The organism is Streptomyces sp. NPDC051214 (assembly GCF_040682375.1).
Taxonomy (GTDB): domain Bacteria; phylum Actinomycetota; class Actinomycetes; order Streptomycetales; family Streptomycetaceae; genus Streptomyces.
On the sequence record NZ_JBFBAT010000004.1, the window covers coordinates 534,030 to 628,147 of the forward strand.

The 94,118-nt window shown below is 70.4% G+C and carries 73 protein-coding genes, 1 tRNA gene and 2 rRNA genes; 24 read left to right on the forward strand and 52 right to left on the reverse strand.

The features are described from left to right. Positions 1–1,807 (reverse strand): glycogen debranching N-terminal domain-containing protein (locus AB0M70_RS13545; RefSeq protein ID WP_365819831.1); only part of this gene is annotated, 1,807 nt, incomplete at its 3' end. A gap of 354 nt (positions 1,808–2,161) precedes the next feature. Further along, a complete protein-coding gene (locus tag AB0M70_RS13550) occupies positions 2,162–3,607 on the reverse strand; it encodes a DUF4192 domain-containing protein (protein WP_365819642.1) in 1,446 nt (481 codons plus the stop codon). Positions 3,608–3,740: 133 nt separating this feature from the next. Here AB0M70_RS13550 and AB0M70_RS13555 point away from each other — a divergent pair, with 133 nt between their 5' ends. Together AB0M70_RS13555 and AB0M70_RS13560 are read left to right on the forward strand one after the other, a co-directional pair. Continuing rightward, complete coding sequence (locus AB0M70_RS13555; protein ID WP_365819644.1) at positions 3,741–5,930, forward strand: RecQ family ATP-dependent DNA helicase; 2,190 nt, start codon at positions 3,741–3,743, stop codon at positions 5,928–5,930. A 214-nt stretch (positions 5,931–6,144) separates the two neighbouring features. Next, positions 6,145–6,783 carry a hypothetical protein gene (locus AB0M70_RS13560; RefSeq protein WP_365819646.1) on the forward strand — a complete coding sequence of 213 codons (639 nt, stop codon included), beginning with the start codon at positions 6,145–6,147 and terminating at the stop codon, positions 6,781–6,783. A 204-nt stretch (positions 6,784–6,987) separates the two neighbouring features. Here AB0M70_RS13560 and AB0M70_RS13565 read toward each other — a convergent pair whose 3' ends face one another. The 3 genes from AB0M70_RS13565 to AB0M70_RS13575 all read right to left on the reverse strand — a co-directional run bounded on the left by AB0M70_RS13565 (position 6,988) and on the right by AB0M70_RS13575 (position 9,103). Then, positions 6,988–7,662, reverse strand: a complete 675-nt coding sequence (locus AB0M70_RS13565; protein ID WP_365819648.1) for a hypothetical protein — start codon at positions 7,660–7,662, stop codon at positions 6,988–6,990. A 77-nt stretch (positions 7,663–7,739) separates the two neighbouring features. After that, a complete protein-coding gene (locus tag AB0M70_RS13570; protein ID WP_365819650.1) occupies positions 7,740–8,441 on the reverse strand; it encodes a ribonuclease HII in 702 nt (233 codons plus the stop codon). 47 nt (positions 8,442–8,488) lie between these two features. Further along, positions 8,489–9,103: a TetR/AcrR family transcriptional regulator gene (locus AB0M70_RS13575; RefSeq protein ID WP_365819652.1), complete on the reverse strand. Its 615-nt coding sequence runs from the start codon at positions 9,101–9,103 to the stop codon at positions 8,489–8,491. 124 nt (positions 9,104–9,227) lie between these two features. Here AB0M70_RS13575 and AB0M70_RS13580 point away from each other — a divergent pair, with 124 nt between their 5' ends. Beyond that, the gene (locus AB0M70_RS13580) at positions 9,228–10,784 is read left to right on the forward strand and encodes an MFS transporter (protein WP_365819654.1); all 1,557 of its coding nucleotides are present in this window, start codon (positions 9,228–9,230) and stop codon (positions 10,782–10,784) included. A gap of 142 nt (positions 10,785–10,926) precedes the next feature. On the opposite strand, the gene AB0M70_RS13585 is transcribed toward AB0M70_RS13580, so the two are convergent. The 5 genes from AB0M70_RS13585 to AB0M70_RS13605 form a co-directional block, all read right to left on the reverse strand. Then, positions 10,927–12,696: a DUF4153 domain-containing protein gene (locus AB0M70_RS13585; RefSeq protein ID WP_365819656.1), complete on the reverse strand. Its 1,770-nt coding sequence runs from the start codon at positions 12,694–12,696 to the stop codon at positions 10,927–10,929. Between the two features lie 170 nt (positions 12,697–12,866). Beyond that, positions 12,867–13,775, reverse strand: a complete 909-nt coding sequence (locus tag AB0M70_RS13590) for an ADP-ribosylglycohydrolase family protein (protein ID WP_365819658.1) — start codon at positions 13,773–13,775, stop codon at positions 12,867–12,869. 12 nt (positions 13,776–13,787) lie between these two features. Continuing rightward, positions 13,788–14,447 carry a histidine phosphatase family protein gene (locus AB0M70_RS13595; RefSeq protein WP_365819660.1) on the reverse strand — a complete coding sequence of 220 codons (660 nt, stop codon included), beginning with the start codon at positions 14,445–14,447 and terminating at the stop codon, positions 13,788–13,790. Between the two features lie 130 nt (positions 14,448–14,577). Next, entirely contained in the window at positions 14,578–15,183 is a 606-nt protein-coding gene (locus AB0M70_RS13600) for a YdbC family protein (RefSeq protein ID WP_363209977.1), read from the reverse strand. Positions 15,184–15,216: 33 nt separating this feature from the next. Beyond that, positions 15,217–16,050 (reverse strand): arylamine N-acetyltransferase, encoded by an 834-nt coding sequence (locus tag AB0M70_RS13605; protein ID WP_365819662.1) that lies wholly within the window; start codon positions 16,048–16,050, stop codon positions 15,217–15,219. Positions 16,051–16,254: 204 nt separating this feature from the next. Here AB0M70_RS13605 and AB0M70_RS13610 point away from each other — a divergent pair, with 204 nt between their 5' ends. Continuing rightward, a complete protein-coding gene (locus AB0M70_RS13610; RefSeq protein ID WP_365819664.1) occupies positions 16,255–16,782 on the forward strand; it encodes a TerD family protein in 528 nt (175 codons plus the stop codon). A gap of 111 nt (positions 16,783–16,893) precedes the next feature. On the opposite strand, the gene AB0M70_RS13615 is transcribed toward AB0M70_RS13610, so the two are convergent. Beyond that, positions 16,894–19,794, reverse strand: a complete 2,901-nt coding sequence (locus AB0M70_RS13615) for a vitamin B12-dependent ribonucleotide reductase (RefSeq protein ID WP_365819666.1) — start codon at positions 19,792–19,794, stop codon at positions 16,894–16,896. A gap of 134 nt (positions 19,795–19,928) precedes the next feature. Next, the gene (gene nrdR, locus AB0M70_RS13620; RefSeq protein ID WP_365819668.1) at positions 19,929–20,483 is read right to left on the reverse strand and encodes a transcriptional regulator NrdR; all 555 of its coding nucleotides are present in this window, start codon (positions 20,481–20,483) and stop codon (positions 19,929–19,931) included. Positions 20,484–20,977: 494 nt separating this feature from the next. On the opposite strand from nrdR, the gene lexA reads away from it, so the two are divergent. Next, positions 20,978–21,760, forward strand: a complete 783-nt coding sequence (lexA, locus tag AB0M70_RS13625) for a transcriptional repressor LexA (RefSeq protein ID WP_363209982.1) — start codon at positions 20,978–20,980, stop codon at positions 21,758–21,760. A 98-nt stretch (positions 21,761–21,858) separates the two neighbouring features. Here the strand turns inward: lexA and AB0M70_RS13630 are convergent, their stop codons facing one another. The 5 genes from AB0M70_RS13630 to AB0M70_RS13650 all read right to left on the reverse strand — a co-directional run bounded on the left by AB0M70_RS13630 (position 21,859) and on the right by AB0M70_RS13650 (position 30,340). After that, entirely contained in the window at positions 21,859–23,901 is a 2,043-nt protein-coding gene (locus AB0M70_RS13630; RefSeq protein ID WP_365819670.1) for an ATP-dependent DNA helicase, read from the reverse strand. Between the two features lie 40 nt (positions 23,902–23,941). Continuing rightward, positions 23,942–25,858 carry an IucA/IucC family siderophore biosynthesis protein gene (locus tag AB0M70_RS13635; protein WP_365819672.1) on the reverse strand — a complete coding sequence of 639 codons (1,917 nt, stop codon included), beginning with the start codon at positions 25,856–25,858 and terminating at the stop codon, positions 23,942–23,944. A gap of 58 nt (positions 25,859–25,916) precedes the next feature. Beyond that, positions 25,917–26,765 (reverse strand): GNAT family N-acetyltransferase, encoded by an 849-nt coding sequence (locus tag AB0M70_RS13640; protein WP_365819674.1) that lies wholly within the window; start codon positions 26,763–26,765, stop codon positions 25,917–25,919. Positions 26,766–26,801: 36 nt separating this feature from the next. Next, the gene (locus AB0M70_RS13645) at positions 26,802–28,724 is read right to left on the reverse strand and encodes an IucA/IucC family protein (protein WP_365819833.1); all 1,923 of its coding nucleotides are present in this window, start codon (positions 28,722–28,724) and stop codon (positions 26,802–26,804) included. A 212-nt stretch (positions 28,725–28,936) separates the two neighbouring features. Continuing rightward, positions 28,937–30,340, reverse strand: a complete 1,404-nt coding sequence (locus AB0M70_RS13650) for a diaminobutyrate--2-oxoglutarate transaminase family protein (protein ID WP_365819676.1) — start codon at positions 30,338–30,340, stop codon at positions 28,937–28,939. A 392-nt stretch (positions 30,341–30,732) separates the two neighbouring features. Here AB0M70_RS13650 and AB0M70_RS13655 point away from each other — a divergent pair, with 392 nt between their 5' ends. Both AB0M70_RS13655 and AB0M70_RS13660 read left to right on the forward strand, forming a co-directional pair. Next, the gene (locus AB0M70_RS13655) at positions 30,733–31,968 is read left to right on the forward strand and encodes a hypothetical protein (RefSeq protein WP_365819678.1); all 1,236 of its coding nucleotides are present in this window, start codon (positions 30,733–30,735) and stop codon (positions 31,966–31,968) included. A gap of 238 nt (positions 31,969–32,206) precedes the next feature. After that, positions 32,207–33,427, forward strand: a complete 1,221-nt coding sequence (locus tag AB0M70_RS13660; RefSeq protein ID WP_365819680.1) for a hypothetical protein — start codon at positions 32,207–32,209, stop codon at positions 33,425–33,427. Between the two features lie 120 nt (positions 33,428–33,547). Here the strand turns inward: AB0M70_RS13660 and hflX are convergent, their stop codons facing one another. The 6 genes from hflX to miaA form a co-directional block, all read right to left on the reverse strand. Then, on the reverse strand, positions 33,548–35,047 hold the full coding sequence (gene hflX / locus AB0M70_RS13665; protein ID WP_365819682.1) for a GTPase HflX: 1,500 nt from the start codon (positions 35,045–35,047) through the stop codon (positions 33,548–33,550). Between the two features lie 170 nt (positions 35,048–35,217). Beyond that, positions 35,218–36,705, reverse strand: a complete 1,488-nt coding sequence (locus tag AB0M70_RS13670) for a M1 family metallopeptidase (protein ID WP_365819684.1) — start codon at positions 36,703–36,705, stop codon at positions 35,218–35,220. 109 nt (positions 36,706–36,814) lie between these two features. Continuing rightward, positions 36,815–38,962 (reverse strand): HD domain-containing protein, encoded by a 2,148-nt coding sequence (locus AB0M70_RS13675; protein WP_365819686.1) that lies wholly within the window; start codon positions 38,960–38,962, stop codon positions 36,815–36,817. A 142-nt stretch (positions 38,963–39,104) separates the two neighbouring features. Then, complete coding sequence (gene dapF / locus AB0M70_RS13680) at positions 39,105–39,983, reverse strand: diaminopimelate epimerase (RefSeq protein ID WP_365819688.1); 879 nt, start codon at positions 39,981–39,983, stop codon at positions 39,105–39,107. Between the two features lie 75 nt (positions 39,984–40,058). Next, the gene (locus AB0M70_RS13685) at positions 40,059–40,520 is read right to left on the reverse strand and encodes a hypothetical protein (protein ID WP_365819690.1); all 462 of its coding nucleotides are present in this window, start codon (positions 40,518–40,520) and stop codon (positions 40,059–40,061) included. A 101-nt stretch (positions 40,521–40,621) separates the two neighbouring features. Next, positions 40,622–41,560, reverse strand: a complete 939-nt coding sequence (gene miaA, locus AB0M70_RS13690; protein WP_365819692.1) for a tRNA (adenosine(37)-N6)-dimethylallyltransferase MiaA — start codon at positions 41,558–41,560, stop codon at positions 40,622–40,624. 182 nt (positions 41,561–41,742) lie between these two features. On the opposite strand from miaA, the gene AB0M70_RS13695 reads away from it, so the two are divergent. Both AB0M70_RS13695 and AB0M70_RS13700 read left to right on the forward strand, forming a co-directional pair. Beyond that, on the forward strand, positions 41,743–42,168 hold the full coding sequence (locus tag AB0M70_RS13695) for a hypothetical protein (protein ID WP_365819694.1): 426 nt from the start codon (positions 41,743–41,745) through the stop codon (positions 42,166–42,168). A 25-nt stretch (positions 42,169–42,193) separates the two neighbouring features. Next, the gene (locus AB0M70_RS13700; protein WP_365819696.1) at positions 42,194–42,463 is read left to right on the forward strand and encodes an antitoxin; all 270 of its coding nucleotides are present in this window, start codon (positions 42,194–42,196) and stop codon (positions 42,461–42,463) included. Between the two features lie 181 nt (positions 42,464–42,644). Here AB0M70_RS13700 and AB0M70_RS13705 read toward each other — a convergent pair whose 3' ends face one another. Genes AB0M70_RS13705 through miaB form a run of 3 tightly spaced genes read right to left on the reverse strand, consistent with a single transcriptional unit; the run spans position 42,645 to position 45,242 of the window. Continuing rightward, entirely contained in the window at positions 42,645–43,358 is a 714-nt protein-coding gene (locus AB0M70_RS13705; protein WP_365819698.1) for a class III extradiol dioxygenase subunit B-like domain-containing protein, read from the reverse strand. A gap of 28 nt (positions 43,359–43,386) precedes the next feature. After that, entirely contained in the window at positions 43,387–43,671 is a 285-nt protein-coding gene (locus AB0M70_RS13710) for a hypothetical protein (RefSeq protein WP_365819700.1), read from the reverse strand. A 50-nt stretch (positions 43,672–43,721) separates the two neighbouring features. Beyond that, on the reverse strand, positions 43,722–45,242 hold the full coding sequence (gene miaB / locus AB0M70_RS13715) for a tRNA (N6-isopentenyl adenosine(37)-C2)-methylthiotransferase MiaB (protein WP_365819702.1): 1,521 nt from the start codon (positions 45,240–45,242) through the stop codon (positions 43,722–43,724). 86 nt (positions 45,243–45,328) lie between these two features. On the opposite strand from miaB, the gene AB0M70_RS13720 reads away from it, so the two are divergent. Further along, positions 45,329–46,324, forward strand: a complete 996-nt coding sequence (locus tag AB0M70_RS13720) for a TAXI family TRAP transporter solute-binding subunit (protein WP_365819704.1) — start codon at positions 45,329–45,331, stop codon at positions 46,322–46,324. A 21-nt stretch (positions 46,325–46,345) separates the two neighbouring features. Here the strand turns inward: AB0M70_RS13720 and AB0M70_RS13725 are convergent, their stop codons facing one another. Next, the gene (locus tag AB0M70_RS13725; protein ID WP_365819706.1) at positions 46,346–47,761 is read right to left on the reverse strand and encodes a HAMP domain-containing sensor histidine kinase; all 1,416 of its coding nucleotides are present in this window, start codon (positions 47,759–47,761) and stop codon (positions 46,346–46,348) included. A gap of 16 nt (positions 47,762–47,777) precedes the next feature. Further along, positions 47,778–48,467, reverse strand: coding sequence for a response regulator transcription factor (locus tag AB0M70_RS13730; RefSeq protein ID WP_363210001.1), 690 nt, complete (start codon positions 48,465–48,467; stop codon positions 47,778–47,780). A 287-nt stretch (positions 48,468–48,754) separates the two neighbouring features. Here AB0M70_RS13730 and AB0M70_RS13735 point away from each other — a divergent pair, with 287 nt between their 5' ends. The 8 genes from AB0M70_RS13735 (at position 48,755) to AB0M70_RS13770 (ending at position 55,311) form a co-directional block, all read left to right on the forward strand. Then, positions 48,755–49,534: an amino acid ABC transporter ATP-binding protein gene (locus tag AB0M70_RS13735; RefSeq protein ID WP_361843160.1), complete on the forward strand. Its 780-nt coding sequence runs from the start codon at positions 48,755–48,757 to the stop codon at positions 49,532–49,534. A gap of 56 nt (positions 49,535–49,590) precedes the next feature. Further along, positions 49,591–50,424, forward strand: coding sequence for a glutamate ABC transporter substrate-binding protein (locus AB0M70_RS13740; protein WP_365819709.1), 834 nt, complete (start codon positions 49,591–49,593; stop codon positions 50,422–50,424). A gap of 112 nt (positions 50,425–50,536) precedes the next feature. Continuing rightward, a complete protein-coding gene (locus AB0M70_RS13745) occupies positions 50,537–51,205 on the forward strand; it encodes an amino acid ABC transporter permease (protein ID WP_365819712.1) in 669 nt (222 codons plus the stop codon). Next, on the forward strand, positions 51,202–52,119 hold the full coding sequence (locus tag AB0M70_RS13750) for an amino acid ABC transporter permease (RefSeq protein WP_365819714.1): 918 nt from the start codon (positions 51,202–51,204) through the stop codon (positions 52,117–52,119). Before AB0M70_RS13745 ends, AB0M70_RS13750 begins: the two co-directional genes overlap by 4 nt. Before the next feature lie 363 nt (positions 52,120–52,482). Further along, entirely contained in the window at positions 52,483–54,126 is a 1,644-nt protein-coding gene (locus AB0M70_RS13755) for an FAD-dependent monooxygenase (RefSeq protein ID WP_365819716.1), read from the forward strand. 58 nt (positions 54,127–54,184) lie between these two features. Further along, the gene (locus AB0M70_RS13760) at positions 54,185–54,256 is read left to right on the forward strand and encodes a putative leader peptide (protein ID WP_309544753.1); all 72 of its coding nucleotides are present in this window, start codon (positions 54,185–54,187) and stop codon (positions 54,254–54,256) included. Positions 54,257–54,325: 69 nt separating this feature from the next. Beyond that, positions 54,326–54,889: a cysteine dioxygenase gene (locus AB0M70_RS13765; protein ID WP_365819718.1), complete on the forward strand. Its 564-nt coding sequence runs from the start codon at positions 54,326–54,328 to the stop codon at positions 54,887–54,889. After that, positions 54,886–55,311: a rhodanese-like domain-containing protein gene (locus tag AB0M70_RS13770; protein ID WP_365819720.1), complete on the forward strand. Its 426-nt coding sequence runs from the start codon at positions 54,886–54,888 to the stop codon at positions 55,309–55,311. The genes AB0M70_RS13765 and AB0M70_RS13770 overlap by 4 nt, the downstream gene beginning before the upstream one ends. Before the next feature lie 6 nt (positions 55,312–55,317). Here AB0M70_RS13770 and AB0M70_RS13775 read toward each other — a convergent pair whose 3' ends face one another. From AB0M70_RS13775 to AB0M70_RS13800, 6 genes are all read right to left on the reverse strand, one after another. Continuing rightward, positions 55,318–57,861 (reverse strand): FtsX-like permease family protein, encoded by a 2,544-nt coding sequence (locus AB0M70_RS13775; protein WP_365819722.1) that lies wholly within the window; start codon positions 57,859–57,861, stop codon positions 55,318–55,320. After that, the gene (locus tag AB0M70_RS13780) at positions 57,858–58,577 is read right to left on the reverse strand and encodes a helix-turn-helix domain-containing protein (protein ID WP_365819724.1); all 720 of its coding nucleotides are present in this window, start codon (positions 58,575–58,577) and stop codon (positions 57,858–57,860) included. Before AB0M70_RS13780 ends, AB0M70_RS13775 begins: the two co-directional genes overlap by 4 nt. A 238-nt stretch (positions 58,578–58,815) precedes the next feature. Beyond that, on the reverse strand, positions 58,816–59,565 hold the full coding sequence (gene recX / locus AB0M70_RS13785) for a recombination regulator RecX (RefSeq protein ID WP_365819727.1): 750 nt from the start codon (positions 59,563–59,565) through the stop codon (positions 58,816–58,818). 3 nt (positions 59,566–59,568) lie between these two features. Next, a complete protein-coding gene (recA, locus tag AB0M70_RS13790; protein ID WP_365819729.1) occupies positions 59,569–60,696 on the reverse strand; it encodes a recombinase RecA in 1,128 nt (375 codons plus the stop codon). 292 nt (positions 60,697–60,988) lie between these two features. Further along, positions 60,989–62,317 (reverse strand): AI-2E family transporter, encoded by a 1,329-nt coding sequence (locus AB0M70_RS13795; RefSeq protein WP_365819731.1) that lies wholly within the window; start codon positions 62,315–62,317, stop codon positions 60,989–60,991. Positions 62,318–62,422: 105 nt separating this feature from the next. After that, positions 62,423–62,617 carry a DUF3046 domain-containing protein gene (locus AB0M70_RS13800; RefSeq protein WP_363210012.1) on the reverse strand — a complete coding sequence of 65 codons (195 nt, stop codon included), beginning with the start codon at positions 62,615–62,617 and terminating at the stop codon, positions 62,423–62,425. 79 nt (positions 62,618–62,696) lie between these two features. Between AB0M70_RS13800 and AB0M70_RS13805 the strand changes: the two genes are divergently transcribed. Beyond that, positions 62,697–63,650, forward strand: a complete 954-nt coding sequence (locus AB0M70_RS13805; RefSeq protein ID WP_365819733.1) for a hypothetical protein — start codon at positions 62,697–62,699, stop codon at positions 63,648–63,650. Here the strand turns inward: AB0M70_RS13805 and AB0M70_RS13810 are convergent. From AB0M70_RS13810 to AB0M70_RS13825, 4 genes are read right to left on the reverse strand one after another with little or no spacing between them, the layout of a single operon-like run. Further along, on the reverse strand, positions 63,621–64,820 hold the full coding sequence (locus AB0M70_RS13810) for a helix-turn-helix domain-containing protein (protein ID WP_365819735.1): 1,200 nt from the start codon (positions 64,818–64,820) through the stop codon (positions 63,621–63,623). The two genes, AB0M70_RS13805 and AB0M70_RS13810, sit on opposite strands and share 30 nt — an antisense overlap. Positions 64,821–64,873: 53 nt before the next feature. Then, positions 64,874–65,182: an AzlD domain-containing protein gene (locus AB0M70_RS13815; RefSeq protein WP_365819737.1), complete on the reverse strand. Its 309-nt coding sequence runs from the start codon at positions 65,180–65,182 to the stop codon at positions 64,874–64,876. After that, positions 65,179–65,967, reverse strand: coding sequence for an AzlC family ABC transporter permease (locus AB0M70_RS13820; RefSeq protein WP_365819739.1), 789 nt, complete (start codon positions 65,965–65,967; stop codon positions 65,179–65,181). The genes AB0M70_RS13815 and AB0M70_RS13820 overlap by 4 nt, the downstream gene beginning before the upstream one ends. 20 nt (positions 65,968–65,987) lie before the next feature. Beyond that, positions 65,988–66,881, reverse strand: coding sequence for an AraC family transcriptional regulator (locus tag AB0M70_RS13825; protein WP_365819741.1), 894 nt, complete (start codon positions 66,879–66,881; stop codon positions 65,988–65,990). 80 nt (positions 66,882–66,961) lie between these two features. Between AB0M70_RS13825 and AB0M70_RS13830 the strand changes: the two genes are divergently transcribed. The 3 genes from AB0M70_RS13830 to AB0M70_RS13840 all read left to right on the forward strand — a co-directional run bounded on the left by AB0M70_RS13830 (position 66,962) and on the right by AB0M70_RS13840 (position 73,758). After that, positions 66,962–71,656, forward strand: coding sequence for an ATP-dependent helicase (locus AB0M70_RS13830; RefSeq protein WP_365819743.1), 4,695 nt, complete (start codon positions 66,962–66,964; stop codon positions 71,654–71,656). A gap of 367 nt (positions 71,657–72,023) precedes the next feature. After that, positions 72,024–72,824: a DNA-formamidopyrimidine glycosylase family protein gene (locus tag AB0M70_RS13835; protein ID WP_365819745.1), complete on the forward strand. Its 801-nt coding sequence runs from the start codon at positions 72,024–72,026 to the stop codon at positions 72,822–72,824. Between the two features lie 91 nt (positions 72,825–72,915). After that, positions 72,916–73,758, forward strand: a complete 843-nt coding sequence (locus AB0M70_RS13840) for an SDR family NAD(P)-dependent oxidoreductase (protein ID WP_365819747.1) — start codon at positions 72,916–72,918, stop codon at positions 73,756–73,758. Here the strand turns inward: AB0M70_RS13840 and AB0M70_RS13845 are convergent. The 10 genes from AB0M70_RS13845 to AB0M70_RS13890 all read right to left on the reverse strand — a co-directional run bounded on the left by AB0M70_RS13845 (position 73,706) and on the right by AB0M70_RS13890 (position 88,794). Then, complete coding sequence (locus AB0M70_RS13845; RefSeq protein ID WP_365819749.1) at positions 73,706–74,101, reverse strand: hypothetical protein; 396 nt, start codon at positions 74,099–74,101, stop codon at positions 73,706–73,708. The two genes, AB0M70_RS13840 and AB0M70_RS13845, sit on opposite strands and share 53 nt — an antisense overlap. Positions 74,102–74,269: 168 nt before the next feature. Beyond that, positions 74,270–74,740 (reverse strand): DNA starvation/stationary phase protection protein, encoded by a 471-nt coding sequence (locus AB0M70_RS13850; RefSeq protein WP_365819751.1) that lies wholly within the window; start codon positions 74,738–74,740, stop codon positions 74,270–74,272. A 253-nt stretch (positions 74,741–74,993) separates the two neighbouring features. Then, complete coding sequence (locus AB0M70_RS13855) at positions 74,994–75,368, reverse strand: helix-turn-helix transcriptional regulator (protein ID WP_160507571.1); 375 nt, start codon at positions 75,366–75,368, stop codon at positions 74,994–74,996. A 109-nt stretch (positions 75,369–75,477) separates the two neighbouring features. Beyond that, positions 75,478–76,059, reverse strand: a complete 582-nt coding sequence (locus AB0M70_RS13860; protein WP_365819753.1) for a CinA family protein — start codon at positions 76,057–76,059, stop codon at positions 75,478–75,480. Next, positions 76,059–76,814 carry a CDP-diacylglycerol--glycerol-3-phosphate 3-phosphatidyltransferase gene (gene pgsA, locus AB0M70_RS13865; protein ID WP_365819755.1) on the reverse strand — a complete coding sequence of 252 codons (756 nt, stop codon included), beginning with the start codon at positions 76,812–76,814 and terminating at the stop codon, positions 76,059–76,061. Before pgsA ends, AB0M70_RS13860 begins: the two co-directional genes overlap by 1 nt. Then, positions 76,811–78,304 (reverse strand): 30S ribosomal protein S12 methylthiotransferase RimO, encoded by a 1,494-nt coding sequence (rimO, locus tag AB0M70_RS13870; RefSeq protein ID WP_365819757.1) that lies wholly within the window; start codon positions 78,302–78,304, stop codon positions 76,811–76,813. Before rimO ends, pgsA begins: the two co-directional genes overlap by 4 nt. A gap of 76 nt (positions 78,305–78,380) precedes the next feature. Further along, positions 78,381–79,268, reverse strand: coding sequence for a helix-turn-helix domain-containing protein (locus AB0M70_RS13875; protein WP_365819759.1), 888 nt, complete (start codon positions 79,266–79,268; stop codon positions 78,381–78,383). 188 nt (positions 79,269–79,456) lie between these two features. After that, positions 79,457–82,234 carry a DNA translocase FtsK gene (locus AB0M70_RS13880; RefSeq protein ID WP_365819761.1) on the reverse strand — a complete coding sequence of 926 codons (2,778 nt, stop codon included), beginning with the start codon at positions 82,232–82,234 and terminating at the stop codon, positions 79,457–79,459. A gap of 115 nt (positions 82,235–82,349) precedes the next feature. Next, the gene (locus tag AB0M70_RS13885) at positions 82,350–83,033 is read right to left on the reverse strand and encodes a response regulator (RefSeq protein WP_160507566.1); all 684 of its coding nucleotides are present in this window, start codon (positions 83,031–83,033) and stop codon (positions 82,350–82,352) included. Between the two features lie 244 nt (positions 83,034–83,277). Next, entirely contained in the window at positions 83,278–88,794 is a 5,517-nt protein-coding gene (locus tag AB0M70_RS13890) for a HAMP domain-containing protein (RefSeq protein WP_365819763.1), read from the reverse strand. A 273-nt stretch (positions 88,795–89,067) separates the two neighbouring features. Here AB0M70_RS13890 and AB0M70_RS13895 point away from each other — a divergent pair, with 273 nt between their 5' ends. Continuing rightward, positions 89,068–91,731, forward strand: a complete 2,664-nt coding sequence (locus tag AB0M70_RS13895; protein WP_365819765.1) for a SpoIIE family protein phosphatase — start codon at positions 89,068–89,070, stop codon at positions 91,729–91,731. An 86-nt stretch (positions 91,732–91,817) separates the two neighbouring features. Here AB0M70_RS13895 and AB0M70_RS13900 read toward each other — a convergent pair. Beyond that, positions 91,818–91,890, reverse strand: a tRNA-Thr gene (locus AB0M70_RS13900). Positions 91,891–92,006: 116 nt separating this feature from the next. On the opposite strand from AB0M70_RS13900, the gene AB0M70_RS13905 reads away from it, so the two are divergent. Further along, on the forward strand, positions 92,007–92,924 hold the full coding sequence (locus AB0M70_RS13905; protein ID WP_365819767.1) for a PHB depolymerase family esterase: 918 nt from the start codon (positions 92,007–92,009) through the stop codon (positions 92,922–92,924). Between the two features lie 10 nt (positions 92,925–92,934). On the opposite strand, the gene AB0M70_RS13910 is transcribed toward AB0M70_RS13905, so the two are convergent. From AB0M70_RS13910 to AB0M70_RS13920, 3 genes are all read right to left on the reverse strand, one after another. Next, on the reverse strand, positions 92,935–93,597 hold the full coding sequence (locus tag AB0M70_RS13910; RefSeq protein WP_365819769.1) for a DegT/DnrJ/EryC1/StrS family aminotransferase: 663 nt from the start codon (positions 93,595–93,597) through the stop codon (positions 92,935–92,937). Positions 93,598–93,712: 115 nt separating this feature from the next. After that, positions 93,713–93,829, reverse strand: a 5S ribosomal RNA gene (gene rrf / locus AB0M70_RS13915). Between the two features lie 91 nt (positions 93,830–93,920). Then, positions 93,921–94,118: ribosomal RNA gene (locus AB0M70_RS13920) — 23S ribosomal RNA — on the reverse strand; the annotation flags it as partial.

Genomic DNA, 94,118 nt, shown 5'->3' on the forward strand with positions numbered 1-94,118 from the left:
CCAGGGGTGCGCTGCGGACGGGGCTCAGTGTCACCGTGCCCGAGGGGGCGTCGGGGCGGATTCCGGCGAGCGTGGTGAGGAGCTGCACCCCGGCGGCCGCGGCGGTGGCCGCCGGGCGGCAGGCCGCGGGGTGCGGCAGGGGAGCACCGCCCTCCGTACGCTGCTCCCCCGCGTACATCTCAGGCAGCCGGTAGCCGAACGTCTCGGCCGCGGCCATCACCCCTCGCAGCAGCGCGCTCGCCTCCTTCTCGTAGCCCGCTGCGGCCAGGCCCGCGACGGCGACCGCCGTCTCGTGGACGCGGACCGCCCCGCCACGATGTCCGAAAGGGTTGTACGCCGCTTCCTTGACGCCCAGGCTCCGCAACCCCCACCCCGAATCCATGGCGGGCCCGCCCAGCAGCCGGGCGAGCTGCTCCGTCCGCACCTTGTCCAGCAGCCCTGGCGCGAGCACGCCCGCTCCGAGCAGCCCTGTGTCGAGGAGGTGCGCGGCCCCGCCGGTGAGCAGCGGCACAGGGCGACCGTCGGCCAGGCAGGCCGCGGCGGGCCGCCCGCCCGCCCGGTCCTCCACCCAGAAGTCCTCGCGGAAGGTGCCCCGCAGCCGCTCCGCCCACTGCCGCAGACCGGCACCGCCCGGACGGCCATGCGCATCCAGCAGGTCGGCGCCGAGCAGCGCGGCCCTGTGGGCATGGGCCTGGGTCTCGCAGCGCGCGGGCCCTCCCGGGGACGGGTCCGGCAGGAGCCCCCGGTCGCCCACCGCGGCAAGCAGCCACCGCAGGCAACGCTCGGCCGCCGGCAGCAACTCCTCCGTCTCCTGAGCCAGCAACCCCCAACGCCATGCCTCCGCCAACAGCACGGGGAAGAGCAGCGTCGCCTCGACCCCCGTGCACCCGGGCGGCAGATGCGGCCCCGCGTTCCGCAACGGGCCGGGGATCATCCCCACCCGCGGCCCCTTGCCCCCGAGTTGACGGCGAGCCAGCGTACGCAGGGTCCCCACGGCGATCCCGGTGCCGAGCGGCAGAGCCATCCGCGCGGCCGCGAGCGCCTCGGCCGGCGCGAGCCCGCAGCGCCACGGCGCCCCCGCGGCCAGGTGGATGTCGGTCGGGTGCTCGGGGTCCCGCAGCAACAACGCCTGGAGATCCTCCACGGACCGGTCCAGGAGGGCGCGGGCCCTGGGGTCGTCGCCCGCGGCCCCTGCCGTGGCGAGGGTGCGGGACATCCCGTGCCCGACCGCCCTCACCGGACCCGCACCCTCCGGCCGGACGCGCAGCTCCAGGCTCCAGGTGCCGCCGGGCGCCAGCTCCACCTCCCAGCGCAACAGTCCGGCCGAGGCCAGCGCGTCCGCGGGCGCCGGGTGCGCGGTGACCACACAGGTGCCTGACGGCGCGGACCAGCGCATTCCGGAGTCGTGGACCGAGGGGGGCAGTTCCGGACCGGTGTTGCCGGAAGCGACCGCTCCGAGCTCCGCCAGGTCCGTGCCGAGCGACACCTCCACCGGTAGTCGCAGGTGCCGACCGGCGGCGCTGCGCAGAATGATCCGCTCCGTGCCGTCCGCGTACCGGTTCCGCTCGACGATCACATCCGGATCCGGTCCGCCGTCCGCGGCGGGTCGCAGCGTCGCCACGAAGCGGGCGCGGTCGGCCGAGAGCATCCGTGCCTGCACGGCGATCGGCTCGCGCCCCGCCACTCGTAGCTGACAGCGGGACAGCAGCCTGCGCCCCGCGCGGTAGAACCCCTCGAGCCCGCGCCCGGTCAACTGCCCCTGGTCCGTGGAGATCGCGAGTGCGGGCAGGGCGACACAGATCAGCATGGCGTGCGCGGGCGGCAGCTGCGCCAGGCGACGCGGCGCGGGAGCCTGCGCGGATCCGCCGGGAGGGGGCGGGGAGCCCGGCACGGGCCTCTGGGGACCCCCTCTGCCGGAGACGGGGGACGGGGCGGGCAGGGGCATGAGATGGCCTCTTCTGCGCTGTCCGCGCTACGGGAAGTCGGAGGTCGTACGGCGGATCGGCCCAGGCACAGGTACCGCCACTCAGGTGAACGGACCTGCCCCGCACCAAGTCACGCCCCCCGGGCCGGAAGCCACTCGCCCGGCCCTGGCCTCCCCCGTACGGCAGCAGGACCGGCGCCTGCCCCGCTCTTGCCTTCCGCTGCCGCACACCCGCGTTCACGTGTCGTTCCTCGCCGTGCGACGGATCGTGCGGCGGCGGTTCTGCGGCCCCGTGGTCGGCCGGTCGGTGGCCGGCCTCTCGGTGACCCGTGCGCCGCGGCCACCCTTCGAACGTGCGGGGCGGCGACGTCGAGCGGCTGCCACGCCCACCGGCTCACCCACGGGGTCCGGCGACCGCGACGGCTCCGAAGACTCCGAAGGGGATGACGGGTTCGACACCTTCGCAGGCTCCAAGGAAAGTGGCAGTTCGGTCTGCACTCCCTTGACGCTGCGGTCGTTCCGCTCCGTGCGCAGGCAGCGGCGGATCGGCTCAGGGTCCAGATCTCCGATGCAGGCGTGGTGCAGGAGCTGCGCGAAGGTGTAATTCGGATCGGCGCACAGCGCCATGGCCAGGGCTTCCTGGCCCTCCGTGGTGTCACCCAGGGACCACGCGACCCAGCCCGCGAGCGACAGCGGTGCCGCCGCGTGCTCTGCGTAGGCACCGACGCAGCGGCGGGCCAGGACCCGCCAGAGACGAAGCGCGGATGCCGCGACATCGCCTTCCATCCACTCCGCGGCCCGGTCTCGCGTCGTACGGTCCTGCAGGCCGAGGATCAGCGCGGCGGCCTCGTCGTGCGCGAGGAGCTCGTCGTCCTGGAGGTCCGCCTCAAGCCTGTCGACGACCGCCGGCGCGGCCACCATGCGCGCCATGATCCGTCGGGCCAGGTCAAGCGTGTCAGCGGCGACCTCGGCGTGCCCGTCCTCCCCCAGCATCCGGTGCACGAGCGCCATGCCCGCCGCATCAAGCGCGGCTTCCTGGTCGACCGCGGCGACAGATTCCCAGGGAGTCAACCGTGCCCGCATCTCCCGCGGGGTGACGCCCACTTGGACGCCGGCGTAAGCCGTGGCGGCGGCCAGGACCGAGGTGCCGGGACGCAGCAGTGGCACGCCTTCCGGCGGGCAGCACTGCGTGTTCGGACAGCAGTAGGTCCAGAAGCTGCCCGCCGAGATGCACACGACCTCGAACACGGGGACGTCGAGCCTTCCGCAGGCGGTGCGGAGCACCTGCGCCAGTGGTCGCAGGCGCTCCATGACCTGCCGGCCGGTCTCCGTGCCGACCGGTTCCGCGCACAGGAAGGCCACGATGCCGTCAGGCCGGGCGTCGCGCCGCTCACAGCCGCCCACCAGGCACTGCGCGAGCTGTTCCGCGATGGGCGGCCAGTCCTCCGGACGCCCGGGAATACCGAGGCGCACCCGGCCGCCGAACCGCCCCCGCTCGCCGTGCAGGGCGATGAGGACGACACTCTCCTCGGGCCTGAACCCGAGCAAGTACGGCAGGGCGTCCGCGAGTTCGGCGGGGGTGCGCAGGGTGACCGTCGTGTCGTCGATGGATGCGGTTCGCCCGGTCGAGTTGATGGAGTTGGTCGAGTCGATCGGGTCGTTGTGCTCGCTGTGATTCGTCATGCGCCGACTCTCCCGCGAATGGCCAGGTTCCGGTTTGACCTGTGGATAAGTGCGGTCAGGGGCACGCCAAGAGTTATCCACAGCTCGGCGGACCCGTTCGCCTAATGTCAGACCCATCGGGTTGCATGGGGGCATGAGCAACGAAGATCTGCGCACGGCGGCCGATGCCGTACTCGCCCGCCTCGTCGGCGGACCCGCGCCCACAGGCGGCGAGGCGTCCCCGTCAGAGGGCCCACGGCTGCGTGAGGACCAGTGGCGCGCGATCGAAGCGCTCGTCGCCGACAAGCGACGGGCACTGGTCGTGCAGCGCACGGGCTGGGGAAAGTCCGCCGTGTACTTCGTCGCGACCGCGCTGCTGCGGGAGCGGGGCAGCGGCCCCACCGTGATCGTCTCCCCCCTGCTCGCGCTCATGCGCAACCAGGTGGAGTCGGCGGCGCGGGCCGGGATCCGCGCCCGCACGATCAACTCCTCCAACACCGAGGAGTGGGAGACCATCCAGGCCGAGGTCGCCTCCGGCGGCGTGGACGTCCTCCTCGTCAGCCCGGAGCGGCTGAACAACCCGGACTTCCGCGACCAGGTCCTGCCCAAGCTCGCCGCCGCGACCGGTCTGCTCGTGGTCGACGAGGCGCACTGCATCTCGGACTGGGGCCACGACTTCCGGCCCGACTACCGACGGCTGCGCACGATGCTCGCCGACCTCCCCCCGGGCGTCCCCGTCCTGGCGACCACCGCGACGGCCAACGCGCGCGTGACGGCTGACGTGGCCGAACAGCTGGGCACGGGCGGCAGTTCGGACGCGCTCGTGCTGCGTGGTCCCCTCGACCGCGAGAGCCTGAGCCTGAGCGTCCTGCAACTCCCCAATGCGGCGCACCGGTTGGCCTGGCTCGCCGACCATCTGGACGACCTTCCGGGCTCAGGAATCATCTATACGCTCACCGTCGCGGCAGCCGAGGAGATCACCGCCTTCCTGCGGCAGTGCGGGCACACCGTCACCTCGTACACCGGAAAGACGGAGAACTCGGACCGCCAGCAGGCCGAGGAGGATCTGCTCGCCAACCGCGTGAAGGCCCTGGTCGCCACGTCCGCGCTGGGGATGGGCTTCGACAAGGCCGACCTCGGTTTCGTGGTGCACCTCGGCTCCCCCTCCTCCCCGATCGCCTACTACCAGCAGGTCGGTCGCGCGGGCCGAGGCGTCGATCACGCGGAGGTGCTGCTCCTTCCGGGCAAGGAGGACGAGGCGATCTGGAACTACTTCGCCTCGCTCGCCTTCCCGCCCGAGGAGCAGGTCCGGCGCACGCTGGACGTGCTGGCGCAGGCGGGCAGGCCACTGTCGCTGCCCGCCCTGGAACCGCTGGTCGAGCTGCGCCGGTCACGCCTGGAGACGATGCTCAAGGTCCTCGACGTGGACGGAGCGGTCCGGCGCGTCAAGGGCGGCTGGACCTCCACGGGGATGCCCTGGGCGTACGACGCCGAGCGCTATGCCTGGGTCGCCAAGCAGCGACAGACGGAACAGCAGGCGATGCGTGACTACGCCACGACTCCCGGCTGCCGGATGGAGTTCCTGCGACGGCAGCTGGACGACGAGGCGGCCGCACCCTGTGGCCGCTGCGACAACTGCGCGGGGGCTCGCTTCACCGACGCCGTGTCGTCCGGGGCGCTCGACACGGCAAAGGGCGAGCTGGTCCGCGCGGGCGTCGACGTGGAGTCCCGCAGGATGTGGCCCACCGGGCTCGCCGCGATCGGCGTCGACCTGAAGGGGCGCATTCCGGCCGGGGAGCAGGCGTCGCAGGGCCGTGCGTTGGGGCGCCTCTCGGACATCGGGTGGGGCAACAGGCTCCGGCCGATGCTCTCGCCGCAGGCCCCTGACGGGCCGGTGCCCGACGATGTGGCGAACGCCGTGGTCGGTGTCCTAGCCGACTGGGCGAAGGGCCCCGGTGGCTGGGCATCGGGCGGCGCCGACGCGCAGCCGCGACCGGCCGGCGTCGTGACCATGTCCTCGCACACCAGGCCCCAGCTGATCCAGTCGCTGGGCGCGCGGATCGCGGAGATCGGCCGCCTGCCCCACCTCGGCTCCATCGAGTACGCCGCCGGAGCCGACTCGACGCACGTTCCCAGGAGCAACAGCGCCCAACGTCTGCGCGCCCTCGACGGGACGCTGACCGTGCCCCCGGAGCTCGCGGCGGCGCTCCAGGAAGCGGACGGTCCCGTGCTGCTCGTCGACGATCTGACGGACAGCGGCTGGACCCTGGCGGTGGCCGCGCGCATGCTCCGCCGAGCCGGAGCCAAGGGGGTGTTGCCGCTGGTCCTGGCTGTACAGGGCTGACGAAAGCGTCAATGGGGGGCGCCTTGGGCAGGGATATAGAAGGCGCATCACCAGATACCGGTCGGCGGTCCCAATTGCTCGTTGCCGCAAGGCAGTCCGGCGGGAAGAATTGGTATCGCTCCCCGCGCGGCTCCCCGTGGCCCGGCAGCACTGTGCCGCGGTGCGCTCCCCCAGCCCGACCCCGCCCTCTGGGCGCGTAGCCGAAGGGAGGACCGTGACCTTCGGATTCGCTCCGTCCGCTGCGGCATCGATGTCGGAGTCTTCGACGTCGGCTGAGATGTCCGCTGATCCCGCCAACCGACTGGCCCGCGTGCTGGAGCCCGCGGAGTGGTCAGCCGCGGGGATTCCCCTGCTGCGCAACCCACGTGAGGTCGTCAGCGGCCTGCACGCCCGGCATCGTCCGACGCCCGCGACAGCCGTCGTCGCCGTCCTCGATCCGGAGGAACGGCTGCGGGCGAGCGCCTCGTTCACCCGTCGGCCGAGCGCGGCGGACGGCTGGGTCTTCCGTAACGCCCTGCTCGCGCAGTTGCGCCGGATCATCCCGCACGATCTGCGCCGCCGCACACCGGTGCGCACGGCCGTCCTGCTCTACTGCCGTGACGGTGACGCGCGTTGGACGCAGGAGGACGGAGCGTGGATGTGGGGTCTGCGGGACGCCTGCACGCTGCACGGGCTGCGGTGCGGCGCGTACATCACGTTGACCCGTGACGGCTGGCAGGTGCTCGGCGAGGGGCGCGGCGGCCGTCGGCCGAGCACTGGCTCACAGCCCGAGACGTTCGCCGACACCGATCCGCCGCCACCACGCACCGGCGGCGCCGCCTCCGACGTCCTGCGCCGAGCGGCGGCACGCTGAGGTGTCCGCCGCACCACCCGCCGCGAGGCGGGTTACAGGCATGGACCGGCACGCGCCCGCCGTCAGCGTCGCGAGGCGCGACGCGCACAGCTCGGGCTCAGCGCGCCATGCCACCGAAGCCGGTCGCCCCACGCCGCGACTTCGTCCACCTGACGACGAACGTCAGGCAGGCGAAGCCGAGGCGCGGATGTCGGACAGCGAGCGTCAGACGCCCGCGCCCAGCATCGCGTTGATCCGCTGCGGGTCACCGCAGACGATCAGCAGGGTTCCGGCCCGTGCGAGCGCCGTCGGCAGCGCGCCGACCGCTATCTCCTCGCTGCCGCCGTTGATGGCGACGACGACCACGGGGCGGGACACGGCACGGTCCAGGGCGGCGGCGTCGGCGTAGAAGACGTCGTCGCCCGCGTCGTGCTGAGCCCAGTAGGAGACCTCGCCGAACGACAGCTCGTGCGTGGCCCACGGGTGCGGGTCGCCGGTGGTGATCACCAGCACCTCACCCGGAGCGCGGCCCGAGTCGAGCAGCAGGTCAACGGCTTCCTCGGCGGCGTCGAGCGCCCCCTCGACGGGAGCCGGGATCAGCTGGATCTGCGGAACCGAAGTACCGGCGTCCGTCGCGGGGCCGGCAGGGGCGCCGGCGGGAGCGGCGGAAGGTACGGAAACAGCCGGGGCGGACGGCCCGGGCTTGGCGGCCGGCTCACGCGAGGTGCGCTGCGCCGGCGGGGTCGGCCGGGCGGGGCCCGGTCGGCCAGGACGCGGCGCGGCCGCGGGACGCGGGCCGGGTACGGGGCGGGGGGTCGGCGTGACGCGGCCACTGGCCGGGGTCACGCGGGGACCCTGGGCACTCTCGTGAATCTGAGGCTCCTCGGGACTGAGAGGCATGCGTTGTTATTTATCAAACGCCGGTGCGGGTGGCATCGGCGGGTGGCACTGAGTGCGATGTGGAACTGCCGGAAGCGTCAGAAATCGAAGCCGAGCTGGCCCTCGATCTCCGGAACGCTTCCATCCGCCCAGCTGCGGGCCTTCTTGAGGTGCCGCCACTGGGGCAGCGCATCAAGATACGCCCACGACATCCGGTGGTACGGGGTGGGCCCCCGCTCCGCCAGCGCGGCCTTGTGCACCGGCGACGGATAGCCGGCGTTGGCCGCAAAACCGAAGTCTGCATGTTCGATACCCAGTTCGGCCATCATTTTGTCGCGCCGAACCTTCGCGATCACCGACGCCGCGGCGACGGCCACACAGGATTGATCGCCCTTGATCACCGTACGAACCTGCCAGGGAATCCCGAGATAGTCGTGCTTCCCGTCGAGGATCACCGCTTCCGGACGCACCGGAAGCGCCTCCAGGGCGCGCACCGCGGCGAGCCGCAGCGCGGCGGTCATCCCCATGTCGTCGATCTCCTCGGGCGAGGAGTGCCCCAGGGCATAGGCCGTGACCCAGCTCTCCAGCTCCCCCGCGAGCGTGGTGCGCCGCTTGGGAGTGATCAGCTTGGAGTCGGTGAGCCCTTCGGGCGGCCTGCGCAGTCCCGTGATCGCCGCGCATACGGTGACCGGTCCCGCCCACGCTCCGCGCCCGACTTCGTCGACTCCGGCAACGATCTTCGCTCCGGTGGTAGCGCGAAGGGAGCGCTCGACGGTGTGGGTGGGTGGTTCGTACGGCATGGCGCCTGACAGCGTACGCCGCCGCATGCCACCGGCGACACCCAGGTCTACCGACGAAGCAGCGGAACCATGACCTGATCGATCAGGTCGGTGAATTCCTCGTCCCCCCATTCGCTCCCGCACACCTTGGACCGGTACATCATCATCGCCGGAATGACATCGCATACGTAGGAATTCGTGGCATCGTCGCGGACCTCTCCGCGCTCGACCCCGCGGCGTACGACCTCTTGGATCAGTCCCACGCTCGGCCCGATGACCCCGTCGAAGATCACGCCATGGAACCGCTCGGCCGTCACCGTGTCGCACTCGTGAAGGACCGCGCGGAGTGCGAATCCGGGCCGCGAGAACATCGCCTCACGCATCTGCCTGCACAGCTGGAGAAGGTCTTCCCTGACTCCTCCGCAGTCCGGTGCGGAGTCGAGTTTGGGAAGGCCGGCCTGCAGCGCGTCGACGACGAGGTCCTCCTTGGAGGGCCAGCGGCGATAGACGGCGGCCTTGCCGGTCTGCGCGCCCGCGGCCACGCCTTCCATCGTCAGGCCGGCCCAGCCGACGGTGCTGAGCTGTTCGAGCGTGGCCTCGAGGATCGCCCGTTCGAGCACGGGGCCCCGGCGGCGCAGGGAGGCCGTTTGAGCGGCTGCGGCGCTCCAGCGCGAAGTAACCATCGACATCTCTCCGTTGGAGTACGAGGCAGTGTCAGTGAACGGTTGCGTTCACTGATGGGGAGTCACTACCGTGGACGGGACAGTGAACGGGAGCGTTCACTAACGCACTTGTGGGGGACCCATAGTGACAACCTCTCAGTTAGCCAAAGATCAAAACCCGGGTGCCGCCCGCCGAGAAGGCCACCCCGGTATCGCCCTGACCGTCATCGCGGCCTGCCAACTCATGGTGGTCCTCGACGCGACGATTGTGAACATCGCGCTCCCGCACATTCAGGACGCGCTCAAATTCTCCACCACCGACCTCACTTGGGTTGTCAGCGCGTACACCCTCACCTTCGGCGGCCTGCTGCTTCTCGGCGGCCGGGCGGGTGACATCCTCGGCCGCCGCCGCGTCTTCATGACCGGCATCCTGGTCTTCACCCTCGCCTCGCTCCTGGGCGGATTCGCGCAGGAGCCCTGGCAGTTGCTGGCCGCGCGCGCCCTGCAAGGCGTGGGTGGCGCGATCGCGTCGCCTACCTCCCTGGCCCTGATCACCACGACGTTTCCCGAAGGCCCCGAGCGCAACCGCGCGTTCGGGGTGTTCGCGGCCGTCTCCGCGGGCGGCGGCGCCATCGGCCTGCTGGCCGGCGGCATGCTCACCGAGTGGCTCGACTGGCGCTGGGTGCTGTTCGTGAACGTGCCCATCGGCATCCTGATCGCCTTCCTCACCCCGCTCTACATCAGCGAGTCCGAGCGCCATCCGGGCCGCTTCGACATCGCGGGCGCCCTTACGTCGACCCTCGGCATGGCCTCCCTGGTCTACGGGTTCATCCGGGCGGCCGAGGACGGCTGGAGCGACAGCCTCACCATGGGGTCGTTCGGCGCGGCGATCGTGCTGCTCCTCGCCTTCGCCCTGATCGAGAGCCGGGCGAAGGAGCCGATCACTCCGCTGAGGATGTTCGCCGACCGCAACCGCTCCGGCTCGTACGTGATCATGCTGAGCCTGGCCGCGGCGATGTTCGGCATGTTCTTCTTCATCGTGCTCTTCGTCCAGAACGTCCTGGGCTACACACCGATCGAGGCGGGCCTCGCCTTCCTGCCGGTCACGGTCGCGATCGTGGCGGGCGCGGGCATCTCCCAACGTCTGCTTCCGACCCTGGGCCCCAAGCCGTTCATGGTGATCGGTTCGGCCCTCGTCGCCATCGGGCTCGGCTGGCAGACCCTCATCAGCCCGGACAGTTCGTACGTGGGCGGAGTGCTGGGCCCGATGCTCCTGTTCGGCTTCGGGATGGGTCTGAACTTCGTGACCCTGACACTGACCGCCGTCTCCGGAGTGGCCCCACACGAGGCGGGCGCGGCATCGGGGCTGCTCAACGCGACGCAGCAGGTGGGCGGTTCGCTCGGCCTCTCCATCCTGACCACGGTGTTCGGCACGGCAAGCCGCGACGAGGGCAAGGAACAGATGGCGGACTTCATGGCGAACGCCTCGCCGGAACAGAAGGCCGCCTTCGCCAAGACCGGCGAGCTGCCCGCACCCTGGGGACACGAGGTGCTCTCCGAGGGGATCTCGACCGCCTTCATACCGGCCGTCGCCATGGCCGTGCTCGCCCTGATCACCGCGCTGGTGGTGGTCCGGGTACGCAAGAGCGACATGGACGCGTTGTCCGGGACGGCGAGCGCGGCCGGTCCGGCGGGAGGCTGACAGGCGCGCGCAGGCGTACGTGCCGGGTCGCCCGTGGGGACGGGAGAGCGGCCCGGCACTCGCCGCCGTGGGGGGCCACGACCGCCCTCCCGTCACCCTGCGGACCCGCTCCCGGCAGATCCGCGACCCTGCCGCGCGCGACTCAGCGGTACGAGGTCTCCTCGTCGAGGTCTATGCAGTCCGACGGAGACGCCTTGGGAGGCCGGTCCTCGAGGATCTCCCGGGCTTGGGCCTCCCCCAGGCTGGTGGCGTACCAAGGGCCGCGCTCGGAGCCGAGGCTCGTCTCGATGCCCTCAAGGGCGCAGGAGCGCAGCGGTTCCGGCAGCCCGTCGAGGGCCGGAGCCGCATCGGCGGACAGCCCCCGCGCGTACTCCAGGTCGAACTTCCCGGTGTCTTCGTAGCGCTGCACATTGCGCTCGGCGATGAGTCCGTCGGGTGAGAGGAGCCCGAAGGCCAGTACACCAGCGGCCGCGCTCGCAGCAACGGCGCGCGGCAACCAACGCGCGCCCCACACCCCGGCCGCCATGATCAGCACGATGACCACGCCGAGCCAGAGTTCCACGGCCACGACCGACACCCTCAGCCTGGTCAGGCCGTACGCCTCGACGTACATGTCCATGCGCCGCACCGCCGACGCGACGACGACGAGCGTGAGGGCGCAGAGCGTGCCGAGCACGGCGCGCACCAGACTTCGGTCGCGCGCCCCGTCCCGCGGCGCCCAGCGCAGGGCGAGGACGATGACGACCAGAGTGAGCAGCGTGGCGAGCAGCAGCTGCCAGAAGCCCTGGCGTGCGTACGCGGCGTACGAGAGGTCGGTCTTCTCCAGGACCGCGTCGTAGCCACCGAAGAGCACGGCGAGCTGCACCACGTTGAACGCCGCGAACAGCAGGTTCAGGACGATCAGCGGCAGAGCCCACTCGACGCGGCCCCGCTCCCGCCCTGGACCCACGACGAGCCGGTCCCAGCGCACGGGCGCGGCAGCGGTGTGTGCCGCGGCGAGCGCCCCTACGACGCCGGCCGCGAAGAGCAGCAGACGCCATGGCCCGTCGGCAACGGAGGCGTCGGGCATCAGATCGCCGAGCAGCCCCGCGAAGGCGGCGTCGGCCCCGGCGAACAGCGCGCCGAAGACCAGCAGCAGCACGGCGGTCACCGCGGCCGCCCGCAGCACGGGACCGCTCCTGGATCCGCTCGCCCGGCCCCGCACCCCACGCCAGCCCCAGCCGAGACCGGAGAGCACCGCTTCGAAGAGACCGACCGGGCCGAGCAGCACGCCGGGCCACGTACGGCAGCCGTGCAGCGCGAGCGAGCCGAGTCCGACGGCGCCGACGACGGCGAGGAACGAGGGCCAGCCCGCGTCCCGCAGCGCGGGCACGGCGAGCAGCGCGAGACCGCCGACCGCCCAGGCCAGCGTCCAGGGGCGCGGTCTTCGACCGGCCTGCTCGGCGGCGAAGTACGCGGCGAGCGCGGCAGGGACGGCGACGATCAGCAGGTTGATCGCGAGACCGTCGCCGAGCAGCAGCATGCTCAGCAGACCGGTGGCGAGCACTGCGCCGAGCGTGCCCGTGCGGACCGGGGCGGGCGGCTCGGATCGCAGGTCGGCCAGCAACGGCTCGTGCTTGTACGCGCCCTCCGGGTACGCCCAGTCGGGACGGGGCCCTGGGGGCCCCGCCGCGGCGCGCGGACCGGGCACGGCGTCCTGAGGTTCCTCGGGCGCCTCGCCGTGGCTGTCGCCGCCGGCTCGCCGCGCTTCTGACGGCTCTTTGGCTGGACCTTCTGCTGAATGTGTAGGTGAATCCTCCACATCTGATGGCTCAGGCGTGGACGGTGAATCGGACACGGGACCCCCTCCCGGCCGGTCCGCGCGTGCAGCGGACGGCACGCACGCGTGGCGGGGCCGCCGGGCGACCGGCATCTCGTTGAGGCGCTCGTCATGATCAACTCGCGGCCTGCCGGAAAGAGTAGCGGGGCCACCGACGAGGGCCCCCGCATCGACCATGCTGTGGCATGACCGTGACAGTCACACCGGAACCCCCTGGGGCAGACCGCCTGACCGCAGACGCCAGCCAGCCGTGACCGCCGAGGTCAGCCCGTCGCGACCGGCACCCAGCCAGGCAGCGCCTCGGTCCGCTCCAGCCACGCCTCGGAGGGCGCTCCACCCTCACCGGCAGCGACCACTCCGCCCACGATGGCGCAGGTCGTGTCCATGTCGCCGCCCACCTGGGCGGTGGACCAGATGGCCCGCTCGTAATCACCCAGGCCACGGGCGGCCGACCACAGCGCGAACGGCACCGTGTCGTGAGCCGTCGTGCGGCGGCCGCAGCCGAGGACCGCGGCGACCGTCGCCGTGTCCCCGTAGTCGAGCATGTCCCGCGCGCGGCGGAGCCCCGCCCCCACGGCGCTGCGGGGCACGAGGTCGATCACGCCGTCGAGCAACGTCTTGGGCGCGGGCGGCCCTGCGGGGTCGGCCGCGAGCGCCGCGGCGGCGGCCACCGCCATGGCCCCCACGACCGCCTCGCGGTGCTGGTGCGTGGGGTAGGCGGAGATCTCCGCCTGGTGGGTCGCCTGCTCCGGATCGTCCGCGTACCAGGCGCCGAGCGGGGCGATCCGCATGGCCGCCCCGTTGCCCCAGGAGCCCTGCCCCTTGAACAGCGCGGAGGCCAGCTCCCGCCAGTCCCCGCCTTCCCGGACCTGCCTGAGCAGCCGGTTCACCGCAGGGCCGTAGCCGCGGTCGAAGTCGTGGTGTTCGGCGAAGGACAGGGCCAGGGCGTCCTGGTCGATCCGGTCGTGCCGGATCAGGACCGCGAGCACGGAACAGGCCATCTCGGTGTCGTCGGTCCACTGCCAGGGGCCTGGGGGCGCTTCGCGGCGCTTCAGCAGGGGGTAGTTCGCGGGCACGAAGAACTGAGAGCCCAGCGCGTCCCCCACCGCCAGTCCGCGCAGGCTGGCCAGAGCGCGGGCCAGGCGCCGGTCGGGAGAGGAGTCAGCGGTCATCGCCCTGCCACTCTATCCGGTGACGCCGTAGGGTTCGGGTTCGCGCCAGCGTTCGAACGGCCGGTCCAGTGTGTACTTGCCGTCGTCGCCGAGCACCAGCGTCCTCATCTCGCCGTTCCCGGGGTTGGACAGCGACTCGAACTCCGCCACCGACCAGTGGAACCAGCGCATGCAGAAAAGCCGCATGGTCAGGCCGTGAGTGACAAGAAGGACGTTCGGCGGATGGTCCGGGGCCTCGAAGCTCCGGTAGAGGCTCTCCAGGAACGCGCCCACCCTGTCGTACACGTCGGCCCCTGACTCACCCTGGGCGAAGCGGTAGAAGAAGTGCCCGTACGCGTCGCGGTAGGCCTTCTGCAGCCTGACGTCGTCCCTGTCCTGCCAGTTCCCCCAGTCCTGCTCCCGCAGCCGCGGCTCCTCGCGGATTCTCACCAGCTCGGGGTCGAGCCGCAGGGCCCGGAAGGTCTCGTGGGTACGGCGGTAGGGCGAGACGTACACGCTCACCCGCTCCCGGCCGACGGCCTCCCGGAGCTGCTCACCCGTCTCGTCCGCCTGGCGCCAGCCCTTCTCGGTGAGCGCCAGCGCGTGATCGGGTTCGCGTTCGTACACGGTGTCGTCGGCGTTTCCGGCCGACTCGCCGTGCCGGACAAGGAAGATGCGCTGCGGACGTGCCATACGGAAACCCTAGATCGGCCCCTCCCCCGCGGCTCAACCGGTCGGCCGTCGGGGCTCCATCCGGCGTACGCGGTCGCCACCGACGCCGCCACGCACAGCGGCAACGTCGCAGGTCACCGCATGCGGGACGTCACACCGTCCACGACGGCTCCAGTTCCACGATGTCACCGGCCAGCGCCGCGACATCGGCCTCCGTCTGGGCCCGCAGCGAGAGGCGCTCCACGCGTTCCCTGCGGTACTTGCCGTGCTCGGCGGCCGAAAGCCACATGGAGAGCACGAGGAACTCATGCCCGGGTGCCTCACCGAAGAGGCCGCGCACCATCCCCGGAGAGCCCGCCATCGCCGGGTTCCAGACCTTCTCCTGCATGAGCGCGAAATGCTCCACCCGCGCCTCACGGACCCGGCAGTGCGCCACCCGCACCACGTCCGCGTCCGTGAAGCGCGGCTCGAAGCCCGTCTTCACGTCGAACCGGTGATCGAAGAGCTTGCTCTGGATGTCCTTGAAGGTGCCCGACTGCGTGGCGGCGAGCCGGTCGTGGGAGCGCGCCATGAAGGAGTCGTAGAAAGCCCGGCTCTCCCAGAAGCCGAAGACGTGCGCCACGCCCGGCCGCTCCCGACTCCACCCCCCGCCCTGTCCCCGGAACCCCGGCTCCCCCAGAAGCCCCGCCCACTTCCGCTGTCCCCGCTCGAACCCCCGTCGGTCCACCACGGTGCAGCGAATCCACTTGACCAGCACCGCGCCATCGTACGGCGCGGAACGTGGCCCGGGTCACGCTCCGGCGTAGTGCGCCCGGATCAGCCCGGCGCGATCATCGGCGGTCAGTTCGATACCGAACTCACGGTCGAGCACATCCCCCAACTCCTGGGCAGATACGTCGCGTTCGTCCGATGTGCCGTCCGGCCGCGTCACCGCCAGGCGCTCACCGACCAAGGTGCGCCGCATCTCCGGAGCGGCCCTCTGGATCACCGGACGGCGGATGAACGACGACAAGGGGTGGGTCGATGTGTAGTGGTTCATCACTACGTAGTCGACGGTAAGGCGCTCTTCCAGCGTGTATTCGTAGAGATCGAACCAGCCGTCCGCGTGCTCGGTCCGCAACACCCGCGCGCCGTTCGCCTCTTGGACGATCCCGAACCGCCACTCCCCTTGTCGCACGTCTTGCCGTACGTCGCCCTCGTCCCCCATGGGGATCGGTTCCAGCAGGCCCTCGGCTCCGAAGCCGACGTCACAGTGCCACTGCCGGCCGTCCGCCTCGACCCTCAGAAGCATGTGCGTCACCGCGCGCCGCGACGAGGCACCCACCCTGACCCGGGCACCGAGTCCCGTGACGGCGAAACCGATCCGCTCCAGGGCCGCGGCGAACAGGAGATTCTGCTCGTAGCAGTAACCACCTCTGCGCTGTCGCACCAACTTGTCCTGCAGAGCGCCCAGATCCAGCGGCACGGATCGCCCGAGCATCATCTCCAGGTTCTCGAAGGGAATCGACGCCACATGCGCACGGTGCAGCGCACGGAGGGTGTCGAAGTCGGGCTTCGCCTCTCCCTCGTGGCCGACCCTGGCCAAGTAGGCCTCGATGTGCAGTTCTTCCCCGTTCCATGTCATGAGGGCAATGATCTACGCGCGCGTGGGGGCACGCCACCTGGAATGTCCGCGTCAGCCCCAACAGCCCTGCCGATCAGCCGACTTCAGTGATGTCAGTCATACGCCGTAGCGTGTCTGTAGGACATGCCGTCCGGACATGTCTGATGCGGCAGCGTCAGCCGGGTTTTCGAAGAGTGCGAGAAGAGTGCGAAGAGGGGGAGCTCCGTGAGCAGTGTCAGCAAGGGGATCAAGAAGGTCGAGGTGGGGCTCAAATGGGATCCGAGCCCGGTCGGTGCGCCTGCGCATGATCTCGACATCATCGCCGCGACCTACGCCGCGCACGCTCCGTACGACAGCCCGGTGTACCTGGTGCACTTCGACAGCCGCGCCCCCGACGGGACGATCACCCTCAACAGGGACAGCAAGACGGGCCAGGGCTTCGGCTTCGACGAGGTCATGACCCTGGAGCTCGACCGCCTCGCGGCTGCCTACACGCGCGTGGTGGTCGGCGTCGCCATACAGCCCAACGAGGCGCGGAAGGTGTTCGGCGACATCCCGAACACCGGGGTGCGCATCCGCGAGGGGCACACCGACCTCGCGCAGAGCGATCTCTCCGCGGTCTCCGAGCACACCGCGGCGACGATCGCCGAGTTCAACCGGGACGAGTCAGGCGCGTGGTCCTTCCGCGAGATGATCCGCGGGTTCGAGGCCGACCCGACGTCCTTCGCCGCGGTGATGGGCACCGAGTTCTGAGCACGACGCCCGCAGCGGGAAACGCCGAGGGCGGTGAGGCCGATTTCTCGGCATCACCGCCCTGGACGATCAGGCTCTACTCCCGGCCGCGGCCGGGAGCTTCCGGCCGGGTCAGCTGCAACCGCTGGTCGAGCCGCAGCCCTCGCAGATGTAGCAGGAGCCGGCCCGCTGCATCTTCGTGCCGCAGGAGAAGCACAGCGGCGCGTCGGCCTGGATGCCGAGCTGCATCTCGACGAGCTCGGCGCTGGTGTGCGCCTGCTGCGGAGCGGGCTTCTCGGCCTCCGCCCTCGGCTCGGCGACCGCCTTCAGGACCTCGGGCTGCCGCGGGGCGGACTGGGCAAGACCCTCGACGTCGATGTCCGACTCGTCGTCCATGGACGGCTCGTACGAACCCGTCTCCAGGTGACGCTGGCGCTCCTCGGCCGAGTGGATGCCGAGCGCGGAGCGGGTCTCGAAGGGCAGGAAGTCCAGCGCCAGGCGGCGGAAGATGTAGTCGACGATCGACTGCGCCATCCGCACGTCCGGGTCGTCCGTCATGCCGGCCGGCTCGAAGCGCATGTTCGTGAACTTCGAGACGTACGTCTCCAGCGGGACGCCGTACTGCAGGCCCACGGAGACGGCGATCGAGAAGGCGTCCATCATGCCCGCGAGGGTCGAGCCCTGCTTGGACATCTTCAGGAAGACCTCGCCGAGACCGTCGTCCGGGTAGGAGTTGGCGGTCATGTAGCCCTCGGCGCCACCCACGGTGAAGGAGGTGGTGATCCCCGGGCGGCCCTTGGGAAGGCGCTTGCGGACGGGGCGGTACTCGACCACCTTCTCGACCGCGGCACGGATCGTGTCCTCGGCCTTCTCGGTGACCTCGGCCTTCTCCTTCTCCTTCTTCTTCGCGGAGAGGGGCTGGCCGACCTTGCAGTTGTCGCGGTAGATGGCGAGCGCCTTGACGCCCATCTTCCAGGCCTCGTAGTAGACCTCTTCGACGTCCTCGACGGTCGCCGTCTCCGGCAGGTTGACCGTCTTGGAGAGCGCTCCGGAGATCCACGGCTGGATGGCCGCCATCATCCGGACGTGGCCCATCGCGGAGATGGAACGCTCGCCCATCGCGCAGTCGAAGACCTCGTAGTGCTCGGGCTTCAGGCCGGGGGCGTCGATCACATTGCCGTGGTCGGCGATGTGGGCGACGATCGCCTCGATCTGCTCCTCCTGGTACCCCAGGCGACGCAGGGCCTGCGGCACGGTGCCGTTGACGATCTGCATCGAGCCGCCGCCGACGAGCTTCTTGAACTTCACCAGGGCGAGGTCGGGCTCCAGGCCCGTGGTGTCGCAGGACATCGCGAGACCGATGGTGCCGGTCGGGGCGATGACGGACGCCTGGGAGTTACGGAAACCGTTCTTCTCGCCGAGGCGGAGCACGTCCTGCCAGGCCTCCGTGGCGGCGGCCCAGATCGGCGAGTCCAGGTCGTCCACGCGGGGCGCCGTGGCGTTGGCGTCGGCGTGCTGCTTCATGACGCGCTTGTGCGGCGTGGCGTTCTTGGCGTAGCCGTCGTAGGGGCCGACGACCGCGGCGAGCTCGGCGGAACGCTTGTACGACGTGCCCGTCATCAGGGAGGTGATGGCGCCGGCCAGGGAGCGGCCGCCGTCGGAGTCGTACGCGTGGCCGGTGGCCATCAGCAGGGCGCCGAGGTTGGCGTAGCCGATGCCCAGCTGGCGGAAGGCGCGGGTGTTCTCGCCGATCTTCTGCGTCGGGAAGTCCGCGAAGCAGATGGAGATGTCCATCGCGGTGATGACCAGCTCGACGACCTTGGAGAAGCGCTCGGAGTCGAAGGACTGGTTGCCCTTGCCGTCGTCCTTGAGGAACTTCATCAGGTTCAGCGAGGCGAGGTTGCAGGACGTGTTGTCCAGGTGCATGTACTCACTGCACGGGTTCGAGCCGTTGATCCGGCCGGACTCCGGGCAGGTGTGCCAGGCGTTGATGGTGTCGTCGTACTGAATGCCGGGGTCGGCGCAGGCCCAGGCGGCCTCGGCCATCTTGCGGAAGAGTGACTTGGCGTCGACCTCCTCGATGACGTCGCCCGTCATACGGGAGGTGAGGCCGAACTTGCCGCCCTCCTCGACCGCCTTCATGAACGTGTCGTTCACGCGGACCGAGTTGTTGGCGTTCTGGTACTGGACGGACGTGATGTCGTCGCCGCCCAGGTCCATGTCGAAGCCCGCGTCGCGCAGGGCGCGGATCTTCTCCTCTTCCTTCACCTTGGTCTCGATGAAGCCCTCGATGTCGGGGTGGTCGACGTCGAGGATGACCATCTTGGCCGCGCGGCGCGTGGCGCCACCCGACTTGATCGTTCCTGCGGACGCGTCGGCACCGCGCATGAAGGAGACCGGTCCCGAGGCGTTGCCACCGGAGGAAAGGAGTTCCTTGGAGGAGCGGATGCGGGAGAGGTTCAGGCCGGCGCCGGAGCCGCCCTTGAAGATCATCCCCTCTTCCTTGTACCAGTCGAGGATCGAGTCCATGGAGTCGTCGACGGCCAGGATGAAGCAGGCGGAGACCTGCTGCGGCTGGGGCGTCCCGACGTTGAACCAGACCGGCGAGTTGAAGCTGAAGATCTGGTGCAGGAGGGCGTACGCCAGCTCGTGCTCGAAGATCTCGGCGTCGGCGGGCGAGGCGAAGTAGCTGTAGTCCTCGCCGGCCTTCCGGTACGTCTTCACGATGCGGTCGATCAGCTGCTTGAGGCCGGTCTCGCGCTGCGGGGTGCCAACGGCCCCGCGGAAGTACTTGCTGGTGACGATGTTGACCGCGTTCACCGACCAGAAGTCGGGGAACTCGACGCCACGCTGCTCGAAGTTGACCGAGCCGTCGCGCCAGTTGGTCATGACGACGTCTCGGCGCTCCCAGACCACCTCGTCGTACGGGTGCACGCCGGGCGTCGTATGGATGCGCTCGATACGCAGACCCTTGCTGGCCTTGGATCCCTTGGCTCGGGAACCTCGTGCCGGGCCGCTCGTCGTCTCGGTCATGCCGCCTCCCTGTATCAGGCTAAAACGCCCTGAAGTGCCACGATGTTCCCGTGACACGGTGTTGTCCGGTGCCGCGAAAGCCGCGAAGGCTTCCGCAACAGGTCTGTGTGTGCCGCCGTCGGCCGTTCAGCCGGTCAGTCGGCGGCAGTGGCGGGCACCGGGACTTCGACAGTCCCTCCGGGCCCGCATTCGTTCGCGCCGGGCTCCCCGCCGGCGCCCTGCGGCTCTTCGTCGAGCCGCTTGTCCCGCTGGTCCCTCAGCTCCCCGACGGCAGCCTCGAAGTCGTCGAGCGAGTCGAATGCCCGGTACACGGAGGCGAAGCGCAGGTAGGCCACGAGGTCCAGCTCCTGCAGCGGACCGAGTATGGCCAGACCGACGTCGTGCGTGGTCAGTTCGGCACTCCCGGTGGCCCGCACCGCCTCTTCGACCCGCTGGCCGAGCTGGGCGAGGGCGTCCTCGGTCACCGGCCGCCCCTGGCACGCCTTGCGTACGCCGTTGATCACCTTCGTACGGCTGAACGGTTCGGTCACGCCGCTGCGCTTGACCACCATCAGCGAACATGTCTCCACGGTCGTGAAACGACGGGAGCAGTCGGGGCACTGACGGCGCCTGCGGATCGACGTGCCGTCATCGGTGGTGCGACTGTCGACCACGCGACTGTCGGGGTGCCTGCAGAAGGGGCAGTGCATGGAACTCCAACCCTCCTTCACGACACGACTCATAGGCCTCAACAGGCCCGTGAGGCCCTCGAAGCAGCCCCAAGCATAGGCGATGCCCAAGGCCTGAAAAGACCCGGGGACCACAACTTCTGGGCCGCGGTCGCAATCCAACCACTAGATCTTGGGTTTGACCGGAAATCCGGCCCCATCGCGTGTCGCGCTCCCCTGGCCCGCCGTGAAGAGTACGAGCCCGCCTCGCGCGCCGCACAGGAAGGGGGTGGTGCGGGGTTGACCGGGTGCCGAGTGGCAGTATGGGAGCCCTACTGAGGGGGCCCCGGCCCTGGCGGTGAAGCGTACCGTAATGAACCGAAATGCCAGTCGGCTCGAACGTTAGCCATACACCCAGACGCATGATCAGAACAGGCGATCTGCGATTTTTCACTCGAACGTGTGTTTGGCGCAACCTTTCGAAAGCAACTACCGTTGGCTAACTAGGGAGAACATCTCGAGAGGGGCCGACCGACGTGACCACCACCGCTGACAGCGCCACCATCACCGCCCAGGACCGCCAGAGCCGACTCGAGCCGGTGCATGCCATGAATGACGCAGCCACGAACCAGGAGGGCCCCAAGCCCACACGCTCCCTACCGGGCCGACCTCCTGGCATCCGCGCCGACAGCTCAGGGCTCACGGACCGGCAGCGCCGCGTCATCGAGGTCATCAGGGACTCGGTGCAGCGTCGGGGGTACCCGCCGTCCATGCGGGAGATCGGGCAGGCGGTAGGCCTCTCCAGTACCTCATCGGTCGCTCACCAGCTGATGGCCTTGGAGCGCAAGGGCTTCCTGCGCCGCGACCCGCACCGCCCGCGGGCATACGAGGTGCGTGGCTCGGACCAGCCGAGCAGCCAGCCCACCGACACGGCAGGCAAGCCCGCCGCTTCGTACGTCCCGCTGGTCGGCCGCATCGCGGCCGGTGGCCCGATCCTGGCCGAGGAGTCGGTGGAGGACGTCTTCCCGCTCCCCCGGCAGCTCGTCGGTGACGGTGAGCTCTTCGTCCTCAAGGTCGTCGGTGACTCGATGATCGAGGCCGCCATCTGTGACGGGGACTGGGTGACGGTCCGCCGCCAGCCGGTCGCCGAGAACGGCGACATCGTCGCCGCCATGCTCGACGGCGAAGCCACGGTGAAGCGGTTCAAGCGCGAGGACGGTCACGTGTGGCTGTTGCCTCACAACTCCGCGTACCAGCCCATCCCCGGTGACGAGGCCACGATCCTCGGCAAGGTGGTGGCGGTGCTGCGGCGCGTGTGAGCCTCCGCCCCTGACCGGGCCCCGGAACCAACTGCGCCGGTTCCGGGGCCCTGCTGCGTCCGCGGCCGTCTCACCGGACCCGGGCGCCGGCCCCTTTCCTATGCCTCGGCAGCCTCGTCCTCGTCGTCCGTCTGAGGATTGGTCTTGGGGTCAGGCTTGGGGTTCGGCTTGGGGTCCGCCTTGGCCGCCGCGTCGATCGCGGCCAGGGAGCGGCGGGCCTGGTTGCGGTCCGTCGTGTACCAGAAATCGGGGAGCGAAGCCCTCAGATAGCTGCCGTAGCGCGCGGTCGCGAGCCGGGGGTCCAGGACGGCGACCACTCCACGGTCCGCGGAGGCCCGCACCAGCCGGCCCGCGCCCTGCGCCATCAGGAGCGCCGCGTGGGTCGCGGCGATGGCCATGAAGCCGTTGCCACCGCCGTCGTCCACCGCCTTCTGGCGAGCGCTCATCAGGGGGTCGTCGGGGCGCGGGAAGGGGATCTTGTCCATGACCACCAGCTGGCAGCTGGCGCCCGGCACATCGACGCCCTGCCACAAGGAAAGCGTCCCGAACAGGCAGGTCCGCGTGTCCGCCGCGAAGTTCTTGATCAGCTCGCCCAGCGTCTCCTCGCCCTGCAGCAGGATGGGCATGTCGAGACGGCCGCGGAGCTCCTCGGCGGCCGTCTGAGCGGCGCGCATGGAGGAGAACAGGCCGAGCGTACGGCCGCCTGCCGCCTCGATCAGGTCGGCCAGCTCGTCGATCATGTCGCTGCGCGTGCCTTCACGGCCCGGCCGGGCCAGGTGCTGGGCGACGTACAGGATGCCCTGCTTGCGGTAGTCGAAGGGCGAACCGACGTCCAGGCCCTTCCAGGCCGGGGCGTCCTCGGACTCGATGCCCTCGGGGGCGAGCCCCAGGGAAGCACCCACGCCGTTGAAGTCGCCGCCGAGCTTGAGGGTGGCGGATGTGAGGACGACCGAGCGATCGCTGAAGAGCTTCTCGCGGAGCAGGCCCGACACGGACATGGGGGCCACCCGCAGCGAGGCCCCGAATCGGTCGTGCCGTTCGTACCAGACGACATCCCACTCGGAGCCGTTCGTGATGCGCTCCGCCACGTCGTGGATCGTCTCCACGGAGGCGAGCGCCTGTTTGCGTACGGCGTCCTCGTCCTGGACCGATTTGTCGCGGGTGGAGCCAAGGGCCGAGATGACCGTACGGGCGGCGTCGCGCAGGGCCATCAACGCGTACCCGAGGTCCTCCGGGACCTCCTCGAGGCGGCCGGGGAGCGCCAGCTCCATCACCCGCTCGAAGCCCTCGGAGGCGGTCTGGAGCTGATCTGCCGCCTTTTCGTTGACGAGCTTGGCGGCTCGGCGCACGGCTCGGTTGACCTGGCCGGGGGTGAGCTCGCCGGTGGCGACACCGGTCACCCGGGAGACCAGTTCGTGCGCCTCGTCCACGATCAGCACTTCGTGCTGGGGAAGGACGGGGGCGCCCTCGATGGCGTCGATCGCGAGGAGCGCGTGGTTGGTGACGACGACCTCGGCGAGCTTGGCCCGCTCCCGCGCCGCCTCGGCGAAGCATTCCGCTCCGTACGCGCACTTCGTGGCGCCCAGGCATTCCCTGGAGGAGACCGAGACCTGGGACCAGGCACGGTCGGAGACCCCGGGAGTCAGGTCGTCCCGGTCGCCGGTCTCGGTCTCGTCCGCCCAGTCGCGCATCCGCAGCAGGTCCTGGCCGAGCTTGCTGGTGGGAGCGGCGGCCTCGAACTGGTCGAAGAGGCCCGGCCCGTCCTCCTCTTCCTGCGGCACGCCTTCATGGAGGCGGTGCAGACACAGGTAGTTCGAGCGGCCCTTGAGCATGGCGAACTGGGGGCGGCGGCGCAGCAGCGGATGCAAGGCGTCCACCGTCCGCGGCAGATCACGCTCCACGAGCTGGCGCTGCAGCGCGAGGGTGGCCGTCGCGACCACCACACGCTCACCGTGCGCGAGCGCGGGCACCAGGTAGCCGAGGGACTTGCCCGTGCCGGTGCCGGCCTGGATCAGCAGATGGGAACCGTCGTCGATCGCCTCGGCGACGGTCTCGGCCATCGTCACCTGGCCAGGGCGCTCTGTGCCGCCGACGGCGGTGACGGCGGCGTGCAGGAGCTCGGGAAGGGAGGGCTTTGTCATAGCGCGACCACCCTACGGGTCTCCACTGACAATCCCTCGATCAAGGCTGATGCAGAGGGTTCGGGACGCTCCCGTGCACAGCGGCGTGTGGTCGCTCGGGCCGATCGCGGTACCCGTCGAGGTGCAGGCGGTTGCGGTTGAGACACAGGCGCTCGATGCGGGGCGTGAGCAGGTCGAACATCTCGTACCGTTCCTTGAGCTGGGGGGCCCGCGCCTGATGGCGGAGGATCTCGGCGCGGACGAGGGACCAGAATTCCGCTTCCGGGATGCCCAGCTGTTCGTGGCAGAGCGGGGCGAGGTAGCGGAAGACACCCACGAAGAGCCCTGCATGGATGAACTGCGTGAGGAAGTCGGGGCGTTCGGTGAGCAGGACCTCGCGCACGTCGTCCGGCATCGACGCGTGTTCCGGAAGAGCCTCGGCGCTGACATTTATGTCGTCCACGAAGTCCTTGACCGCGAGCCGGACGGGGACGTCCTTGTCGTCGAAGACGACGATGGCGTTCTCCCCGTGAGGGGAGAACACGGTGCCGTACCGGTAGAGGAATTGCAGCAACGGAGGAAGCAGAGCACCGAAGAGGTGGCGCAGCCAGACCTCGGGGGCGAGCCCGGAGCGCTCGACGAGCTCGGCGACGAAGGCTCTGCCGTCCGGATCGGTGTGCAACAAGGAGGCGAGCGTGCGAGCGCGCTCTCCGGGGGCGAGGTACCGGGTGATCGGTTCGCGCCAGATCGCCCCGAGCAGTTCCTTGTATTGGTAGGGGACCTCGGGAAGGCCGTCGTACAAAGGATGCTCGACGGTCACCGAAGCGACCTCACCCAGCAGGATCACCCGGCATTCGTCACGCAGGAAGGGGTCGGCGTCCCGCAGGGCGTGCATCCACGCGGTGACGGCGGGGGCGGCGAGAGTGCGCTCGGTCGGGAGCCCGCGCCATACCAGGGTGTTCAGGACCGACAGCGGCAACTTCACGGTGTGCCGGTCGGGACGGGACAGATTCAGGAACGTACGGATCGATTGCTGGGGCAGCCGCAGATCCCCGTCGGTGGGCAGCGGCACGATCGCGTTTTCGGCCACGGAGGGGGCGAAGAGGGTCAGTACGACGTCGTCCCACTGCCACGGATGCACCGGCAGGTAGAGATAGGCGTGCGGGTCGAGACCGCGCGCCGTGAGAGCGTCCGCGAAGAACTCCCGCGTGGCGGGCGCGAGTTCGCGTGCGTAGAGCTCCTCCGCCGTGTCCAGGCCCGCGACGCCTCGGTAGGCGGCGAGGTCGGCATGGACCGCGATCCAGGGGAGCTGTGCGGTGAGGCGCGCCTCGGGCGCCCAGCGGGCGGCGTCACTGGCGGAGAAGCCGATGCGGCCCTTGTTCAGGACGAGCCAGGGGTGTCCGGTCTGATGCCCTTCGAGTTCGGCGTAGCCGAGGTCGGCGAGCTGCGCCGCGGTGAGGGCGCTCTGGTCGAGCCGGGCGTCGGCGGTGAGGGTGACGGTCAGCTCGCGGATGAGGTGGCCGAGCGTGGCGCCGTCGATTCCCAGGGTGCGGCGGGCCCGGGTGAGGAAGCGGAGGGGGTCGCTGAAGGGGAGCGGTGCTTCGTCGCCCTCGGCCAGGGCGAGGCTGGATGGGTCGACGTGCCAACTGCCGTACGAGCCTCGGCGGGCGCGGAAGTGGAGGTGGGGTGCTGTTTGGTGCGGGGGATCGCCGGGTTTGCCTGCGGCGGATGCGTGGTGGCCGCGGCCGTCGTCGCCGTCGAGCCGGAGGCTGTAGCTGTCCGGGGCGCCCGGCGGTGCGGGGTCGGGGTTCCGCGGCCCCGCGGGGACCGGCTCGATGATCTCCTCGTAGGCGAACTCACCGACCATCTTGGCGAGGAGGCGGCGCCCGGCCGTCGCCCACCTGTCCGCGGTCAGCTCGGGCGGGTCATAGAGAGCGAACGGCTCTCGGGATGTCGGGGGGACGGACGGATTCGGCACGGGGACTCCTCAGGGAGGGAACCGGATCAGGTCGAGCGGTGTACCAAGAGTGAGCGGTTCAGAGCACTGCGCGCAGGGCCCGGTCACGGACCATGAGCGCCGCCCGCTTGTCGGGGAGATCCACTTCGGCGGCGTAGCGGAAACCGGCGCTCAGGAATGCGGAGACGGAGGGGGTGTTGCGAAGGTCGGGTTCTGCGATGACGCGTGCGCAGGAGGCGCGGTGGTCGAGCACGAGGTCGGCGACGGCTCTCAGCAGAGCGGTGCCGATTCCTCGGCCGCGGTCGGCGACACCGCCGATGAGGAGGTGAAGACCGGTGTCGTGCGGGCGGGCCGGGTAGTGCCGGGCCAAGGCGTCGAGGTCCGCGCGGTAGACCTCCCAGTAGCTCATCGGCGTGCCGTCAAGGACACCGAGACAGGGGACGCTGCGACCGTCGCCGTCGATCTGGTCGCGCAAATGCGCCTCCGTGACGGAATCAGGGCCGGCCAGTTCCCAGAACGCCGCCACGGCGGGGTCGTTCATCCACCGGCTGATGAGGGGGAGATCGCGTTCGACATGCACGGGCACGAGGTGGAAGACACCGGCTGAGGTGGTCGCGGGGCCCCAGTCGGCGACGTTGTCGAGCAGGTCGTCGGCTGACGAGGTGGCTGTCGGGGCCGGACCACGGACAGCCGTGCGCGCGTCGGCCTCGATGTGTCCGGCGTACGCACCCGGCGCTTCGGCCGCGCCGCCCGCGTCACCCGGGCCGCTCGCACCGCTCGCGCCGAACAGCGCGATGAGTTCGTCCGGGAGGCGCAGGTCCAAGGTGTCCTGGACGTCTGCCCTGTCGGCTGCACAGGACTCGGTGGCGGGTTCGGCGACGGATTCGGTACCGGCGTCGGTGCTCGCATCGGGGGGAGGCGGAGGCACGGCGTCGCTCCTCTCAGAAAAGGCGGGTCATGTTCCTCAGGAATGAAGGGGGTTGGCGATGGAGACGTAGACGGACTGGGTGTCGACGGGGCCCACGAGCTCGTCGAGACCGCGAAGGCGGGTCAGCAGGTTGGCCTTGCACCGCAGGACAGGTGAGTCGAGCAGCAGGGCAGGCAGCGGCGTACTCAGCGCGGCCGGGCCGGAGACGGTGTCGCCAAGGAAGCGGCGGAAAGCGGCGAGCAACAGCCGCTCGTCGGCGAGGCGTTGGGCGCCAAGAGCACCGATGAGGCCGAGGACGTTGTTGATGCCGAGGTAGTAGGCGAAGCGCTCGTCCGCCACCTCGTCGGAGACGAAGGTGTCGCTGTGCTCACCGATGCCGGGGAGCCTGCGGTCGAGTTCGGCGCGGTGGGACTCGCGGTAGTAGTAACCCTGGTTGTCGCGGTAGCGACCGCCCACGGGCCAGCCGTCGGAGTCGAGCAGCAGCAGGGTGTTCTGCTGGTGTGCTTCCAGGGCGACGCCTGCCTCGCTGTCCAGCCAGAGCACGGGGCGCACGACGTTCTGCAGGTAGCGCAGGAACCACTCGGTGGCGACGGCTCCCCGGGGGCGGCCCGTGCGTCCGGCGAGGCGGGTGACGATCTCGCCGAGCCGGGAGCGCATCGGGGGACGGTCGTGCCCCGTGGAGTGCGGTGACGGCCTGGGCGAGACGAGTCCCGCGATGCAGGTGGCGTCGTCGCCGGGGCCGAAGGGGTTGTGCCGAATCATCACGTCGAGCCCGGTCACGGGCGCGCCGTCGGGGCCGGTCACGGCGAGCCAGGCCGGGTCGCGGATCACGTCGAAGCCCGGGTGGACCGCCTGCCACCGCTCGGCGAGGCCGCTGCGCAGCAGTCGGTGGACCTCGACGCCTCGATGGAGTTCCTTGCGGAGATTCTCACGACGGGAGTTGGTGATGCGCAGGCCGAGCGAGAGCTTCAGCATGGCCGGGGCGCCCGAGCGGTAGAGGGTGCGCACGGAGGAGGTGGGATACCACGGTGCGCCGTGCGGGCCGAGGTCCTGGAGGAGGCCGGCTTCCAGGAGAGCGGCGGTCGTGGGGCGGTGCCTGAGCTCGCGCATCTGCCACGGGTGCAGGGGCAGGGCGGCGTGGCCTTCTGGCAGCGGCAGGTCAGGGCCGGCGAGGCGGGCGGTGAGCTGCTCGGCCGGGAGGGTGCGGCCACGCTCGGTCCAGGCCGAGTCCGCGGCGAGCACCGACGGGTCGACGGCGAGCCAGTGCAGCGCGAAGGCGCCGCGCAACTCCGGCGAGTAGAGCCGGGATTCGGTGTCGGAGAGCCCCTCGCGGCTCTTCGGGGTGGGATGAAGGGGGTGGCCGAGGAGCAGGGACTGTTCTGCGGCGAGGAAGAGATCGGGCTCGTCGCCGGGGTTGTTCCGGCGGTCGGCGATGAAGGTGGCGGTGCGCCGCACCGAGTCGGCGACGCGGCCGACGAGGTCCCCGCCCTCGACCCGCTCACCGTCGTCCGCGCCGCTGCCGGCGCGGCCTGCGCCCACGTCGCTGCCGGAGTCACCGGGCTCACCATCCGGGCCGGCCGCACCCTCCGGAAGTGGCTCACCCCCCGGAACCGGCTCACCCTCCGGGTCCAGGGCCCCACCGCGCTGCCCCGTCTCACGCCCCAACAAGGCGGCCACGGTGACGGCGTCGGCCGGGGGTGCGCTCTGGGGGCCGTCCTCCAGATAGGGGAGGCCGAAGCGGTGCCATCCGGTGGCCGACCAGTAGTACACGGGGACGAGGAGGGCGGTGCCGCTGGCCTTGAGAGGGATACGCAGGACGCCGTGCTCGGGGGCGGGGAAGTCGTTCTCGCGCACCCAGCAGCGCAGGAGGTTCTCGATGGCCGCCACCTGCGCGGCGGTGTGCGGATCGGGGTGCTCCAGGAGATCGGCGGTCGCGCCTCGCAGCTGCTCGGTCTGCAGGCCTCCCTGCTGCCTGGGGACCGTACCGGGCTCCGCCACCAGCGAGGATTGCTTGCCGCACGCGCCTGGCACGTGGGGGTGGGGTGGACCGTCGGATGCGGGGGTGGCGTTCAAGAGAGCTTCCTTGTGAAGTCGTTCGGGCTCCGGGGCGACGGGCTGGAGCTGTGCTGTTGTCTCTTGGCCGTCCGCGGGACGGCCCGGGTCCGGTGTGGCTATCCGTGGTGCGGACGCGCCGCCGCGGAGATCGCGTCGGAGAGGCGGTCGAGGATCGCGGCCGCCTGCTCGTCGGTGATGGTGAGAGGAGGAAGGAGGCGTACGACGCTGGAGTGCCGTCCGCCCAGCTCTACGATGAGGCCGCGGCGCAGGCATTCGCGTTGCACCGCGGCGGCGAGTTCGGGCGCCGGGGGAAGCGGCCGCTGGGCGCGGCTCAGGACACCGTTCGGGTCGCCGGCGCCACTCGGAGCCGCCGGGTGCCCACCAGGAGCGGTCGGTTCCACACCAGGCGCAGCAGCGGGGGCCACGAGTTCGACGCCGATCATCAGGCCTCGGCCTCGTACGTCGCCGATACAGGGGTGTTCGGTGGCGAGCGACCGCAGCTGGGTGAGCATGCGGGTGCCCAGGACTCCGGCGCGTTCCGCCAGGCCGTTCTCACGGACGTACGCGAGGGTGGCCGCGCCCGCAGCCATGGCGAGCTGGTTGCCGCGGAAGGTCCCCGCGTGGGCGCCCGGTTGCCAGACGTCGAGGTCGTCGCGGTAGATCACGACGGCCAGTGGCAGGCTGCCGCCGATGGCCTTGGACAGCACCATCACGTCCGGGACCACACCGCTGTGCTCGACGGCCCAGAAGGTGCCGGTGCGCCCGACGCCGGTCTGGACCTCGTCCGCGATGAGCGGGATGGAGCGTGCGGCGGTGATCTCGCGCATCCGGCGCATCCAGCCGTCGGGGGCGGGGTTCACGCCGCCCTCGCCCTGCACCGGTTCGAGGATCATCCCGGCCGGTCGGGGCACGCCCGACTTGGTGTCGTCGAGGAGGTTCTCGGTCCAGCGGGCCGCGATCTCGGCGCCGTCCGCACCGCCGATGCCGAACGGGCAGCGGTAGTCCTGCGGGTAGGGCAGGCGTGCCACGCGTACGTCCGGTGCGCCGCCGGAGGCGGAGAGCGCTCCTGCCGTCATGCCGTGGTAGGCGCCGGTGAACGCGAGCATTCCGTCCCGCCCGGTCGCCGTCCGCACGAGTTTGAGCGCGGCTTCCACGGCGTCCGTGCCGGCGGGACCGCAGAATTGGATCCGCGCGCGGTCGGCGAGTCCGCGGGGCAGCGTGTGGAACAGCTCGGTGGTGAAGGCGTCCTTGACCGGCGTCGCCAGGTCGAGGACGTGCAGCGGCGCCCCCGAGTCGAGGACCTTTCTGATCGCTTCGAGCACGACCGGATGGTTGTGCCCGAGGGCCAGGGTCCCCGCGCCCGAGAGGCAGTCGAGGTAGCGCTGTCCGTCGGCGCCCTCGATCGTCAGGCCGCGCGCCCGTACCGGCACGATCGGCAGGGCGCGCGCATAGGTGCGCGCGGCCGACTCGCGCGCCGCCTGGCGTCGCAAAATTCCCTCGTGCACTGCGGAGTGCCCCACGGGAGCGACGGAAACGGAGGGTTCCGCGGAAACCGCCGCGGGCGCCGGCTCGGTCACGGCCACGACTGTTGGTCCTCCCGCTGGGAATGGGCGCTTCCCACGCAACTGGGCCAGCGCGCCGACGAGTTGGCAGGGGAGATGAACACAGGCAGCCACTCCCCCGTACGTACCAACGACGGGGACTGCGGAGGAACACGGGTAATCGGAAGATCCTTGCCGTGACGGAACCGTTGCCGTTCCGTCGGCTGTCCCCTACGGCACCGGCATAGTGTGGGGTGCCGTTCATCCGCGGCAGGGGTGCGCGGTGCCACGCGATCACGGTGTTCAACGCCCCGTTCCGCACGCGGTGTCCGGCATGTGAACGATCTCGAAGCCCAGGGGGAATCTCTACTATGCGACCCATACGCCCGCTCAATACCGCTCGTCGTGGGAAGGGTGCGCGCGGCAGGACCTCCCCTGTGGCGGCCGCTGTCGCCATCGGCGCGGCACTCGTTCTGACCGCGACGGCCTGTGGCCCGAGCGAGGACAACGCGGGCGACGATCCCGCCGCCTCCCAGCCCGCCGACGGCGGCAACGACGACGGCAAGGTCAAGATCCCGCAGGACATCCAGGACCGGCTCAAGGAGCACGGCATCGACCTGGACAAGTGGCGGGACGGGGCCTGGAAGAACTGGGACAAGGACGACTGGCTCCGCGAGGCCGGTGACTACGTCAACCCGATCATCGAGGGTCTGTGGGACTCGGACCGCATGCGGGACGCGGACAAGAACCCCGACCGCGGTGTCGACGACAACGACATCTCCGGCGACCAGGGCGTGACCGACCCGACGCCCGAGCCGGTGGAGGCGGCGGCCCTGAAGACGCCGTACGACGCCAGCGCTCCGGCCTCGGGGAAGCTGTTCTTCGACGGCCCCGAAGGCTCGATGGTCTGCTCGGCCACCGTCGTCGAGGACCCGGCGCACCCGGGCAAGTCCAACATGGTGTGGACCGCGGGTCACTGCGTGCACGCCGGCGCCAAGGGCGGCTGGTACCGCAACATCGCCTTCGTGCCCGCGTACAACAACAGCGGCAAGTCGGCCGCCGAGCTGGAGAACGCCCCCAAGGAAGAGGTGGCTCCGCACGGCGTCTGGTGGGGTGACTGGGCCCAGACCTCCGACCAGTGGATCGAGAAGGGTGGCCCGACGGGCGGCACGGGCGCGCCGTACGACTACGCGGTGATCCACGTCACGCCCGAGAAGGGCAGCGAGGGCCAGTCGCTCGAGGAGCAGGTCGGTTCGGCGCTCCCGGTGGACTTCAACGCCCCGGCCGTGCCGCAGATCGCCGACATGACGGCGACCGGCTACCCGGCGGCTCCGCCGTTCGACGGCCAGAAGGCGTTCCAGTGCGCCGACAAGCCGGGCAGGCTCTCGATCAGCAAGCCCGACCCCACGATGTACCGCATCGGCTGCACGATGACCGGCGGTTCGTCCGGCGGCGGCTGGGTCGCCAAGGGCTCGGACGGCAAGCCCGCCCTGGTGTCCAACACCTCCATCGGCCCGGTGACGGCCGGCTGGCTGGCAGGTCCGCGGCTCGGCGAGGGCGCCAAGGGCATCTACGACTCGGTGAGCAAGAAGTACGCCGACAAGTAACACCCACGTAGTGGCCGGCACGTCATGGCCAGCGCGTGCCGGCCAGGCCGTAAGGGCGCTTGATGTACGACGGCGGGGTCGCCGCAAACCTTCACGACCCCGCCGTCATTCGTCCTCAATCGCACAGGCATAGTGAGGTGTCGCGTCGGCCAGGGGCTCTCGGAGCACCCTCGTCCCACACATGACAAGTACATGGCAATTGCAGCAATCACGCGTTCAATTCGGGGGTTACCACAGCATGCGTTCCATACGTGCGCCCTTCGCGCGCAGTCGAGGGCGACGTCTCGCGCTCGCCGCGACCGGGCTCGCCGCGACTCTGGCACTCACCGCCACGGCCTGCGGTCCCAGCGACAACAAGGCCGGCGACAAGGCCGGTTCCGACACCGCGCAGGGCGCCGACAAGGGTTCCGACACCGACACGGGCTCCGATGCCAAGCTGCCCGGCGACATCGCCGACAAGCTGAAGGACCACGGCATCGACCCGGACAAGTGGAAGGACGGCGCCTGGAAGAACTGGGACAAGGACGACTGGCTCCGCGAGTCCAAGGACTTCGTCAATCCCGTCATCGAGGGCCTCTGGAAGCCCGAGCGGATGAGGAAGGCCAAGGACCCGAACAAGACGATCGCCGCGAAGGACGCGCCTTCCGACCAGGGCGCGACCGACCCCGAGCCGGCGCCGGTCCAGGCCAAGCGCGAGAAGACGCCGTACCACAAGAACGCCGCCCCGGTCGGAAAGATCTTCTTCGACTCCCCCGAGGGCTCGATGGTCTGCTCCGGCACGGTCGTGAAGGACCCGCGCAACCCGGGCAAGTCCAACCTCGTGTGGACCGCGGGCCACTGCGTGCACGCCGGTTCCGCCGGTGGCTGGTACCGCAACATCACCTTCGTGCCGGCCTACAACGACCTCGGCAAGTCCGAGGCCGAGCTGAGCAACGCGGCCCCGCAGGAAGTCGCCCCCTACGGCCAGTACTGGGCCGACTGGGTCTCGACCTCCGCCGAGTGGATCGACCAGGGCGCCTCCTCGGGCGGCGCCGGCGCGCCGTACGACTACGCCGTGATGCACGTGAAGCCGGAGCAGGGCTCGAAGTCCCTCGAGGAGACGGTCGGCAACGCGCTCGCGGTGGACTTCTCCGTGCCGTCGACGCAGAGCGTGAGCTCGATGGGCGCCTGGGGTTACCCCGCCGCTCCCCCGTACGACGGCCAGATCATGCACAAGTGCATCGACAAGCCGGGCCGCCTCTCGCTGACCTCCGCCCAGCCGACGATGTACCGCATCGGCTGCACGATGACCGGCGGTTCGTCCGGTGGCGGCTGGTTCCGGATGGTGGGGGGCAAGACGCAGCTGGTCTCGAACACCTCGATCGGCCCGGCCGAGAACACCTGGCTTGCCGGGCCGCAGCTCGGCAAGGGCGCCGAGCAGGTCTACGACATGATGAGCGAGAAGTACGGCTCCAAGTAGCCGCGCGGCGGGGGACGCTCCCCGCACCTCGCATCTGACACGGCGAAGGCCCGCCCCCTACGGCAGGGGGCGGGCCTTCGTCATGCGTACCGCGTGAACGGCGCCTTTACGGGCCTGCGTTCAGCCCGCGACCGGCACGTACGGCGTGAGATCCGCCGCCAGTTCCTCGTGCACCCGCGCCTTGAGCAGCGTGCCGTCGGCGGTGTGCTCCTCGGAGAGCACCTCGCCCTCGGCGTGCGCCCGCGAGATGAGCTGACCCTGCGTGTACGGCACGAGGGCCTCGATCTCGACCTCGGGCCGGGGCAGTTCGGTGTCGATCAGCGTGAGCAGCTCTTCGATGCCCGCACCCGTGCGCGCGGAGACCGCGATCGCGTGCTTCTCGTTGCGCAGGAGCCGCTGGAGGACCAGCGGGTCGGCCGCGTCCGCCTTGTTGACGATCACGATCTCGGGCACGTCCGTCGCGCCCACGTCACGGATCACCTCGCGCACTGCGGCCAGCTGCTCCTCCGGCACCGGGTGCGAACCGTCCACCACGTGCAGGATCAGGTCGGACTCGCCGACCTCCTCCATCGTGGAGCGGAACGCCTCGACGAGGTGGTGCGGCAGATGCCGTACGAACCCGACGGTGTCGGCCAGGGTGTAGATCCGGCCGCTCGGCGTCTCGGCCCGGCGCACGGTCGGGTCGAGGGTGGCGAACAGGGAGTTCTCCACCAGGACGCCCGCGCCCGTGAGGCGGTTGAGCAGGGAGGACTTGCCCGCGTTCGTGTAACCGGCGATCGCGACCGAGGGCACCTTGTTGCGCTTGCGCTCCTGGCGCTTGATCTCGCGGCCCGTCTTCATGTCCGCGATCTCCCGGCGCATCTTCGCCATCTTCTCGCGGATCCGACGGCGGTCCGTCTCGATCTTGGTCTCACCGGGACCACGGGTCGCCATGCCACCGCCACCGCTGGATCCGCCGCCGCCCATCTGACGGGAGAGCGACTGACCCCAGCCACGGAGGCGCGGGAGCATGTACTGCATCTGGGCAAGGGCGACCTGCGCCTTGCCCTCTCGGGACTTGGCGTGCTGGGCGAAGATGTCGAGGATCAGGGCGGTCCTGTCGACCACCTTGACCTTGACGACGTCTTCCAGGTGAATCAGCTGGCCAGGGCTCAGCTCACCGTCACACACGACGGTGTCGGCCCCGGTCTCGAGGACGATGTCGCGCAGCTCCTGGGCCTTGCCGGATCCGATGTACGTCGCCGGGTCGGGCTTGTCGCGGCGCTGGATGACTCCGTCGAGCACGAGCGCGCCCGCCGTCTCGGCGAGTGCGGCCAGCTCGGCGACCGAGTTCTCCGCGTCCTGCACTGTGCCCGAGGTCCACACTCCGACGAGCACCACTCGCTCCAGACGGAGCTGGCGGTACTCGACCTCGGTGACGTCCTCGAGCTCGGTGGAGAGGCCGGCGACGCGGCGAAGAGCCGCGCGCTCGGAGCGGTCGAACTGTTCGCCGTCCCGCTCTCCGTCGATCTCGTGGCTCCAGGCGACGTCCTCTTCCATCAGGGCATCGGCCCGAAGACCTTCGGGGTAGTTCTGCGCGAGGCTCTGCGCGTCCTGGGAAGGGGAAGAAGAGGAGGTCATTGGATCCTTACGTCGATGGGATTCTTCATAGGGGTCAACGCTCGGGGCCGCCCCGAGATTCCCCGGGCCGGCCGGTACGGGCCCTGAGATCCCCCCGAAGGGTTTTCCCGGAGCCGCAGCGGCGCCGACCTGAAGATGGTTGCACGGAACGGCCCGTCTCGTCACCCGGGTTATTTCCCTGCCGGAGCCGCCTTACGCCAGTCCGGGTGGCCCGGCATCGGCGGCGTCTTCGCGCCGTACAGCCAGGCGTCGAAGAAGCCGCTCAGATCGCGGCCCGCGGTCGACGAGGCGAGCTGCACGAAGTCCGCTGTCGTGGCGTTGCCGTCCCGGTAGGTGCGCACGAAATCGCGCTCCAGACGGTCGAAGTCGTCCTGCCCGATCTCCTGCCGCAGCGCGTAGAGCACCAGCGCGCTGCCGTCGTACACCACCGGCCGGAAGATGCTGATCTTCTGGCCCGGCGCGGGACCCTTCGGCGCGGCGGGCGGTCCGCCCGCCGCGCGCCAGCTGTCCGACTGCCGGTAGGCCTCACGCATGCGCTTCTGGAGTGGCTTCTTCGACTTCTCCTCGGCGAAGAGGGCCTCGTACCAGGTGGCGTGCCCTTCGTTGAGCCAGAGATCGGACCAGGACCGCGGGCTCACGCTGTCGCCGAACCACTGGTGCGCCAGCTCGTGCACCATGATCGAGTCGACGTACCACTCGGGGTACTCGGGCCGCTTGAACAGGTCGCTCTCGAAGAGGGAGAGGGTCTGCGTCTCGAGTTCGAAGCCGGTCCGTGCCTGTGCCATCAGCACGCCGTACGCCTCGAAGGGGTAGCGGCCGACCTTCTCCTCCATCCAGCTGATCTGGTCCGGCGTCTTCTTCAGCCAGCGCTCCATCGCCTTGCGGTCCTTGGTGGGCACCACATCGCGTACGAGGAGGCCGTGCGGCCCGGAGCGGTGGACCACGGTGGAGCGGCCGATGGACACCTGCGCCAGTTCCGTCGCCATGGGGTGGTGGGTGCGGAAGACCCGGGTCGTGGTGGACCCCAGGTGCGCGGTGGCGACGGGCAGGCCGTTGGCGACGGCGGTGAGCCCCTTCGGGGTGGTCACACGGAACGTGAAGTGTGCCTTGTCGGCGGGGTGGTCGTTGCAGGGAAACACGCGGTGCCCGGCGTCGGCCTGATTGGCCATGGCGAGCCCGTCGGCGGTGGGCACCCAGCCACCGTCCTGGTTCTTCGTGGGCGCGGGGTCGCTGGTGTGCCGGACCGTGACCCGCATCCGCTCGCCCTGGTGCAGCGGCCGTGCCGGCGTGACGACCAGGTCCTCGCCGGTGGTCTCGAAACGGGCAGGGGCGCCGTTGACCTCGGCGGAGCGGACCTTGCCGTGGGCGAAGTCGAGGTTGACGCGCTCGAGCGGTGCGCTCACACGGGCGTCGATCACCGTGACGGCGTCGAGCGGCTTCTTGTTGTCGCCGCGGTAGGTGAAGGCGATGTCGTACGCCAGGACGTCGTACCCGGGATTGCCCAGGTGCGGGAAGAGGCGGTCGCCGATGCCGAGCGGTGTGGCCGGTGACGGCGCGCTCGCGGCGAGAAGGGTGGCGGAGGTGGCCGCGGCCAGGAGCGCGGTCGCGATGCGGAGAGTCCTCGGCCGCGAGGCCTTGGCCTGGGGGGTGAGCAGCATGAACTACCGCTATCAGCGCGAGCCTTCCCCACCGGTGTCGGCGCGCGTCATGCCACTCGAACGGGTCGCCCGTAGGCGGCCGATGCGACGCCGGCGCCCACATCGACTCCTAGGAAGTCGCTGCCGCCGGGTGCTGGGCGCGACTGACGTCGTACACCCCGGGCACCGCACGCATCGCGCGCATCAGCCCCGGAAGGTGCGCCGCGTCCGGCAGTTGCAGCGTGTACGTATGGCGCACGCGCTGCTGGCTCGGCGGCTCGACCGTCGCCGACATGACTTCGACGCCTTCGAGGGCGATGGCTTCGGTGAGGTCGGCCAGCAGATGCGCCCGCCCGAACGATTCGGCGATCAAGGTGACCCGGCACTCCGCGCTGTCTCCCCAGCGCACGCCGACCTCCGCACGCCCCACTTCCTTCATGCGCGCGACGGCCGGACACTCGACGCGGTGCACGGTGACGACCCCGCCGCGTACGGCGAAGGCGGTCACCTCGTCGGGCGGCACCGGCGTACAGCAGCCGGCGAGGCGTACGGTCGCGCCTTCCCTGTCCACCACGGCGTTCGCCGCCGCGGGACGGGGGAAGTCGGCGGCCTGCGGCGGCGGGGCCGTCTTCTCGGGGGCCGGGGCGGGCGCCGCGGGCGTGGGGTGGGTGGTGAGCCAGCGCCGGATGGCGATCCGCGCGCCGGGCGTGCGCGCGTGGTCGAGCCACTCGCGGGAGGGCCCTGACGCCGCGTCCTGCCCCATGAGCAGCTGGACCGTGTCACCGTCCCGCAAAACCGTGCTCAGCGTCGCGAGGCGTCCGTTGACGCGTGCGCCGATGCAGGCGTGGGCGTCCTCGCCGTACTGGGCGTAGGCGGCGTCCACGCAGCTCGCGCCCGCGGGCAGTCCGAGGGTGCCGCCGTCGGGGCGGAAGACGGCGATCTCGCGGTCCTGGGCGAGGTCCTCGCGGAGGGTGGACCAGAACGTGTCGGGGTCGGGGGCCGCTTCCTGCCAGTCGAGCAGGCGGGAGAGCCAGCCGGGCCTGGTCGGGTCGGCGCGCTCGCCCTCCTCGGCGTCCTCGGAAGGGGCCTCGGCGGCGGCGTCGGACTGCTCCTCCGAAGGAGGGGCGTACGGATTGCGCAGCGCGACGACGCCTGCTTCGGCGACCTTGTGCATCTGGTGCGTACGGATGAGGACTTCGGCGACCTCTCCGTCCGGGCGGGCCACGGCCGTGTGCAGCGATTGGTAGAGGTTGAACTTCGGTACGGCGATGAAGTCCTTGAACTCCGAGACCACCGGCGTGAAGCACGTGTGCAGCTCGCCGAGCACTCCGTAGCAGTCCGCGTCCTCGTTCACCAGGACCAGGAGCCGTCCGAAGTCGGCCGCGCGCATCTCGCCGCGTTTGCGGTGCACCCGGTGGACCGAGACGTAGTGCCGCGGCCTGATGAGGACCTCGGCCGCGATGCCCGCCTCGCGCAGCACCGCGCGGACGTCGTCCGCCGTCCCTTCCAGAGGGTCACCGCCGTCGGCCGCGTTGGCCGCGATCAGCCTCTCGACCTCGGCGTACTCCTCCGGGTGGAGGATCGCGAACACGAGGTCCTCCAGCTCGGTCTTGAGCGCCTGTACGCCGAGGCGTTCGGCGAGCGGGATGAGCACGTCCCGGGTCACCTTGGCGATCCGTGCCTGTTTCTCGGGGCGCATGACGCCGAGCGTGCGCATGTTGTGCAGGCGGTCGGCCAGCTTGATCGACATGACGCGTACGTCGTTGCCGGTGGCCACGAGCATCTTGCGGAAGGTCTCGGGCTCCGCGGCCGCTCCGTAGTCGACCTTTTCGAGCTTCGTGACGCCGTCGACCAGATAGCAGACGTCGTCGCCGAACTCCGTGCGCACCTGATCGAGCGTCACGTCCGTGTCCTCGACGGTGTCGTGGAGCAGGGACGCGGTCAAGGTGGTGGTCTCGGCACCGAGTTGGGCGAGGATCAGGGTCACCGCGAGCGGATGTGTGATGTACGGCTCACCGCTCTTGCGCATCTGGCCGCGGTGGGAGGACTCCGCGAGGACCCACGCGCGCCGCAGGGGCTCCAGATCCGCGTCCGGGTAGTGGGCGCGGTGGGCTTCCGCCACATGGCCGATCGCGTCCGGCAACCGGTCCCGCGTGGCGGGCCCCAGGAGGGCTGCCCGGCCGAGCCTTCGCAGGTCAAGCCGTGGACGACCGCGCCTGCGCTGGGCTCCGGGCGTCACGGGGCCAGACATCGCAGGGTTTGTGGCCTCCGCACTCATGGGCACCTCCGGCTGCTCCGACCGGCGGTGAGCGGACGACGGCGTGCTCCGTCCGGGCCGGTGCTTGATGCTACCGAGCCCATCACGCGCCGCTGACCGCCTCTCGCCGAGCGTGAAACGGATCACCCATTCGAGCGACAGTTCACGGGTTTACAGTTTCGAGCCATTCCGCGTCGATCACGCCTTCGGCGACGATCACCGCGGGGCCCGTCATCTCGATCTCGCCGTCGGGCCGCTCGGTGATCACCAGGCTCCCACCGGGCAGATCGACGGTGTACGTGACCGGCGAACCGGTCGTCACGGGGTCGGCCCCGTCCCTGCGCGCCACCGCGACGGCCACGGCGCACGCGCCCGTGCCGCACGAGCGGGTCTCGCCCGCGCCGCGCTCGTGCACCCGCATGGCGACGTGACGCGGACCGCGGTCGACGACGAACTCGACGTTCACGCCCTCCGGGTACGCCGACGCGGGGCTGAATGGTGGCGCGTCGTACAGGTTGCCCGCGTGGGCCAGGTCGTCGACGAAGGCGACCGCGTGCGGGTTGCCCATGTTCACGTTGCGCGCGGGCCAGTGGCGTTCGGCCACGGAGACGGTGACGTCCCCTTCGGGGAAGGCTGCCTTGCCCATGCCCACGGTGATGTCCCCGCCGGCCGCGGCCTTGGCGATGTGCACGGTCTTCACGCCGCCCCGGGTCGCGACGGCCAGATCGCCCTCGCCGACCAGTCCGGCGTGCCGCAGATAGCGGGCGAAGACGCGTACGCCGTTGCCGCACATCTCGGCGATCGAGCCGTCGCCGTTGCGGTAGTCCATGAACCACTCGGCCTCGGCGGCCAGGTGGCGCGCCTCGGGGTGCGCCGCGGAACGCACGACGTGCAGCAGACCGTCGCCCCCGATGCCCGCGCGGCGGTCGCACAGGGCGGCGACGGCGGCCGGGGACAGCGCGACGGCGTTGTCGGGGTCCGGGATGATCACGAAGTCGTTCTCGGTCCCGTGCCCCTTGAGGAAGGCGATCCGCGTGCTCATTCCTCGATCGTACGGGGTGGCGAGGACAGTCCGTCGTCAAGGTGCCCGTCAGGGCGCTGACCTGGCGCGACGCGGTCAGCGAAGGCGCGCGACCCGCCACACGGCGAGGACGGCGACGGCGAGGAAGACCAGGGCGTACGCGGAGACGATCCGCCAGTCCGGGCGGCGTCCGGAACCGCGCTCCGGCAGACCCGGCCAGGTGTGCCCCACGCGGCGGGCGGCCATCATGCCCCACCCCGCGGCACAGCTGCTGATCAGGAGGCCGAGCATGGCGACGACGGCGCCGCCGTCCCCGAACTCGAAGGCCAGCGGGAAGGCGAACATCAGCGATCCGGCGGCGGCGAGGACGACGATCGGCGCGAGCTGCCAGATGCGCAGTCGGCGCTGCGGCCGCAGTTCGACCTCGACTTCCGCCGCGGTCATGGCGTCCGCGACCGGACCGTCGTCGGTCACGCCGCCCGGCACCTCATCGGGACCGTCCGGGGTCAGCTCGCCGCCGTCATGCGCGGTGTCGCGAGGGCCGGCCTCCATCGCCATCCGCCCTCCCACTTCGGACTCCACTGGTCGATCGATGGTCGATGATGGCACGGCGCCAGGGGCCGGGATGACCGCCGGAGCGTCCCGATGCCATCACGTGATCAGGCTGTGACCGCTCGTTCGACCAACGCCATTGCCCGTCCTGGGAGTTCCCCTCGGTCGGCCATGGCACCACTGAGCCAGTGCACCCGGGGGTCGCGGCGGAACCACGAGTCCTGACGGCGCGCGAAACGCTTGGTCGCGCGCACGGTCTCCGCGCGCGCCTCGTCGTCGGTGCACTCCCCCGCGAGCGCCGCGAGCACCTGCTGGTACCCGAGCGCACGTGACGCCGTACGCCCTTCACGCAGGCCCATGGCCTCCAGGGTCCGCACCTCGTCGACGAGACCCGCCTCCCACATGCGGTCCACGCGCGTGGCGATGCGTTCGTCGAGTTCGGGGCGGCCCACGTCGACGCCGATCTGAACGGTGTCGTAGACGGAGTCGTGGCCGGGGAGGTTGGCGGTGAAGGGCTTGCCGGTGATCTCGATGACCTCGAGGGCGCGGACGATCCGGCGGCCGTTGCTGGGGAGGATGGCCTGGCCCGCCCCCGGGTCGGCGGCGGCGAGGCGGGCATGGAGCGTGCCGGAGCCGTGCAGGGCCAGCTCGTCCTCCAGGCGGGCCCGGACCTCGGGGTCGGTGCCGGGGAACTCCAGGTGGTCGACGGCGCCCCTGACGTAGAGCCCGGAGCCGCCGACCAGGATCGGCCAGCGTCCGTCGGCGAGGAGGCGGTCGATCTCGGCGCGCGCCAGTTTCTGGTACTCGGCGACGCTCGCGGCCTCCGTTACGTCCCAGATGTCCAGGAGGTGGTGCGGCACTCCGTCGCGCTCTTCGAGCGTCAGCTTGGCGGTTCCGATGTCCATCCCTCTGTAGAGCTGCATGGAGTCGGCGTTGACGACTTCGCCGCCGAGACGCTGGGCCAGAAAAACGCCCAGATCGGACTTTCCTGCCGCGGTCGGCCCGACGACGGCGATGACCCGCGGTGCGGGAGCTGCTCTACTCACCGCCCCAGTCTCGCAAACCCGGCGGCGTCTTCCCGAACGAGCTACGTGACGCCACACGTCCGGGGTCGTTGCCTGTTGCGAGGTTCCGGCCGCCGGTTTTGAGGATCGGCGACCCGGGAGGCGCAACAGGGCGCACCGGGCGGCGCGGGATTTCGCCCACACGAGTACCGTATGGAGTAGATATGGGCGTTTTTGCACGGTTCCGTAGGAAGTCCAAGGACACGGAAGAGGCGTCCACAGCCGAGGCGGCAGCGGGCACCCTCACGGCCGGGGCGGAAGCGGCCGGGGAGTCCACCGAGCCCGAGGCCGGCAAGGAAGAAGCCAAGGCCGAAGCCGCCGACGGGGACGAGTCGAAGGCCACGGCCGAAGCCGACGCGAAGTCCGATGACAAGGCCGGGACGAAGGCCGCCGAAAAGGGCGAGGCGAAGGCAGAGGTGGCGGCCAAGACCGAGTCCGAGTCCGAGTCCGGGTCCGATGTCGACGGCAAGGCCGGGGACAAGCCGGACGACGCCGAGGCGGCCGCCGGGGAGAACGTGGACATCCCGAAGCAGCAGTCCGCCGAGAAGGCGGCCGACAACGACGAGGCCGACGAAGGCGCCCGCAAGTGACTCCCCCGGCGAGGGAAGGTGACCCATGGGCTTCCTGCAGAACCTGAAGAACAAGCTCGCCCCGGCGAAGGACAAGGTCGCGGGCCTCGCGCAGCAGCACGGGGACAAGATCGACCAAGGTCTCGACAAGGCCGCCAAGGTGGTCGACGCCAAGACCAAGGGCAAGTACAGCGGCACGATCCAGACGGGGACGGGCAAGGCGAAGGACGCCGTGGACCGCCTCGCCGGGAAGCCCGACGAGGGCAAGGGCGCGGGTGGCGGGCCCACCCCTCCGACGCCTCCTCCGGCTTCCTGAACCACCGGCTGCATCACTCGTCGGCTCACCGACCGCGTCACGGCGCCGGAGCACCGACTGAGTACAGGTCACCCGCTGAACGACTCCGGCGGACGGCCGTGGAGCGCCACCAGCTCCGCGGCCGTCGCCGTGCGTCGGCCTCCGGGGGCCGCCCAGACCGCCCGGTGGACCGCGCAGGGCGTTACGACCAGGTAGACACCAGATACCCGACGCCGTACGGGGCATCCTCGTAGAGCAGCTCGCCGCTCAGGCCCGCGCCCTCGGCCGCGCCCGCGAGCACCTGCCAGGGCGCCCGCCCAGCCGCCTTCAGTTCATACGCCAGCTGCTCGTCCAGCGCCTTGAGCGCCTCGACGTCCGCGGCTCCCAGCGCACGGGCGACCTCCGCGTCGAAGCCGACCGCCCGCTCGTCGAGATACCCCGGTGCCTTCAGCGTGCGGCACGCGCTGGCGTCGCCCATCACCAGCAGTGCCACGCGGTCGGCACCCGCCGCGATGTCCCTTCCGACTTGGATACACCGCTCGGCCTCCAGAGGTTCCCCCACCCCGAGACCTTCCAGCGGGGCCGCCGACCATTCCGTGCGGTCGAGCAGCCAGGCCGCCACGGCGAGCGAGGGCGGAAGGACGCGCTCCGTCACCTCGTGGTCGCAGGTGCCAAGGCGTACGTCCAGGTCCACGCCGAAGCCGCGGAAGGACCCTCGCGCGCCCTGCGGATGCGGGCCACGCCCGTTCTCCCCGGCGGGGCCGACCACGACGAGACGGTCGGCGCGCGCGGCCGCGAGCACCCCGATGGCGTCCGTGCACGCGGCGCGTGCGGCGTCCAGTTCGGGGGCGGCACCCGCGGCCACCTCGGGGACGAGCAGGGGCGGACAGGGGCAGACGGCTGCGGCGACAAGCATGATCCGCAGCGTAACGCCCGTCGGCGCGCTAGTAGGAGATCGGTCCCGAGTCCCACTCCAGCTCGGAGATCGAGAAGCGGTACGGGAAAGAGCCCCCGGAGGAGCCGTCGCCGATCACCATCCAGCCGTCGGCCGTGCGGTAGCGCCGCATCCGTACGGGATAGCGCGGGTGCTTGGGGCGGTAGAGGCGCACGAACTCGGCGAACCGCTCCACCGCCTCCTCACGCGTGCCGTCCACCGTGGCCATCAGCTCGAACAGATGCCACGCTCCCGGCCCCGGCGGGTTCTCCATCATCAGCGCCCAGCGCGCCATCGCCCCTCCCCCGTAGTCCCCCGCTCGACCGTCGTACGCGCTCGACCGGGTCAGTCGCAGCCGCAGCCGCTTCCGGAGGCCACCGGCAGCGGCTCGGGGGCGCCCACCTTCGGCAGGCCGAGCATCACGCCCACGGGCTTGGCGGCCGCTTCGGCGTTGCGCTTCTCCCAGGCGTCCCCCGCGCGCGTGGGGCGCACGTTCAGGACGGGACCCTCGGCGAGCAGGTGGTGCGGCGCCGCGTACGTGACCTCGACCGTCACGACGTCACCGGGGCGGACCTCGGTGTCCGGCTTGGTGAAGTGGACCAGGCGGTTGTCCGGGGCGCGGCCGGAGAGGCGGTGGGTGGAGCCGTCCTTGCGGCCCTCGCCCTCGGCCACCATCAGGTCGAGGGTCCTGCCGACCTGCTTCTTGTTCTCGTCCCAGGCGATCTGCTCCTGGAGGGCCGACAGACGCATGTAGCGCTCCTGCACGACCTCCTTGGGAATCTGCCCCTCCATGGTCGCCGCGGGCGTACCGGGGCGCTTGGAGTACTGGAAGGTGAAGGCGTTGGCGAAGCGGGCCTCACGGACCACGTGCATCGTCTGCTCGAAGTCCTCCTCGGTCTCCCCGGGGAAGCCGACGATGATGTCGGTGGTGATTGCGGCCTCGGGCATGGCGGCGCGGACCTTCTCGATGATGCCGAGGAAGCGGTCCTGGCGGTACGAGCGGCGCATCGCCTTCAGGATCGGGTCCGAGCCGGACTGGAGCGGCATGTGGAGCTGCGGCATCACGTTCGGGGTCTCGGCCATGGCGGCGATCACGTCGTCGGTGAAGTCGCGCGGGTGCGGGGACGTGAAGCGCACGCGCTCCAGGCCCTCGATCTTCCCGCAGGCCCGCAGGAGCTTGCTGAAGGCCTCGCGGTCACCGATGTCCGAGCCGTACGCGTTCACGTTCTGGCCGAGCAGGGTGATCTCGGAGACGCCCTCGGCGACGAGCGCCTCGATCTCGGCGAGGATGTCGCCGGTCCTGCGGTCCTTCTCCTTGCCGCGCAGGGCGGGCACGATGCAGAACGTGCAGGTGTTGTTGCAGCCCACGGAGATGGAGACCCAGGCCGCGTACGCGCTCTCGCGGCGCGTGGGCAGCGTCGAGGGGAACGCCTCCAGGGACTCGGCGATCTCGACCTGCGCCTCTTCCTGGACGCGGGCCCGCTCCAGGAGGACCGGCAGCTTGCCGATGTTGTGCGTCCCGAAGACAACGTCGACCCAGGGGGCCTTCTTGACGATGGTGTCGCGGTCCTTCTGGGCCAGGCAGCCGCCGACGGCGATCTGCATGCCGGGCCGCTTGGTCTTCATCGGCGCGAGGCGGCCGAGGTTCCCGTACAGACGGTTGTCGGCGTTCTCCCGCACGGCGCACGTGTTGAAGACGACCACGTCGGCGTCGCCGTCCGAGCCCTCGGGCGCGCGTTCGTATCCGGCGCCCTCGAGGAGACCGGAGAGGCGCTCCGAGTCGTGGACGTTCATCTGGCACCCGTAAGTGCGTACCTCGTACGTTCCTTTAACGCCCACTGCCTGTCCCCGGTCGCCGCTGCTCATGTGACAAGGGTAGGCGGTCGCGGGAGTGTCCCTGCCGGGAGCTCGGCCCTGGCCATTACTGCGCGTGGCCTGGCAGGATCGCGCGCATGCTCACGGCACTCCCCCACATCAGCAGGCGCCGCGCACTCCAGGGTGCGTCGGCCGCCCTTGTGGTCTTCGGACTCCTGGTGTGGTGGCTCGTCCCCGTGGGGGACGACTCACCGAGGGGCCGGATGACGTTCAGCACAGGCGTGAAGAACGCGGTGTACGAGCGGTACGGCAAGCTCCTGAGGACCGCGATCTCCAAGGACATGCCCAAGGTGGACGTGGAGCTCCTCAACAGCGAGGGGTCGCAGCAGAACGTCGAGCGGGTGGCCACGGGGAAGGCCGACTTCACCATCGCGGCCGCCGACGCCGTGGAGAAGTACCGCCTGGAGGGGCGAGAGGGCGCGGACTCGCTCCGAGGTTGTGCGCGGCTGTACGACGACTACGTGCAGCTCGTCGTCCGGCGCTCGTCCGACATCGACAAGGCGCAGGACCTGCGGGGCAAGAAGGTGGCCGTGGGGCAGCCGCGCTCGGGCGTGCGGCTGATAGCGGGCCGGGTGCTCAAGGCCGCCGGCCTCGATCCCGAGAAGGACCTCACGGCGGTGCACGCCGGGATCGACAAAGCACCCGACCTCCTCAAGAAGGGCGACATCGACGCCTTCTTCTGGTCGGGCGGGCTGCCGACCACCACCGTGCGGCTGCTCTCCGAGGAGTTCGACATCCGCCTCGTCGAGCTCGGCACCCTCGTGGACGCCCTGCACAAGCAGAGCGGCGCCTCCCGCTACTACCGGGCCGCCGTGATGCCCGCCGACGCCTACCCCGCCGCCCAGCAGAACGCCGCCGTACCCACGCTGGCCGTGGCGAACCTCCTGGTGACGACGGACCGGGCGGACCCGAAGCTGACCGAGGGGCTGACCCGCACGGTGATCGACAGCCGCGACCACATCGGCGGCAAGGTGCACGCGGCCCAGCTGGTGGACCTGCGGACGGCGCTCTACACGGACCCCCTGGCCCTGCACGAGGGTGCGCGCCGCTACTACCGGTCGGTCAAGCCGTAGCCGTTGCCGTGGCCCCGGCCGTCAGGCGCGGTGCCCGGGTTCGCCGCGGGGCACCGCGACGGTCACCCGCAGGCCGTGCGGCTCGTGCTGCTCGTACGCGATGGAGCCGCCGCCCGCGGTGAGCAGGGCGCGCGAGATGGACAGGCCGAGGCCGGATCCCTTGACGTTCTGATGGCGGTTGCTGCGCCAGAAGCGGTCGCCGATGCGCGCGAGTTCGTCCTCCGTGAGGCCGGGGCCGCCGTCCGTGATCACCACGGTCGTCCGCTCGCCGCTCCAGGAGACCTCCACCCGCACCTCCTCGCCCTCGGGCGTGAACTTGAGGGCGTTGTCGATGACCGCGTCCAGGGCGCTGGACAGCGCGACCGGGTCGGCCCAGCCGGTGGTCGCAGGGCAGGTACCCGTCAGGCGCACCCCGCGCTCCTCGGCGAGCGGCCGCCAGGCGCCGACCCGTTCGGCCGCGAGCTCCCCGATGTCGGTGAGCTGCAGATCGGCCGCGGCGTGCTCGGCCAGGGCGAGGCCCAGGAGGTCGTCGAGCACCTGGGCAAGGCGTTTGCCCTCGGTGCGCACGGAGGCGATCTCCTCGTTCCCCTCGGGCAGTTCGAGGGCGAGCAGCTCGATGCGGAGCAGCAGGGCGGAGAGCGGGTTGCGCAGTTGGTGCGAGGCGTCGGCGACGAAGGCCCGCTGCTGTTCCAGCACGTCCTCGACGTTGTCGGCCATCTCGTTGAACGACCGGGCCAGGCGTCTCAGTTCCGGCGGCCCGCCCGCGGCCGCCACCCGCGACTTCAGGCGCCCGGTCGCGATGTCGTGCGTGGTCGCGTCCAGGACCCGTACCGGGCGCAGCACCCAGCCGGTGAGGCGCAGCGCGGCACCGACCGCGAGAAGCATCGCCGCCAACTCGCCCGCGCCGATGAGCAGCCATCCCTGCAGTGTCTGCGAACGCATGCGTCCCGTGGGCGAGTCCGTGACGACGACGGCGATGACGTCCCCGTCCCTGATCACCGGGGACGCCACGACGAGCCGGCCGCGCTGCCAGGGCCAGACCTGGCGCGGATTGTGGCTCCCACGGGACCTGAGGGCCTCTTCGAAGGCCTCGCGCACCTCGGCGCCCCTGGGAGGCAGGAACCAGTCCCCGGGGGCGTGAGCCATGGGCTCACCGTCCCGGAAGAAGACGCCCGCCTTGATCCCGTAGACCTCGTGGTAGTAGTCGAGTTCGGTCTGGAGGGTCTCGCGCCGTTCGTCCTTGTCCCGCAGGCGCGAGCCCGTGGGACGTTTCGTGACGAACTGCGCGAGCGCCGCGAACCGCGCCGTGTCGTCGATCCGGTCGATGACCACCTTCTGCTGCTGCGCCGCCGCCACGCTCACCGCGAGCGGGAAGCCGAGCGCGAGCAGCACACCCGCCATGAGGACGATGAGCAGCGGGAGGAGGCGAGAGCGCACCTGACCTCGCTACTCGCTACGCGGCCGGGGCCACGAGCCGATAGCCCACGCCCCGGACGGTCTCGATCAGGGCCGGCATGTGCAACTTGGAGCGCAGGGAAGCGACATGCACCTCGAGGGTGCGTCCCGTTCCCTCCCAACTGGTGCGCCACACCTCGCTGATGATCTGCTCCCGGCGGAACACCACGCCGGGCCGCTGCGCCAGGAGAGCGAGCAGGTCGAACTCCTTGCGGGTCAGCTGGACCGTCGAACCGTCCACGCTGACCTGCCGGGTGGGCAGTTCGATGCGTACGGAACCGAGGCGCAGTTCGCTGTCGGCGGGGCCCGCGGCGGCGCCGGACGGGGGCCGGCGGATGACCGCGTGGATGCGGGCGATGAGCTCCCCGGTGTCGTACGGCTTCACCACGTAGTCGTCGGCCCCGAGGTTCAGGCCATGGATGCGCGAGCGTACGTCGGCACGCGCCGTCACCATGATCACGGGGATCGATCCGCGCTTGCGGATCTTGCCGCACACTTCGTAGCCGTCCTGATCGGGCAGCCCCAGGTCGAGAAGGACGACTCCGAAGGGTGCCGTCGCGCCGGGCAGCAGGGCCTGCAGCGCTTCCTCGCCGCTGCGGGCGTGCACGACGTCGAAGCCGTGCCTGGCCAGGACCGCGGACAGGGCGGCGGCCACATGATCGTCGTCCTCGACGAGGAGCAGTCTCATACGGCCCCCTCCGGTTCATCGGTCGTTCGGTTCGCGCTCGCCGATGGCCGGTACGCGCGCGTGCACACGCACCATGGCATCCACGCCGATGGATAAGGACCGCGTCAAGAGGGTTCGGGTCACGGGCACGTTCCGTTATGGAGCCGGTACGCGCCGGGGCGTCCCCGTTCACACGGTGTGTCCGGTTGCGGCCGGATCGTTATGCTCAATTTCCCCTCAGATGTAATGACGCTGGTCGCACCGGGTTATTACTGTCCTCCCAACCGAGGAGGATGGAGCAACAAGCCGTGACCGAAGTATCGGTGACCAAGGACGCCATACCGCCCGGGGCGGACGACCTGGTCGTGCTGAAGAACGTCAACAAGCACTTCGGCGCTCTGCACGTCCTCCAGGACATCGACCTGACCATCACCCGCGGTGAGGTCGTCGTCGTGATCGGCCCCTCCGGGTCGGGCAAGTCGACACTGTGCCGCGCCATCAACCGCCTGGAGACCGTCGAGTCGGGAGACATCTCGATCGACGGCAAGCCCCTGCCCCAGGAGGGCAAGGAGCTCGCCCGTCTCCGTGCGGACGTGGGCATGGTCTTCCAGTCCTTCAACCTTTTCGCGCACAAGACCGTGCTCGAGAACGTGATGCTGGGCCAGATCAAGGTGCGCAAGACGTCCAAGGCGGAAGCAGAGACAAAGGCACGCGGCCTCCTGGACCGTGTGGGTGTCGCCACGCAGGCCGACAAGTACCCCGCGCAGCTCTCCGGTGGCCAGCAGCAACGTGTCGCGATCGCCCGCGCGTTGGCCATGGACCCCAAGGTGATGCTCTTCGACGAGCCCACGTCGGCGCTCGACCCGGAGATGATCAACGAGGTCCTCGAGGTCATGCAACAGCTCGCGCGTGACGGCATGACCATGGTCGTGGTCACCCACGAGATGGGCTTCGCACGCTCCGCGGCCAACCGCGTCGTCTTCATGGCGGACGGCCGGATCGTCGAAGAAGCCGTGCCGGACCAGTTCTTCAGCAACCCGCGCAGCGACCGGGCCAAGGACTTCCTGTCGAAGATCCTTCACCACTGATGCGTGGCTCTCCCCTGCGTCTCAACCCTCTTCTGCCGAAACAAAGGATGTTCACCATGAAGGCTCGCAAGGTCACCGCGGCAGCCGCCGCCGTACTCGCGCTCTCCGTCACCGCCACGGCCTGTGGCTCGGACGACAAGGACGACAAGGGTTCCGGTGGTGGCAAGAAGATCACCATCGGCATCAAGTTCGACCAGCCCGGTATCGGCCTGAAGACGCCGGACGGATACACCGGCTTCGACGTCGATGTCGCGACCTACGTCGCCAAGGAGCTCGGTTACGAGGCCGGGGACATCGAGTGGAAGGAAACGCCCAGCGCGGACCGCGAGACCGCCCTGCAGCGCGGTGACGTCAAGTTCATCGCGGCGTCGTACTCCATCAACGAGGAGCGCGAGAAGAAGGTCGACTTCGCGGGCCCGTACCTCCTCGCCCACCAGGACCTGCTCGTGCGGTCCGACGACAAGATCACCAAGGGCACGGACCTCAACGGCAAGAAGCTCTGCTCGGTGACCGGTTCCACCTCGGCGCAGAACGTCAAGAAGGAGATCGCGCCGAAGGCCCAGCTGCGCGAGTACAGCACCTACTCCGAGTGCATCGACGGACTGGGCAGCAGCGCCGTCGACGCGCTGACCACGGACGACTCGATCCTCGCGGGCTACGCGGCGCAGGAGCAGTACAAGGGCAAGTACAAGCTCGCCGGCCTGAAGCTGACCAACGAGAACTACGGCATCGGCGTCAAGAAGGGCGACACCAAGCTCAAGGACCAGATCAACAAGGCCCTCGAGAAGATGGTCTCGGACAAGTCCTGGGACAAGGCCGTCAAGAAGAACTTCGGCCCGGCCAACTACAAGAACGAGCCCGCCCCGAAGATCGGCGACATCGTCAAGTGACCTCGTGGGAGCGGCCCTGAGGCCGCTCCACTGACAGGGCACACGCCGGTACGCCGCCGCTCGGACGCGGCGGCGTACCTCGCCATCACCACATGCGAGAGCGCGGGAGATCGTGTTCGACTTTCTTGAAGACTACGACTTGCTCGAGGCCTTCTGGATGACGGTGAAGCTCACCGTCTTCGCAGGCATCGGTTCCCTGGTCTGGGGCACTCTGCTGGCTGCCATGCGCGTCAGCCCGGTTCCGGTCATGCGTTGGTTCGGTACCGCCTACGTCAACATCGTGCGGAACATTCCGCTGACCGTCATCATCGTGTTCAGCTCGCTCGGGCTCGCCGACGTCTTCGGCATCACTCTGGGCGCGGGCAACGACTTCGAGACGCTGGGCTTCCGTCTCGCGGTGCTCGGCCTCGGCGCCTATACGGCGGCGTTCGTGTGCGAAGCGGTGCGGTCCGGCATCAACACGGTGCCGTTGGGTCAGGCGGAAGCCGCACGCGCACTCGGGCTGGGCTTCAGTCAGGTCCTCGGTCTCATCGTGCTGCCGCAGGCCTTCCGTTCCGTGATCGGCCCGCTCACCAACGTACTGATCGCCCTGACCAAGAACACTACGGTCGCGGCGGCCATCGGTGTGGCGGAAGCGGCTCTGCTGATGAAGGAAATGATCGAAAATGAGGCGCAGTTGTTCCTCATCACCGGGATATTCGCCTTCGGATTCGTGGTGCTGACCTTGCCGACGGGCCTCATACTCGGCTGGCTCGGCAAGCGTATGGCGGTGAAGCGATGACTTCCGTCCTTTACGACGCACCCGGGCCCCGCGCCAAACGGCGCAATGTGCTTCTCTCGCTGCTCTTCCTCGTGCTCATGCTCCTGGGACTTTGGTGGGCCTGGTCCGCCATGTCCGACAAGGGGCAGCTGGAATGGGCCAAGTGGGAGCCCTGGCTCGCCGACTCCGAGTCATGGACGACATACCTCCTGCCGGGACTCGCGAACACGCTGAAGGCCGCGGGCCTCGCCATGGTGATCGCCCTTCCGCTGGGAGCCCTCTTCGGTATCGCACGGCTCTCCGACCATCGGTGGGTCAGGGGTCCCGCCGCTGTGGTCGTCGAGTTCTTCCGCGCGATCCCGGTGCTGATCCTGATGGTCTTCGCCAACCAGTTCTTCTCCGTGTCCACCGACATCAGCGTCGAAGACCGTCCGATGTACGCCGTGGTGACGGGCCTGGTGCTCTACAACGCCTCGGTGCTGGCCGAGATCGTGCGGGCGGGCATCCTGTCGCTGCCCAAGGGCCAGACGGAAGCCGCCAAGGCGATCGGCCTGCGCAAGGGCCAGACGATGAGGAGCGTGCTGCTTCCGCAGTCCGTGACCGCGATGCTCCCGGCGCTCGTCAGCCAGCTCGTCGTCATCGTCAAGGACACCGCGCTCGGTGGCGCGCTGCTCAGCTTCTCCGAGCTGCTCAGCGCGCGAAAGACGGCCGCCTCGTACTACGCGAGCGTCATCCCCAGCTTCATCGTCGTCGCGGTGATCTACATCGTGCTGAACCTGCTGCTCACCACCCTCGCCTCCTGGCTGGAGCGCCGCATGCGGCAGTCCAAGAAGAGCACGGGCGCCGTGGTGGGCCCCGAAGCGCTCGAGAACCTGGAGACGATCGGCCCCAAGACGGTCCGCAGGGACCACGATGCGGGCGGCGGAGGCGGCTAGCGGCATCCCGAACAATCGGCAAAAACGACGGAGGCAGTGGCATACGGCCACTGCCTCCGTCGTTTTGCGTGAATTCGCCGGACGTCCGAACGTGAGCGGTCGCGCGTGTGATGCTGCAGCGTCGATGAAGGGCTGTCGTCCCATGCGGGGTGGCAGCCCTCGTCATGTCGCGACCACTCCCGGTGTGATCTGTCGACCGCCTGGTCACGCGTTCGCCCAAGCGCCACAGCAGTCGGGCGGCAACTTGACGCGGGCACCAGCGGTGGGTTGCATACGTTCTGTGATCGTGCACCGGGCTCCAACTGCCAGTTCCTGTACGTACGTCCAGCGCTCCCGGGCCCTTGCGGCGGGAGGGTACGCCCCGTGGACCCGGTGATCGTCGTCGGCGCGGGTCCCGTGGGGCTCACGCTTGCCCTGGCTCTCGCGCGTCACTCCGTACCCACCGTCGTACTCGACGAAGGCCCCGGCAAGGACGAGCCACGGCCCGCACGGACCGTCATCCTGCGGGATGACACCGCGGCCCTCATGGAGCGGCTCACCGGTCACTCGTTCGGTGACCAAGAGTCGGGCGCGCGGTGGGACGGCTGGCGTTCCCTGCGGCGCAAGCAGCTGATGCGGGAGCTCACGTTCAGTGATGAGGTACCGGCCCCCCTGCATGTGCCCCAGCACGCACTGACCGGCGCCCTGCGCGCGGCCATCGCCGAGGAGCGCCTCGTCAAGGTCGCGGTGGAGAGCAAGCTCGACTCCCTCGAGCAGGACGCGGACGGGCTGACCGCCCACACCCGTGGCCCCAAGGACACGTGGTGGCGCGGCAGTTATCTGGTGGGCTGCGACGGGCCACGGTCCACGGTGCGCAAGCTCCTCGACGTCCGCTTCCCGGGGCGTACGGCCGTAGAGCGACACGCCGTGGCCGCGTTGCGCACGGAACTTCCCGGGCCCGGCCAGGCGTTGTTGCATCGGATGCCTCCGTGGCGCCACGGAGGCGCCGAGGTGACGGGCCGCCCCCTCGCCGGCGGGGTGTGGCGGCTCGACTGGCTGCTGCCGCCGCGCGGTGAGCTCGTGACGCCGGACGCGCTCGTGGTGCGCATCCGCGAGACCCTCGCGGGCTGGTGCGGCGGCTCCACCCCGCCGTACGAACTGCTCGACACCGGTGTGCACACCGTCCACCACCGTCTGGCCCGCCGGTGGCGGGTCGGCCGTGCCTTCCTCGCGGGTGACGCCGCACACCTGCTCGGCGCGCTCGGCACGCAAGGGCTCGACGAGGGGCTGCGGGACGCGGACAACCTCGCCTGGAAGCTGGCGCTCGCCTGGCACCACGGCGCACACGACGCCCTGCTCGACAGCTATCAGGCCGAGCGGCGGGCCGGTGTCGCCGCACGACTGCGCGCCGCCGACCAGTCGCTGCCGATACTGCGGGGCGGCAAAGGCCTGCGCTCCTACGTTTCCGGGTCCGCGCGCGGACACGACACACTCCTCACCGACGGTCACGTGGGACGCGGGCCCCTCGGCGCACCCGCGTCGTACGCGGACTCGCCGCTGGCCCCTCCGCCCTCCGAGTCCGAGGTGGCCGTGGGCACGGAACCGGGGTCGCCCGTGGCCGATGTGGCGGTGACGGCTCCCGACGGGTCCTTCGTGCAGTTGCGCGACCGGCTCGGCGCGAATCAGCTGCTCGTCGTCCTTGTCGCGCCGGGCACGGTGGTGTGGGAGCGGCGGCACTGGGTGACGGCCGGGATCATGCCCCGGCTCGCGGCCGCCGTCACGGCGCTGCCGCACCCGGCGGAACTGCTGGTCGCGGAGAGTTACCCCGGAGCCCCCGCGCACTCGGTGCTGCTCATCCGCCCCGACGGCCACCTGGTCACGGCCCTCAGCGGGGTGCGCCCCGCCGAGCTGTATACGGCGGCCGAGACAGCCCTTGGCGGAGCGTCCCCGAAGCGGCGTCCGGACAGAGCGGACGCCACGGAGAAGGCGGAGAGCGGGGCCCCCGCGGGGCGCCCGACCACACAGTGAGAAGGAGTTGACCGGCACGCAGCGTCATGGTCTACTCCGAAACGTGACCGACACCGATGTGCGCCTGTGGCGGAGGGTCCATATGGACCTCGTCCGCTATGCGGGCTGCGTGTGTCGTCCGTCCTGCTGAATTCGCCGCCTTCTCCTCTGCGCGCCCTCTTCTTGGCGCGCGCTTCCGCGAACCTCCAGGACGGTCCCCGTGTCTGCTTCTGTCTCCACTCCTGTCTCCACCTCTCGCGCTTCCGCCACCCATGCCTCCACGGCGGGGTCCGCGCCCACCGCCGCCGAGCTCCTCGAATTCGTCCGCAGGAGCGCCGCCGACGCCGAACTCATCGCCACACTCCCGCTGGACCCCGAGGGGCGTACCTGGGTACGTCTGGAAGGACCCGGCGGCAGCGAGGCCTGGCTGATCGGCTGGCCGCCCGGCACCGGCACCGGCTGGCATGACCACGCGGAGTCGGTGGGTGCCTTCTACACCGCCGCCGGCGCCCTCAAGGAGAACTCGCTCGCCGCCCGGCTGCCCACCGACGGCTGGAAGACCCTGGAACTGTCCGAAGGGGTCGACCGTGAACGGGAGTTGACCGTCGGCAAAGGCAGGGCGTTCGGCCAGAACCACGTGCACGAGGTCCTGAACGAATCCACGGACGAGCACGCCATCTCCGTGCACGCCTACTACCCGCCGCTGCCGCGCATCCGCCGCTACAGCCGCACGGGCGCGGTCCTGCGCCTGGAGTCCGTGGAACGCCCGGAGGACTGGCAGTGAGCGAGCACCCCACCCCCGGCGAACCTCCCGTCGGGATCGACGAGTTGCTGGAACGCGTGCGCCTCGACCTCGACCGGGTCACTCCGGAAGAGGCGCGTGACACGGCGGCCGCTGGCGGGCTTCTGGTCGACATCCGGTACGCCGCCCTGCGCGAGCGCGACGGCCTGATCCCCGGAGCCCTCGTCGTCGAGCGCAACGAGCTGGAATGGCGCCTGGACCCGCAGGGCAGCCACCGTGCCGCGGAGGCCACGGGCCACGACCTGCGGGTCGTCGTGATCTGCAACGAGGGCTACGCGTCGAGCCTCGCGGCAGTCTCCTTGCGGCAGTTGGGGCTGCGCCACGCGACCGACCTCATCGGCGGGTTCCAGGCGTGGAAGGCCGCCGGGCTTCCGGTCGCGGCCGGCCTTCCCGCCCCGGGCTGAGCACACTCACTCCTTGGCCGTCGCCACGGTGACGGGGCGGGGCCTGAGGGCGGCGCGGCCCGGGAGTGCGGTCGCGGTGAGGGCGAGCAGAGCCGCGACGGCCACCACGGAGACGTACACCAAGGGGGCGATCGAGGGCGCGGCGCTGCCGGTCATGCCGACGCTGAAGGCGGTCAGGACGGCGAGCGCGATGCCGCTGCCCAGGGCCGTGCCGATGAGCAGGACGGACAGCGCCTCGGTGCGCAGCATGCGCAGGACCTGGCGGCGGCTCGCACCCGCCAGTCGCAGCATCGCGAACTCACGGATGCGCTCGGAGACCGACATGGCGAGGGTGTTGACGACGGCGATCGCGGTGAAGGCCAGGATCAGTCCCATGGCGAGGTAGTTGACCTCGGCGTTCGCCTGCTGCCGCTCGGCCTGAAGGTTGTCGACGGCTGCCGGGGAGAGAACGCGTACGCCCGGGAACTTCGCGACCCCTGCCGCGAGTTGTTCCTGTGTACGGTCGCTCTTGATCAGGACCGTGGCGGCGAGCGGGTTGTCGACGTGGCGGGCGACCAGTTCGTGGGCCATGGTCAGGTCCCCGAAACCGAGCCCGCGCGCGTATACGGCGCTGACCTTGAGCCTGGTCTTCGTGCCGTCGCCGAGCGTGAGCTTCAGGCTGCTGCCCGGCTGCAGGCCGAGCTGGTCGGCGGCCAGTTCGCTGACGGCGACGCTGCCCTTGCCGAAGCCCCGCAGGGATCCGGCGGTCACGTCAGGGTCCCAGGTACGGGTCAGGCCGGCCGTACTGACGCCCTGCGCCGGGTACTTGTCGAGCCCCACGCGCACGGTGGTGCGTACGACCTCGGTGGCGGCCTCGACGCCCTCGGTCGTCCGCAGCTTCCGCGCGACCTCGGCGGGCACGCCCGGTCCCTGCGCCGCCAGGACCCAGTCGGCGCGGATGCCCTCGCGGGCCTGGGCACGGGCCGCGTCGCCGAGGGTGGGCTGGACGAACAGGACGGTGCACGTCATGCCGGTGAGGAGGGCGAGCGGGGTGACGGCCGCCGCCATCCGGGCCGCGTTGCCACGCAGGTTGGCGTGTGCGAGGCGGCCGCCGGGGCCGGAGAGCCGCAGCGGCCCGCGGAGTACGGCAGCCGCCGCCCTGACCAGGAGCGGGCCGAGCAGTGCGACAGCGGTGGAGAGGACCACCACGGCCAGGAACGTCACGGGAGTCGACGCGGGCTCCGTGCGCAGCACGCTGAGCACGGCGACCAGCACGGCTCCCGCGGCGAGGATGAGCACGCCCGCGACGATGCGGCTCCACGGCGGCCGGGCGCGCTCGACGCGTGCTTCGGCGAGGGCCTCGGCCGGGCGGATACGGGCGATGCGGCGGGCCGAGAGGCGGGCGGCGGCCCATGCTCCGAGCAGCGTCGCGGCCACGGCTGCCAGGAGCGGGAAGACGCTGACGGTCCGCTCCAGGGTCGCGGGGACGGCGCCCATGTCCACGAACTTTCCGTGCAGCCAGCCGCCGAGCGGGATCCCGGCGAGCGAGCCGATGACGCCTGCCGCGGCACCGACGATCAGGGCCTCTCGGCCGAGAAGTCCCCGGATCTGCTTCGGGGTCGCGGCGATGGCGCGGAGCAGGGCCAGTTCGCGGTGGCGCTGCTGCACGGAGAGGGCGAAGGTGCCGACGACCACGAGGACAGCGACGAGGAGGGAGGTGCCGCCCATCGCGCCGCCCATGCTGACCAGCTTGATGCGGGCGCCCGCCGCGTCGAGGAACTCCACGGGCCCGCGGTCGTTGCCGGAGCTGACCTGCGACGTCGTACCGGCGAGGGCGTCCGCGACCGCCTCCTTGAGCTCTCCCGTTGGGGTGCCGTCAGCCGGCATGACGCCGAGGGTGGTGATCTTTCCGGGGTGCGCGGCGAGCCGCTCGGCCTCTGCGGAGGAGAAGAAGAGCGACGTCTGGTGGGCAAGGGCGCCTTCGGAGGGGGCGGCCACACCGGTGATGCGGTAGGAGCGCGGGGCCTGTGTCGACTGGACCGTGAGGCGGTCGCCGGTCTTGAGGTGGGCGCGGCCGGCGAGGCCGCTGTCGATGACGAGGTCCCCTGCGGCGCGCGGGGCCTTGCCCTCGACGAGGCGGAAGGGGGTCAGCGCCGCCGATTCCCAGGCGTGGCCGTAGGCGGGCTTGTCGGTGAGGTCACCGGCCGCGGGGGTCAACGGCGTGGCGAGAAAGGTGAGTTCGGGGATGACGTCGCCGACTCCCCGCACTCCCTTGAGCTTGTCCGCGACGTCGTTCGACAGCCAGGCCCGCTCGGCGATCGGCTTGGCCTTGTGCTTGACCTTGGTCTTGCCCTTCTTGTGCTTGACGGTGGTCCGGTGGACGTTTTGGTCCGCGGAGACGATCACCGGGGTGGCGGCGTACCGCTCGGTGTGGATGGTGCCGCGCAGGCCTGTCTCCAGGAGGGTGCCGCAGGCCGTGATGAGCGCGGCCGCGCACATCAGTGCCAGGAAGGCGCCGAGGAACCCGCCCTTGCGGTCTCGGACTGTCTGCAGTGCGTAGCGCAGCATCATGATGTCGCCTCGGGCTCGGAGGAGGAAGAAGAAGAGGGGGCGGAGGAGCGGGGCGACCGGGCTGACCGGGCGGACCGGGCGGGCGCGGTAGGGGGCGCGGTCGCGGGCGGCGCGTCGGTGGTGGCGGGCGCCGGGAAGGCCAGGAGCCGCGTGAGTACGGTGCGGGCGTCGGCCGGGGTCTCGGCGTCGGGGCGCTTGTAGCGGTTGAGCAGGGCGATGTACTCCTCGAAGAACTCGCGGAGCTCGGGAAGCGTCAGCCGGATCGTGCCGCGCGAGTACGGAAACGCGTCGGCCCACTCACCGAGTCCGGCGTCCTCGGTGTCGCAGGCTTCTCGCTGCAACTGCTCGAAGAGCTGCAGGTCGGCGGCGTAGGAGAGATGGTTCAGCTCGTCCATGACGAGTCGCGTCTCGGCCGTCTGCTGGCTGCGGGGCGGGAAACGCCGGTCCCCGGGGATCGCGCGCCACCAGCGTTCGCGGCCGTGGCCCGTGCCGGCGGTCTCCTCGACGAAGCCGTAGCGGGCGAGTTCGCGCAGGTGGTAACTGGTGGCGCCGGTGTTGAGGCCGAGCGCCCTGGCGAGCGTCGCCGAGGTGGCCGGGCCGTGCACGGTGAGGTGCTGCAGCATCTGCTGGCGCCGGGGCTGCGCGAGCGCCTTGAGGACGCGGAGGTCGTTCAGCTCCTCCGGGGCGCCGTCGGTCGTGCCGGGTTCCTTTGCCATGCGTACACAGTCGCCTGTGCACAGGTTCCTTTGCAGTGCGGTGGACCGGCGTCTTCGGTGGGGGGTTAACCCCCCACCCTCCGCCTGCGGAAGGGGAGTTGAAGTGCGCCCTACGCAGGCTGCGGGGCTTTCCGCCGCCCTCGTGAAGCCTCCGCGGACGCGAAAGGGCCGGGCCACGGTTCGCACCGCGCTGCCCGGCCCTGACCTGGGCCCCACCCCCGTGAGGGCCCTGGTCGCCTCAGTCCCCTTCGTACCCCAAGTCCCCCGCGTCCTCGCCCTCTTCCTCGATGGCCTGCCGGACGATCCGGAGCGCCAGGCCTTGCGAATAGCCCTTGCGGGCGAGCATGCCCGCGAGGCGGCGAAGTCGCTTGTCGCGGTCGAGACCCCGTGTGGCACGGAGCTTGCGGGCGACCAACTCGCGTGCGGTCGCCTCCTCCTGCTCCGAGTCGAGCTGCCCGACGGCTTCCTCGATCAGCGCGGCGTCCACGCCCTTCGTACGCAGCTCCTGCGTGAGCGCCCGTCGGGCCAGACCCCGGCCGTGGTGCCGGGACTCCACCCAGGCGCCCGCGAAGGCGCCGTCGTTGATCAGGCCGACCTCTTCGAAGCGGGTCAGCACTTCCTCCGCCACGTCGTCCGGGATGTCCCGCTTGCGCAGCGCGTCCGCCAGCTGTTTGCGCGTGCGCGGAGTCCCGGTGAGCAGCCGCAGACAGATCGCCCGCGCCTTCTCACCCGGATCCGCTGTCGGCGGCTCCCCCTTCTCGGCCCTCGACGAGGAAGGGGGGCCGCTGTCCTGTGAACCGCCGCCTCGGCCTTCGCCGAAGCCGCCACGCCGTCGGCGACCTCGCCGGCCGCCGCCCCCGCGGAAGCCGGTGTCGTCACCCTCCTGGTCGGCGCCACCCTGGTCCACACCGTCCGCGAGGCCTCGGCCCGCGGGGTCGGTGTGGTGCTCGGGAGTGATCTGGTCCGCCCAGTCCGTGCGCCGCGTCATGGATCAGCTCTTGGCCGCGGCGGCCTTGGGCTTGGTGGCCTTGGTCGCCGGAGCGGGCACGGTCTTGGCGGCGTCCTCGGCCACTGCACCCGCCGCGTCCTTGGCCGGCTCGTCCTTGGGCTCCTCGTCCTTCGGCTTCACGCCGACGCCCAGCTTCTCCTTGATCTTCCTCTCGATCTCGTTGGCGAGATCGGGGTTGTCCTTGAGGAAGTTGCGGGCGTTCTCCTTGCCCTGGCCGAGCTGGTCGCCCTCGTACGTGTACCAAGCGCCTGCCTTGCGGACGAAGCCGTTCTCCACGCCCATGTCGATCAGGCCGCCCTCGCGGCTGATGCCCTGGCCGTAGAGGATGTCGAACTCGGCCTGCTTGAAGGGCGGCGCGACCTTGTTCTTGACGACCTTGACGCGGGTGCGGTTGCCGACCGCGTCCGTGCCGTCCTTGAGGGTCTCGATGCGTCGGATGTCGAGGCGCACCGAGGCGTAGAACTTCAGCGCGCGACCACCGGTCGTGGTCTCCGGCGAGCCGAACATCACGCCGATCTTCTCGCGGAGCTGGTTGATGAAGATCGCCGTCGTCTTGGACTGGTTGAGCGCGCTGGTGATCTTGCGGAGCGCCTGGCTCATCAGACGGGCCTGCAGACCCACGTGCGAGTCGCCCATCTCACCCTCGATCTCGGCGCGCGGCACCAGGGCCGCGACGGAGTCGATGACGATGAGGTCGAGCGCGCCGGAGCGGACCAGCATGTCGACGATCTCCAGAGCCTGCTCGCCGTTGTCCGGCTGGGACAGGATCAGGTTGTCGATGTCGACGCCCAGCTTCTTCGCGTACTCGGGGTCGAGTGCGTGCTCGGCGTCCACGAAGGCGACTGCGCCGCCCGCGCGCTGTGCGTTCGCCACGGCGTGCAGCGTCAGCGTCGTCTTACCGGAGGACTCCGGTCCGTACACCTCCACCACACGGCCGCGCGGGATGCCGCCGACGCCGAGCGCGACGTCGAGGGCGGTCGATCCGGTGGGGATGACCTCGATGGGGTCGTTCGGCCGCTCGCCCATGCGCATCACTGCGCCCTTGCCGAATTGCCGTTCAATCTGTGCGAGCGCGGCTTCGAGCGCCTTCTCGCGGTCGGTTCCTGCCATGGGTTCCACCCGATTTGCTTGTGTCGATCGCTTCACGTCAATGACGCTAGCGCCTGCCACTGACAATCCGCCCCGACGCCCGTCCGGCCTGTGGATAACTCGAGGCGATCGCCCCGCCGAAATCCGCCGGAGCCCCAGGGATCCCCCCGCGAAAACCCCGGGAAAACGCCGCCAGGCAACCCATAAGAATGGATGTTCGATTTTGGTGTCAAGCGCACCACGCGGGTCCCACCGAGAGTACGGAAGGGCACCGTCCGCCGGGCGGACCCCGGCACTCGGGCGGTTCCCGGCGCTACCGACGCTCGCCCGGGCCCGGCTCCGGGCCGGACCCTGAAGCGGGGTCGGGGCTCGCTCCCGAAGCCTCCTCGGCGGCGACCTCGGCCTCCGAGCTCGCCCCCGGATGGTTCGGCCCACGCAGCGCGCGCCTCATACGCGTGAGGAGGGACGCCCCGCCCTTGCGCCGGTGTCCGTGGACGCGCGGGTCGTCCGTGACGTCGTACCGCTTCACGTACGCGCCCAGGAAGGCCTGCAGGGTCGCGATCGCCGGAATGGAGATCAGGGCGCCGACCGCACCCAGGAGTGCCGTGCCCGCGATGACCGACCCGAAGGCGACCGCCGGGTGGATGTCCACGCTCTTGGCCGTGAGCTTGGGCTGCAGGACGTAGTTCTCGAACTGCTGGTAGACCACGACGAAGATCAACACCCACAGCGCGTACCAGGGATCGACCGTGAAGGCGATCAGCATCGGCAGCGCGCCCGCCAGATACGTGCCGATGGTCGGGATGAACTGCGAGACCAGGCCGACCCACACCGCGAGCACGGGCGCGTACGGCACGCCAAGGGCCTGCAGCAGGACATAGTGCGCGACTCCGGAGATCAGCGCCATCAGACCGCGCGAGTAGAGATAGCCGCCGGTCTTGTCGACCGCGATCTCCCACGCGCGGAGCACCTCGGCCTGGCGCGCGGGCGGCAGCACCGAACAGAGGGCGCGACGCAGCCGCGGGCCGTCGGCCGCGAAGTAGAACGAGAACAGCAGGACCGTCAGGAGCTGGAAGAGACCCCCGAGGACCTGCGCGGAGACGTCCAGGACGCCGCTGGCGCTGTTCTGCACGTACTTCTGCAGCCAGTCCGAGTGGACCAGGCTGTCCTGGATCTCGACCCGGGACAGCTCCGTGTGGAACGTCTGGTTGATCCAGCTGATGACGTCGTCGAGGTACTCGGGGAAGTCCTCAACCATGTCCACGATCTGGCCCGCGAGCATCGACCCCATGAGCGTGATGAAGCCCGCGCTCGCGATCAGGACACCGAGGAAGACCAGGAAGGTGGCGAAGCCCCTGCGCAGCCCGCGCGCAGCCATCCAGCTCACCGCCGGCTCCACCGCGAGCGCGAGGAAGAACGCGATCAGGATGTTGATCAGCAGCCCGGTCAGCTGATGGAAGGCCCAACTGCCGAGCTGGAAACAGGCGATGAGCGCGAGGGCGAGCACCATGGCGCGCGGCAGCCAGCGCGGCATGCCGGCGGTTCGCCCGCTCTGCGCCCCGTTCGGGGGCTGTGCGGGCGGCGTCGTGCCGAGCGGAGCTACGTCCTGAGTGACCTGCGCGGTCTCGTCTGTCGATGCCACAGGCCCAGTCTCGCCCACGCCGACGACATTCGGCCGCCGCCCCCGCGTCTTCGCGCTCCTCGGCGCAAGCGACGGGACAAGGGAGGACGTGGAAGTGCCCCGCCGTCAGCGCTTTTCGGCCGGTACGTCCACGGCCGAGCACACGGCGCGCCAGACGTCCTTGGCGTCCCAGCCCGCGTCCAGTGCCTGATGGACCGTGCGTCCGCCGAGCTCGGCCATCACGTGATCGCGGGCGAACGAGTCGGCGTACCCCTGTCCGAAGTGGTCCGCCATCCGCTCCCAGAAAATCGTCAACCGCATGACCTCAGTATCGCTCCCTTGAGAGTGCAGCCGGGCGCAGGGGGATCTCCGAAGGCGCTTTCCGGCCTACGGTCTGTGCATGGCCGAAACCGGAGCATCCCCGCACGCCGCGTCCTCGCCGGTCGCACGCGCCGAGCACTTCGTCTGGCTCACCGCGCGCGTCCTCGAACAGCGGCGGTTCGCGTACCACTTCCTGAGCGGCGCGAGCGGCGCCGGAGCCGGTCCGGCCGACGCGGTCGATACCGCGCTTGCCGCGTACGGCACCGAGGACGGCGGGTACGGGTACGCGCTCGAACCGGATCTGCGCGGCCCCGTGAGCCAGCCCCTGCACGTCGGGCACGCGCTGCGCGTCCTGGACTCGATCGGACGCTGCGGCGGGCAGCGGGTGGAGCGCGTGTGCCGCTATCTGACGTCGGTGTCGACGTCGGACGGGGCCCTCCCTGCGATCCATCCCAGCCAACGCGCGTACCCCTCGGCGCCGTTCGTTCCTGTGGTGGACGATCCGCCGAGCGAACTACTCGCCACCGGCCCCGTAGTGGGCCTGTTGCACCGCAACGAGGTGTGGCACGCCTGGCTGTTCAGGGCCACCGACTTCTGCTGGGCCGCGGTGGAGTCCCTGGAGAAGTCCCATCCGTACGAGATCCAGGCGGCCGTCGCCTTCCTCGACGGGGCACCCGACCGCCCGCGCGCGCAGGCGGCAGCCGACCGGCTCGGCAGGATCGCGCGGGAGCAGCGGCTCGTGGCGCTCGACCCCGAGCGGTTGGAGGCTTACCCCGTGGCACCGGGCTACGCACCGGGTGAGCACCACTTCGCGCACGACTACGCCAAGACCCCCGAGTCGCTCGCGCGCGCGTGGTTCACCGACGAGGAGATGACGCGCTCCCTCGACCACCTGGCGCGGGAACAGCAGGAGGACGGCGGCTGGCCTGTCCGATGGAGCAAGTGGGCGCCGGGCAGCGCCCTCGAAGCCCGCCCGATCGTCACCGTAGAGGCGCTGCGCACCCTACGGGCGTACGGACGGGCCATCGTCTGACGGGGCCTCCTCGGCCTCCCGCAGGAGGAGTGCCGCGATGGCGAGCGCCGTGCCGCGCGGCGCCGACAGGTCGAGGCCCGTGCGCTCGCCGATCTTCGCGAGGCGGTTGTCGACGGTGTTGGGGTGCAGGCCCAGGGCGGCGGCGGTCGCCCTGCGCTCCTGCTGATGGCGCAGGTGGGTGCGCAGCGTCTGAAGGAGCTCGGGCCGGTCGGCCACCGGGTCGAGCAGGGCGGAGATGAGGTGGCTGCTCTCGTTGCGTCGCGAGAGGTGGTACTCGAGGAGCACGTCCTCCATGCGGTGCAGTCCCGGAGGCAGGCCGCACGCGCGCGTGACGCGCAGTATCTCGGTCGCGGTGCGCGCCGCGCCGGTCACCGCCTCGGGCCCGGCCGCGTCCACGGCGGCCACGCGTACGGGCAGGTCGCAGGCCTTGCTGAGCCGACGCGCCAGGTCCTCGGGAGGCCGGCGATCGTCGGGCACGACGACCCGTCCGCCATCGGCCTCCAGGAGGGCGAGCACCTCCACCTCGAAGGCGTGGTCCAGGGCGGTCTGCACCCGGCGCAGGCGCCGCCGTACCGCTACGGGACCCTCGGTCGGCGTCCGGTCGAAACCGACCGCCAGGACGAGCACAGGCCCCGCAAGGTTCAGTTGGTCGAGCAGCACGTGGCCCGGCGGCACCATGCCGTCGAGCAGACCGCGGACCAGGGACCTGCGCTGGGCCCGCTGCTCGGCCTCCAGGGCGGAACGCTCGTCCAGGTAGGTCTCCGCCACGGCCCCGACGATGGAGGGGTGCGACTGCAGGAGCACGTCCACGAGCTCGACCAGAGCCGCTTCCTCGCCGGGACGCGCCTCGTCGCGCAACGCCTGCCACAGGACGTACACCCCCAGAGCATGCGTACGCAGCAAGAGGTGCAGCGGCATGCCCTCTTCCGCACGCTGGGCGGCCCGCTCCCGGAAGAGCCGGTGACTGCCGGGCCGGTCGGTGACGCGCCGCAGGAAGAGGCGCACTCCGTGGCGTGCGGTCGCGGCTATCTCCAGATCCTTCACGTCGTCGGGCAGCTCCGCGTACCCGGGGAGCTCCTCGAACGCCTCACGGGCCATCCTGCGGGCCAGTTCATTGACCCGGGGCTCGCAGCGCGCCGCGAGCGATTTCGCCTCGGGGGACAGCGCCACGGGATCTCCTCTCCGGGGGCGGGGCCGCGGTGGTGACGCGTCACATTACGCGGTCAGCCCATGAGCGCCCGCGCGCCCGCGGTGACGGCCACGGCGGCCCCGATGACGACGAGGAACGGCGCGCGCATCAGCAGCGCCACGGCCGCCGCCGCGAGCCCCAGGGCCTTGGCGTCGAGCTCCAGGACCCGCCCGTCGGCGAAGGCCTGCTGGGCCGTGAGCGCGGCCAGGAGCGCCACGGGCAACAGGGCGGCCATGCGCTTGACGAGCGGGCGCTCCAATGCGCCCGCGGGGACCAGCAGGCCCGCGAGCTTCACGAGGTAGCAGCCGACGAAGGTCACGCCGATCGCGATCCAGATGTTCAACGGTCTTCCTTCTGGGCGTCGTCGGGGCGTGCCTGGGGGGCGTCGGTGCGTGCCTGGGTGTCGTGGGGGCGAGCATCTTGCGTGGAGGCCGTCGCGGAGGTTGCTCTGCGGCCCTCTACGTAGAGCACCGCCGGCACGGCGAGCGCGGCCACCAGGACCGGCACCCCCGCGGGCAGCACGGGCAGCAGACCGAGCCCCAGGACGACGGCGACCGCCGCGACCGCGCGCTCCGTGGTCGTACGCAGCATCGGCGCGAGCAGCGCCAGGAAGACCGCGGGCCCCGCGGCGTCGAGCCCCCACACGTCGGTGTCACCGATGGCCTCGGCACCGAGCGCCCCGAGGAGCGTGGTGAGGTTCCACAGCACGTAGAGGCTCAGTCCGGTGACGGTGAAGCCGATGCGGGCGGCGCGCCTGGTCGGCTGGGCGAGCGAGACGGCGGTGGTCTCGTCGATGACCCAGTGGGCGGCGAACGGGCGCACCGCACGCGGGAGGGCGAGCAACTGCGAGAGCCGCAGCCCGTAGAACGCGTTGCGTACGCCGAGGAAGAAGGCGCCCGCCGCGGCGGTGAAGGGGTTCCCGCCACCCGCGAGGGCCCCGACCAGCGCGAACTGCGAGGCACCCGTGAAGACCAGCAGGCTGAGCACGCACGTCTGCAGCACGGTGAGGCCGCTGCCCGCGGAGGTCACCCCGAAGGCGAAGCCGGAGAGTCCGACGGCGACCCCCACGCCGAGGGCGTCGCGGACCACCGCGGAATCGGGTTTCTCCGGTGGTCGGTCGGCTGTCATGTCTGCTGAAAGGCCTGCGCCTATGTCCGCGGGTGTCGTCTGTTCTGCCACACTCCGGACGGTACGAGCAGGGCCGATCCCCCGTCTTGTACGTTCTTGCGCTCGCGCTGGTACGCCCCGGGCGGCACCCCGACCGTGCGGGTGAAGTGGCGGTTCAGGTGCGGCTGGTCGGTGAAGCCCACGGCAACGGCCGCTTCGGCCGGTGACGTCCCCGCGTCCAGGAGGCGCCGTGCGGCGCGCACACGCGCGTCGGTGAGCCACGCGTGCGGAGGCATCCCGTACGCGTCCCGGAAGGCCCGCAGCAGGGCGAACGGGCCGACTCCGAGATCGGTGGCGAGCCGCTCCAGGCTCGGCGGGTCGGCCAGCCGCTCCTCCAGGACGGCACGCGCGCGTGCCGCGATTCTGGCTCCCGCCGTGCGCGCGGCACGCTGGGGCACGGACCCTCCGTTGTGCCGCAGCAGCCGGGTCACGGCCACCCTCAGGAGCGTGTCGGCGGCGAGCGCGTTGCCCTCCTCGGCGGCTCGCAGCACCCGGTGGACGAGGGTCACGGCGTACGGGTCCTCGAGCACCGGGCGGATGAAGCCGGGGGTCCCCCGAATGGCGGTGGTCTCCGCCGCGATGGCGGCGACCAGGTCCGGCGGCGGGTAGACCGCCGCGTACCGCCACCCCTCGGGCGCACCGGCCCGGCCCGTGTGCGACGTGTCGGGGTTGATCAGGGCCAGGGACCCCGGGCCCGCGTGCTGGTCGGCGCCGCCGTGGTGGAAGACGTCGACGCCCTCGGCGATCGCGGCGATCACGTAGTGCTCGTGGGTGTGTCGCACGAACGTCTTGTCGATGTAGTGGGCACGCAGCAGGTCGACCCCGGGCAGCTCCGCGTACCGCCAGTGCCGCGCCTGCTCCGCCGAACCCGCCATGCCCCCCATTCTGCGGCAGCCACGCAAACCCTTTTCCGCAGGTCGGCGCCGTTGTCAGTGGCGGGGTGCACGATGGGGTCATGGTCAGGTCCGCATCCAGCGCCTCCGGCGCCCTCGATGGGTTCTCCCCCGCGACCCGCAGCTGGTTCACGGGGGCCTTCTCCGCGCCCACGTCCGCGCAGGCCGGGGCGTGGAAGGCCATCGGCGAGGGCTCGGACGTCCTGGTCGTCGCGCCCACCGGCTCGGGCAAGACCCTGGCCGCGTTCCTCGCCGCCCTGGACCAGCTGGCGTCGACGCCGCCGCCCGCCGACCCCAAGAAGCGCTGCCGCGTGTTGTACGTGTCTCCGCTGAAGGCGCTCGCGGTCGACGTGGAGCGCAACCTCCGCAGTCCCCTGACCGGCATCCGCCAGGAGTCCGTCCGCCTCGGGCTCCCCGAGCCCGAGGTCCGGGTCGGCATCCGTTCGGGCGACACCCCGCCCGCCGAGCGCCGCTCCCTGGCCACGCGCCCGCCGGACATCCTGATCACCACCCCCGAGTCGCTCTTCCTGATGCTCACCTCCGCCGCGCGGGACGCGCTGGCGGGCATCGAGACGGTGATCCTTGACGAGGTGCACGCCGTCGCCGGGACCAAGCGCGGCGCCCATCTCGCCCTCTCCCTGGAGCGCCTCGACGAGTTGCTGCCCCGGCCCGCCCGGCGCATCGGTCTGTCGGCGACCGTCCGTCCGGTGGACGAGGTGGCGCGCTATCTGTCGCCGCAGCGCAGGGTGGAGATCGTCCAGCCGCCGTCCGGCAAGGAGTTCGACCTGTCCGTGGTCGTGCCGGTCGAGGACCTCGCGGAGCTGGGCGGCTCCCCGGTCGCCGACTCCGACCAAGGCGCGGAGCGGCCCTCCATCTGGCCGCATGTCGAGGAGCGCATCACCGACCTCGTCCAGGCGCACCGCTCCACCATCGTGTTCGCCAACTCCCGCCGCCTCGCGGAGCGCCTGTGCAACAGGCTGAACGAGATCGCGTACGAACGCGCGACGGGAGAGCCCCTCCCCGAGGACCACTCCCCCGCGGAGCTGATGGCCGAGTCGGGGGCGGCCAAGGGCGCCCCTCCGCTGCTCGCCCGGGCCCACCACGGTTCGGTCTCCAAGGAGCAGCGCGCGCTCGTCGAGGAGGACCTGAAGGCCGGCCGTCTGCCGGCCGTCGTCGCCACGTCCAGCCTGGAGCTCGGCATCGACATGGGAGCGGTCGACCTGGTGATCCAGGTCGAGTCACCGCCCTCCGTGGCCTCCGGCCTGCAGCGCGTCGGCCGGGCGGGGCACCAGGTGGGAGCGGTCTCCACCGGCGTCGTCTTCCCCAAGTACCGAGGTGACCTGGTGCAGGCCGCCGTGGTCACCGAGCGGATGCGGACCGGCTCCATCGAGTCGCTGCGCATCCCGGCCAACCCGCTGGACGTGCTCGCCCAGCAGCTCGTCGCGACGGTCTCCCTCGACACCTGGCAGGTCGACGACCTGCTCGCCCTGGTTCGCCGGGCCGCCTCCTTCGCCTCGCTCCCGGAGTCGGCGTTCACGGCCGTCCTGGACATGCTCGCGGGCCGCTATCCGTCGGACGCCTTCGCGGAGTTGCGTCCCCGCGTGGTCTGGGACCGCGTCGCCGGCACCGTCACCGGCCGCCCCGGGGCGCAGCGCCTCGCGGTCACCTCCGGGGGCACGATCCCCGACCGCGGCCTCTTCGGGGTCTTCCTGGCCGGCGCCGACCCCAAGAAGGGCGGGGGCCGCGTCGGAGAGCTCGACGAGGAGATGGTCTACGAGTCCCGGGTGGGCGACGTCTTCACGCTCGGCACGAGCTCCTGGCGCATCGAGGACATCACCCGCGACCGCGTACTCGTCTCCCCCGCCCCCGGGGTCCCGGGCCGCCTCCCCTTCTGGAAGGGCGACCAGCTGGGCCGCCCGCTCGAACTGGGCCGCGCGCTGGGCGCCTTCCTTCGGGAGGTCGGCTCCCTGCCACGCAACGACGCGCGCGTGCGCCTGCAGGCAGCGGGCCTCGACGACTGGGCGGCGGACAACGTCCTGACGTACCTCGCCGAGCAGCGCGAGGCCTGCGGCCACATCCCGGACGACCGCACGATCGTGGTCGAGCGGTTCCGCGACGAGCTGGGCGACTGGCGCGTGGTGGTGCACTCCCCGTTCGGCGCTCAGGTGCACGCGCCTTGGGCCCTGGCCCTCGCCTCCCGGCTGACCGAGCGGTACGGCATGGACGCCCAGGTCATGCACGCCGACGACGGCATCGTGCTCCGCCTCCCGGACGCCGACCTGATGAGCCTGGACCTGCTCGATCAGGAGCCCACCGACCAGCCCCTGGGGTATGACAGCGAACAGCCCCCCGTAGGGGCCGGGGACGTCGCCTTCGACAAGGGCGAGGTCAATCAGATCGTCACCGACCAGGTGGGCGGCTCGGCCCTGTTCGCCTCGCGCTTCCGCGAGTGCGCCGCCCGCGCGCTGCTGCTGCCGCGCCGCAGCCCCGGAAAGCGCACGCCTCTGTGGCAGCAGCGCCAGCGCGCGGCACAACTGCTCCAGGTGGCCAGCGAGTTCGGCTCGTTCCCCATCGTCCTGGAAGCGGTCAGGGAGTGCCTCCAGGACGTCTTCGACGTCCCCGGTCTCACGGAACTGATGGGCGACATCGAGTCCCGCAAGGTCCGGCTCGTCGAGGTCACCACCCCCGAACCGTCTCCGTTCGCCCGCTCGCTCCTGTTCGGCTACGTGGCGCAGTTCTTGTACGAGGGCGACTCGCCGCTGGCCGAGCGGCGCGCCGCGGCCCTCTCCCTGGACTCCCGTCTCCTCTCGGAGCTCCTGGGCCAGGCCGAGCTGCGCGAACTACTCGACGCGGACGTCCTCGCGGAATTGGAGCAGGAGCTCCAGTGGCGCACGGAGGACCGCCGCGTCAAGGACGCCGAAGGCGTCGCCGACCTGCTGCGCCTCCTCGGGCCGCTCACCGCGGCCGAGCTTGCCGAGCGCGGCGCCGAGCCGGAGTGGGCGCAGGAGCTGGCCTCCGCCCGCCGCGCGATCAGCGTCCGCATCGCCGGAGCCGACCACTGGGCGGCGATCGAGGACGCGGGCCGGCTGCGCGACGCCTTGGGCACCGCGCTGCCGGTCGGCGTCCCGGAGGCGTTCACCGAACCCGTCAAGGACCCCCTCGGCGACCTCCTCGCGCGGTACGCGCGCACGCACGGCCCGTTCACCTCGGCGACGGCGGCGGCCCGCTTCGGCCTCGGCGTCGCCGTGACCGAGGGCGCACTGCAGCGCCTTGCCGCCAACCAGCGTGTCGTACAAGGAGAGTTCCACCCGGCGGGCATCGGCCAGGAGTGGTGCGACGCGGCCGTCCTGCGCCGCCTGCGCCGCCGCTCCCTGGCAGCCCTGCGGCACGAGCTGGAGCCGGTGCCGCCCTCCGCGCTCGCCCAGTTCCTGCCCCAGTGGCAGCACTTGAGCGGTCACGGGCTGCGGGGCGTGGACGGACTGGTGCGCGCCATCGAGCAGTTGCAGGGCGCGACCGTGCCCGCGTCCGCGCTCGAGAAGCTCGTCCTGCCCTCCCGCGTCTCCGGGTACTCGCCCGCGATGCTCGACGAACTCACCGCCGCCGGCGAGGTGGTGTGGGCCGGGGCAGGATCCCTTCCCGGCAAGGACGGCTGGGTCTCCCTCTATCTGGCCGACGCCGCGCCTCTGCTCCTGCCGCCGGCTCATCCGCTGGAGCTCACCGCACTGCACCAGTCGGTCCTCGACACGCTCTCCGGGGGGTACGGACTCTTCTTCCGGCAGATCGCCGACCAGATCCGGGCGACGACCCACCCCGAGGCCTCCGAGCTGCAACTGGCCGACGTGATCTGGGACCTGGCCTGGTCCGGACGGCTCACGAACGACACCCTCACCCCGATGCGCTCACTCCTCGGCTCGGGCCGCACCGCGGGCTCCACCGCACACCGCGCCAAGCGCACCATGCCACGCGGTCGCTACGGCTCGCTGACCGGCGCCGCCCGCCCCACGTCGTCGCGTACGGGCCCGCCGACCGTGGCGGGCCGCTGGTCGCTGCTCCCCGCCCACGAACCGGACCCCACCCTGCGGGCCCACGCCCTGGCCCGCACCCTCCTGGACCGGCACGGCGTGGTCACCCGTGGCGCAGTCGCGGCCGAGGGTGTCGAGGGCGGCTTCTCGGCGACGTACCGCGTCCTGTCCGCCTTCGAGGACAGCGGCCAGGCGCGGCGCGGCTATGTGGTCGAGGGGCTCGGCGCCGCCCAGTTCGCCATGGACGGCGCGGTGGACCGGCTGCGCGCGGCGGCGAACGCCCTCGAGCGCACGGACAGTTCCCCGGGCGCCATGAACTACTCCCCTCGCCCCTCGGGCGCCCAGGCCCTCGTGCTGGCTGCCGCCGACCCGGCCAACGCCTACGGAGCCGCGCTCCCCTGGCCCGATCCGCCGACCGACGCGGGGCACAAGCCAGGCCGGAAGGCAGGCTCCCTGGTCGTGCTCGTCGACGGCGAACTGACCCTCTACATGGAGCGCGGCGGCAAGACCTTGCTGGCTTGGCCCGCGACCCCGCAGGGTGACGCCCCGGCCACCGAGGACTCCCGGCTGCAGGCGGCAGCCGAAGCCCTCGCCACCGCGGCCCGCGCGGGTTCACTCGGCACCGTCACGGTCGAGCGTGTCAACGGCGGCTCCTCCCTGACCTCCCCCTTCGCCCCTCTCCTGGAAGGAGCAGGCTTCCACGCCACCCCACGGGGCCTACGGCTGCGCGCGTAGGGACATGCGGCCGCGGTGCGCGGCGACGGGGCCCGAGCCTGGCCCGTGGCCCTCCTCCCACAAACGGTCGAGCATGCGCCTGCCGAGCTGCTCTTCGCCGCCCCGGGGACCGCCCAGCGGCTGCCCTCGCTCCTGGAGGGGGAGGAGTGGGGCCGTGCCGTGCCCTGCATCCTCTTCCACGGCAGGCACCGCGGAACACAGCCACTAGTCAGGGGCGCCGGTGCCGCCGAGCCGGCGCACCCCAGGACGGCACCAGCCACCCGCACCACCACGCCCAGCCCCCTACACCTCGCCCCCTCACACCGCCCACCCCCGCCTGGCCCTCACCGCACCCCCACCCCGCCCCCGACATGCAACCCTGGATCTCATGCCCGAAGGCGACACCGTCCACCAGGCAGCCCGGCGACTGCACACCGCCCTCGCCGGGCACACCGTCACGCGCTCCGACTTCCGCGTACCGAAGCTCGCGACCGTCGACCTCACCGGGCGCACCGTCCTGGACGTCACCCCGCGCGGCAAGCACCTCCTCACCCGCTTCGAGGGCGGGCTCACCCTGCACTCCCACCTCCGCATGGACGGCTCCTGGAAGGTGTACGCCCCCGGTGAGCGCTGGAGAGGCGGCCCCAACCACCAGATCAGGGCGATCCTGGGCAACGCCGAGCGCACGGCTGTGGGGTACCGCCTCCCCGTGCTCGAACTTCTCCGCACCGCCGACGAGGACAAGGCCGTGGGCCATCTCGGTCCCGACCTCCTGGGCTCCGACTGGGACCCCGAGAAAGCCCTCGCCAACCTCCTCGCGACGCCCGAGCGCGCCCTCGGCGAGGCCCTGCTCGACCAGCGCAATCTCGCGGGCATCGGCAACGTCTACAAGTGCGAGATGGGCTTCCTCCTGGGCGTCACGCCCTGGCTGCCCGTAGGCGAACTCCCCGCCGAGACGGTCTCCCGCGTCCCCGCCCTCGCCAAGAAACTCCTGGAAGCCAACCGCAACCGCCCGTCGCGCACCACCACCGGCCACGACCGCGCGGGCCAGCGCCTTTACGTGTACGGCCGCGCCCCCCGCCCCTGCCTGCGCTGCGGCACCCCCATCCGCCTGGGAGAGCAGGGCGACGGCTCCCGCAGCCGCCCCACGTACTGGTGCCCGTCCTGCCAACAGGGCCCCACATCCTGACCCCCGCCCCCTCCCCCCCCTGACCCGGCACCATCAACCCACCCCGCCCCACCAGTTGACGCCCCGTCAGATCCCGCCGTACCGTCCCGTCATGCCCCTCACGGCGTACGACCTCAGCGGACGCACCGCATTCGTCACCGGCGCGGCAAGCGGCATCGGCCGGGCCTCGGCCGTACTCCTCGCGGAAGCGGGCGCCACCGTCCACTGCGCCGACCGCGATACCCAGGGGCTCCACGAAACGGCCACGGTCATCAAGGCCGCCGGCGGCACCGCGCACACCCACTCCGTGGACGTCTCGGACAGGTCCCAGGTCGACCAGGCCGTGGCAGCCGCGGCCGCGTCCACGGGCCGCCTGGACGTGATGGCCGCCATCGCCGGGATCATGCACAACAGTCCGGTCCTGGAGACCCGGGACGAGGACCTCGACCGGGTCCTGAACATCAACTTCAAGGGCGTTCTGTACGCCTGCCAGGCCGCGGCCCGCACGATGATCGCAGCGAATGCGGAGACCGCGGCGAACACCAGCGCAACGGACAACGCACGCCCCGCACGCCCCGCACGCCACCACCGCCCCGGCAGCATCATCACCATGGCCTCGGGCGCCGTGGACACCGGCGGCCCTGGCCTCCTCTGCTACGGCGCGGCGAAAGCCGCCGTCGTCCAGCTCACGAAGACCCTCGCCACCGAGGTCGGCAAGTACGGCATCCGCGTCAACGCGGTGGCCCCCGGCTGGATCCGCACCCCCATGACCGACCGCCACGACGCCGACGCCCAGGCCCACACCGAGGGGCTCATGGTCCGTATGTCCCCCTTGGGCCGAGTAGGCGAACCGGAGGACATCGCGCACGCCGTCCTGCACCTGGCGTCCGACGCGTCCGCCTTCACGACGGGCCAGATCCTCCGCCCGAACGGTGGCGTCGCCATGCCTTGGTGACAGCCTCACCGAAGGACCGCGCAACACCCCCAGCAGACCGCGCAACGCCCCCGGCCGGGGAAACCTCAGAGGCGGCCCGAGCATCCTCAACCTCGCGCGCAGCCCCAACAACCTCGCGCGCAGCCCCAGCCTCGCGAGCAGCCCGAGCAGCAGCCCGGGACGCCCCCACAGCCCGGGACTGCGGCACACAGTGCACCGGCAGCAGACTCAACCCCCACCCACCGGCCGCGACAGCCCCCTCCAGGACGCCCGCCTCAGGGACGAGGGCCAGCCGCAGCACGCCCCACCACCAGAGCGCACCGAGCACCAGAGCCGGCGCCCACCGCACGACTCTCCATGCCACGGCCACCACCTCCGCACGAGGCCCGACGCTCGAGTCCTGAGCCGAACCTGGCGTCCGACGCTAAATGCCCGAGCCCGCCGGACGGGAGGGCGCACCACAGGGCACACGAGGCACGGCCACCGCACCTCAACCCCTGGCCGCAGCCCCTCCCCGATCAACGATCAACGATCAACCGTTCTCAGCCTGGAACATCCAGTGATGCTTCTCCAGGTCTGCCGTGATCCCGATGAAGATGTCCTGGCTCACCGGATCCGCCTCGCCGGTCGCCCCGACCCGCTCCCGCATCCGCGTGATCACCGCACCCAGCGCGTCCACCAGCGTCCCCACCGCGTCCGCGTCCTTGACCCAGCCGGCGGCGACATCGCCGATGCCGCTGCTCCGCGCCACGGTCGACGCGCGACCGTCGGGCGAGACACCGAGCGTGGAAGCGCGCTCCGCCACCGTGTCGGAGTGCGTCCGCGCCGTGTCCACGACCTCGTCGAGCTGCAGATGGACGGAGCGGAAGCGCGGGCCCACCACGTTCCAGTGGATCTGCTTGGCGACCAGCGAGAGATCGACCAGGTCCACGAGCGCCCCTTGCAGGGCCTCGGAGACGGTCTTCAGATCCGCTTCGGACAGAGGGCTCTTCACGACGTACATCCAACCTCCAAGGATCATGGGAACGCGTAAGCGAAAACCCCCACCAACCATGGCACACATGCACCAATAGGGACATCGCACAGAGTGCACACAGCGTCACCCACCCGCACCCCAACCCAAGCCCCAGCCCCAGCCCCAGCCCCAGCCCCAGCCCCAGCCCCAGCCCCAGAACGCACAAAAGCCCCAGCCAGTAACCCAGCCAGGGCTTCGTACACATAGGAGCGCTCAAACAGCGTGCGCAGTCAACGCAGCATCACGCGGCGACGACGTCCACCGCCTCCGCAGGCGCCTTGATCGTCACCCGTTCCGGCGGCACACCGCTCACCGAGACGGAATTGAGCATCGGGCGAACCGGTGCGCGCACCGGTTCCGTAGCCGCTGCCGACGCAGCCAGTTCGGCGAGGGAGAGCTCATCGCTCACCTCGCGCATGAGCTCGGACATCCGTACGTCAAGCGCGTCGCAGATCGCGGAAAGCAGCTCGGAGGATGCCTCCTTCTGCCCCCGCTCCACCTCGGAAAGATAGCCGAGCGAGACTCGGGCGGACGAGGAGACTTCGCGCAGAGTACGGCCCTGGCGCTGGCGCTGCCGACGCAGCACGTCACCCAGCAGGCGACGGAGCAGAATCATCGGTGGCTCCCTCCTCGGACCGCGTAGCCGCATCCTTCACGCCCCACCGTACCGCCTCGCGCGGCGGCCGTGCGGGGAGCGATGTCGTGTTCACTCAGGGCTGCAAACATCAAGTCCCCCCGTTCTGTTCCGTATCCTGTGCCCGCCCGTTCCCGGCACGTTCGCCGGACAGCCGCTCGACCAGCAGCGTGAGCACGCTCCGTACACTCTCCATACGGATGTCCGAACGCTCACCGTTCAACCGCAGAGCGGCGACTTTCCCCTCAGAGCGAAGAACGGAATCCACGCCGCCGACCGCCGTCCCGGGCCCCTTGTCCGGGGAGTCCGGCCCCGCGACCGCCACGAAGACCGTCCCGACCGCATGCCCGTCCTGCGGCTCCGGCCCCGCGACGCCCGTGGTCGCGATCCCCCAGTCCGCGCCCATGACCTTGCGCACACCCGCCGCCATCTGCAGCGCCACCTCGGCGTCCACGGCGCCGCGCTCGGCCAACAGAGTGCCGTCGACCCCGAGCACCTCGTGCTTCAGCTCGGTCGCGTACGCCGTCACGGACCCCCGGAAGACCCGCGAGGCCCCCGGCACCGCCGTCACCTCGGCGGCCACCAGGCCCCCGGTGAGCGATTCGGCGACGGCGAGCGTCTCGCCCCGCGCCTGAAGCAGCCGCAGCACCTGCGCGGCCGGACCCATCGACATCACGGAGCCGACTCCCGGGTCCCTTCGCCGGAAGCGGAGGCCGAAGCCTCGGCGGCTGCCGCTGCCGCCTCCGCGGCCGCGGCGGAGGCCAGCGACGCCGCCTGTGCCTCCGCGAGGCCGGAGCGCCGCAGCAGGATCGCCTGACGCACGTAGTCGAGGCCGGTCACGACGGTCAGGACGACGGCGACCGCCATCACCCAGAACCGCAGCGTGGCGAGCGGCCCGGTCAGCGCGAGGACGTACATCCCGGCGGCCGTGCCCTGCCAGAGAGTCTTCATCTTGCCGCCGCGACTGGCCGGAATGACACCGAAGCGGATCACCCAGAAGCGCAGCAGTGTGATCCCGAGCTCACGCCCGAGAATGACGCCCGTCACCCACCACGGCAGATCGCCGAGGTACGAGAGGCAGATCAGCGCGGCGCCCATGATCGCCTTGTCGGCGATGGGGTCGGCGATCTTCCCGAAGTCCGTGACCAGGTTGTACGTACGTGCGAGGTGCCCGTCGAACAGGTCCGTGATCATGGCGACGGCGAACGCCGCCCAGGCCCACGCGCGCCAGGCCGGGTCGTACCCGCCGTCGGCGAGCAGAAGCATCACGAAGCCGGGCACGAGCAGCAGCCGGATCACCGTCAACAAGTTGGCGACGTTCCACACGCTGGCCTGATTGACGGCCGCAGCGCCCAACTTTCCGCCGCGCACCGGCTTGGCGCCCTGCGCGCCGGAGCCGCCCGCCGCGGATGCCGGGACTCCGGTCATCTGCGTGCCTCCTCGGCCGGGATCCGGGGCGAGTCCCCCAGAATTTCGCTGTACTCAGCCACCAGGTCCACGCCTTCCGTGCCGACCACCTTTGCCACGACCATACGACCGACCTGCAGGTCATCCCCACCCGTGGTGCCCGCGAAGCGGATCTGGCCGTCCGTCTCGGGCGCCTGGTGAGCCGCCCGGCCGATCGCGCCGTCCTCCTCGTCGACGGACTCCACAAGCACCTCGACGGTCTCACCGAGACGGTCGTCGGCGCGCTGTGAGGTCAGTTCCTCGGCGAGCCGCGAGATGCGCGCGAGCCGCTCGTCGACGACGTCCTGGTCCAGCTTGTGCTCGTACGTCGCCGCTTCGGTGCCCTCCTCGTCGGAGTACCCGAAGACGCCGATGGCGTCCAGCCGCGCACCCGTGAGGAACCGCTCGAGCTCGTCCACGTCGGCCTCGGTCTCGCCGGGGAAGCCCACGATGAAGTTGGACCGCACACCGGCCTGCGGCGCCTTCGTACGGATGGTGTCCAAAAGCTCCAGGAAGCGGTCGGTGTCCCCGAAGCGCCGCATCGCCCGCAGCACGCCGGGGGCGGAGTGCTGGAAGGACAGGTCGAAGTAGGGGGCGACCTTCTCCGTGGAGGTCAGTACGTCGATGAGCCCGGGGCGCATCTCGGCGGGCTGGAGGTAGCTGACGCGCACCCGCTCGATCCCGTCGACGGCGGCCAGCTCGGGCAGCAGCGTCTCCAGGAGACGGATGTCACCGAGGTCCTTGCCGTACGAGGTGTTGTTCTCGGAGACGAGCATGACCTCCTTGACGCCCTGCTCGGCCAGCCAGCGCGTCTCGCCGAGCACGTCCGACGGGCGCCGCGAGATGAAGGACCCGCGGAAGGAGGGGATGGCGCAGAACGAGCAGCGCCGGTCGCAGCCGGAGGCCAGCTTCACCGAGGCGACGGGGTTGGTGCCCAGGCGCCGCCGCAGCGGGGCACGCGGCCCCGAGGCGGGCGCGAGGCCTTCGGGCAGGTCCATGGGCGCGTGACCGGGCAGCGCGACGTCTGAGCCGGCCTCCTGCCGCTCCGCGGGGCTGATCGGCAGGAGCTTGCGCCGGTCACGCGGGGTGTGAGCCTCGACACTGCCACCGCTGAGGATGGTGTTCAGGCGGCTGGAGATGTCGGAGTAGTCGTCGAAACCGAGGACACCGTCGGCTTCGGGGAGGGCGTCGGCGAGCTCCTTGCCGTACCGCTCGGCCATGCAGCCGACCGCGACGACGGCCTGGGTCTTGCCATGGCCCTTGAGGTCATTGGCTTCCAGCAGGGCGTCGACGGAGTCCTTCTTGGCGGCTTCGACGAATCCACAGGTGTTGACGACGGCGACATCCGCGTCTTCGGCGGCCTCGACGAGTTGCCAGCCGTCCGCCTCCAAGCGGCCTGCGAGCTCCTCCGAGTCCACCTCGTTACGGGCGCAGCCAAGAGTGACAAGGGCGACGGTACGGCGTTCGGGCATGCTCTCAAGACTACTTTGTCCTTGCCCGGGCCCCCGCCGCGAGGGTCCGGGCCGCCGTCACCCGGCGTCACAAGGGTCAGCCGACCTCGGGGTCGCCCTTGGTGTACGTGAGCCGCTCGACCTGGCCGGGCTCGAATTCGTTGTCGACCGTCTTGCCGTTCACGAACAGGTGGATCGCGCCCGCGTCACCGAGGACGAGGTCGATCTTCTGCTTGTCCTGGAAGGTCTTGGACTTGCCCTGCTCCAGGACGCCGTCGAAGAGCGTGCGGCCGTTGTGGTCCTTGGCCGAGATCCAGCTGCGGCCGTCCGCGGCGTTGACCTTGACCGTGACCTTGTCCTGGGGGGCGCCGGCAATTGCGCTGTCCGACGGGTCCGGCTTGGGGTCGGCGGGCTTGTTCGGCGCGGGCTTGCTGGCGGGCTTGCTGGTGGCCGGCGTGGCGCCCTCGGCGACCTGCGACTTCGATCCGTCCTCCTCGCCGCCGCCGCTGAACGCGGTGAAGCCGACGAAGCCGACGACGGCGACGATCGCGGCGACCATGGCCGCGGTCCAGTTCGGACGGCTCCGATCGGACCTGATCCGCTCGGCCTCGAAGAGCGGCGCCGCGGGAGTGGGCGCGGGCGGGCGACCGCCGTGCGCCTCGTCGTACTGGGCCAGCAGGAGGGCGGGGTCGACCCCCACGGCACGCGCGAGCGTGCGGATGTGTCCGCGGGCGTACACATCTCCGCCACATCGGGAGAAGTCGTCCTGTTCGATCGCGTGCACGATCGGAATGCGCACCCGAGTGGACGTACTGATCTCGTCGACGGTCAGGCCCGCGTCGATGCGTGCCTGCTGCAGCGTGCGCCCGATGGAGGGCCGGTCGTCAGCCGGACTCTCGGCTGCCGGACGGTCGGCCGCGGGCCGGTCGTCAATGGGTCGGTGGTCTGAAGGGCGGTCGTCTTCAGGGGAGTTGCCGATGGACACGGGGGCGCCTTTCGAGCGTGTAGCCACCTGCCGGATGTTCAGTCTAGGGGGGTTCCCGAAGGGTGGGGCAACTGGGCGACGGACTTTGTACGCCATCGGAATGGCGGGGCATCCTGATGGTGGGGCACGGTGCTTTCCCTCCCCTCAACTTGACGTATGCCGAAGAGAAACGGTTGCCTGCCGCTCCCTTATGGGTGAGCCTCCCCGCGGATCACGGCCAGCACGCTATCCAGCTCATCGGGTTTCACAAGAACGTCACGAGCCTTTGAGCCTTCGCTGGGACCCACGATGCCGCGCGACTCCATGAGGTCCATGAGCCGTCCGGCCTTCGCGAAGCCGACGCGCAGCTTGCGCTGGAGCATCGACGTGGAGCCGAACTGGGTGGAAACGACCAGCTCAGCGGCCTGGCAGAGCAGATCGAGGTCGTCGCCGATGTCCTCGTCGATCTCCTTCTTCTGCTTGGTCGAGACGGTGACGTCCTCCCGGAAGACGGGCGCCATCTGGTCCTTGCAGTGCTGGACGACCGCGTGGATCTCGTCCTCGGTGACGAAGGCGCCCTGCATACGGGTGGGCTTGTTGGCGCCCATCGGCAGGAAGAGGCCGTCCCCCTTGCCGATCAGCTTCTCGGCGCCCGGCTGGTCCAGGATGACGCGGCTGTCGGCGAGCGAGGAGGTCGCGAAGGCGAGCCGCGAGGGCACATTCGCCTTGATCAGACCGGTCACGACGTCCACGGACGGCCGCTGCGTGGCGAGCACCAGATGGATGCCCGCCGCACGGGCGAGCTGCGTGATGCGCACGATCGAGTCCTCGACGTCGCGCGGGGCCACCATCATCAGGTCGGCGAGCTCATCGACGATCACCAGGAGGTACGGGTAGGGGGTGAGCTCACGCTCACTGCCCTCGGGCGTCTTGAGCTTGCCCTCGCGGACGGCCTGATTGAAGTCGTCGATGTGCCGGTAGCCGAACGCCGCCAGGTCGTCGTACCGCAGGTCCATCTCGCGCACGACCCACTGCAGGGCCTCGGCGGCCCGCTTGGGGTTGGTGATGATGGGCGTGATCAGGTGCGGGATGCCCTCGTACGCGGTGAGCTCGACGCGCTTGGGGTCGACGAGGACCATCCGTACGTCCTCGGGGGTCGCCCGCATCATGATCGACGTGATCAGACAGTTGATGCACGAGGACTTACCGGAGCCGGTGGCTCCGGCGACCAGGATGTGCGGCATCTTCGCCATGTTGGCCATGACGTAGCCGCCCTCGACGTCCTTGCCGAGCGCGACCAGCATGGGGTGGTCGTCCTCGGCCGCGTCGGCCAGACGCAGCACGTCGCCCACGTTGACCATCTCGCGGTCGGTGTTCGGGATCTCGATGCCGACCGCGGACTTGCCGGGGATGGGGCTGATGATGCGGACGTCGGGGCTGGCGACCGCGTACGCGATGTTCTTCGCCAGAGCCGTGATCTTCTCGACCTTCACGGCCGGACCGAGCTCGATCTCGTACCGCGTGACGGTCGGGCCGCGCGTGAAGCCGGTGACATCCGCGTCGACCTTGAACTCGCTGAAGACGTTGCTGAGCGAGGCCACGACCGCGTCGTTCGCGGCGCTGCGCGTCTTGCCGGGACCGCCGCGCTCCAGCAGATCGAGCGCGGGCAGCGAGTACGTGATGTCGCCGGCCAGCTGCAGCTGCTCGGCCCGCGGCGGCAGGTCCCGGTGCTTCTCCGGAGCGGACTTGGTCAGGTCCGGCACTCCGGAGTCGTCGGACTCGCCGGGCTTCTTGCGCCGCACACCAGGCGGCGGACTGTCCGTGGCCCGCGCGGTCGGCACCGGCGCGGAGCTCTCCGCGGGCTTCTCGGGCGGCTCGGGCTTCTCGTCGCGCTCCCCGGAGACGCCCTGCGTCAGGTCGGCGACCAGCGGCGAGGGCGGCATGCCGTGCAGAACGGCACCGTCCAGAGCGGCGGCAGCGGCGGCCGCCACGTCCACCGCGTCCATCGGACGGTCCAGGGAGGGCTGTGCGGACGCCCTGCGGGGCCTGCGGCGCCGCGTGAGCGCCTCCTCCTCCGCCTGGTCCGGGGAGTACGCCTCAGGGGCCTCGGCGCGCCTGCGTGAGCGAGCGGGCAGCGCCTCGCGCCACTGCTCCTCGTAGCGCTCGTCGTCCGCGTAGTCGCCCTGCACCTCTTCGGGCGCCGGCTGGACGATGCCGAGCTTGATGCCCAGCAGCCGCAGCCGCTGCGGAATGGCGTTGACCGGCGTCGCCGTGACCACGAGCAGCCCGAAGACGGTGAGCAGGACGAGCAGCGGTACGGCGAGGACCTCGCCCATGGTGAAGATCAGCGGGGTCGACGTGGCCCAGCCGATGAGTCCGCCGGCGTCCCTTATGGCCGCCATGCCGTCCGCGCGGGCGGGTGACCCACAGGCGATGTGCACCTGGCCGAGCACGCCGATCACGAGCGCGGACAGGCCGATCACGATGCGGCCGTTCGCCTCGGGCTTCTCGGGGTGCCGGATGAGGCGTACGCCGATGACGGCGAGCAGTATCGGAAGGAGCAGGTCGAGGCGGCCGAACGCGCCGGTCACCAGCATCTCGACGAGATCCCCGACGGGACCGCGCAGATTCGACCAGGTGCCCGCGGCGACGATCAGCGCGATGCCGAGCAGCAGCAGCGCGACGCCGTCCTTGCGGTGGGCCGGGTCGAGTCCCTTGGCGCCTCGCCCTATGCCGCGGAACAGTGCGCCCACGCTGTGCGCGAGACCGAGCCACAGGGCGCGCGCGAGGCGGTACACGCCGCCCGTGGGGCTGGGCGCCGGCTTGGGCGCGGGCTTCTTCGCCGCGGCTTTCCTGGCGGGCGCCTTCTTCGCCGGGGCCTTCTTGGCGGGCGGCTTCTTGGCGACGGCCTTCTTCGCCGGAGCCTTTGTGGGCGCGGCCGCCTTCTTCGCGGGCGTCTTCTTGGCTGCGGACGGACGTGAGGCCATGGGTCTGAGGTTACCGGTGGAGGCCACTGCGGACACGTGTGCCTACTGCTTCACCCGTTTGTGTCGCCCTTGCGGGGGCGGTGAACTGACGGACGTTCACCGCTCCCGCGTCGGCTCAACTCTGTGAGGACACCGAAGGCGCACCGCTTCCGGTGCCCGGCTCCAGGGCGTCAAGAGCCCGCCGAAGGCCGGTGAGTTTGCGTTCGAGATGGGCCGCGGTGGCGACCGCGGCGGCATCCGCCGAGTCGTCGTCCAGCTGCTTCGAGAGCGCCTCGGCCTGTTCCTCGACGGCCGCCAGACGCGCGGAAAGCTCGGCGAGCAGCCCGGCGGGCTCCTTCGCGTCACCCGCCGCGGACTTGCCGCCGCCCTCCAGCTGGAGACGCAGCAGCGCTGCCTGCTCCCGCAGTTGGCAGTTCTTCATGTACAGCTCGACGAACACCGAGACCTTCGCGCGCAGCACCCACGGATCGAACGGCTTGGAGATGTAGTCCACCGCACCGGCCGCGTACCCGCGGAACGTGTGGTGCGGGCCGTGGTTGATGGCGGTGAGGAAGATGATCGGGATGTCCCGGGTCCGTTCTCGCCGCTTGATGTGCGCGGCGGTTTCGAAACCGTCCATGCCTGGCATCTGGACGTCCAGCAGAATGACCGCGAAGTCGTCCGTGAGTAGTGCTTTGAGCGCTTCCTCCCCGGACGATGCCCGTACCAGGGTCTGATCGAGCGCAGAGAGGATGGCCTCCAGCGCCAGCAGATTCTCCGGCCGGTCATCGACCAGGAGGATCTTGGCCTTCTGCACCATGGCCCGCCCTCCTCGCCCCGGCGGTACACCGGGCGCCGCCCCAGGGGACGACTCCCTTACGCCGTCCGTCCTTGTGCCGGTCATGGTAGCCGCACCCCGCCTGTCGCCACACCCTGTCACCGCGATGTCACTGTGCACGTAGCAGAAACGCAGTGGGAGACCAGAAGGTTCCCCGAATACCGCGCTTCTACACGGCCTCGGCCACACTCTGTCAGCAACTCCGCGTAATGAAGCCTCTTCTCGGTCACTCCCCGCGCATCCACTGCTCCATCACCGACAGCAGATGATCCGGGTCGACCGGCTTCGTGACGTAGTCGGACGCCCCGGAGTCGATGGCCTTCTCCCGGTCGCCCTTCATGGCCTTCGCGGTGAGCGCGATGATCGGCAGCCCGGCGAACTGCGGCATCCTGCGGATCGCCGTCGTCGTCGCGTACCCGTCCATCTCCGGCATCATGATGTCCATCAGGACGACCGTCACGTCGTCGTGCTGTTCCAGGACTTCGATGCCCTCACGGCCGTTCTCCGCGTACAGCACCGAGAGCCCGTGCTGCTCCAGGACGCTGGTGAGCGCGAACACGTTGCGGATGTCGTCGTCGACGATGAGCACCTTCTCGCCGCCGAACTGATAGCCCGGCCGCGCCTCGGCCTCCTCCTGCTGCCCCGCCGTCGGCCACTGCTCCCGCGAGCGCTCCTCCTGGGGCTCCGCGACGCCCTGCCCTGGCAGCACCGGCGGCTGCTCCGAAGAGGCGTGAGCGGCACGGCGCCGGCGCCTGAAGAGCGTGCCGGAGCCCGGCGTCGCGTCCGGCCGCGGCGGCGTGCCACCCTCGCTCTGCGCGGGCTGCTCGGCCGTGGACGGGCCCTCCTCCAGGGCGGGCCTGGCGACCGTGCCCGGCAGGGGTGACAGCTGCGAGTAACCCTGGGGCGGCAGTTCGCTCGGGTGCAGCGGCAAATAGAGCGTGAACGTCGATCCGCGTCCCGGCTCGCTCGCCGCGTGGATCTCGCCGCCCAGCAGACGCGCGATCTCCCGGCTGATCGAGAGCCCGAGCCCCGTGCCGCCGTACTTCCTGCTCGTCGTTCCGTCGGCCTGCTTGAACGCCTCGAAGATGACCCGCATCTTGCTGCCCGCGATACCGATGCCGGTGTCGCTCACCGAGAACGCGATCAGATCCGCGTCCGCGTCACGCAGCGAACCCGCCTCCAGGAGCTGTTCGCGGATGGCGTTGGGCACATCCGCGTTCGCGTGCCGGATCACCAGCTCGACCGCTCCGGAGTCGGTGAACTTCACCGCGTTCGACAGGAGGTTGCGCAGCACCTGGAGGAGCCGCTGCTCGTCCGTGTGCAGCGTGGCGGGCAGCTCCGGAGACACCCGTACGGAGAAGTCGAGCCCCTTCTCGGCGGTCAACGGCCGGAAAGTGGCCTCTACGTAGTCCACCAGTTGCACCAGGGCGATGCGCGTCGGGGAGACGTCCATCTTGCCCGCCTCGACCTTCGACAGATCGAGGATGTCGTTGATGAGCTGCAGCAGGTCCGAGCCCGCGCCATGGATCGTCTCGGCGAACTCCACCTGCTTGGGGGTGAGGTTGGCGTCGGCGTTGTCGGCGAGCAACTTGGCCAGGATCAGCAGGGAGTTGAGCGGCGTACGCAGCTCGTGCGACATGTTCGCCAGGAACTCGGACTTGTACCGCATGGAGACCGCGAGCTGTTCGGCACGCTCCTCCAGGACCTGCCTGGCCTCTTCGATCTCGGTGTTCTTGACCTCGATGTCGCGGTTCTGCTGGGCGAGCAGCTCGGCCTTCTCCTCCAGTTCGGCGTTGGAGTCCTGCAGCGCCTTCTGCCGGTTCTCCAACTCCGCCGAGCGCTCGCGCAGTTGCTCGGTGAGCTCCTGCGACTGCTTGAGCAGCACCTCGGTCTTCGTGTTGACGCTGATGGTGTTGACGCTCGTCGCGATCATCTCGGCGATCTGGCTGAGGAAGTCCTTCTGGATCTGCGTGAACGGCTGGAAAGCGGCCAGCTCGATCACGCCGAGGACCGTTCCCTCGAAGAGCACCGGAAGGACGATCACCTGCGCGGGCGGTGCCTCACCGAGGCCGGACGCGATCCGCAGATAGCCGGACGGCGCGTTCTCCACGAGGATCGTGCGCCGCTCCTGCGCCGCCGTGCCGATCAGCGTCTCGCCCGGCCTGAAGGACGTCGGCATGGAGCCCATGGAGTAGCCGTAACTGCCCATCATGCGCAGCTCGTACGCGTCCCCCTGCTCGACGCCCGGCTCCGGGGCGTCCTCCGTGGGCAGCGCCAGGAAGAACGCGCCGTGCTGCGCGGAGACCACAGGCGTCAGCTCGCTCATGATCAGCGAGGCGACGTCCGCCAGGTCCCGGCGGCCCTGCATCAGACCGGAGATACGGGCGAGGTTGCCCTTGAGCCAGTCCTGTTCCTTGTTGGCGAGGGTGGTGTCGCGGAGGTTGGCGATCATCGAGTTGATGTTGTCCTGCAGGACCTGGATCTCGCCCGCGGCATCCACGTCGATCTTCAGGTTCAGGTCGCCGCGCGTCACCGCGGTGGCGACCTCGGCGATGGCACGCACCTGCCGGGTCAGGTTTCCGGCCATCTCGTTCACGGACTCGGTGAGGTCGCGCCACGTGCCGTCGACGTCCCGCACCCGCGCCTGACCGCCCAACTGCCCTTCCGTGCCCACCTCGCGGGCCACGCGCGTGACCTGCTCGGCGAAGGACGACAGCTGGTCGACCATCGTGTTGATGGTGGTCTTGAGTTCGAGAATCTCGCCCCGGGCGTCGATGTCGATCTTCTTGGTCAGGTCGCCCTTGGCGATCGCTGTGGTGACCATCGCGATGTTGCGGACCTGGCCGGTGAGGTTGGAGGCCATGCCGTTCACGGACTCCGTCAGGTCCTTCCACGTGCCCGACACTCCGGGCACCCGGGCCTGACCGCCGAGGATGCCGTCCGTGCCCACCTCGCGGGCCACCCGGGTCACCTCGTCCGCGAACGAACTCAGCGTCTTCACCATCGTGTTGACGGTGTCGGCGAGCTGCGCGACCTCGCCGCGCGCCTCGACGGTGACCTTCTTGGTCAGGTCTCCGTTGGCGACCGCCGCCGCGACCTGGGAGATGTTGCGCACCTGCCCGGTCAGGTTGTTCGCCATCAGGTTGACGTTGTCGCTGAGGTCCTTCCAGGTGCCGGTGACGCCCGGAACTCGCGCCTGACCACCCAGGTTGCCCTCGGTGCCCACCTCGCGGGCCACGCGGTTGACCTGCTCGGCGAAGTTGGAGAGCTGGTCGACCATCGTGTTCACGGTGGTGACGAGCTCGAGGATCTCGCCCTTGGCGTCGACGGTGATCTTCTTGGAGAGGTCGCCCATGGCGACGGCCGTGGTGACCTCGGCGATGTTGCGGACCTGGAGGGTCAGGTTGTTCGCCATGCCGTTCACGGACTGCGTGAGGTCCTTCCAGGTGCCGGAGACACCCTGCACCTCGGCCTGGCCGCCCAGGATGCCGTCGGTGCCCACCTCACGGGCCACCCGCGTCACCTGCTCGGCGAAGGCCGAGAGCTGGTCCACCATCGTGTTGAGGGTGTTCTTCAGCTCCAGGATCTCGCCGCGCGCGTCCACGTCGATCTTCTGCGACAGGTCACCGCGCGCCACCGCGGTCGCGACCTGCGCGATATTGCGCACCTGGGCGGTGAGGTTGCCGGCCATGCCGTTCACGGAGTCGGTCAGATCGCGCCACACACCGGCCACGCCGGGCACCTGCGCCTGCCCGCCGAGGCGGCCCTCCGTACCCACCTCGCGGGCCACCCGGGTCACCTGGTCGGCGAAGGCGGAGAGCTGGTCGACCATCGTGTTGATGGTGTTCTTCAGCTCCAGGATCTCGCCGCGCGCGTCCACGTCGATCTTCTGCGACAGGTCACCGCGCGCCACCGCCGTCGTGACCTGGGCGATCTGACGTACCTGCGACGTCAGGTTCCCCGCCATGAAGTTGACGGAGTCGGTCAGTTCCTTCCAGGTGCCGCTGACACCGTCCACGCGGGCCTGGCCGCCGAGGCGGCCCTCCGTACCCACGTCGCGCGCCATCCGCGTGACCTGATCGGCGAAGGACGACAGCTGGTCCACCATCGTGTTGACGGTGTTCTTCAGTTGAAGCATCTCGCCGGACACGTCGACGGTGACCTTCTGCGACAGGTCACCGTTGGCGACCGCCGTCGTGACCTGCGCGATGTTGCGCACCTGGCCCGTGAGGTTGCGGAAGGCCGTGTTGACCGAGTCCGTCAGGTCCTTCCACGTGCCGGCCGCGCCCTGCACCTGCGCCTGGCCGCCGAGCTCACCCTCCACGCCGATCTCGCGCGCCACACGCGTCACTTCGGCACCGAAGGCGGAGAGCTGGTCCACCATCGTGTTCACGGTGTTCTTCAGTTCGAGCATCTCGCCCGCGACATCGACCGTGACCTTCTGCGAGAGATCACCGTTGGCGACCGCCGTCGTCACCGTCGCGATGTCCCGCACCTGCGTGGTGAGGTTCCGGAAGACCGTGTTCACCGAGTCGGTGAGGTCCTTCCACGTCCCCGCCGCGCCCGGCACGTTCGCCTGACCGCCGAGCTGCCCCTCCGCGCCGACCTCGTTCGCCACACGCGTGACCTCGTCCGCGAACGTCCGCAGCGTCTCGGTCATCTGGTTGATCGTCTCGGCGAGTTGAGCGACCTCGCCGCGCGCGCTCACCGTCACCTTCTGGGACAGATCGCCGTTCGCGACGGCCGTCGTGACCTGGGCGATCCCACGCACCTGGGCGGTGAGATTGCCGGCCATAAGATTCACCGAATCGGTGAGGTCCTTCCACACGCCCGCCACACCCGGCACCTGCGCCTGGCCGCCGAGCTCGCCTTCCGTGCCGACCTCGCGCGCGACGCGGGTCACCTCGGAGGAGAAGGACGAGAGCTGGTCGACCATCGTGTTGACGGTGTTCTTCAGCTCCAGCATCTCGCCGGCGACGTGAACCGTCACCTTCCGCGACAAGTCGCCCTTGGCGACCGCCGTCGTGACGAGAGCAATGTCACGCACCTGGGCCGTGAGCCGGTACGCCATGGTGTTCACCGAATCCGTGAGATCCTTCCACGAACCGGACATTCCGCGTACCCGCGCCTGACCGCCCAGCTTGCCCTCGGTGCCCACCTCGCTGGCCACCCGCGTGACCTCGTCGGTGAACGTCGACAGCTGGTCGACGAGATTGTTGACCGTACGGCCGACCTTCAGGAACTCCCCGCGCAGCGGATGCCCACTGCCCTCGTCGGCCTGCGCCCGCAGCTCCATCCGCTGCTCCAGGTCGCCCTCGGCGACCGCGGAGAGCACCCGCCCCACCTCGGAGACGGGGCGCACGAGATCGTCGACCAGCGCGTTCGACGCGTCGATCGCCGCCGCCCACGAGCCCTCGCTCGCGCCGGTCTCCAGGCGCTCCGTGAGTTTCCCCTCACGTCCGACCATCCGCCGGACCCGGGAGATCTCTCCGGTCAGGTGCAGATTGCGGTCGGCCACCTCGTTGAAGACGGCGGCGATCTCGGACATGACGTCGTCACCGGACACGGTGAGCCGCTTGCGGAAGTTTCCGTCCCGCATCGCCGCCAGCGCCGCGAGCAACCTGTTCAGGGCCGCCGTGTCCACCGACGTGGTCGCCCCGTGGCGCGGTTTGCGCTGTTTGCTCTGGGACTGTCCGTCTTTCGCACGCGTTTTAGTGCCCCGCGTCGCTGCGCCAGACTCCACTGTGTCCCTCCCGCAAGGGTCGACCGTACTGCTCGGGTTACCTGGGCTCTCTCCAAGAAGCTTGCCCAGTGTTTCACCATGGCTGAACCAGGCCATAACAGTTCGGCAGCTTCGCACACCGTCCGCACACCCTCCGGGCGGAAACACTGACGACCGGCATCAGCATGGACGGCGAAGGTAAGTAACCTGGCATCCGGCTGTCCAACCACCCCGGTCCTGCCCGGCCTGGGCGGTGGCACACGTACAAGCGGGCATCGGAGGGGCGGCCGCACCATGGTGGGAGACTTGGGCGTCGATGCTCGTACGAGGAGTTCTGTGATCACCGCGCGCGCGGCTGCGACTTTCGACCCCGTCGGGCGTTCCGTCGCGACGGCCCGCTCCTTTGTCCGCGACACCCTCCAGGGCTGGGGGTTCACGGACATCGTCGACGACGCCGTCGTCCTCACCAGCGAACTCGTCACCAATGCCGTGGTGCACGCCGGAACCGCCGCCGACGTCCTGTGTCTGCGCAGCGAGGACGCCGTACGCATCGAGGTCTCCGACCACTATCCGGAACGCGAGATCCCGCTCCAGCAGGCCGCCGTGAACATGGGCAACCCGGACCGCGAGGGCGGCCGCGGCCTCCAGCTGTGCGCGGCGCTCGCCACCCGCTGGGGCGTCGACTACACCCCCACGCAGAAGCAGGTCTGGTTCCAACTCGACCTCCCCGACCGCTCGGTGGGCACCCGCGCCGCAGGACCCGCGCTCCCCGCCGAGCTGCTCCCGCTCACCGACGGCAGAGTCCGCGTGGCCGTCGTCCAGATCGACCGGGTGGGCGCGATCTCCGCCTGGAACGAAGACGCCGAAGAGCTCTTCGGGTACGTCGCCGAACAGGTCACCGGCAAACCGCTCACCGACTTCGCCGCCTGGCCCCACACCCCGGGCACCAGCACCGGCATCGTGGAAGCGCTCCAACTCTCCCGCTGGGAGGGCAGTTACGGAATCCGCGGCTCCGACGGCCGCGTGACCCCCGTCTACGCCTCACACCTGCGCGTACGCGACACCGACGGCGAACCCTCCACGGTCTGCCTGCTCGTCCGCGACGACGAGCGCGCCGTCCTGCAGACCCCCTTGCGCGGCCCGGCCCCCGAGCCCGGGGCGCTCACCGAGTCGCACACCGCCGACCCCTTCGAGGTCTTCATCGGCTCCCCGGCGCCGGACGACCTCGACGGTCTGCTCCAGCGCACGGTCGAGCGCGCCCGCGACATGCTCGACGGCGACGCCGCCTTCCTGCTCCTCGCCACCGACGACGAGACGGAGCTGGAGGTACGCGCCTCCACCGGCCTCCCCTCGGCCCGCCAGCGCTTCGCCCGCGTCCCCGTGGAGGCAGGACCCGGCCGCTACGGCTCCGCCCGCATGCCGGCCGTCCACGAGGACCTCACGGTCGTCCCCGGCGCCGTACCGCTCCTCAGCGGCACGGGCATGCGCTCCGTCGTCACGGTCCCGCTCAAGGTCGAGGGACGTCTCACGGGCTCCCTGGGCGTCGCCGCCGAGGCCCCCGACCGGTACTCCAACGAAGAGGCCCTGCGCCTCCAGTTCGCCGCCGACCGCATCGCCCTCGCCGTCGAGTCCGCGCGCCTCGGCGAGCTCGAGCGCCTGCGCCGCGGCTCGCTCTCCTTCCTCGTCGAGGCATCGGACCTCCTCGCGGGCACCCTGGACCGCGACCAGACCCTGGCGCTCATGGCCCAGATGACGGTCCCTACGCTCGCCACCTGGTGCGCGGTCTACACGATCGCCGACCAGTCGTCCGAGCCCTATCTCTCGTACGTCCTCCATGAGGACGAGGAGCGCATCGACGGCCTGAAGGCACTCCTCTCCAAGATCGCCCCTCCCGACCCCGTGCCGACCCCGGGAGCCCGCGTCTGGGCCGCCCCCTCGGAAGCCGCCCACCAGGCCGCCCTGCGCACCTCCATGCGCAGCCTCGGCCTCGGCGAGCCCCTCAGCCTGGGCTCGGGCATCGGCACGACGCTCTCCACGGCATCGGCGGTCGGCGGCGAGACGGTCGTCCTGCCCCTGGTCGCCCGTAACCGCGTCATCGGCATGCTGACCCTGGGGAAGCCCTCGGACGAGCACTTCCGCCAGGAGATCCTGGAACTGGCGGAAGATCTCTCCCGCCGAGCGGCCCTCGCCCTGGACAACGCCCGCCTGTACTCGGAGCGCATGGCCATCAGCCAGTCCCTCCAGCGCAGCCTGCTGCCGCCGGGGCTCCCGCAGATCCCGGGCGTCGAGGTCGACGTCATCTACCGCGCGGCCGGTGAGGGGAACGAAGTCGGCGGCGACTTCTACGACCTCTTCCCCATCCGCGACGGCGCGTACGGCTTCGCGATCGGCGACGTCTGCGGCACGGGCCCGGAGGCAGCCGCGGTCACCGGCCTGGCCCGCCACGCCCTGCGCCTCCTGGCCCGCGAGGGCTTCGGCGGCCCCGCCGTCCTGGAACGCCTGAACGCCGCGATCCTCGACGAAGGCGCCCGCAGCCGCTTCCTCACCCTCCTCTACGGGGAGTTGTGGCCGCAGGAGGACGGCTCGGCCGTCCTGAAGATCGTCTGCGCCGGCCACCCGCTCCCGCTCCGCCTGCGCCAGGACGGAACGGTCGAGCCGTACGCGGAGCCCCAACCGCTCCTCGGCGTCATGGAAGACCTGGAGCTCTACGAACAGACCATGACGCTCGACCCGGGCGACGTCCTGCTCTGCGTGACGGACGGGGTCACCGAGCGCCGCGAAGGCACCCGCATGCTCGGCGACGACGGCCTCGCCGACGTCCTCACCACGTGCACGGGCCTCACCGCCGGCGCCGTCGCGGCCCGCATCATGCGCGCGGTCGAGCGCTTCGCGACGGACGCCCCGTCGGACGACATGGCGATCCTGGCGATGCGCGTCCCCGACATCCAGAAGGACTGACGATCTCGGACCGGGGGGCCGTGGCCCCCCGGGAAACAAAAAAGTCCCCGCCCAACTGGGCGGGGACTTTCCCGTTTTGCTCGCTGAGCCCCCATGCGGAATCGAACCGCAGACCTTCTCCTTACCATGGAGACGCTCTACCGACTGAGCTATAGGGGCCTGTTGCGCTTCGCGGTTTCCCGCTCGGCAACGGAATAGATCATACCCGAAACCGAAGGTGTCTCGAACCGACCGTTCCTCTGGACCGCCCGCACCGCCGCTGCCACTCTGCGCCCATGCCGTCCCGACGTGGTACATCCCTGCGGAACTCCTTACCCGTGGCGCTGGCCGCCCTTCTCCTGCCGCTGGCAGCCTGTGGGTCCGACGACGACAAGACCGCGGACCAGAAGCCCACCAAGAAGCCGCCTGCAGCGGAGACCCCGCGCCCTGGCGATCAAAAGGTCACGCTCACCTGGAAAGGCAAGAAGCGTGTCTACACGGTGCACGCCCCACCCGGCTACAACCGCTCGGAAAAGCTCCCCCTGGTCATCGCCATGCACCCCTATCCGGCCGACGGCGCGGCAGCGGCCAAGATCAGCGGCCTCAGCGCCAAAGCCGACAAGGAGAACTTCCTCGTCGCCTACCCCGACGGCCTCAACCAAGCCTTCAACGCGTTGATCTGCTGCGGCACCGAGGACGACGTGGGCTTCATCCGTACGATCACGAAGAGGCTGACCACCGCCTGGAACGCCGACCCGGACCGCGTCTACGCGACCGGCATCTCCAACGGCGGCGACATGTCCTACAAGCTGGCGGTCGAACTCCCCGACACCTTCGCGGCAATCGCCCCGGTCAGCGGCGGCTATCTCGGCCCCGACTCGGCGAAGGAGTCGTACATGCCGAAAACCCCGGTCTCCGTGATCACCTTCATCGGCGGCCTCGACGAGCATTACGCCGGGATGGACGAGGGCATCACGGCCTGGCAGAAACGCCTGTCCTGCAAGACGAGCCAACCCGAGAAACTGAAGAAGAAGATCAAAAAAACAACAGCCACGTGCCGCGACGGCTCGGACGTGACCGTCTACCGACTCCCCGACATGGGCCACTCCTGGCCGGGCGGCGCGGGCGGCAGCATGTCCGACCCCACCACGGGAATCAACGCGACAGACCTGATGTGGAAGTTCTTCAAGTCCCACACCAAAGAGGCGTCTTAGCGAACGCGGCTCAGAACGCCGGCTGGAGAAGCCCGCCGAGCGCGTTGCAGGCGGACACCACACGCTGCAGCTCGCGCCGCGACATCGCCGCGTCGACCGGCAACGCCAGGGTGTCGTCCGCGGCACGCTCGGTCTCCGGCAGATAGACGTCCCGCCAGAACTTGGGCGTGCGGTGAACGGGCGTCTTCACGGGCACCCGGCAGTCAATTCCCTTGGCCCGCACGGCACGCGCGAACGCGTCCCGGTCCGGCCGCCCATTTCCGGGCACTCGCACGACGTACTGCTGATAGCTGTGCCCCTCGACGCCGTCCGGGGTGATCACACCGCCGAGCCGCCCGCTGAGGTAGGCCGCGTGGGCCCGCCGCTGCGCCCGCTCGTCGTACGGTGCGTCCGACTCTCCCTGCTCCAGTACGAGAATGCCGTGCCGCGCCCCGACGTCCCGGAGACGGCGTACGTCGGCCGGATGCCCGAAGCGGTGCACGACGGCGACAGCGGCCGTACGGGAAGTCACGGCGGCGGCCACCGCATCAGGATCGAGGCAGTACGACGCCCGATCTATGTCCGCGAATACGGGCACGGCCCCTGCCAGGACCACGGCCTCGGCGATCTCGACGTTTCCGTACGCCGGCACGATGACCTCGTCACCGGCACCGACACCTGCGGCTCGCAACATGCCAACTGGCTCCATGACACTGGATGTTGGCTGCGGAACGTGAACGGCAAGTGACGCAAAACAAAAAAGAGCTGGTCCCTGAACCGAAGTTCAGGGACCAGCTCTATCAATATTAGTTCGGCGGCGTCCTACTCTCCCACAGGGTCCCCCCTGCAGTACCATCGGCGCTGTGAGGCTTAGCTTCCGGGTTCGGAATGTAACCGGGCGTTTCCCTCACGCTATGACCACCGAAACACTATGAAACTGTCAACCGCACCGCAGTCGTGGCCCGACATACGGGGTTGTTCGTGGTTTCAGAACCAACACAGTGGACGCGAGCAACTGAGGACAAGCCCTCGGCCTATTAGTACCAGTCACCTCCACCCGTTACCGGGCTTCCAGATCTGGCCTATCAACCCAGTCGTCTACTGGGAGCCTTAACCCCTCAAGGGGGTGGGAATACTCATCTTGAAGCAGGCTTCCCGCTTAGATGCTTTCAGCGGTTATCCTTTCCGAACGTAGCCAACCAGCCATGCCCTTGG

What these genes read in the sequence shown, in the direction of transcription:
- AB0M70_RS13550 (WP_365819642.1), bottom strand. Translation starts at nt 3,607, where the DNA reads ATGACGAATCACAGCGAGCACAACGACCCGATCGACTCGACCAACTCC.
- AB0M70_RS13555 (WP_365819644.1), top strand. Translation starts at nt 3,741, where the DNA reads ATGAGCAACGAAGATCTGCGCACGGCGGCCGATGCCGTACTCGCCCGC.
- AB0M70_RS13565 (WP_365819648.1), bottom strand. Translation starts at nt 7,662, where the DNA reads ATGCCTCTCAGTCCCGAGGAGCCTCAGATTCACGAGAGTGCCCAGGGT.
- AB0M70_RS13570 (WP_365819650.1), bottom strand. Translation starts at nt 8,441, where the DNA reads ATGCCGTACGAACCACCCACCCACACCGTCGAGCGCTCCCTTCGCGCT.
- AB0M70_RS13575 (WP_365819652.1), bottom strand. Translation starts at nt 9,103, where the DNA reads ATGGTTACTTCGCGCTGGAGCGCCGCAGCCGCTCAAACGGCCTCCCTG.
- AB0M70_RS13585 (WP_365819656.1), bottom strand. Translation starts at nt 12,696, where the DNA reads ATGCCGGTCGCCCGGCGGCCCCGCCACGCGTGCGTGCCGTCCGCTGCA.
- AB0M70_RS13590 (WP_365819658.1), bottom strand. Translation starts at nt 13,775, where the DNA reads ATGACCGCTGACTCCTCTCCCGACCGGCGCCTGGCCCGCGCTCTGGCC.
- AB0M70_RS13595 (WP_365819660.1), bottom strand. Translation starts at nt 14,447, where the DNA reads ATGGCACGTCCGCAGCGCATCTTCCTTGTCCGGCACGGCGAGTCGGCC.
- AB0M70_RS13605 (WP_365819662.1), bottom strand. Translation starts at nt 16,050, where the DNA reads ATGACATGGAACGGGGAAGAACTGCACATCGAGGCCTACTTGGCCAGG.
- AB0M70_RS13615 (WP_365819666.1), bottom strand. Translation starts at nt 19,794, where the DNA reads ATGACCGAGACGACGAGCGGCCCGGCACGAGGTTCCCGAGCCAAGGGA.
- nrdR (WP_365819668.1), bottom strand. Translation starts at nt 20,483, where the DNA reads ATGCACTGCCCCTTCTGCAGGCACCCCGACAGTCGCGTGGTCGACAGT.
- AB0M70_RS13630 (WP_365819670.1), bottom strand. Translation starts at nt 23,901, where the DNA reads ATGACAAAGCCCTCCCTTCCCGAGCTCCTGCACGCCGCCGTCACCGCC.
- AB0M70_RS13655 (WP_365819678.1), top strand. Translation starts at nt 30,733, where the DNA reads ATGCGACCCATACGCCCGCTCAATACCGCTCGTCGTGGGAAGGGTGCG.
- AB0M70_RS13660 (WP_365819680.1), top strand. Translation starts at nt 32,207, where the DNA reads ATGCGTTCCATACGTGCGCCCTTCGCGCGCAGTCGAGGGCGACGTCTC.
- hflX (WP_365819682.1), bottom strand. Translation starts at nt 35,047, where the DNA reads ATGACCTCCTCTTCTTCCCCTTCCCAGGACGCGCAGAGCCTCGCGCAG.
- AB0M70_RS13670 (WP_365819684.1), bottom strand. Translation starts at nt 36,705, where the DNA reads ATGCTGCTCACCCCCCAGGCCAAGGCCTCGCGGCCGAGGACTCTCCGC.
- AB0M70_RS13675 (WP_365819686.1), bottom strand. Translation starts at nt 38,962, where the DNA reads ATGAGTGCGGAGGCCACAAACCCTGCGATGTCTGGCCCCGTGACGCCC.
- dapF (WP_365819688.1), bottom strand. Translation starts at nt 39,983, where the DNA reads ATGAGCACGCGGATCGCCTTCCTCAAGGGGCACGGGACCGAGAACGAC.
- AB0M70_RS13685 (WP_365819690.1), bottom strand. Translation starts at nt 40,520, where the DNA reads ATGGCGATGGAGGCCGGCCCTCGCGACACCGCGCATGACGGCGGCGAG.
- AB0M70_RS13695 (WP_365819694.1), top strand. Translation starts at nt 41,743, where the DNA reads ATGGGCGTTTTTGCACGGTTCCGTAGGAAGTCCAAGGACACGGAAGAG.
- AB0M70_RS13700 (WP_365819696.1), top strand. Translation starts at nt 42,194, where the DNA reads ATGGGCTTCCTGCAGAACCTGAAGAACAAGCTCGCCCCGGCGAAGGAC.
- AB0M70_RS13705 (WP_365819698.1), bottom strand. Translation starts at nt 43,358, where the DNA reads ATGCTTGTCGCCGCAGCCGTCTGCCCCTGTCCGCCCCTGCTCGTCCCC.
- AB0M70_RS13710 (WP_365819700.1), bottom strand. Translation starts at nt 43,671, where the DNA reads ATGGCGCGCTGGGCGCTGATGATGGAGAACCCGCCGGGGCCGGGAGCG.
- miaB (WP_365819702.1), bottom strand. Translation starts at nt 45,242, where the DNA reads ATGAGCAGCGGCGACCGGGGACAGGCAGTGGGCGTTAAAGGAACGTAC.
- AB0M70_RS13720 (WP_365819704.1), top strand. Translation starts at nt 45,329, where the DNA reads ATGCTCACGGCACTCCCCCACATCAGCAGGCGCCGCGCACTCCAGGGT.
- AB0M70_RS13730 (WP_363210001.1), bottom strand. Translation starts at nt 48,467, where the DNA reads ATGAGACTGCTCCTCGTCGAGGACGACGATCATGTGGCCGCCGCCCTG.
- AB0M70_RS13740 (WP_365819709.1), top strand. Translation starts at nt 49,591, where the DNA reads ATGAAGGCTCGCAAGGTCACCGCGGCAGCCGCCGCCGTACTCGCGCTC.
- AB0M70_RS13750 (WP_365819714.1), top strand. Translation starts at nt 51,202, where the DNA reads ATGACTTCCGTCCTTTACGACGCACCCGGGCCCCGCGCCAAACGGCGC.
- AB0M70_RS13775 (WP_365819722.1), bottom strand. Translation starts at nt 57,861, where the DNA reads ATGATGCTGCGCTACGCACTGCAGACAGTCCGAGACCGCAAGGGCGGG.
- AB0M70_RS13780 (WP_365819724.1), bottom strand. Translation starts at nt 58,577, where the DNA reads ATGGCAAAGGAACCCGGCACGACCGACGGCGCCCCGGAGGAGCTGAAC.
- recX (WP_365819727.1), bottom strand. Translation starts at nt 59,565, where the DNA reads ATGACGCGGCGCACGGACTGGGCGGACCAGATCACTCCCGAGCACCAC.
- recA (WP_365819729.1), bottom strand. Translation starts at nt 60,696, where the DNA reads ATGGCAGGAACCGACCGCGAGAAGGCGCTCGAAGCCGCGCTCGCACAG.
- AB0M70_RS13800 (WP_363210012.1), bottom strand. Translation starts at nt 62,617, where the DNA reads ATGCGGTTGACGATTTTCTGGGAGCGGATGGCGGACCACTTCGGACAG.
- AB0M70_RS13805 (WP_365819733.1), top strand. Translation starts at nt 62,697, where the DNA reads ATGGCCGAAACCGGAGCATCCCCGCACGCCGCGTCCTCGCCGGTCGCA.
- AB0M70_RS13820 (WP_365819739.1), bottom strand. Translation starts at nt 65,967, where the DNA reads ATGACAGCCGACCGACCACCGGAGAAACCCGATTCCGCGGTGGTCCGC.
- AB0M70_RS13825 (WP_365819741.1), bottom strand. Translation starts at nt 66,881, where the DNA reads ATGGCGGGTTCGGCGGAGCAGGCGCGGCACTGGCGGTACGCGGAGCTG.
- AB0M70_RS13830 (WP_365819743.1), top strand. Translation starts at nt 66,962, where the DNA reads ATGGTCAGGTCCGCATCCAGCGCCTCCGGCGCCCTCGATGGGTTCTCC.
- AB0M70_RS13835 (WP_365819745.1), top strand. Translation starts at nt 72,024, where the DNA reads ATGCCCGAAGGCGACACCGTCCACCAGGCAGCCCGGCGACTGCACACC.
- AB0M70_RS13840 (WP_365819747.1), top strand. Translation starts at nt 72,916, where the DNA reads ATGCCCCTCACGGCGTACGACCTCAGCGGACGCACCGCATTCGTCACC.
- AB0M70_RS13850 (WP_365819751.1), bottom strand. Translation starts at nt 74,740, where the DNA reads ATGTACGTCGTGAAGAGCCCTCTGTCCGAAGCGGATCTGAAGACCGTC.
- AB0M70_RS13855 (WP_160507571.1), bottom strand. Translation starts at nt 75,368, where the DNA reads ATGATTCTGCTCCGTCGCCTGCTGGGTGACGTGCTGCGTCGGCAGCGC.
- AB0M70_RS13860 (WP_365819753.1), bottom strand. Translation starts at nt 76,059, where the DNA reads ATGTCGATGGGTCCGGCCGCGCAGGTGCTGCGGCTGCTTCAGGCGCGG.
- pgsA (WP_365819755.1), bottom strand. Translation starts at nt 76,814, where the DNA reads ATGACCGGAGTCCCGGCATCCGCGGCGGGCGGCTCCGGCGCGCAGGGC.
- rimO (WP_365819757.1), bottom strand. Translation starts at nt 78,304, where the DNA reads ATGCCCGAACGCCGTACCGTCGCCCTTGTCACTCTTGGCTGCGCCCGT.
- AB0M70_RS13880 (WP_365819761.1), bottom strand. Translation starts at nt 82,234, where the DNA reads ATGGCCTCACGTCCGTCCGCAGCCAAGAAGACGCCCGCGAAGAAGGCG.
- AB0M70_RS13885 (WP_160507566.1), bottom strand. Translation starts at nt 83,033, where the DNA reads ATGGTGCAGAAGGCCAAGATCCTCCTGGTCGATGACCGGCCGGAGAAT.
- AB0M70_RS13895 (WP_365819765.1), top strand. Translation starts at nt 89,068, where the DNA reads ATGGTGGGAGACTTGGGCGTCGATGCTCGTACGAGGAGTTCTGTGATC.
- AB0M70_RS13905 (WP_365819767.1), top strand. Translation starts at nt 92,007, where the DNA reads ATGCCGTCCCGACGTGGTACATCCCTGCGGAACTCCTTACCCGTGGCG.
- AB0M70_RS13910 (WP_365819769.1), bottom strand. Translation starts at nt 93,597, where the DNA reads ATGTTGCGAGCCGCAGGTGTCGGTGCCGGTGACGAGGTCATCGTGCCG.